The following is an 84,366-nucleotide window of genomic DNA, read 5'->3' as shown; positions in this document are numbered from 1 at the left end:
GGAGAGCCTGTCACAACAGCCTCTTGTTCAATCAGGTGTACTTCATCTTACTCCCTATCCAAGGAAATTTGATGGCCGCAGGCCCCGCTTTCCGGAAAGCAAAACTGGGAGCGGATTTTTCCAATGTTTTCCCCGGTGTGGGAATTCCCACAGCCGAGCCTGGTTCGACTGGCATATCCTTGTTTGCAACATCCGGGCCCGCCGGCTCGTGTTCAAGCCGGCGAAGGGAAAGGGAACGGTCATGAAATTCTTGGCTCCCGTCACAAAACTTGCTGCGGCGTTTCGCAAATTCGCCGCGCGGCGCTACCGGCCGGAGCTTTATTATATGCGTGGCCCGGGGCCAGCCACCGCCCGCCGTATGGGCACGCCGCGGCAAAACCAATCCATCGACCACTACGCCTAACTTGCCTCGCGGACGGCTGAAGCTCTCGCCCGGAGTGCCGTTCGCGCCGTTCCGTTCCGGTCAATTCAGATCAATGAAGGTACGATCTGATCATGGTTATAATTCATGCTGCCGCCATTGGTCCATTTCGCAGGTGGTTACGCCTCCGCGCCGAGCGAAAAGCTCTCTTGTCGGCAACGGACCAGTTGAGCCGTTTACCCGATGACGTTCTTGGCGACATCGGCATCTCACGTGACGAAATCATGTGCGCTTTGCGAAGCCGCCCCATCCGTCATGCGGAGGCAGGCGCGGCCGGCACGATGATCGAGCGCACCAGGATCGCTTCGGCCTCGATCCCGAAACGGTTGGCCGCCGGCAGCAGCTACGCCTCGGCCGAGATCCCCTTTGGCTGGTCCACGAGCGCGCGACCGAGCCTTACATCGCGGCTTCGACAAGCAGCGGCGCGCGGACGGGACCTTCGAACGGCACTATACCTGCGACCCCAAGGACTGAATGTTGACCGACGGGAACTGGGGAGGATCTCAAAATGATCATGTCAGTTGTTAAGTCCCTCGCGCTCGCTCACGCTGACATGCCAATCAAACAGCTGAAAGACGTCTATTTGGATTGCGAACGGGGAGGCCGCCGGTGCGCTGGGGACGGAAGACGTGATGTACTGTTCGATGCGCGAGTTCCGACTAGGCGCGCGATAGCAGTTTGCGCATAATCAACGATGCATGGCCTTCTGCACCGTGCAACGCGGCCACTTCGAACCATGTTTGCGGTAAAAGGCCATTGCCCGGTCGTTTCCCTCGAGCACTTCGAGTGCGATGCTCAGGATGCCGGAATGGGCGGCAAAGACAGCGTGCAATATATTAGCGGCTAGCCCGGTGCCGTACTCGCTTTGATCGATGTGGAGCCGGTCAAGCATGACGTCGCCGGCTTCATTCATCTTAGCCATCGCGTAGCCGGCAATCGAGCCGTCTGGCCGTTCTGCGACGAACGACATTTTGTTGGTGTCTGTCAGTTCCGCCGCAATCCGCTGCAGCGTGTGATCTTCATCCGAAATCAAGGCCGCGGTCTCGGCACCCATGATTGGCGAGTACGTCCTGCGCCAAGACTCTCCAATGAGCAGCGATACCGACGGCACGTCCTGCTCAGTCATGGCTCTGATTTGCGTCATCGAATAACGTCCCCTGCCGCTCTGGAGAAGCACCGCGAATGTCTGAACATGGCGCTAATTGCTCGTTCCCATCGACGAGACGAATGGCAGCATTCCACCCGTCTCGGCCATTGGCGACAGCCAGCTGGTTGAGTTTTGACTCTAATGCCGCAGAATCTTGCTCAGGAAGGCGCGGCTGCGGTCGGTCTTGGGGTGCGAGAAGAATTCATCCGGCGTGCCGCTCTCGACGATGGCGCCGGCGTCCATGAACACCACGCGCTGGGCGACCTTGCGGGCAAAGCCCATTTCGTGGGTCACCACCATCATGGTCATGCCTTCCTCGGCGACCGCGACCATGACGTCGAGCACTTCCGAAATCATCTCAGGGTCGAGCGCCGAGGTCGGCTCGTCGAATAGCATGATCTTGGGGCGCATACCGAGGCAGCGGGCGATCGCGACGCGCTGCTGCTGGCCGCCGGAGAGTTGTGCGGGATAGGCATTGACCTTGTCGGCAAGGCCGACCTTGGCAAGCAGCTCGCGCCCGGCCTTCTCGGCCTCGGCGCGCGGGATCTTGCGGACATGGATCGGCGCCAGCGTCACGTTCTCGAGCGCTGTCTTGTGCGGGTAGAGGTTGAAGGACTGGAAGACGAAGCCGATCTCGGTGCGCAGCCGCGTCATGTTGGTAGCGGGGTCGCCGAGGCGCTGGCCGTCGACCACCAGGTCGCCGTCGCGGATCGTCTCCAGCCCGTTGATGCAGCGGATCAGCGTACTCTTGCCCGAACCGCTCGGCCCGCAGACGACGACCACTTCGCGCGGCTCGACGCTGAGCGTGATGTCTTTGAGCACATTGAGCGCGCCGAACCATTTGTTGACGCCGCGAAACTCGATCATGCCGGTACCATTTTTGCTGAGGTTCAGCGTCATATCTGCACCTCGCCATGGGCCGCACCCATGCGCTGCTCAAGCCGGCGCGCCAGCAGGATCAGCGGATAACAGACGATGAAATAGCCGACGCCGACGAGGAAGAAGACGAGGAGGCCGTTGGGCACACGCTGCACCACCAGCCAGCCGACGCGGGTGAGGTCGGTGAGCCCGATAGCCGAAACGACGGAGGAATCCTTGATCAGCAGCACATATTGTCCGACCAGCGGCGGCAGCACGATCCGCATCGCCTGCGGCAGCACCACCTGGCGCATGCGCTGCCAGCGCGACAGGCCGGACGCCAGCGCCGCCTCGACCTGGCCGGTCGGCACCGAGCGGATGCCGGCGACGACGATCTCGCAGATGAAGCAGGCGGCCAGATTGGTCAGGGCGATGATGCCGGCAGTGAAGGCGTCCAGCTCGACGCCGAGTTCCGGCAGGATGAAGAAGATCAGGAAGATCTGCACCAGGAACGGCGTGCCGCGGATCAGGTCGACCCAGGCGCCGATCGCACCGCTGATCAGCCGGTTGCCGCCGGTCCGCAGGATGCCGAGGCCAAAGCCGATCAACGTGCCCAGCACCAGGCTGACCAGCGACAGCATCACGGTCATGCCGAGGCCGCGCAAGGCGAGGGGATAGCTGCCGGCGAGGCTTTGCAGCTGCTGCCAGATCATGTCCGTACCCCCGCCAGGCCGAGCCAGCGCCCGGACAGCGCCGCCAGTCCCTTCAGCCCGTAATAGAGCAGCAGGTAGAAGGCGGCGATGGTGATGAAACCTTCCGCCGGCATGAAGCGGTCGGAGGCGAGCAATTGTCCGGCGCGCGTCAATTCGGCGACCGCGATCAGCGACAGCAGAGCGGAATCCTTGACCAGCACGATCGCCTGGCCGAGCAGCGGCGGGATCGTCACCTTGAACGCCTGCGGCAGGATGACGAAGCGCATGCGCTGGACATAGGTCATCCCCGAGGCGACGCCGGCCTCGACCTGGCCGCGCGGGATCGACAGGATGCCGGCGCGGATGATCTCGGCGACATAGGCGCCGCTGTTCAGCGACAAAGCAAGGATGCCGACGACGAGCTCAGGCAGGATGATGCCGAGCCGCGGCAGCCCGAAATAGAGGAAATACAGTTGCGCCAGCAAGGGCGTGGCGCGCACCGCGTCGATATAGGCCTTGGCCGGGATGCGAAACAGCCAGCCGCGCTGCAGGTTCATGGCGGCGAGCACGATGCCGACGGCGAGCGCGCCGGCAAAGGCGAGGACAGACAGCCACACGGTCGTGACGAGGCCCTGCCCGAACAGGGGCAGATATTCGACGATGGTGCGGAAGCTGAAATTTTCGAGCATGGTGCGGCGGTGAATGGTGAATAGTGAATAGTGAATAGTGAATAGGGATTAGTGAATGGTGAATAGGGATTAGCGAATAGCGAGTAGCGAGTAGCGATTTACTACTCACTATTCACTATTCACTACTCACTACTCACTACTCAGTGATCCTTCTTCCAGTCGTCGGAATTGACCCAGTAGTCGAGGTTCTTCTGCAGGCGGCCGTCGAGGCTGACCTGGTCGAGGAACAGGTTCATCCAGGTCAGCAGGTCCTGCTCGTCATAGCGCGTGGCGAAGGCCAGCGGCTCCTTCGACAGCATCTCCGGCATGATGGTGAAGCTGCCGGCCGGGTAGGCGGTCGACTGGCCCTTGACCGCCGAGACGTCGTTGACGCCGCAATCGGCCTGGCCGTTGTTGACGGCGTCAAGCAGCAGCGGGCCGCCGCCCTTGTAGCTCTTGATGTCGCCGTCCGGGAAAGCCTTCTTGGCCTCCTTCTCGCCGGTGGCGCCGAGCAGCACGGCGATCTTGGTGCCCTTGGCCTTGCAATCCTCGGTGGACTTGAACTTGCCGTCGGCCTTGGTGAAGACGGTGCTGCCCGTGTACATATAGGGCTTGGTGAAGGCGACCTTCATCGCCCGCGCCAGCGTCGGCGTCATGTCGGCGACCAGAAGATCGGCCTTGCCCGACAGCAGCGCCGGGATCAGGCCGTCCCAATCGAAATCCAAAAAGGTGATCTTGACGCCCATTTCCTTGGCCATCAGTTCGGCAAGCTCGACCGAACTGCCGGTGCGCTCGCCGGCAGCACCGACCAGCGAGAAGGGCGGTCCCTGCGTCTGCACGGCAACGCGCAATTCGCCGCGCTTGGTGATCTCGTCGAGCGTTCCGGCACTGGCCGCGGCAGTGAGGCCGGCGAGCGCAAGGCCTGCGATGAAAAGCTTGGCAATCGTCATTGGGCATTCCTCCTTGTTGTCGTTTGTTATTTTCGCTTTGTTGTCCCACCCCTTGGGGGTGCTTTTTTGAGCGGCAGCGCCGTTGCCGGCGGCGACCACCGTTCGAAAATCCTTCAGTCCCAGTCGATCGTTTCGGATACGCGTATACCGCGTCTGGCCAGTTCATCGAGAAAGCGGCCGTCCGGCACATGCAGCAGCGGGTTGAGCAGGCCGGGCTCGGTAATTTCGCCCCGCGCCAGCATCTGCGCCACGATGCTGGCGGGATAGCCGACGCCGAGGCTCATGCCGAACAGGCCGGAGGTGAGGTCGCGTTCGATGATCAGGTCCGACATCACCGTCTTGCGGCGGCCATGCTGGGTGCCGGCAAAGACATTGCGCATCACGCACAGGTCCTTCTCGTCGGCGCCGTATTGCAGTTGCGGGCCGAGCAGCCGGCCGAGAAATTCGCGTGGGCTGGCGCCAACGCCGGGCACCTTGTCTTCGGAAAGGAAGCCAAGCTCCTTCAGCGGCGCCCAGAACGCCGACCAACCCGGCCAGCGCAGCGAATAGCGGCCGGAGCGCTGCAGCCCCTTGGCGGCGGCAAGCATGCCGGCATAATGCGGCGCATCGCCATTGGGGAAGGCTTCCAGCCTGCCGAGCCCCGCGACCTCGATCTCGTGGATAAAGCGATTTTCATGTTGCTGGCCGGCCGGCACATCGACCCGCTTGCCGTTCTCGACCAGCACGCTGTCGCGGTTCTGGCTCATCAGAACCATGTCAAAATTCCAGCTCACCTTGTAGCACAGCGGCTTGGCCATCGCCTTCGGCTCGGGGATACCGCCGCAATAGGAATCGATCGCGGTGATGGCGTCGAACTGCCTTGCGGCGCGCGCGTAGAGCACAAGGTCGATGCCGGGGTCGAGCCCGCATTCGGTCATGATCGAAACGCCGGCCGCTTCCGCCGCCGGGGCAAGGTCGGCGATCGTCTTGCCGTAATTGGTGGTGACCAGCGGCGTGCGCGTCGCGATCGCGGCCTGCACCGCCTCGCGCATCAGCGGCTGCGGCAACAGATCGATGGCGGCGTCGACACCCGCCAGCACATTCGCCAACACAGGGGCGATCGCGCCTTCGGGCACGACGAAACGCACGCGGGCAAGGTCAGTCAGGCCGCCAAGCCGGGCTGCGCCATCCCGGGCGGTATCGACGCAGACGACCTCTTCGACACCGGCGCTGGCGATGAGATCGGCGATCGCCGCCCGGCCTTGCAGGCCGAGGCCGCCGAGAACCGCGATCTTCATGGTATTTCCTTTCGCCCAGTTTCGTCGCGCCCAGTTTCGTCGCGCCCAGTTTCGTCGCGCTTGCTCTCGTCCGACCAGCAGCCTTCCGGCAGGCTGACCCATTTGTTGCAGGAGGCCATGACGACGAACGTCTCGCTGCGCACGACTTCGCCTGGCTCGCCGGCGCCGGGGATCAGCTCGCTGGTGACGCGATAGAGATCGGCGACATCGCCGGCCACCGTCACGTCGACGATGATGTCGAAGCGTCCGGTGACGACGGAGGCCGAGTTCACGAAAGGCAGTTCGGCAATGCGCTGCGCCAGTTCCCGGGCGCGGCCGCGCCCCTGCGCATTGATGCCGACGATCGCCGAGATCAATTCTGGGCGCTCGGTCAGGTTGAGCAGCCCGACGATCTTGAGCAGGTTGCGGTCAAGCAGGTTGCGCAGCCGCATGCGCACCGTGGGCACCGAGACGGCCATCTTCTCGGCGAGGCGATTGACGCCAAGCTGCGCATCCTGCGACAGCAGCTTGACCAGTCGCCGGTCGGTCTGATCGAGATGTTCCCGCAAAAACTCAGGCTTTCATAAATGGAAAGAATTTATCGAATTTTCTTTCTGATATGAAAACAGCTTAGGGTGTATCTTTTTAAATCGCAAGAGCGTTCGGCGCTGTCAACAAGGCCGCATCCTGGAAGACAGAAGGGTTTTGCCAGCCGCAGCCGACCGAGGGCATGCCGACTAACGCGGTTTCTCGATCCCTGGAATGCCGCCGATCCGCTCGGCGAGAAAATCGACCAGCAGCCGGACCCTGGCAATGCCGGCGCGCTCCGGGACGATCAGCATGCTCAGCGGAATGGGAGGCGGGGCGTAGTCCGGCAGGATCACTTCCAGCCGGCCGGCGGCGAGGAGATCGTCGACAAGCCAGTGATGGGCAGGTGCAATACCGCGCCCGGCGACGAGGGCTTCGCGCACGGCAAGCCCATGGTCGACCCGAAACCGGCCTTCAAAAGGCACCGCGTGGCGTTCGCCGCCCGGCCCCTCCAGGGCGAGCGTGTCGCTTCCCGCGATGTTCGACATCCGGATGCCTTCGTGGCCAGGCAGGTCCTGTGGGATAGCCGGTCTGCCCCGCGCCACCAGATAGGCCGGTGCCGCCACCAGCAGACGCCGGGACTGGCCGAGCGCCCGCAGTTTCATCGAGCTGTCGGTGAGCGGACCGAGGCGAAGCGCGATGTCGACGCCCTCCCGCACAAGGTCGATGCGCTCGTCGGTGAGGCTGAGATCGACACCGATGTCGGGATAGCGGTCCTGAAAGGCGAAGATCAGCCGGCTGACGTGCAAGACCCCGAGCGCCGCCGTGCAGGATATCCGGATCGTGCCGGCCAACGTGCCGCGCGTGCCCCGTGCCTCGTCGCCGGCCTGCTCGACGAGGCGCAGGATCTGGACGCTGTCGGCATAGTAACGGCTGCCTTCATCGGTCATCGTGACACGCCGGGTGGTCCTGCTGAGCAAGGGCACCCCGACGGCGTCTTCGAGCTCGCGCACATGCCGCGTGACCGTCGACTGCCCAATCCCGAGCTCGCGCGCCACCGCCGAGAGGCTGCCGCGCTCGGCGACGCGAACGAAGGTGCGCATGCGCTCGAGGGTCACATCTGATCTATCCATTATTCGGCATAATCTTATGCATTGCTAAGATGTAGCGGATCATCTCTGGCCTAGCTACCTTCAGTGCCATCATCCTTCATCGGAGTGGCCCCATGAAAGTCCTGCTTGTTTTTGCTCATCCTGAACCGCGTTCGCTCAACGGAGCACTGCGTGACGTCGCCATCAGGGAACTCGAGGCCCAGGGCCATGAAGTGCTGATATCGGACCTCTATGCCGATGGCTGGAAATCCGAGGTGGACCGTGCCGACTTTCCGTCGTGGCCGCCCGAAGAACGCTTCCTGCCGGCTGTAGCATCCAAAAAAGCTTTTGCGACCAACACGCTAACCGAAGATATTAAAGCAGAGATCGACAAGCTGCTGTGGGCCGACACGCTGATCCTCCAGTTCCCGCTGTGGTGGTACGCCATGCCGGCAATCCTCAAGGGCTGGGTCGATCGGGTGTACGCCTACGGCTTCGCCTATGGTGTCGGCGAGCATAGCGACAAGCGGTGGGGTGACCGCTTTGGCGAGGGAACGCTCGCCGGCAAGCGCGCGATGCTGATCGTGACCGCCGGCGGCTGGGAGGAGCATTACTCCGCCCGCGGCGTCAACGGCCCGATCGACGACCTGCTGTTCCCGATCAATCACGGGATCCTTTACTATCCGGGCTACGACGTGCTTCCGCCGTTCGTCGTCTACAGAGTGGATCGTTTTGGCGAGGCCGATTTCGAGCCTGTCGCGGAGCGCCTGCGCGAAAGGATGCGGACGCTTGAGACAACCCGGCCCATTCCCTACCGGCAGCAGAATGGCGGCGACTACCACATCCCGAGCATGCAGCTCCGCTCTGAGCTGGGCGACCCGGGCGCAGCAGGGTTCGCGCTTCACGAGGATCGCGCAACCGCGAAATCGGCGACGCCGCGTTCGACTTTGCGGGACGTGGCCTGACGCAGCGTCCCGAGAAGATCGGGCAAGGCGCCCGAAGCCGACGGGATGAATCAACGACCGGCGCGGAAGATCGCAACCGCAGCAGCGGTCAGTGCGGCATTGCCTGATGCCGTAGTGCCGTCCGGAAGCGCCTTGCCGTCTTCCAGCCCGACGCGCGTCGACCAGTTGCGCTCCGCCGCCCGGTGCACGAACGGCCACACCGTGGCGTCGGCACCGTGCAGCAGGATGGCGCGACGCAGTCCGGCGCGGTCGAGCACCGCCGCGATGCCGTCGCAGGCTTCCAGCGCCGCGTCCAGCGCCTGCTCGGAAATCTCGATCAGGATGCGCAGCACCTGGTTGCCATGGTCGAGGCGGACCAGGCGCTCGGCATCAGCGACGGAGGCGAGCCCGGCCTCGATGCCGATGCCGCGCTGCCGCAGGCTTTGCATGACTTCGGGCGCTGCTTTCTCGCTCAGATTGACCGAGGCGTAGTCAGGCAGCTCGCTCCAGCCGGCGATCGCCGCAAGCGTCCGCTCGTCATCATTCTCGATCCAGGCGCCGGTCGACACGCCGATCAGCGTGCCCGGGCAGGCTCGGCGCAGCGTCAGGATGGTACGGTCCATCGTCGCCGGGGCAAGGTTTTCGCGGCCGTCGAGCCCGCGTGCATGGACATGCAGCTCGGCCGCACCGGCGGCCACGCAGGACGCGCCGTCACGCGCCATGGCGTCCGCGTCAAGCGGCAGCTGCGGATGGAAATCGGCGCTGCGCGCGCCATTGATGCAGGTCTGGACAATCATGAGAGTGGTCCGGTTGAAGTGGACCAAGTGTAGCGTAGGATGGCGAAAACCGGAATCGGTTCGCGTCAGGAGAGTTGCTGCGGGAGGGACGTTTGCAGATGTTGGCGCTGCCCCTCATCCCCCTGCCGCAGCCTTACCTTAAGGCTTTCAGCGTAGCGCCATCGGCGAAGCTGCCGATCTCCCCCCTTGCGGGGGAGATGTCCGGCAGGACAGAGGGGGGTGGGAAGGATCACCAACCTCGACTTCAGCCATTCTCAACCGGAAACAGCCTAAGGGCATGGCAGGTCGGAGGGACAGCACCCCCCTCTGCCTTGCCAGGCATCTCCCCCGCAAGGGGGGAGATTGGATGCCGCTTCGGCTTTCGCCAACCACCAGCGCTGGAAGCAGGGCAGATGAGGGCAGCCCTAGCCTGTTGGCCCCTCTACCTCGAAAACTCGCTGCGCACGATGCCGTGGCGCTGCAGCTTGTCATAAAAGGTCTTGCGCGGAATCCCCAGCGCTTCGATCGTGCGCCTGACGTCGCCCTCGTTGCGGTTAAGCGTCTCGCGGATGATGTCGGCCTCGTAGCGCTCCAGCCGTTCCGGCAGTTTCATGGCGGCATCCGGCTGGGCTGGGGCAGGGGATGCCACTCCTGCGTCTTCCTCCAGTCCAAGCACGAAGCGTTCGGCGAAATGCGCGAGCTCGCGTACATTGCCAGGCCAGTCATGCTCCCTGAGATGGCGATGCACCGCGGCCGGCACCGCCGGCAGCGGACGCCGGAAGCGGGCGGCGGCGCGCTCGGCGAAGTAGAAGAACAGCAGGGCGACGTCGTCGCGGCGCTCGCGCAGCGGCGGAATGGAGATCGTCACCACGTTGAGCCGGTAATAGAGATCCTCGCGGAAAGCGCCGCGCTGGCGCGGATCGCCGAGATCGACCTTGGCGGCCGCAACGACGCGCAGGTCGACCGGCCGCATTTCGTTGGTGCCGAGCGGGGTGACCTCGCGCATTTCCAGCACGCGCAGCATCTGCACCTGTGTCGAGACCGGCATGCTTTCGATCTCGTCGAGGAACAGCGTGCCGCCGCTGGCGTGCTCGATACGGCCGATCCGCTTCTTCTGCGCCCCGGTGAAGGCGCCGGCCTCGTGGCCGAACAATTCGCTCTCGATGACCGTCTCGGGCAGCGTGCCGCAATTCAGCGCGACGAAATTGCCCTTGGCGCGGCGACTCCAGCGATGCAAAAGGCTGGCCACCACTTCCTTGCCGGAGCCGGTCTCGCCGGTCACCAGCACATCGACATCGGTGTCGGCGATCTGGCGCAGCGTGCGGCGCAGCCTTTCCATCGCCGGCGTCTGGCCTATCAGCGGCAGGCCGTCCTGCGCCTCTCCGGCCGCCTCGCGCAAGGCGCGGTTCTCCATCACCAGACGGCGCTTTTCCGCGGCGCGGCGCACGCTCTGCACCAGTCGGTCGGCGGCGAAGGGTTTGGTGATGAAGTCGTAGGCACCGTCCTTGATCGCCTTGACGGCAACCGCGATGTCGCCATGCCCGGTGACGAGGATGACCGGAATGTCCGGGTCCAGCCGCAGGATGCGGTTGAAAAGCTGCAAGCCGTCAATCTCAGGCATGCGGATATCCGACACGACCACGCCGGCAAAACCGGTGTCGAGCCTGGCCAGCGCCTCGGCCGCCACCGAAAAAGCCGAGACCGAAAAGCCGGCAAGCTCCAGCGTCTGCGCGGTGGCCTTGAGGAGATCGCTGTCGTCATCGACCAAGATGACCGGCGCTGCGTCGTCGTTCGTCATGCTGCCTTGGCCACTATGCTGCTTTCAAGAGATGGATGGCGAAGCGGGTGCCGCTGCCGTCGCTCGAAACCTCGATGCGTCCGCCGTAGTCGGCGACGATATCCTTCGAGATGACAAGGCCAAGACCGAGGCCTTTTTCCTTGGATGTATTGAACGGCGTGAACAGCGATTTGAGAATCCCTGGCGGAATGCCAGGTCCGTTATCGGACACGCCGACCATCACGCCGTCCGCGGTCTCCTCGACCGAAACCCGCACATGAGCGTCGTTGCGGCCGTCCAGCGCTTCAAGCGCGTTCTGGAAGAGGTTGATCAGCACCTGTTCGAGCCGGACCCGGTTGCCCATGACCCTGAGGCTCGGCGGTGGCAGGTCGATCGCCAGTGCGTCGAGCCGGCCGGCAAAGCGGCTTCTCAACAGCACGACGGCGCCCTCGATGACACCGCGCAATGCGACAGGCTCGGCGGCGGTGCGGCCCTTGCGGGCAAAGGCCTTCAATTCCTCGGTGATGGTGCCGATGCGCTCGGTCAATGCTGCGATGGCGCCGAGGTTTTCCTCGGCGGGCGCGGTCTGCTTCCTGTCGAGGAAGACGCGGGCGTTGTCGGCATAGGCGCGTATGGTGGCAACCGGCTGGTTGATCTCATGGGCGACGCCGGCGGCGACCTGGCCGAGGATGGCGAGGCGGTTGGCCTGGACCAGATCCTGCTGCACGACCTGCAGCTTGGCTTCCGTGCTGCGATGGTCTGATATCTCCGCCTGCAGCCGGTCGCGGGCACGGCTCAGATCCTCGGTTCGTTCGACGACGCGGCGCTCGAGTTCGGTGCGCGCCGCCTGTTCGGCGGCGATCCGCATTTGTCCCGACTGCCGGCGCCACAACAGATACGCAGCAAGGCCGAGCAACGGGACCAAGACGCCGAGCGCAAGGAGCCGCATTTCACGGGCCGCGGCGGCGATCGGCGCCTCGGCCGGGACGAGATAGTCGAGCCGCCAGGGGGTCGAAGGAACCGGGGCTGAAAGTCTCAGATATTCCGCGTCGCTGCCGCCGGGCGTCACCGCGTGGACGATCGACACGTCCGGGCTGAGCGCCTGCGGGCGCGTGATCGGCAACGGCATCAGCGGTGCATCGCCGAACTGCTGGCTGTTCTGGATGGCGGCACGATCAGACGCGGCAAGCGGCGCCGTCGTCATGAAGCGCCAGGACCGCACGCTGGTGATCAGGACGATACCACGCTCGTCGCTGACATAGGCCGGGCGGTTCACCTCGTGCCAGTCGGCCTCGAGCTGATCGAACTCCGCCTTGACGACGACGACGCCCAGCGGTGCGGCGGCGTTGCCGACGCGCCGCGAGATGTAGAGGCCTGGGCGTTTGCTGACATTGCCGAGCGCGAAATATTCGGCGGTTCCAGATTGCATCGCCGCGGAGAAATAGTCGCGGAACCGGTAGTCGTTGCCGACAAAGCTGCTCGGGTCGCGCCAGTTGCTGGAGGCGATCGCCAGCCCGTCGGTGCCGATGACATAGAGCACCGAGGCCTTGGTGCCGGAGACCAGCCCTTCAAGCTTGCGATTCAGCACATCGATTGCAGCAGCACTTTTCTGCGCCAGCGCGTCGCGCACCTGCTGGTCTTCCGACAAAAGCAGGGGCAGGGCGCGCGGGCTTTCCAGAACGGCGCGCAATAGCGCGACCTTCAGATTGGCGTCGGTGCGGCCCTGCGCCGCCAGTCCCCTGAGCTCCGTGGTACGGCCAAAGAGACCAGCGCCGTAAAGTGCGGCCGTGGCCGTCGCAAGGGCGATGGCCGCAAACAGCAGCCAGGCACGGCGCGCTCGCCTGCCGAGTTGCTCGGGCGTCGACGGCAAGGCAGCGGCGGGGCGTTGCAGCATCGCCCATTTGTGCATGATTTCGCACAAAGCACAATTCGGCCATGCGAACATCCGCACTTTGTGTGTGTGCGAAACGAACTGCCAGTTCTGGAATACTCAATAAAATCAAAGGGAGAGGCTCTTTTCCGCGCACTTGGCACGGCAGTTGCAAACACGACTTCAGCGGTCGCGAGGCTGCTGGGTCAAATGCAAACGCTCCGGGAGGTCGAGCTTTCGATCGGAGCACAATGGAGGACGTCATGCAGACAGCATTCGCTGCCGCCGCGCCACGCGGCAAACTTCCGTTCTACCGGCATCTCTATGTGCAGGTGCTGGCGGCGATCGCCGCCGGCGTGCTGCTCGGCCACTTCTATCCCGAAACCGGTGAGGCGATGAAGCCGTTCGGCGACGCCTTCATCAAGCTGGTGAAGATGGTGATCGCGCCGGTGATCTTTTTGACGGTGGCGACCGGCATCGCCGGTGTTTCCGACCTGCAGAAGGTGGGCCGCGTCGCCGGCAAGGCGATGATCTACTTCCTGGCTTTCTCGACGCTGGCGCTTGTCGTCGGCCTTGTCGTCTCGAACGTCGTCCAGCCGGGCGCCGGCATGCATATCGATCCGGCCACGCTCGATGCCACAAAAGTGGCGACCTACACCGAAAAAGCCCACGACACCAGCATCGTCGGTTTCCTGATGAACATCATCCCCGACACGATCACCGGCGCTTTCGCAAAGGGCGACATCCTGCAGGTGCTGTTCTTTTCGGTGCTGTTCGGGCTCGCACTTGCCGCGGTCGGCGATCGCGGCCGCCCGGTCGTCGATTTCCTGCAGGCATTGACCACGCCGATCTTCCGCCTCGTCGCCATCCTGATGAAGGCCGCGCCGATCGGCGCTTTCGGCGCCATGGCTTTCACCATCGGCAAATACGGCATCGGCTCGATCGCCAACCTCGCCATGCTGATCGGCACATTCTACCTGACCTCGCTGCTGTTCGTGCTGGTGGTGCTCGGCGCGGTCGCCCGCTACAACGGCTTCTCGATCCTGGCGCTGATCCGCTACGTCAAGGAAGAGCTGCTGCTGGTGCTCGGCACCTCGTCCTCGGAAGCGGCACTGCCGGGCCTGATGGCCAAGATGGAGCGCGCCGGCTGCAACCGCTCGGTGGTCGGGCTGGTCGTCCCGACCGGCTATTCCTTCAACCTCGACGGCACCAATATCTACATGACGCTGGCCGCGCTGTTCATCGCCCAGGCGACCGACACGCCGCTCACCCTCGGCGACCAGATCCTGCTGCTCGCCGTCGCCATGCTGAGTTCCAAGGGCGCCGCCGGCATCACCGGCGCCGGCTTCATCACGCTGGCCGCGACGCTCTCGGTCGTGCCCGCAGTGCCGGTCGCCGGCATGGCGCTGATCCTCGGCGTCGACCGCTTCATGTCGGAATGCCGGGCGCTGACCAACTTCATCGGCAATGCGGTGGCGACCGTGGTCGTGGCGCGCTGGGAAGGGGAACTCGACCAGACCAGGTTCGCTGCCGCGATGGCCGGCGACTTGCCTGAGGAAGCCGATCTGTCGCTGCCGGGGCTGCAGGCTGCGTGACTGATCAGGCCTGCCCCCATACGGCCCGGAGCCGGTTCGCCGGCTCCGGGAAAAGACGATTGGCCTTGTAAGCCGATGGTCGCGGCCGCGTATGATGCCTGGCACGCGGAGCGCGAAGTGGATGTCAGCGCCATTCCAACGCTGCATGCTGCCTGAGACGTAACAGGCTTGTGAGCCTTTGGTCTTGGCGTGGGGCTTGCTCCAGCCGCATTTGAAGGCCAGTATCCGCCATGCCTTCAAGGTGCCTGTCCGCTTCGGTCCCGACCTGATCGCGACCCAAGCCTTTCCGTCAGGCTCGGTTGTCGTGTCATCCGAGCCGAACCGTCGGAGCCCTTGCTGCCGTCGACCATGATCTCGGCGGCAGCTCTTGAAGGCAATGGCGGCCTCAGCATGAAGTCGCAAAGCAAGAGACGTGACCCGTCCTGACGAAAGGCGCCAGCCTTCTCCCAGGAATTCGTGGGACGCGCTTGAGGAGGAACCAGGCCCGCGCGCGGGTTTGCTGAAACCAAAGCAAGATGCGAGGTCAAATGCGATGCAGTCTGTCCCGAGGATTCCAGTATCCATCATCATTCCGAACTACAATTACGCGCGTTTCCTCAAACGCAGCATCGATAGCGCCCTCGAGCAGGACTACGCGGATGTCGAAGTCATCGTCGTCGATGATGCCTCGCAGGACAATTCCACGACAATCATGAAATCATATGGGGACAGGATCCTAGCCTGCCCGCGCGCGCAAAATGGCGGGCATGCGGCGGCGTTCAACACCGGGTTCGCGGCAAGCTCGGGCAAAATCGTCCTGTTCCTCGACGCCGACGATTTTCTTTATCCGACCGCCGTTTCCAGGATCGTCGACACTTGGGATGCGGCAACCGCCCAGGTGCAGTCCAGGCTGCATATCGTCGACGAACGACAACGCATCAAGGACGTCTTTCCGCCGCCCGAACTGCCCTTCGACAGCGGTGACGTCATGCCGAAACTCCTGCACAAGGGCCGCTATCAGACGACTGTGACCAGCGGGCTGGCCTTTGATCGCACAACCCTCGAATCGATCATGCCTATACCGGAGGCGGAGTTCCGCCAGGGCGCCGATGGCTACCTTGTAACGCTGGCGCCCATGTACGGACACGTCCAGTCCATCGACGAATGCGTCGGCGCCTACCGGATCCACGGCGCCAACCATTCGGTGTTCGGTGAAAAGCTCGCCGAGCGGGCACGCTGGCGGGTAACCCACGACTTCCGCCGCATGCAGGCGCTGTCGGACCAAGCCTCCGGGATCGGCCTGACCATCGTTCCGTCGGAGGCTGTCCGCCACGATCCGGTCCACCTGGAAGAGCGGCTGGCGTCGCTGTGCGCGGACAGGCGCCGGCACCCCGTGGCCAATGATTCCCGGCTGGCGCTTGGGGCGGCGGGCGCCGTCGCCAGCCTCGAAATGACCGCGTCGCTGCGCCGGCGCGCCGTCCTTGCCGCCTGGTTCCTGTCGGTCGGGGTGCTGCCGCGGAAACTGGCGACGGCGGTGCTGTCGTGGAAGCTCGACGCATCGTCTCGACCGGCATTCCTGAGCCGTCTGTCCAAGACCATTCGCCACGCAATGGGGTAGAAGAAGCTTTCAAAGGTTGGCAATCTTTCGCGCCCCCCTCTGTCCTGCCGGACATCTCCCCCACTTGGGGGGAGATTGGCCGTCATCTCCGCTTTCGCCAATCACTACCGCCGAAGGAGGGAGCCGTCGCCGAAAGCTGCCGATCTCCCCCCAAGTGGGGGAGATGGCCGGCAGGCCAGAGGGGGGCGCTGTCCCGCCAACTATCGAGCGGAAATGCGCACCGCTTTGGTCGCCCTACTGCCCCGCGCGCAGCCTGACCACGGCACTGCGCGCCGCCAGCACCAGCACCGTGATGATGATCAGGATCACCGAGAGGGCGGCGATCGCCGGGTCGATGTTGTCGCGCAGGCCCATCCACATCAGCCTGGGCAGCGTGATGGCGTTGACCGAGGTGATGAACAGGGTGACGCCGATCTCTTCCCAGGACAGCACGAAGGACAGCAGGGCGGCAGTGACGATGCCGAATTTGATGTTGGGCATGATGATGCGGGTGGCGCGTTCCCACACGGTGGCGCCGAGACCGCGCGCGGCAAGGTCGATGCGCCGGTCGAGCTGGCTGAGCGACACCAGGATCAGCACCGTGGCGAAGGGCACCGTCATCACAGCATGCGCCATGGCGACACCGAGCCAGGTGTCGTAGCCGAAGAACGAAGAGACGCCGGAGATCGAGGTCAGCAGGAAGTAGAGCGTGATCGCCGAGACCACCGGCGGCACCACCATCGGCAGCAGCACGAAGCCGACCAGCGCGGCGGTGAAGCGCGGCTGGAACATCCACACGCCGAGGCTGAAGCACAGCGCCAGCACGGTGGAAAAGGCGCTGCTGACGACGCCGATCCTGATCGAGAGCAGGATCGAATTGATCCAGCGCGGATCCTCGATCAGCGCCCGGTAGTGGCGCAGCGACAATTCGCCGGACGGCATCGCCAGCATGCGGGTCGGCGTCAGCGACACCGGGATCACGGCAAGCAGCGGCAACAGCAGGAACAGCGCCACCAGTGCGGCGAGGACCAGCGAGACGGGGCCGGGGCGGTAGGTCGGCATCAGATCAGCTGCTTCGGTCTGACATAGCGGAACAGCAGCGCCATCAGCGTACCGACGAACAGCACCAGCACGACGCTGATCGCCGCCCCCAGGCCCCAGTCCGGGCTCTGGAAGATGCGCAGATAGATCAGCTCGGCGACCATAACGCTGCGGCCGCCGCCGAGGATCGCAGGCGTCACGAAGAAGCCGAGCGAAAAGACGAAGACGATGAGCGCCGAGCCGATGATGCCGGAGCGGGTCATCGGCACGAACACCGACCAGAAGGTGCGCATGCGGCTGGAGCCGAGCCCGCGCGCCGCCAGCAGCACGCGGTCGTCGAGGCTGCGCATCGAAGACGCCAGCGGAAACACGGCGAAGGGAATGAGGAAATGGGTCATGCCGACGATGACGCCGAATTCGTTGCGCACCAGCGTCAGCGGTTCCGAGATGAAGCCGATCGCCTGCAGCCAGGTGTTGAACAGGCCGCGATTGGAAAGCAGCGCCACCCAGCCGAAGGCGCGCGTCAGCACCGAGATCCAGAATGGCACCAGGATGCAGAACTCGGCGATCACCCGCTGCGCCGGCGTGCCGCGCACCCACACCAGCGTGATGGCGTAGGCGGCGGCAACCGAAACAATCGTGACGATCGCAGCGATGCGCAACGTGCGGACAAACACCGACTGCACCAGCGGGTCGCTAAGCAGCGTGCCATATTGCCCGAGCCCCGGCTCGGGCAGGGTGAAGCTCCAGTTGACGACGCCGAAGAATGGCCAGGCGTAGGCGGCGCCAAGGAACAGCAGCAGCGGCGCCATCAGCAGCGCCGCGCCCATCCTGTCGGAGAGATATGCTTTCATCTCGGCTCCGGTTATCCCGGTCTATCAGGCGGAGATGATCTTCGTGTATTCGTCGAGTGCGGCCCCGTAGTTCTTGGCGTACCACTCCATGTCGAGCGGGATCTGCTTCTTCATGTTTTCGGGGTCGACCGGGTTGATGCGCTTCTTGTCGGCGGGGATCAGCGCGTCGGTGGCCGGATTGGCCGGGCCCTGGCCGAGCTTGTCGAACATGATCAGTTGCTTCTCCGGATCCTGGGCGCTGGCGATGAACTTCATCGCCGCGTCCTTGCCGCCGGGATTGCCCTTGAGCACGGCGAGCGCGCCGGGCGAGATCAGGCCCTGGTCCCAGATGAACTTGATCTTGCCGCCGGAATCCTGCTCGATCAGCGAGGCTCGCGTCGACCAGACGATGGCCATCGAAGCCTCGCCGTCGAGCAGCACGCTCTGGCTCTCGGCGCCGCCGCCCCAATAGGCAACGATATTCTCCTTGAAGGCGGCGATCTTGTCGTGCGCGCGCTTGAGGTCGAGCGGATAGAGCGAGGCCGGCGCGATGCCGTCGGCGAGCAGCGCCGCTTCCCAGCTCGACACGCCCCATTTGTAGAGCGAGCGCTTGCCCGGGAATTTCGTCACGTCGAAGAAGTCGGCCATGCCGGTCGGTGCCTGGCTGCCGAATTTTTCGGAATCATAGGCAATGACATAGGAGAAGAAATAGGTCGAGGCGGCGTGTTCCCAGCCGAAGCCAGGCCGCATCTTGTTCTTGTCGACGATCGAATAGTCGATCGGCTCGAGCATGCCCTGCGCGCCGAGCGTGATCGCCGAGAACGGGTCGACGTCGACCAGGTCCCAGGTCGGGGCGCCGCTCTTGAACTGTGCGGCGATCGCACCCTCGGTCGGACCGGAGCCGTCCATCTTGACGGTGATGCCGGTCTCCTTGGTGAACGCCTGGCCATAGGCCGCGTCATAGGCGGTGATGGCGTCGCCGCCCCAGTTGACCAGCACCAGTTCCTTGGCTTGCGCGAAGGCGCCGGTCGAGCGCAGCAGCATCGGCGTGCCGGCCAGCACGAGCGCAGCCAGCTGCGTGAACTGCCGGCGCGAGATCTCGCCGCGCACCGCCCTGGCGGACAGTGTCTCGATGGCGTGTTTCCTAGTTTCGCTCATCTCTGAATTGTTTGTCATGTCAGTTCCCCTTTTTTGTCGTTGATATTTCCCGAAAGCCAGCCTGGCGAATTTCAGCTTCGCCACGCCGATCGTCATTGTCCTCCGTCCGGAAGGAGGAAACCTTTTTCCGCAGGCCATGTCAGCCATACGGAATTGCCCTTGCTGAGTGCCGAAGCGGCGACCTCGTTCGGCACCGAGACCGTCACCTTGGCACCTTGGCGCGTGGTGAGATCGAGCCGCGTCGCAGCGCCGAGATAGGTCGAGGCGACCGCAGTCGCGGCGATGCCGTTCTCGCCGGCTGTCGCTTCGGGGGCGATCGACATGTATTCGGGCCGGATCGCCAGGATGGCGTTGCTGCCGACGGCGCTTGCATTGCCGCGCAGGGTGATGGTGCGGTCTTCGCACAGGCCGGTGGCGCCGTTGTCGGCGTTGCGCACGCCCTTCAGCGGCAGCATGTTGATCTCGCCGAGGAACTCGGCGACGAAGCGGTTGGCCGGCCGGTCGTAGACCTCGTCAGGCGCCCCGACCTGCAGTAACTTGCCGTGGTTGAAGATGGCGACGCGCGACGATAGCGCCAGCGCCTCGCTCTGATCATGGGTGACGAAGACGAAGGTGGTGCCGGTTTCCTGGTGCAGCCGCTTCATCTCGGCCTGCATCTGGCCGCGCAGGCCCTTGTCGAGCGCCGAGAACGGCTCGTCGAGCAAAAGCACACCCGGCTCGAACACCAGGGCACGCGCCAGCGCCACGCGCTGCTGCTGGCCGCCGGACAATTGCGACGGCAGTTTCTTCTCGTGGCCCTTCAGCCCAACGCGCTCGACCATCTCACTGACGCGACGCTTGATCTCGGCCGCCGATTTCTTGCGCACCTTGAGCGGGAAGGCGATGTTGGCCTCGACGCTCATATGCGGGAACAGGGCATAGCCTTGGAACACCATGCCGGCAGCGCGCTGCTCGGCCGGCCGCTCGGTGATGTCGACGCCGTCGCTGTAAAGGCGGCCGTCTGTCGGCTGCACGAAACCGGCAAGGATCATCAGGAAGGTGGTCTTGCCCGAACCCGACGGCCCGAGCAGGGTCAGGAACTCACCGCGGCCAATATCGAGCGTCAGATCGTCCAGTGCACGGAACGAGCCGAAGCTCTTGCCGATCCCGATTGCCTTGATCTCTGCGGCACGGCCGGGTTGCTGCATCCTGCCTTGTCCTCAATGTGATTGAAATCGTAGGCAGGCCCGCGGCTCACCGCAACCGAATAGTTTTCGCCTGATCGGCAAATTTGATTCATCTATGGCGCCAATCTCCCCCCTCGAGGGGGAGATGGCCGCAAAGCGGCCAGAGGGGGTCGGTCCGACTGGGCTCGGCCTGCTGCTGCAGATGGAGGCTGGGGCTTCACGCGCGGCGACCCCCTCTGTCGCCTTCGGCGACATCTCCCCCTCGAGGGGGGAGATTAGCTAATCTCCGACAGTTTCGACCTCAGCCACCTCCCGAACGCCTCCAGCACCGGATGCGCCGCCTTGGCATGTTCGGAAACGAGAAAATACGAGCGTGGCGAACTGATTGCGGTGTCGAAGGGGCGCACCAGCCGGCCTTCGCTCAGCGCCCGGCGGCTGGTCAGTTCGTCGCCCATGGCGATGCCCTGGCCGGCGATGGCGGCCGAAAAAACCAGGTTCATGTCGGAAAAGAAGATGCCGCCCTCGGTGTCGGGATTCTCGACCTTCGACAGCGCCAGCCAGCGCGCCCAGTCCTCGGTGTCGCCGAGATGCAGCAGATTGGCGCGCAGCACGTCGGCCGGCTTGGAAAAGCCGCCGATCTTGTTGAGCAGCGTCGGGCTGCACAGCGGCGTGAACGAGATCTCGCACAACGGCTCGACCGCCCGGTTCGGCCAGTTGCCGACGCCGAAGGCGATGAAGGCGTCGGCCTCGGCATTGCTGACATCGTCCAGCCGCCGCGGCGTCAGGATGCGCAGCGCGACATCGGGGTACATCTGCCGGAATTCGCCGATGTGCGTGCACAGGAACAGCGAGGCGAAGCCCGGCGTGCAGCTGACGCTGAACGAGCCGCCGACGCCGGTGCCGGCATGGCGCGTTACCGCATCGCCGAGCACCGTCAGCGCCTTGCGTACGTCGCTGGCGTAACGCTGGCCGCGCGGCGTCAGCGCCACGCCCTTGCCGATGCGCTCGAGCAGGTCGAAGCCGAGATCGCGTTCGAGCAGCCGCAATTGATGACTGACCGCGCTGCGGGTCAGATGCAGTTCGTCGGCGGCGCGCCAGACGCTGCCGTGGCGGGCGAAACTGTCGAGGGCGCGCAGCGCCTGCGTCGAGGGAATTCTCAAGAGGTGAACCGAATTTGCATGAGCCGGGAAAACATATCACTTTTTGGCGAGGCGCTTCACTGCTTTCTTTGACGGATGGAGGATCCGGTGACCACCTCGGCCCAAGCAACCGCGCTTGCCTGTCTCGACGACATCCAGCGGTCGCTGTCGGCGTGGACGCGGACGATCTTCGATTTCGGCGAGACCGCCTGGCGCGAATACCAGTCGGCCGCCTGGTATGTCGAGCGTCTGAAGCACGAGGGCTTTTCGGTCGAGGAAGGCTCCGGCGGGATGCCGACCGCCTTTTGCGCCCACTGGACCAACGGCGCCGGGCCGACGATCGGCATGTATGCCGAGTATGACGCGGTGCCGGGCAATTGCCAGGACGCGGCGACCGTCAAGCGACCGCGTCCGGGTCTCGGCGCTGAGGCCGGCGGCCACACCGATCCGCATTCCGGCCTCGGCATTGCCAGCCTGGGCGGGCTTTTGGCGACCAAGGCGGCGATGCAGCGCCACGGCATATCGGGCACGCTGCGCTTCACCGGCGAGCCGGCGGAGAAGGTGCGGGGGTCGAAGCCGATCCATGCCGCAAAAGGCTACTACGATGGCCTTGCTGGCATGATCTCTTTCCATCCCTTTTACATGCTGCCGCTCTGCAACACGGCGCGCTGGGACACGCATTGCGGCGCGGCCTATGCGATGATCTATCGCTTTGTCTGCGACGAACCCGAAAATTGGGTTCGCGCAAGCGATGGAGCGCCGATTCCGCAGGCGCATTCGGCGGTCAGGGCGCCCGGCGCCAACGACGCGCTCATGATGATGTACATGGCGTCCAAGGCGCTGCGCGATTCCATGCTGCCGCATCAGGGCGGCTGGTCGATCAGCGAGGCGATCCTGACCGCGGGGCAGGCGACCGCCGACAATCTGCCGGCCGGACTGGCCGAGATCCAGTACATGATCCGCGTGCCGACGATTGCCATGGCCGAGCGGGTCACCGCCGTGCTCGACCGCAACGCGGAGGCCGCCGCCAAGTTGAGCGGCTGCCGCCATGAGCGGCACTGGGTGTCGAAGTCGCGGCCGGGGCTTGCCAATCATGCCATGGCGGGTATTGCCTACGACGCGCTGTCGACTGTCGGGCCGCCGCGCTGGGACGAGACGGCCAAGGCGATTGCCCGCGAAATCCAGGTCAATGCCGGCGGCGCGGCGAGCGACGAGCCGTTCATCGCCGAGTTGGAGCAGCTGATTGCGCCTGACGAGGCGGAGGCGTTGCTGCGCCGCGACTTGCCGCTGTCGCAGCTCAATTCCACCTCCGACGATTACACCGACATGTCGTGGCAGACGCCGACGGCGCGGTTCTACGTCGCCCGGCCGGCGCTGCGTTCGCAAAACGGCCACGCCTACCCGTCCTGGGCGATGAATGCGCTGGGCGGCATTTCCGCCACCATCGATCCGATGGTTGCCTGCGCGTCGAACACGATTGCGTTGGCAGCTCTTCGCCTGCTGGAAGACAAGGCGGCCCGCGATGCGGCGATGGACGAATTCGTCGCCCGCACCGGCGGCGGCATTGGCGGCAGCAACTGGCTGGCGCCGCTTTGCGACTACGAACCGCCAATCCATTTCCGCTGGCCGGAATATGTCACCACCCCGCGCGGACGGGACTGATGGATACCAGGCAACCCGCAAGCCGCGTGATCACTCGAAGCCAGGAGAATGCCATGACCGTCCATGACCGCATTGTAGCAGAACCGTTTTCATTGCAGCGCCGCAATCCGGCCGGCGGCACCAAGCCATTGACCGCCTGGGGCTTTGCCAACGAGACCGACGTCCTGACCGACGTGCTGCTCGGCTCGCCGAATTTCCTGCGCCACCTCTCGACCAGCTCGCTGTCGCGCAAGCATCTGCGTGAGGCGCCGTGCAACGTCCAGATCGCGCAGGCGCAGCACAAGGACCTGGTTGCCGCTTATGAGCATTTCGGCGTCAACATCCACTGGCACGAGCCGACGTCGGAGCTGCCGATGCAGGTCTATTCGCGCGATTCCAGCGTCATGACGCCGTATGGCGCCATCATCACCGCGATGTCCCAATGGTGGCGGCGCGGCGAGAACTATGCGGCGATCCGCACCTATGAGAAGCTTGGCATCCCGATCTACGACATGGTCACTGCGGGCACTTTCGAAGGCGGCGACTTCAACGTCATCGAGGACGGCGTGGTGCTGATCGGCTGTGGCGGCGCCCGCACCCAGGAGGAGGGCGCGCGCCAGGTCCAGGCCTGGTTCGACAAGGAGGGCTGGGAAACCCGCATCGCCTTCATCGACGAATATTATGTCCATATCGATCTGATGGTGGTGCCGATCGCCGAGAAACTGACCGCCGTCTGCCTCGCCTGCACCGAGCCGGGCATCGTCGACTGGCTGAAGGGCAAGGGCCACGAGATCATCGACGTGCCGTTCCAGGACACGATGGCGCTCGGCTGCAACTTCATGTCGCTGGGCAAGGACCGGGTGATCGCGCCGACATCCAGCCAGACGCTGATCGGTCAGCTCAAGGCGCGCGGCTTCGAAGTGGCGGCGGTCGACATGAGCGAGATCTCGAAGACCGGCGGCGGCATCCACTGCATGGCGCAGGCGCTGAAGCGTGTGCCGGGCTGAGGGACCGCCCTTTAGCCCGGCCGCTTCCGCGAAAGCGCCATTGTCAGCAACGTCGATCCCGCCTGGCTCGCGGCACGCCTACAGCACGATGAGCTTTCCCTTGTGCAGACGCTTGGCGCAACGATAGGCGAGATCGGCGGCGACCATGTCTTCCATGGCAATGCCCATCGCCTTGTAGGTGGTGATCTGTTGATCCGAAACGCGGCCCGGCGCGCGGTCGAGCAGCATGGCGCCAAGCTCGGTGCCGAAATCCGGGTCGAAACCGGCAAGCTCGCTGGAACCGACCGGGGTCGGTTTGAACGCATCCCTGGTCTCGACATAAAGGCTGGATTTGCCGATGAGCTCGATCGATATTTCACCGCCGGGTGGTGCCACCCCGACCGACGAGACGTGCGTGCCCGGCCGAACCCAGCCTGCCTTGATCACCGGCTCGTAGGAATGCGTCGCCAGGCACACCACGTCGGAACTGCGCACTGCCGCCTCGAGGTCGGCGACCGCCACCACCGACGGATGCAGCCGGGCAAGCGCTGCCGCATCGTCGAAGCTCTTCGAAGCGACCCGGATTTCGGCAAAGTCGCGCACCAGCGGCAACAGATGCAGGTGCTGGTTGGCCTGCACGCCGGCGCCGACCACTGTCGCTATCCTGGCGTCCCGGCGCGCGAGCGCGCGCACCGACAGCACGGCGGAGCCGGAGGTTCGCACCGCGGTTATGAAGGTGCCGTCCATGATGCAGACCGGCAGGCCGGACAGCGGATCGAACAGGCTGATGGTTGCGAGGTGGCTGGGCATGTTCTTGGCCAAATTGCCTTCGAAGACGTTGACGACCTTGACGGTCAGGTTCATGCCCTCCATCCAGGCCGGCATGGCGAGGCTGTAGCCGGCCCCCGGGATGTTGAGCTGTGGTCGGGGTGGATTGACGACCTTGCCTTGTGACAGCGCCTTGAAGCCGTCTTCCAGAACATCGAGAAGCTGGCTGAGATCGATGCACGCCATCACGTCGACTTCGCTCAGCACCAGGATCTCGGTCGCTCCCTTGCTGATTTCCGCCGCACTCCTGCCGGCTGGGCTGAACGCTTCCTTGGTCATCTTGCACTCCTCTTGTTTGTCGAAATCGCCTCACCACGTTTGCTTTGAGTGGGTGAGGGAAGCGCAGGCTATTGCGAGGTTTTATGTGATGAAATACGTTGATTTTGACATCTCTGCGTGAAATCAGCACACAAATCCCTGAGATAGAGTGGATTGTGAAAATGGACGACCTCGACCAGATAGACCGCAGCCTGCTCCGGCTGCTGCAGGAAGACGGGCGCCGGACGACGCTTGATCTTGCCGGGCGTATCGGGCTGTCGCCGACCGGAACGAGCCAGCGGGTGAAGCGCCTGTTCCGCGACGGGTTGATCACCGCGGTCAGGGCGGTGCTCGATCCGCGCAAGGTCGGCCGGGGAACGCTGGTGTTCATCGAGGTCCGGCTTGACCACACGGCGCCGCATGTCTTTGACCGTTTCGCCGAAGCCGTGGCGAAGGCCCCGGAGGTTCTGGAGTGCCATATGGTGGTTGGCGGTTTCGATTATCTGGTTAAGGCGCGGATCGCTGATATGGCGGTGTTCCAGGATTTCCTGCAGCGGGTCATCCTGCCTCTGCCCGGCGTGCGCGAAACGCACACTTTCGCCTCCATCGCCGACGTCAAGCCGAACGCCCTCTTGCCGGTGTGATCAGTGGAGGAGGGGAACGCTGTTCAGGGCGACCTGCACGCATCTTCGCCATCCTGTCGCTCCCTGGCGCGCCTTCCGGTGCAGAGATGCCGGAGACCGGCTCTAGCCTTGCGCGGTCAGCAGGTTCGCATCGCGGGCCAGCCGCCACGCACCATCAGCCTCCTTGCGCAGGAGCGTCAGCGTATATCCCGATTGACGCACCGGCTTCCCGTTCGGCGGCGTTGCGGTCATATCGATACGACCGCGCATGAAGGCCCAGTCGCCAAGAAGCTGTAGTTCAACGATCTCGTTCGTGCCGTCGACATGAACGCCGGCCATCTCCTGCGCGGCTGCCGCGAAGATCTCCTTGTCGAAGGGCTCCCGGCCGGGAACCATGAAGATCGCGTCGTCCGTCATCAAGCTGAGGACGGTCGCGGTGTCTCCACGCTTGCTCGCATCCATCCACGTCTCGACCAGCTTTCGGATTGCTCTTTCGTCGTCCGTCATCCGTTGCCTCCCTGGCTTCTCGCCGTCATCGATACCGCACGACGCTCCTCCATCGCCGCAACATAGGGCTCAGATCGCTCTCGTCATCGATTGCAGGGTTTTATCGACGTCACGCTGCGTGGGATGGTCCGTGAAACGGCAGGTCCGCGCGCTCTATGCCTATCTCCAACCGCCCGAGGCGGTGATGCGCTCGCCGGTCAGCCAGGATGCGTCGTCGGAGGCGAGGAACACCGCGATGCGGGCGATGTCGTCGGGCTGGCCGAAGCGGCCGAGCGGGGTCATGGCGATGACCTGCTTCTCGAACTCGCTGCCGACGATGCCGATCCGCTGCAGGCCTTCGGTGTCGACGCCGCCGGGCGCGATGGCGTTGACGCGGATGTTGCGGGCGCCCAGTTCTCTCGACATGGAGAGCGTGATCGAATCCACTGCCCCCTTGGTGGCGGCGTAGACCAGTGAGTTCGGCTGCGGGTTGAGGCTGGCGACCGAGCTTATGTTGATGACGCTGCCGCCTCCGGCGCCGAAATGGTTCACCGCTTCCCGGATGGTCAGGATGGTGCCCAGCACATTGGTGTCGAACTCCCGGTGGAATTCGGCCTCAGTCACCGCTTCCAGCGGCTCGAATGCGAAGACGCCGGCGTTGTTAACCAGGATGTCCACCGCGCCGAACGACGATTTGGCGGCCTCGAACAGGCGGCGCACGTCGGCCGCTTGCGACACGTCGCCGTGGACGGCAACGGCCCGGCCGCCTGCGTCCTTGATCTCGGCAACGACGCGGTCCGCACCTTCCCGGGACGATGCATAGTTGACGACCACCGCGGCACCGGCCGCCGCAAGACCCTTGGCGATGCCGGCGCCGATACCCTTGGAGGCGCCGGTGACGATGGCGACCTTACCGTTCAGCTTGCTCATCAAATCTCTCCTTTGTCGATGATGAGCGGTATTTAATGGTGATCGGATAGCGTATTAGGATTACCTCGATCGGTTCTTTCGTGCCTGGAATTCTTGAATGACCACCATCCTCGAAAAGACCGCCGGTCTCGTCGCCTTCGTGCGCACGGTCGATGCCGGCTCGTTCCATGCCGCCAGCCGGCTGGTCGGCTCCAGCCCGTCGGCGGTGTCGAAGAGCGTGGCGCGGCTCGAGCGGCGCCTGGGCGTGCGGCTGATCCAGCGCTCGACGCGCCGGCTGGCACTGACCAGCGAAGGCCTCGCCTATTACGAGCGAGTCGCGCCTTTGCTGAGAGCGCTCGATGATGCCGAGGACACCGTTCAGATGGCCGATACGGCACGCGGCCTGCTGCGCGTCACGGCATCCGTCGAACTTGGGCGCGGCCTGATCGCCGCATGGGCGCAAGCGTTCCTGGCTCAACACGACGAGGTGAAGCTCGAGCTCAGCGTCACCGACCGCCACGCCGACCTGATCCGCGAAGGCTATGACGTTGCGGTGCGCATGGGGGCGCTCTCGGACACCGCGCTCATCGCACGCAAGATCGCCAATCTGCCGATCGTGCTGGTGGCATCGCCGACCTACGTCGAACGGCGCGGCCGGCCGGCCTCGATCGAGGATTTGCAAAGCCACGACTTCGTCCGTTACCAGATGGCCGGCCGACCTTATCCCGTCACATTGGCCGACGGCACGGTAATCGTGCCGAATGGGCGGCTCGATACCGACGACGGCGGCGCCATCCGGCAAGCGGCGCTTGCCGGAGCCGGCATCGCGCATCTGATGCAGTTTGCCGTGCAGGACGATCTCGACGCCAGCCGTCTGGTCCGCATTCTGCCCGCGGTGGCGATGCCGACCATGCCGGTGCACATTGTCCATGCGTATGGGCGACAGCTACCGGTCCGCGCCCGGCTGTTCGCCGACTTCCTGGCGAACCAGATGGCGGCGCTGACGCGATAGGGCGGGCGCTCTGTGGCAAAGACAGCGGCGCTTCGTCGATGGCCATGCGGTAGCCTTTGAGCGTCGCTGCGTTGAAGTTGAATATCAAGTGCTGGCGCGGCGCGACGTAACGAGAATACCTGTCAGCGAGCTAGAACGTAATCTTCACCGAAGCGGCGCTGCGGTTGGCCGGCCCGTGAAAGACGGCCTCTATGTTGTTGCCGTCGGGATCGAGCAGGAAGGCGGCATAGTAGCCGGGATGGTAGTGCTGCCGCTCACCCGGCGCGCCGTTGTCCGCGCCGCCGGCGTCGAGGCCGGCTCTGTAGAAGGCGTCGACCATCGCGCGGTCACTGGCCTGGAAGGCAAGGTGGTGGCGCCCCGTCAGTTGCCCGCTGGCCGCCCGGCTGTCGATGCTGGAGACGAACAGCTCGTCGGCCCAGAAATAATCCTCGGCGCTGCCGCCGATCGGAATATCGAGCACCTTGAAAACCGCCTCGTAGAAGCGGCGGCTGGCCTTGAGATCCCTGACCACCAGCTGGACGTGGTCGATGAGACGGCCGCGATGAAGTTCCATGCCTGACAGCTCCTGATCGCCAGGTTGGAAATCTAGCTCAGGACGGTGCACGGTCAATGCAATGGAGCAATTGAATGGCGCGATTTCCTGACTGGATAAAAAATGCAACCGGATTGTAGGATTCGAAATGTCGTCATCGTCCTTCGGACGCAAGCGGTGTGACGAAGCTTGAAAGAAGTCGCGCCGTGTCCAAACGATCTCGGGAGAAAAGTATGAGCCTTTCCTATCGTTGGGTCATCGTCGCGGCAGGTGCTGTGATGACCTGTGTCGCCCTCGGGGCGATGTTCTCGCTGGCGATCTTCCTCGAACCGATGGCGCTCGACACAGATTGGTCGCGCGCCGGCATATCGAGCGCTATGACGCTGAACTTCCTGGTAATGGGCCTCGGCGGCTTCGCCTGGGGCGCCATTTACGATCGCTACGGCGCCCGCATCGTGGTGATGACAGGAGCGTTGCTGCTCGGGCTGGCGCTGGTGCTGGCCAGCCGCACCGGCTCGCTGCTTGTCTTCCAGATCACCTATGGCGTGCTCGTCGGCCTCGCGGCAAGCGCCTTCTTCGCGCCGATGATCGCGCTGACCGCCGCTTGGTTCGACACCAATCGCAGCTTGGCCGTTTCCCTGGTCTCGGCGGGCATGGGCGTGGCGCCGATGACGATCTCGCCCTTCGCGCAATGGCTGATCACGGCCTATGACTGGCGCACCGCCATGTTCGTCATCGGCGTCGCGGCATGGGCGCTGCTGGTGCCGGCCGCATTGCTGGTGCGCCAGCCGCCCAAGCCTGCCGCTGAAGACGCCGCCGCCGATATTGCCGCCAACGATACCGGCATGTCGGTTCCACAGGCGCTGCGCTCGCCGCAATTCATCGTTTTGGCACTGACCTTCTTTGCCTGCTGCGCGGCGCATTCCGGACCGATCTTTCACATGGTCAGCTATGCCATGCTGTGCGGCATAGCCCCGATGGCGGCGGTCAGCATCTACAGCATCGAGGGCCTGGCGGGCTTAGGCGGCAGGCTTCTATACGGCGTGCTTGCCGACCGGCTGGGGGTCAAGCCGGTGCTGATTACCGGTCTGGCGATACAGTCCGTGGTCATCGCAGCCTATCTTGCGGTCAGCGAGCTTGGTCAATTCTACACGCTCGCCGTCATCTTCGGCGCCACCTATGGCGGCGTGATGCCGCTCTATGCGGTGCTGGCGCGCGAATATTTCGGCCAGCGCATCCTCGGCACGGTGTTTGGTGCCGTCACCATGCTGTCCAGCATCGGCATGGCCTTCGGCCCGCTCGCCGGCGGCATGGTGTTCGATGCCTATGCCAGCTATTCCTGGCTGTTCATCGGCTCGGCCCTTGTCGGGCTCGGCGCGGTGGCGGTGGCGATCGCCTTCCCGCGGCTGCCGCGCAGGGAGTTGCAACCGGCCCAGAATGGCGGAGAGAGGTTGCAGGGGGGTCGAAAGTGGACATCGCCTATGTCAGCTTTTGACCCCCAGTCGCGAGGTGTTCATCGGCAGCGATAGGAGCCGGGTCAAGACTGTGCAGGACCCATCTCCTTTATTATGATCATGATGCAACGCAGCGAATTCACGTCCAAATGTCGATTGCCGGTAGGCTGAGGTTCGGACGAAAACCGTCAAAGAGGCTTTTTCATGGATCGTGCGCCGCGCACTCACGTGACTATTTCAGGTCCGTTAACATTTTGTGTTTTCGGCGCAGCATTTTTTTCCTATCCTCGCCCTAGGGCTTTCCGCATTCGATTGCGTGAAGAACTGGCGTGAGGATCCCAAACATGCAGCAGGCAAAGCGAGTCTTGGTGACAGGGGGCGCAGGTTTTCTGGGATCGTTCCTGTGCGAGCGGTTGCTTGCTGAAGGCCACGAGGTTGTATGCGTCGACAATTTCTTCACAGGAAGTCGGAGAAACGTCTCGCATTTGCTCGACAACAGATCCTTTGAGATCATTCGGCACGACGTGACATTTCCGCTCTACGTAGAAGTTGATGAAATATACAACCTTGCCTGCCCGGCAAGCCCGGTTCACTATCAGTTCGATCCGGTCCAGACGACAAAGACCAACGTCCATGGGGCGATCAATATGCTGGGGCTCGCCAAGCGGGTTCGCGCAAAGATCCTTCAGGCGTCCACGTCTGAAGTCTACGGCGATCCCGAGATTCACCCGCAGACCGAGGACTATTGGGGCAGGGTAAACCCGATAGGTCCCCGTTCCTGTTACGACGAAGGCAAGCGGTGTGCCGAAACCCTGTTTTTCGACTATTGGCGGCAGAACAGGTTGCGGATCAAGGTAGCGCGCATCTTCAACACTTACGGTCCGAGGATGCGTCCGGACGACGGCCGCGTCATTTCCAACTTCATCGTGCAGGCACTGCAAAACAAGCCGATAACTGTGTACGGCACCGGCGAGCAGACACGCTCATTTTGCTACGTCGACGATCTCATCGACGGTCTGGTTCGCCTGATGAACACGGCCGACGATGTTACCGGCCCGATCAATCTCGGCAACCCGGTCGAATTCACGATGCTCGAACTCGCCAATCTCGTGATCGAACTTACCGGAAGCCGATCCGAGATCAGGTTTTTACCTTTGCCCGTCGATGACCCAAGGCAGCGACAGCCTGATATCGGATGTGCCTTGCGCGAGCTCAATTGGAAGCCAAGAATCGCATTGCGCGACGGTCTCGTCACGACCATTGCCTATTTCGATGACTTGGTCTCATCGGGATCCGCTCGGTCCGCTGCAGCCGAATGAAAACAGTCCTGGTCACTGGCGGGGCAGGGTATATCGGCTCACACTGTTGCAAGGCATTCGCCGAATCCGGCTGGTCGGTCATTGCGTATGACAACCTCTCGCGCGGCTGGCGCGACGCGGTCAAATGGGGACCGCTTGTCGAGAGCGATGTTTGCGACGGCGCAGCGGTGGCAGCAGCGCTGCACCAGTATCGGCCGGATGTGGTGGCGCATTTCGCCGCCTACGCCTATGTCGGCGAGTCCGTCGAGCGCCCGGAACTCTACTACCGAAACAACAGTTTTGGGACGCTGGTCTTGCTCGAGGAAATGCTGAAGGCCGGCGTCGATAAGCTGATCTTTTCGAGCACCTGCGCGTCTTACGGCATTCCCGTTCGTTCTCCAATCGACGAAACGCATCCGCAGTCGCCCATCAATCCCTATGGGTGGTCGAAATTCATCATAGAACGAATGGTGGACAATTTTTCCGACGCTCATGGCCTCAACGCGGTTGTGCTGCGGTATTTCAACGCGGCCGGATGTGATCCCGACGGCGATGTCGGTGAGCGGCATGAACCGGAAACCCATGTCATTCCGCTCGCTATCGAGGCGGCGATCAGGTCGGGCCGGGTTTTTACCATTAATGGCACCGACTTCGACACAAGGGACGGAACCGCGGTGCGGGACTATGTCCACGTCACCGATCTCGCCCGTGCTCACGTTCTGGCAGGGGAGAAGCTTCTGCGCGATCCGGGAGTCCATGTCTACAATCTCGGCACCGGAACCGGAACGACGGTGAACGAGTTGGTCGATGCGGTGAGCCGGGCTTCGGGGACACGCCTCCCCGTAGCCTACGGTCCGCGCAGGGCAGGTGACCCGCCTGCGCTTGTCGCCGCGGCCGGCAAGGCGGCCCGGGAACTCGGCTGGGTGCCTGAGCAATCCGGAATCGACCGGATCGTCCAAACGGCGCTGGCCTGGTATCGCCGCCGGTTGTGAGGATCTTTTTTGCGGAAGAGCCCAACCGCCTGGTCAACAAGCAATCGAGTGCGGCGGCGACTGCGGCAAGCGAGAGATTTTCCTCTATCCGTTTTCGCGATGCCCGACCCAGGCTTTCCCGCAAATGCAGATCGTCCTTGAGGCGCCTCAGGGCATGCGCGGCTTCGTCCGGGCGATCCTTTCGAACCATCAGGCCGCCCCAATCTTAGCCATTTGCCAAAATGTCGGGAAGCCCCTGTACGTCGGTGGCGACGATGGAAAACTGCAAGCCATCGGTGGGACCGGCATGCCTTCGATGCGGGATGTCGTGACGTAGGCATCCGCCGCCGAAAGCCAGTGTCGGATCAGCGACCGGTCCGTACTATAATCGGAAAGCCATCTCACATTCGGCAGTCCGGCCTCGCTCAAGAGCCTGGCAAATATACAGGCGAGATCGTCAACCTCACTTGGCCGTCTGGCCAGTAGTCGATCACCCAATCACCAATATAGCGGGCTGTCAGCGCGTCCTCGGCTGATCTCGCGGTTGTTCCTTGCACATCGCCATCCTTCCCGAACGCCGAGAGAGAATGGACGCGATGCCGCGCTAGATAGCGCAACCGGCCCAAGGAGCGTAAAATGTAACGAGTTGATATCACCCAAATGTGGTTGCCGTTCACGAATTGTTAATTGGAGCGCCAGCGGGTTGCAAACATTCGTCCCCTCAGATTACACTGCGGCATCAGTTGGGTTTAGTAAAAGGCTGCTTCGCAAAGCAAGTTTAGACGAGTTGCTGCAACTCCTTGATGTTCTACGAGGATCTGCACTATCAATCCAGGTTTGCGGCCGGATGGAGAACCTCCGCCTCTACTCTCGGTGGCGGGGGCTTGATTGCCACCGAACGGCTACGCATTTTCTTAAGTCGGGCGGAAGACAATACGGTCGTAGACAATACGGTCGTAGGAGGACTGGACCCTCAGATGGAAGGTGCGATCGAGACCCTCCTAGCGGACCGGCCGAGCTTCCACGCGTGGCCTGACGGGCGACCGGCCAACTGGTCGGTTGCGCCTGCCGTGCTGCGCTTCCTGGTCGAGCAGCTCGAGCCGGGGATGTCGACGTTGGAGACCGGAGCGGGCCAGACCACGGCCGCGTTCGTCATCGCCGGCACACACCATGTTGCTGTGACGCCCGATGCAGCACAGGCGGAAAGAATAGAAAAATATCTTGACGGACTTGGGATCGAACGCGACCTCAAATTCGTATTGGAGAGCTCGGATACCGCGTTGCCGGCGGGGAGGGGCATTCCCGATCGTTTGGATTTCGTCTTCATAGACGGAGCACACCGGTTTCCCTTTCCGATACTGGATTGGTATTATACCCAGGAGAGGGTTCCGGTCGGGGGTATGCTGGCGATTGACGACTTCATCATGCCGTCGGTGCGCATACTCTACGACTTCTTGCTGAGCGAAGACGATTGGGAGCTTGTCCAGGCGTTTCAGGTGACGGCGTTCTTTCGGCGGGTCGGGGCTAGGGAGAATCTCTGGGACTGGGCCGATCAAAAGATCAACAAACCACACCTCGATATGGTCAAAAAAAAAGCTGAGCGGGAGCGAAGATTGCAGAAGCAATCATTCCCGTTTATCACTTGGTTGCGATCTCGCGAGAAAGACTAGCAGGGTCATTTCTGAGACCCGCCTTCCTCGAAGATTGGTGGAGGCATCATGCTGGATAACCTTTTTCGCAAGGCGGCTAGCCTGATCGCCCCTGCCGATTTGGTGCCGCAGCAGGGTCGCATGCTGGATAACCTTTTTCGCAAGGCGGCTAGCCTGATCGCCCCCGCCGGTTTGGTGCCGCAGCGGGGTCGCCCGACAAATTCCGAGAGGCTGTTCTGCTCGCAGCCGTTCAAGCGCTTCGAGGTGCTCGGCGGGGGAGGCGAACGCGGCGACGTGTTCTTCTGCTGCCAGAGCTGGATCACACGCTCCATCGGCAACATGGCGGAAAAGCCGGTCGAGGAAGTCTGGAACAGCAAGGATGCCCAGGCGATACGGCGCTCGATCCTCGACAACTCGTTCCGATACTGCAAGACGCAGGCCTGCCCCTACCTGCAGCGCATCGATGGCCCCGTCCAGCGCATCGAGAACGTGACTGATCCGGAGCTGCTCGAGGTGATCTTGGAAGAGAAGGTAGTCCTTCCCTACGGGCCTAGCGACATCATTTGCTGCTTCGACCAGTCCTGCAATCTCTCGTGCCCCACCTGCCGCAATCAGATCATCATGGAGAATGATCACGCGGTTGCTATCGTGAACATCCAGGAGCGGCTCGAGACGCAAGCGCTCGCCGACGCGCGGCTCCTCTACATCACCGGATCCGGGGACCCCTTTGGCAGCCCCTTCTTCCGGCAGTGGCTGCAGACGATGGATCGCGCCCGGATGCCGAAGCTCGAGCGGATCCATCTTCACACGAACGGTCTGCTCTGGACGAAGCGCATCTGGGAGTCGATCCCGGCATCGACGCGGGAGCTGGTGCGGGGCGCTACGATTTCCATCGATGCGGCCAGGCCGGAGACCTACAAGGTCAACAGGCGAGGCGGCGATTTCAAGATTTTGCTGAACCGTTTGGAAATGATCGGGGGACTACGTGTGAACGGTCCGCTGGATCACCTCGAGTTCCACATGACCGTCCAAAGCAACAATTATCGCGAGATGCCGGATTTCCTCGCGCTCGGAAGGCGCTTCCATGCCGACCGGGTGAGCTTTCATCGCCTCCTGGATTGGGGGACCTTCACGACCGAGGAGTTCGCCGCCCGCGCGGTCCATTTCCCGGCCCATCCCGAGCACGAAGACTTCCTCGACATACTGACCGATCCGAGACTGGACGCGCCGGAGGTCTATTTGTCGAACCTGTCGGATCTCGCGCGTGAGGCGGCGCCGCGTGGCCGCAGCCATGTCGCATGACGTGTCGCAAGGACGGTCCGTTCGTGTGACATCGCTGTCGCCCGAGATACTCGGCACCCAGCGCGAGATCCGCAGTGTCCGGCATCTAGCGAACATGGCCGAGGGGCATTTCTGGTTCCTGCCGATCATGGCCGTGCTGGCCGTGCTTTCGTCGCTTTTCGAGGGCATCAGCCTTGCCCTTATCATTCCCCTGATCGACGCCCTGCAGGGGGGTGGCGGGGTCCAGTCGAAGGGTCCCGCCATCGACCTCGTCCTATGGGTCCTGAGTTTCGTGCCGGTATCTTCGCCGCTCATCGCGGCGCTGGTCGCTATTATCGGGGCACTGATCCTGAAGAACGCTATCAGCTACCTCAACGTGGCGGTCCTCTGCGTCTTCTACGGTCGGCTCAGTCATGCGCTCCGCATCGGCGTATTCCGGTCGATCCTGAATCGCCCCCTTGCCGAACTCGAGCGCGAGCGGGTTGGACGGTTCCTGAACGTCCTCACGACCGAGACGTGGCGTGCCACGGACGCGATCAACAGCCTGTTCACAATCGTCACCAGCACTTCCACGATAGTTGTCTTCCTGACCCTGCTCTTCCTCCTGTCCTGGCAACTCTCAGCCGTCGCTCTCGCCTGTACGGCCCTGATCCCGCCCCTGGTCCATCTTATCAACATGCGCGTGAAGCGGATGAGCCGCGTGGCCCTGGCCGCGAACGAGGCGCTGGCTCAACAGACCTGGTCGTCATTGAACGCGCTACGCACGATCCACATCTGCGGTCGTTCCGTGGCCGAAGTCCTCCGGTTCCAAAAGAGCTCGGATCTGGTGCGCCGCCGCTTTCTCAGGATGGCGCTGATCTCGGCCGGCACGGCCCCGGTCACCGAAGTTCTCGTATCGGCGGCGATCGCCGTGATCGCTGTTCTCGTCAGCAATACCGGCGTCGGGCTGGGCACGCTGGTCGGGTTCCTGGCGATCCTCCTGCGCCTGCAACCCAGGATCCTCGCGCTCGTTTCCGCGCAGGCCAATCTCCTTAGCCACCATGGGTCGGTGGTCGCCGTGGGTGAAGCGCTCGCGGCGAGCCGAGCGCCCTCCACACCTGACGGCGGGGCGCCATTCACCGCGTTGCGGGACGGCATTCAGGTGAGGGACCTCACGCTGCAGTATCCTGGAACAAGCCGTCCAGTCCTCTCCGACGTGTCCCTCACAGTCAAGCGGGGCACGATGGTGGCGATCGTCGGGCCCTCCGGATCGGGGAAATCTACGCTCCTCGACGTGCTTCTTGGATTCCAGCGTCCGACCCGGGGCGCCGTCCTGGTCGACGCGACACCGCTGTCGAAAATTGACCTGAAGAGCTGGCGGTCGCGAATCTCTGTCGTGGACCAGGATCCCTACGTCTTCGACGACACGATCGGTGCGAACATCCGGTTCGGCGCAGACGGGGTTTCGAACGCCGCCGTCATTGAGGCGGCGCGCCTCGCCCGCGCCGACGAGTTCATCAGGCATCTCCCTTCGGGCTACGACACGGTCGTCGGCGAACGGGGGACGCAGATCTCCGGCGGCCAGCGCCAGCGGATTGCGCTCGCCCGCGCGCTGGTCCGCGACCCCGAGATCCTGCTGCTGGACGAGGCCACCAATGCCCTCGACAGACGCACGGAAGACGAACTGCAGGTTTTCCTGAAGTCCTTTGCCCGCTCCCGGACTGTGATCTTCGTCTCCCACAGGATCGAATCCGTCCTCCATGCGGACCTGGTGGTCATGCTGGAGGACGGGCGCGTGGTGGAGAGTGGAACGCCAGGCTCGCTTATCGACAGCGCCGGTCCGTTCGCCAGCCTCTTCGCCGCGCAGCGCAGCGAGACGGTCCCGGAGGATATCCGGGGCGACCGGGAGGGGGCGGCATGAAGTGGCTTCGGCCTGCCGGGCTGCCGCAGCCGGCCCAGGACTGGCTGGACAGGGCCCTCCTCGATCTGCGGTCGATCGGTGGTCATCGCGACTATACGAAATTCGTCATCGTCGGCATCGCCCGGACGGGCTCCACGATGCTTCTGGAACTCCTCAACAGCAACAGTCAGGTCCTCGCGTTCGGCGAATTGTTCCGGACCCCCGAGGCGATCGGATGGGACATCCGCCCCTTCGGCGGATCCTACGATAGACGCTTTCTGTCCCGATACCGAACCGACCCGCAGGCCTTCATCGACGACGTCGTCTTCGGCCCCCGGCCGCGCGTCGTCCGTGCGGTCGGCTTCAAGCTGTTCTACTACCACGCGCAGGAAGCCCCGTTCTCTGACGCATGGAAGCTGATTGTCGGCGACGGGAAGATCAGGATCATTCACCTGATGCGCAGGAACATTCTCGCGCAGTTCGTTTCGCTGAAATTGGCGCACAAGACTCAGGTATGGTCGGCGACCAGGAAAACAGCCGGGACGGTCGACCCTATCCGGCTGGATTCGGAGGAATGCCGGAAACACTTCGAGCAGGTCCGGCGCCACGAGCGGGAATGCGACGCGCTGTTCAGGGATCATCAAAAGCTCAACATCTACTATGAAGACTTGGTGCGGGCGCAGGAGGCGGAGATGGGGCGGACCTTGGATTTCCTCGAGGTCCGCGCCGAACCCGGATCGAGCACCAGGCTGGTGAGGCAGAGAACCGTCCCGCTTTCGGAGGCGATCACCAACTTCTCGGAGCTCCGCGCGGCGTTTCGGAATTCCGAATGGGGCGCGTTCTGCGAAGTCGACCCCGACGGGAACAAGATCATTTAGTGAGAGGACGCTCTGGGAAATGGCGGCGGAATACCAGGAGCCGGACTGGCGAGTCATCGACTACCAGACCTTTTGCCTCGATGAACGCCTCGTCGACCCGTCGACCCACCGCCCGCTCTGCATCCGGGGGCCGCGACCGGACGAACTGCGCAGAGGGGAATACGCGGTGTTCCTGGGAGCGGCGCAGACGTTCGGCCGGTTCTGTCAGAAGCCCTATCCCACACTGCTGGGCGAGCGGCTCGGGCTGCCCATCCTGAACATCAGCCACGGGGGAGCAGGGGCCCTGTATTTCTGCCTGATGAAGGACGCGCTGGCGAAATACCTCAACGAGGCCTGCTTCGTCGTCGTTCAGGCGATGTCCGCACGATCGGAGGGCAATTCGCTGTTCGAGAGCCAAGGGGTCGGACACTACCGCCGCCGCAGCGACGGGGTATTGATCGGCTGCGACGAAGCCTACGCAGACCTCCTGAAGACGCACTGGAAGTGGTACCTCAGGCGCATCGTTCAGGAGACACGGTCCAGCTGGTGTCACAGCTATGAAACCCTGTTCTCGCTTATAAAAGTTCCGAAGATACTGTTCTGGTTTTCAGAAAGAGAACCGGCTTACCGAGACGATTACCGCAACGTGCAACGGTTGTTCTCGAGTTACCCGCAACTGGTCAACGCCGATATGATCGCGACCATCAGACGCATGTGCGACGACTACGTCGCATGCGTCGGACCGCGGGGCCTGCCGCAGACTCTGTTCGACCGGTTCAGCGGCGAGAGGATAATGATCTCGGACCCTTGGACGTCTGCTCCCTGGCCGGAGAACTGGTATTACCCGAGCCCCGAGATGCACGAAGACGCAGCCGCCGCTCTCGAGCCAGTGTGCCGGCGGATTATCCGGTCGGGGCGCGCTGCATGAAGCACCTGATCGTGAGCCGGGAATTTCCCCCCGCCGCCTACGCGCCTGGCGGAATCGGCACCTATGTCGCGAATATTTCGAGACTGCTGGCCGAGCGCGGAGAGGTCGTCCATGTGATCGGCGAACGCTGGTCCGGGGCGCCTGCCCAGACGGAGGTCCGGTGCGACGGACGGCTGGTCATCCACCGGATCGGCGAAGACGACCTCCCAGCGGGCGTACGGGACCCGGACCGGCGCGGGCGGGAACTCAAGGGTCTGAAGAACAGCGATTTTCCATACCAGTGGTTCGCCTGGCATGCAGCCCTGCTTGCGGAGCAACTGATCGACGACGAAGGAATCGACGTAGTCGAGGGACAGGAATGGGAGGCACCCGTCTACTATCTCATGCTGCGCCGCGCGCTCGGAATGGGGTCGAAGAAGGCGCCTCCCTGCATCGTCCATCTGCACTCCGCGACGCAATTCATCCAGTACTACAACGGCGTGCCGTCCACGCCCTGCAACACTCTGATGAAGCGCATGGAGGAGTACTGCGTCCGTGCCGCGGACGGCCTCCTCTGTCCGAGCCGGACCTATGCCGACCAGTGCGCCCGAGCCTTCGATGTCCCGCGGAACGCGATCGAGGTCATTCCGCTTCCGGTCGGATCAGTCGAGCCTCTTCCGCGGGAGCCCGCGGTCTGGACGTCAGGCTCGATCTGCTTCATCGGGCGGCTTGAGCCTCGCAAGGGAATCGTCGAATGGGTCCAGGCGGCCGCAAGGGTGGCCCGCGAGGATCGTGACGTGCGCTTCGACTTTGTCGGCGCAGACACGTTCAATCTCCAGGCGACGCTCACGAGGCGTCTCGATCGCGCCGATCGGACTCGATTCCGGTTCCACGGATCGAAGCCCCGGGAGGAGCTCAAGCGCCATCTGGCCGCGGCGCGATCGGCGGTCGTCCCATCCCGGTGGGAAAACTTCCCGAACGTGTGCGTGGAGGCCATGGGGTCGGGGCTGCCCGTGATCGCCACGCGGTTCGGCGGGATGGTCGAAATGATCGAGGACGGCCGCAGCGGCTGGCTTGCCCGCGACACCGGGGTGACGGGCATGGTCGACTCGCTGGCGGAGGCTCTTCGCCGGTGCCTCGCGACACCGCCGGAAACCAAGGCCTCGATGGGACTGGCTGCTGCCGCGTCGGTCCGCGACCTTTGCGACAATGCGGCGACGGTCGAGCGTCATGTCCGATTCCGGTCTGATGTGGCGGCTCGGGGCGCACGAAAGTCGTGTGCCCTCGCACGTTCGCCGCTGCTTCCCGTGGCGGCTCGATCGCTGGCCGCGGAAGCGCGACCTGGGGGCCGGGCAGGAATCGTGGTCCGGACGTCCCATCTCATGGCGGCGCGAGACGTCGTTGCGTCGCTCGCCGCCCAGACGGCGATGGCGAGCGTGATCGTCCTCGTTTGCAGGGACGGATCCGGCCCGGCGAACAGCTGCCCGGATCACACCGAGGTCCTCGTCCTCGACAGGCCCGACCTCGACGGCGCATCGGCCTGGAATGCCGGATTCGAGGCAATCTGCGGGATCGGCGACCTAGGCTTCTGTCTGTTCCTCGACAGCCACGATCGATTGGAGCCGCGCTGTCTCGAAAGGATCCGCTTGGCCTTCGAGGCCCGGCCGGACGCGGCCATCCTCTCCGTCTGGACGTTGCAAGTGGGCAAGCGTGAGCAACTCCGCGCACCCCCGTGTCCCGAACCCGCCTATCAGCTCATCGGACCCGACCTGACCCCCGCCACAGCCTTTCGTGCCGGGGCTCTCGGTTCGGACCCGCCGTTCCGAACCGGAATGCCGAGGGGATACGATCTCTGGGATCTGGCCAACCGGCTGCTGCTGGACGGCTGGTCGGCGGCGACCCTGCCGGAAGCTCTCCATGAACGCACGATCCAGGACACCGACCTCGCCTGGCCGGGCGCGTCGGCGCTCCGGGCGATCCGTTCCGAACTCCTGTCGCGTTTTGCTGGACCAAACACCGCGATCGCCCTGGATATCATAGACAACCACGTGCCCTTGCCCTTGGCCGCGCCGTTCGGTTACGATCCGACGGCACTGCCGCGGTGGCAGAGGCGGCTTATTACCACCGTGCGGGACCCGGGGAAGGCGGTCCGCCGGATCTTATTCCGGGCACACCGGCTCAAGAGGTAGCCTGTCGAGGTTCGAACTTGGATACTGCGGTTCGCGCACCCGAAATCGGCTGGATTTCCGTGGTGATCTGCACCCGGAACCGGGCCGATCTCCTCCGGAAGGCGATCGCCAGCGTCGTCCGGCAGGATTTCCCGCGGTCCCTCTACGAAATCGTGGTGGTGGACAACGGGTCCACCGACCATACCCGCGAGGTGGTGTCGGAGTTCGAAGTCGACGACCGCGTCGTCTACATCCGCGAAGAACGGACCGGGCTCTGTGTCGCCCGCAACACCGGCTGGCGATCCTGCCGCGGGTCCTACGTCGCCTACTTTGACGACGACGCCATAGCCCAGCCAGGATGGCTTCTGGCCATCGGCGATGCGGTCGAGAGATGCGGACCGAACATGGGCGCGGTCGGCGGTCGGGTCGATCCGATGTGGGAGGGCGCTCGCCCGGAATGGCTGTCAGACGGGATCGCTGGCTCGCTCACCATCGTCGACTGGGGGCCGAGCGAGATGGTGATTGCCGACCTCGCGAGAGCGTGGCTTGTCGGCGCGAACATGGTCGTCCCGAAGGCGCTGCTCGAAAGCGTGGGAGGGTTCGACCCCCGTCTCGACCGCTATGGAAACAACCTCCTTTCGAGCGGCGACGTCTTTCTTCAGAAAAAGATCGCGGAGCGAGGCTACAGCGTCGTCTACGTGCCGAAGATCGCGATTTCGCACCTCGTGCCACTCTATCGTCTAGACCAGACATGGTTTCGGAGCCGCTTCTACTGGCAGGGGATCTCGGACGCGATGATGTACACGATCGAGCGTGCACCGAGCCGGCGCCAGCGGTACCGCGCCGCCCTCGGCCGGGCCCTGCGACTCATGCGTTCGCCGCGGCGCCTGCGGTCCCTCGTGCTTCCGACGACGGATCCCGACACGTTTGCCCTGAAGTGCTTCGCGCTTATTGACGTCGGCTTTATCCGGGGACTTCTCGGTGTCCGGCGCTGAACTCCCCATCCGGATCCGCTTCGAGCACACGCTCTATCCGCACTGGGGCCGATGGGCAGGATACGTCCAAGTTGCACAGCATTTCGACCGGGCGGCCTTCGCCGTGGGGCTGCATGGAACCCCGGACGACGACTCGGACGTTCCCGCCTGGCTTTCCCCGCTGAGGCCCGTCCTGAAGAGATGGTGCCGCCGGTCGGGGATGCGCTGGTACAAGGTGAGCGACCTGACCGCCGAAGCGAGGATCTTCGGCGAGTGCATCCGAGGCTCCTGGGACATAGTGCACTTGCTGGACGGGGAGCATTCCGGGCGGTACCTGCCCGGTCTCCTGAAGCTCGGGGGACGGTCGTCTCTGCCGGTCATCGCGACCTTCCACCAGCCGCCCGAGGTCGCCGAGGCGATTCTCGACGGCGAGTTGCTCCGACGGCTGGACCACTTGATCATAGTCTCACCGACCCAGGCGGAGTTCTTCGGCCAGTTCGTTCCCGCCGAACGCCTGCACTTGGTGCTGCACGGCGTCGACACCTCCTTCTTCGCTCCGGGCGACAGGACACGGGCGAATGCTCGGCTGAAATGCTTGACCGTTGGGAACTGGCTCCGGGACTGGGATACCGTGAGGGCCGTCGCGACCGCTCTGCCCGAGATCGACTTCGAGGTCGTCACGGGCGCGAACCTCGGCCTCATGTCAGCGAACGTGACGATCCGCTCGGGTCTGGACGACGACCGATTGGCCTCCCTCTATCGATCCGCGGACGTCCTCTTCCTGCCTCTCCTGGGTGCAACGGCGAACAACGCGCTTCTGGAGGGCGTCGCAAGCGGCCTGCCCGTCGTTTCCTCGGACATCGCAGCGGTCCGAGCATACCTGCCCGGCACCGAGGCCATCCTAGTCTCACATGCCGACGACTTCGTCGCGGCCCTGCGCCTGCTGCAGGCGGACGAGGGCCTCCGGTCGGCAATGGCGGCGCAGGCACGGGTCCGCGCGGAGGAGTTGTCGTGGCCTAGGATCGCAAAGCTGCATCAGGCCATCTACGAGCGGGCGCTGGGGCGCCTGGCTCCTATCCATGAGGCGTGAGAATTGCGTCGTGATCTCCGATGCCACGCGATACGAGGTCGGGGAAGAGCTGCTCGGACGCATCCGAAACCTCGACCGCTACGACGCCGAGATCGAACCGGCGCTGGCGTCCCTTCCGACCTACACGCAGCTCGGCATGGCGTCACTGCTGCCGAACAAGGAAATCCGGATCGCCAGCTCTTGCGAGCCTGCGTGTAAGCAGGCGGATGTGGTAATGAACAGCGGCTTCCCGTCTTGCGGCTCCTTGAAGCGGCCCTGGATGAAGCGATCGGAAACCTGCACGTCGGCGATCTTGCCGTCGCGTAGGGTCTCAAACTGGCTGTAGGGAATCTGCGCGACGTGCTGCGTGGCAGTGTAGACATATTGGAAGATCATCAGCCCGACGAAGGCGACGATCCAGTCCAGATATTGAACTGCGTCTTCCTATTGCCCATGTCCATGGCGTCTCCTCCAGCGTCACGTCGATGCAGGTCGTCGAACCGCCATGGCACGCTGGGTGCCGCGGCCAGCCGGGAAGCCGACATCCCTCGCTCCAACAATTGGATTTGCCATTGGAGCCGCGACGATCGGCTTCGGAGCGCGCCTTGGGAGAACGTCGGGAAGTGCAAAGTGTTGCAAGGAGCGCTGCGAGGGAGCCTTGGGATTCGCAGTCGGCCGCGATATGCGGTGCTGGCGCGCGAATATTTCGGCCAGCGCATCCTCGGCACGGTGTTCGGTGCTATAACCATGCTGTCCAGCATCGGCATGGCCTTCGGCCCGCTCGCCGGCGGCATGGTGTTCTATGCCAGCTATTCCTGGCTGTTCATCGGCTCGGCCCTTGTCGGGCTCGGCGCGGTGGCGGTGGCGATCGCCTTCCCGCGGCTGCCGCGCAGAGAATTGCAACCGGCGTAGGGTTGGCGAAGGAGCACGCAGGGGTCGAAAGTGGACATCGGCTATGCCGGCTTTTGACCCCCCAGTTACGAGGCTTCCATCGCCCACGATGGGAGTTGTGCTCTGCGAGTTCAGGTCTGTGCAGGACCCCAACTTGTGTTCGATCATGCTGCAATGCGGCACGGTCGTGCCAATCATGAAGTGTGAATAGGTCCGAGCTTCGGTCAAGAACTGTCAAAATTAGCCAGATTCAGGCGATTTTCGCGCATTTTTCAGGCCATGCCTCACGCGACTATTTCAAACGCATTAACATTTTGTGTTGCGACGCAGCATTTTTTTCCTATCGTCGCGCTGGGGCATTCGATGGCGTGAGAGACTCCGTGGTGTTGAGGCAATCTGCAATCTGGTGGGCACATTGGCGGGGGATGGCGCAGAGCCATTTGGTCGCTCCGCCCGAACCTCCGCAGCCCGCGCGAGACGCAGCGCTTTGAGCGAAAACGATCAGCCGCATTGCGGAGGCGCCGCCGTCCGCAGGGTGAGCTGCGGCGACCCGCGGCAACGATGTCATCGGAGACATCTAACTGGCGGAAGCCGCTGATGAGACGCGACACGCAATTGGACGCGCTGAGGGCCATCGCCGTGACGATGGTGATGTATTCGCATTTCTTTGCGGCGGGAGGGTCCTCCTTCTGGGGCCACATCGGCGTGCGATTGTTCTTCGTGTTGAGCGGCTTTCTGATCACGCGGCTTCTTCTGGACGCGCGCGCGTCCGCTGAATTCGAAACCGCGCCCGCACTCAAATCCTTCTACATCAGGCGGGCGCTGCGTATATTCCCTCCCTACTTTGCCGTGTTGGCTCTCGTTTGGCTGGTCGACCTGGAGCAGTCGAGGGGATCGCTGGTCTGGCATGCGCTTTATCTGTCGAATTTCTGGTTCGCACTGCGCAACGAATGGATGCCTTGGGTGCTCGCCCATCTTTGGAGCCTGAGCATCGAGGAGCAGTTCTATATCGTCTGGCCATTGATCGTCTTGCTGGCGCCGCTCCGGCGCCTCCAGTCGATCTGTATCGGCGTCATCCTGCTGTCGTTGTCGTATCGCTTTTATTGGCCGATCACCGGAAGTCCCGACCTCGCGCGCGACCTGCTTCCGCCGGCATCGATGGACGCGCTGGCGTCAGGTGCGTTGCTTGCAATCTACCGAACCAGAACCGCCGTCTTGCCTCAGTGGTTGCGATTTGGCTGGCCGGCGCTCGTGGCCGCCTTTTTCGTCCTGCAGTGGTTTGCTCCGACGCCGGCAAATTCCGTGCAGGAATGGGGCCGCTGGCTGCTCCTGGAAGTCCTGCCTCTCGCGCCGCTGGTCGTGGTCGTTGCGAGCTGTTCCTCCGGCATTGACGGTTATCGGGGGAAGTTTGTCAACCTGCCACCGCTGCTGGCGCTCGGCCGCATCAGCTACGGGGTTTATCTCTACCATCCCATCGTCCTGTCGCTCGCGGTCATGTCCCAGCCCTGGATCCCGCTCAACGTCTCTGAGCAAGGGCCGGGGCGATTCCTGGTTGCGGGAGCGGCGACCATCATCGTGGCTTCGGTCTCATGGCTGCTTTTCGAAAAGCCGCTCAACAGCCTCAAGCGCTACTTCCCCTATGTTGCTCCAGGAGTTGGCGCCGTCATTCTGGCAGGTGTCAAAACGGATGACGCCGGGTGGCTTGGAAGGACAACAGGAGCTTATTTCAGCGGCCCGCTCGATGGCCGCAAAGCATCCCTGGCACGCGACCTCCCGCGAACGGATCGGAGCTGACCATGGCTGCTCCCTTGGTGTCCGTTCTGCTGCCGATCTATAATGCCGGACCTTATCTGGCTGCCGCGCTCGCCAGCATCCTGAGGCAGGATTACGATCGCCTGGAGATCATCGCGACCGATGACGGATCGACGGATAATTCCCTGAAGATCCTGGAGAATTTCCGCAAATCTGACAACCGCATCTCCATCGTCTCACGCGAAAACCGAGGCCTCATCGCAACCCTGAATGAAGGGCTGGCGGTGGCTCGGGGTGATCTGGTCGCCAGGATGGACGCCGACGATATCGCCTATCCCTGGCGCCTATCGCGTCAGGTCGCACTCTTCAACCGGCGGCCCGACCTCGCCCTGTGCGGCGCAGGTGTCGATTTCCTGCTTGGCAACCGCATCGTCAAAGGCCTGCCTGATCCAGCTCTTCAGGAAAATATCCTGGGCATATTGTCAATGTTCTTCACGATATTCATGCATCCTACAGTAGTTTTTAATAGGAACGCCATAAAGGACGGCGATCTATATTACGACGAGAGCTATACCCATGCCGAAGATTTCGATCTCTTCAGACGGCTTACCGACCGTTACCCGGCGGCTATGATCCCCGAAAACCTGATCGCCTATCGTATCCATGGCGACAGCGTGACGAACCGGCACAAGCGGGAGATGCGAAGGACGCATTTGAAGATCGTGGCCGAAACCCTTGAGCGGGAAGGCCTCGCGCCAAACGCGCGGGACCTCCGCGACATCGGTGATGCTGCCTCAATGGACACGGTCCGCCGTGCCGCCGATTGGATGCTTGCGCTGAAGGAGAGGATTTCCGGACTGCCGGCGGAAACGAGGCCGAGCTATGAGGCCGGCACGCTGAACCTGTTCTATTTCCTCTACCAACTCATAGGCGATGAGATGCAACCGCTGTTGACGCATGAGTTCCTGACGCGGACTGCCAATTGGGACCGCATTCGGCGTCGCGAGCGGTACGCATTGCGTGCCGGCGCCTACGCGCCGCGGTTCAGTCTCGTCTCGATGTCGGCGACCAGGCAGGTAGACGCCTTGTCGCGGTACTTGCAATCCGTGCCGGCCGCGGCGGTTCTGCCTTCCCTTGGGTCGAGCTAGAATGACAGTCAAATCCCACCAGCCTATGCAGCACAGTCGCTCGAGTATGCTTGCGTCCATTTCGGCCGATCCCCGGCCGCAGCACGGCCCGGCACCGGAGGTCAGCTTCATCGTCTGCACGCGCAACCGCGTTGCGGTGCTCGAGCCTTGCATCAAGTCGATCCAGGCCGCGTGCCGTGCCCATCCTGCCTTCGCGGCCGAACTCGTGGTTGTCGACAACGGCTCGACCGACCGCACGGCAGAACGCCTGGCCAGCATCGCCGAACTGTCGGACATCCCATTGACGGCTGTTTGCGAGCCACGACGCGGATTGGCGGCGGCCCGCAACGCCGGTCTGGCGCGAGCACGGGGCCGTGTGCTGGTCTTCGTCGATGATGATTGCCAGGTCCATGGCGACTACCTCAGTGATTTGCAGCGACATTACGGGACTGGGGAACGGGTCGTCCGGGGCGGCCGCGTCGAGATCGGCGATGCCAGGGATCTGCCGTTCACGATCAAGCGATCGCTGGTCCGCGAGCGGCTTACATCGGATGTTCATCCCGGCGGTTTTGTGCTCGGCTGCAACATGACGATGCACCGCGATGCTGCTGCCCGCATCGGCCTTTTCGACGAGCGGTTCGGCGCAGGCGGCCCGCTGCGCTCCGCGGAAGATACGGACTATCTTGTGCGAGCGGTGCTGCTCGGAATCCCAGTCGAATATGTGCCCGATATGACGATCTTCCACCATCACGGCCGGCGAGATCACAAGGCCATCGAAAAGCTCCACCGCGACTACTGCCTGGGCAATGGCGGGCTGTGCCTGAAACATGTTCGCCATGCGCCTTGGCTGCTTCGCCATTTCTACTGGGCCGTGCGATCGGCTTTCCGGGAATTGGTGAAGGGGCCTCGGTTCGATTGCGAACTCAAGCTGTCGCACTGGCCGATCGTCATCATGAATCTGCTCGGCGCGGCCAAGTTCGCGGTTCTTTCGTTGGCGAGACGGCCAGAGGCGCCGCAAGTGCGGCAGGATCAACAAGCACAGGATCAACAGGCAAATGCCGAGGCGAGGGTGAATACGCCATAATGCGACTGGTACCGCCGAGCCTGCCGATGCTGCGCCGCGCGCTTGGAGGGAAGCAACTGCGGCTGCTTCCTGCCGTGGTGATGCTGGGTCTTGCCAGCGCGGCCCTTGAAGGCTTCGGCATAGGGCTGATCATCCCCTTGCTGGGCATCATCATGGGGCAGGGGGATCAAACCGGAATGGCCGGCTTTTCTGCCGTGTTCCAGCATTTCGGATCTGACCTCAGCGAGCGCGACCGGCTGATCGTCATTTCGGTCGCCATTCTCGGCTCGATCGTCCTGAAGAACGTCTTCGCCTTCGCAAACACGCTGCTGACGACCTTCATCTATGGCAAGGCCAGCCATTCGATCCGCAGCGCACTGTCGGAGCAGTTGCTGCGGGTCGGTTATCCATTCTTCCTGCAGCAAAGTCCCGGACGGCTGCTCAACATCATCTCCAACGAATCCTGGCGGGCATCGGATGCGATCCAGATCATGCTGACGGCCATCGTCAGCGCATCGGCCGCAATCATTCTGCTGGCTTTTCTGCTCCTGCTTTCATGGCAGATGACACTGTTGGTCACGCTCGGGTTGGTCGTCGTTCAGATCGCGCACGCCGTGCTGTCAGCCAATTTGAAGGCGCCGAGCCGCAGCGTCGCTTCGCGCAACAGCGATCTTGCATCGCAGATGCTCCACCTCGTGCATGCCGGGCGTCTGATCCGTATTTTCGGACAGGAGAGCCGCGAGAAGGCGACATTCGATCAGGCGTCGGACGCGGTTCGCCGGGCTGCTTTCGTCCTGCTTACGCGTCAGGGCGCGCTGCCGCCGCTGACCGAGGTTCTCCACGCGATGCTGTTTCTGGCGGTGGTGATCGGCGCCTGGTTCGTGGGCGTGAGTTTCCCGCTGATCGTCGCGTTCGTCATCCTGCTCTACAGGCTGCAGCCGTATATGCGGGCCCTGCAAATGGCCTGGAGCCAGTTGCAAGGCTTGAGCGGATCGCTTGAAGAGGTGGTCTGGATGCTGGACCCGACCGACAAGCCCGAACCTCCGCGAGGACACCGACCGTTCCAGGGCTTGGCGCAAGGGATCAAGTTCGATGACGTGACCTTTACCTATTCCGGCAAGGACCAACGTGCCGTGGTGCTGCATTCGGCGGCATTCGAGATCCGCAGCGGCCGCTCGACGGCGCTCATCGGCCGCTCAGGCGCAGGCAAGACGACGATCGTCAATCTCCTGTGCCGCTTCGTCGAGCCTGATGCCGGTAGAATTCTCGTCGATGGATCACCCCTCGACCAGATCGATCCCAGCCACTGGCGAAGGCATATCGCACTCGCCAGCCAGGATTTGGAACTGGTGGATGGCACCATTTTTGAGAACATAATCTACGGGCAGGACGCAGCCTCGGCCGGCGACGCCCAGCGTGCTGCAAAGCTGGCCGAAGCTCATGAATTCATTGAACATCTGCCGCAAGGCTACCAGACGGTCGTCGGCTACAGGGGCGTCAATCTTTCAGCGGGACAGCGGCAGCGGATCGCACTGGCGAGAGCATTGGTGCGCGATCCCGATATCCTCATCCTGGACGAAGCCACCAATGCGGTGGACGGACTGTCGGAAGCGGCCATCGTCGAGACCTTGAAGTCGAGGGCAGGCCGCCGCACGACCATAGTGATCAGTCATCATCACAGCACCATCTCATTCTGCGACGACGTGGTGATCCTCAGCGGCGGTCGCGTGAAAAAGCAGGCGCCTTTCGCCTCTCTGGCGACGCTCAGCATGGATGAGCTTTACCAGCATGACTCAATGGATTGACGAGGGATTGCGATTCTGCTTGCCGCGGTCGCCTTCCCGCCGCAGGCAGTATCTCTGATGTGGGGCTGCGGTTTTCGGCAGTCGACCCCGGACCACGTTGGGACAGGAAGGCCGTCACTCGGCCCGGCGCGAAAAATTTGTCGCCGCAGCCTTGCCTCGTCGTATCGGTCGCTTCCCCGATTGCGGTTCGGATGCCGCCGTGCGATCCGGTGTCGCGACGTTTCCGACGAGCGATGCGAGCTCGGCCTCGCTGAGCGTCTCGATCTCGAGCAGCTTGCGCGCCGTCTTTTCCAGCAGATCCCGTCGGTCGGTGAGGAGCCCGACGGTTCGCGAAAAAGCTGTGTCGACGATGCTGCGAACCTCCTCGTCGATGGCCTCGGCGGTGGCCTCGCCGTAATCGTGCTCGCGCGGACCGCCGGCAAGTGGGTTGGGGCTCAGGAAGGAGCGCTGGTCCTTTTCCAGCGCCACATGGCCGAGCTTTTCCGACATGCCGTAACGCGTCACCATGGCGCGGGCGATATCGGTCACTTTGGCCAGGTCGTCGGCGGCCCCCGTCGACAGATGCCCGAACACGATCCACTCGGCCGCCCTGCCGCCGAGCAGCACCGCCATCTTGTTCTCCAGTTCCTCGCGGGTCATGAGGAAGCGGTCCTCGGTCGGCCGCTGGATCGTGTAGCCCAAGGCGCCGACGCCGCGCGGGATGATCGATACCTTGTGCACGGGGTCGACGCCGGGCAGCGCCATGGCTACCAGTGCATGGCCCATTTCGTGATAGGCGACGACCTCGCGTTCCCTCGGGTTCAACAGCCGGTTGCGCTTCTCGAGCCCGGCCACGATGCGCTCGACCGCATTGTTGAAATCGTCCATCGTGACGACATCCGCCCTCCGGCGCGTGGCGAGCAGGGTTGCCTCATTGACCAGGTTGGCGAGATCGGCGCCGGTAAAACCCGGCGTCAGCGCGGCGCCTTTTTCTGCATCGACATCCGCCGCCAGCTTCGCCTTCTTCATGTGGACTTTAAGGATCTGGACGCGACCTTGCTTGTCCGGGCGATCGACCAGCACCTGCCGATCGAAACGGCCGGCGCGAAGAAGTGCCGGGTCAAGGATTTCCGGGCGGTTCGTCGCGGCGAGCAGCACGACGCCGATTTTCGGGTCGAAACCATCGAGCTCGACCAGGAGTTGATTGAGCGTCTGCTCCTTTTCGTCGTGCCCGCCCATCGTCGGGCCGGCACCGCGGGCGCGGCCCAGCGCGTCGAGCTCGTCGATGAAGATGATCGCCGGGGCCTTGGCGCGTGCCTGCTCGAACAGGTCGCGCACACGGGCGGCGCCGACGCCGACGAACATCTCGACGAATTCTGAACCCGAGATCGAGAAGAACGGAACTTTTGCCTCGCCGGCAACGGCTTTCGCGAGCAGTGTCTTGCCGGTGCCGGGCGGTCCGACCAGCAGCACGCCCTTGGGCATGCGCCCTCCAAGACGGCCGTATTCCTGCGGGCTTTTCAGGAAATCCACGATTTCCTGCAACTCGGCCTTGGCCTCATCGACGCCCGCCACGTCGTCGAAGCCGATGCCGGTATTGGCCTCGACATAGACCCTGGCCTTGCTCCTGCCGATTTGCATCAAACCTCCCATGCCACCCGCCATTCGTCTCATCAGCAGCATCCACAAGCCAAAGAAGACGAGGATCGGGACGACCCAGGAGAGCAGGTCGCTCAGGAAGGTGCTTTCGATCTGGCCAGTGACGGTGACGCCGTGTTCCTGCAGCTGCCGCGCGAGGTTAGGCTCGACGCGCGTGGTAATGAACAGCGGCTTGCCGTCCTGCGGCTCCTTGAAGCGGCCCTGGATGAAGCGATCGGAAACCTGCACGTCGGCGATCTTGCCGTCGCGCAGCAGGGTTTCAAACTGGCTGTAGGGAATCTGCGCGACGTGCTGCGTGGCGGTATAGACATATTGGAAGATCATCAGCCCGACGAAGGCGACGATCCAGTACCAGATATTGAACTGCGTCTTCCTGTTGCCCATGTCCATGGCGTGTCCTCCAGCGTCACATCGATGCAGGTCGCCGAACCGCCGCGGCTTCGAAGCGTGCCTTGGGAGAACGTCGAGGAGCGCAAAGTGTTGCAAAGGAGGGCTGCGAGGGAAACCTTGGGATCGCGCTCCCTGCGGCAGCTATCCACCCGATCGCGACCATTTTCCACCGATCGAGATGGCCTGACTCAGGCAGGCCTATAGAAGCTCTGGCCGACCGCCGCACGGTCTTCTAGTCGATGCGCGGTCGCTGCTTGCCACGGCGGGCCAGAACATTGGCGACGACGAGCAGCACGATCGACAACGCCATCATCAGCGTCGCGGCGGCGGTGATTGCCGGGCTCAGCTTCTCGCGCAGGCCGATGAACATTTCGAGCGGCATGGTGCGCTGATTGGCGCTGGCCAGGAACTGCGCCACGACGACCTCGTCGAACGAGGTGACGAACGCAAAGGCCGCCCCTGACAGCACGCCGGGCAGGATCAGCGGCAGCATCACCCTGAAGAACGATGTGATGGGTCTTGCGCCGGAGATGGCGGCGGCGCGCATCAGATTGCGGTCGAAGCCGGAGAGGCTCGCCCCCACCGTGACGACGACGAAGGGGCTGGCGAGTGCGGTATGCGCCAGGATGATCCCGGCATAGGTGCTGGCGAGGCCGACGCGCGCATAGAACAGATACGAGCCGACGGCGGTGATCACCACCGGCACGATCAACGGCGACAGCAGCAGCGGCATGACGATGCGGCGGCCGGGAAATTTTTCGTCGGAAAGTGCGATCGCCGTCAACGTGCCGAGTATCGTTGCGATCAGCGTCGTCCCGAACGCAACGATCAGGCTGTTGCCGATGGCTGCCTGCCAGCGCTGGGTTCCGAGCACGACCTCGTACCAGCGCGTCGAAATTCCCTCCAGCGGAAAGATGAAGAAGGCGCCGCTGTTGAACGACAAGGGAACGGGAATGAGGATCGGCACGAGGAGGAACAGGATCACCATGCCGCACCACAGCCAGAGCAGGGTGATGCGGATTCTTTCGCCTGTCGTTGGATAGGGAGACAGCAACATGGCTACACCAGCTTGAGACGGTCGAGGCCGAGGATGCGGGCGAAGATGCCGAACAGCGCCAGGGTGAAGACGAGCAGGATGAAGCTGAGCGCCGCCGCCATCTCCCAATTCAGTTCGACATTGACATAGCTGGCGATGAAATTGCTGATCAACTGGTCGCTGGCGCCGCCGATCAGCGCCGGCGTTATGTAGTAGCCGAGACAAAGGATGAAGGTGAGCAGGCAGCCGGCCATGACGCCCGGAAAGACCTGTGGCAGGTAGACGCGGCGGAAAGCGGTGAACGGTTTTGCGCCGAGCGAATAGGCAGCCTTCATCTGCGAGGGTTGGATAGTGCGCATGACGCTGTAGATCGGCAGCAGGGTGAACGGCAGCTGGATGTGGGTCATGGCGATGATCAGGCCGATGCGGCTGTACATCAAATCGAGCCGGTCGTCGGCAACGCCGAGCCACAGCAGCAGGTCGTTGACCAGGCCGAATTTCTGCAGGAGCACCGTCCAGGCCGCGGTTCGCACCAGGATCGACGTCCAGAACGGCAGCAGCACCGCAACGATGAGGATGGCGGCGAGCCCCTTGGGCACGGAGGCGATGAGATAGGCGAGGGGGAAGCCCAGGACCAGCGTGGCCAGGGTCACCGCTGCGGCGACCAAAAAAGTGCGCATGAACACCTGCACGAAGATCGCCTGTTCGGGTGGCACTCTTTCGATGCCGCCATCGGCATTCCAGCGCAGATCAAGCGCGCTCAGCAGATAGAACGACGTCACGCTATGGGTGCCGCTCTCGATGACCGGCCATGTGCCCGGTGCCGACCAGAACGGCACCGCTTTCATCACCTCCAGCGGCGGCCTGTCGGCAGCCTCCAGTTGGCGCACCGTCTTGAGCACCTGGCTGCGTGCACCGGGCAGGCGGGCGTTGAGGCTCTTGGCGAGTTCGTAGGCGGTCCCCTTGGCCTGATTGCTGCGGAGATCGGCGGCAAGGGCCAGGAACGCAGCATCGTCGGGCAGTCCGGTGCCGTTCCAGCCGCGCAATGCCTGGCTGGTCTGCGGCAAGGCGTCGGCAATCGTTGGATCGTAGACGGCGCGCGACAGAAGCAGGACAAGCGGGATGCCGAAGCTCAATGCCAGCAGCACCAGCAAAGGTGCCGCCAGCGTCAGCGATCGCAGGCGGTCGCCGAGATCGGCGCGGCGAAGTGCTGCCGCAACCGACTTTGCTGCGCCGGAATCGGCGGCCGACCAGTTGCGGCTTGCCCGCGGCCGGTCCAGTTTCGTGGGCTCGAGCGCCGACATTTTCCCTACTGCGCGAGCCAGGCGTTGAAGCGCTTGACCAGATCCTCGCCATAGTCGCCCCAGAATTCGGTGTCGGCGACCAGGTAAGCGGTCATGTGGTCGGGTGCGTTCGGCAATTTCGGCAGGGCGTCCGGCGCGACGAAGGAGGCCGCATCGATGCGCACCGGCCCGTAGGTGATGTAGCTGGCGAGCTTGGCGTTGATTTCCGGCTGGCTGATATAGGCAAGGTATTTGTAGGCCAGATCCGGGTTCTTGGCGCCCTTCGGAATGGCGATCATGTCATATTCGAGGATCTGGTTGTTCCAGACGATCTTGAACGGCGCCCCGTCCTTGTCGATGGCGTTCTGGATACGGCCGTTCCAGGCGGTGGTCATCACCACTTCCTTGGATGCGAGGAGCTGCGGCGGCTGTGCGCCGGCATCCCACCAGACGATGTCCTGCTTGATGGTGTCGAGCTTCTTGAAAGCGCGGTTGACGCCTTCGGGGGTTGCCAGCACCTCATAGACATCGGCCGCCGCGACCCCGTCGGCCATCAGTGCCCATTCGAGGTTCTGTGCCGGAAACTTGCGCATCGCGCGCTTGCCCGGAAACTTCGTCGTGTCGAAGATGTCGAGGACCGAGGTTGGCGCCTCCTTCAGCACGTTGGGGTCATAGGCAAGGACATCGCCATAGGCGTCGAGACCGACGCCGCAGTCGAGCGCCGAACCTTCGATGAACTTTTCACGCGGGGCGATCCTGGAATAGTCGAGCCGCTCGAGAATGCCGGCGTCGCAACCCTGCAGCACGGTCGCGGTCTCGACCGTCACCAGATCGATCGGCACGTTGCCGGTATCGACCATCGCTTTGACCTTGCCAAGATCGCCAAGATATTCCTGCTCGACGATCTTGATCCCGGTTTCCTTGCTGAACGGCTCGAACCATGCCTTGCGCTGGGCATCCTGCCAGGCGCCGCCGCTGGCCATGATCGAAAGCTCTTCCGCGAAAGCGGCATTTCCCATGGTGATGAATGCTGTGGCTGCCGCGAAGGCGAACAGCCGGGCTTTTGTGATTTTCATTGTTCTTATTCCCCTGTTTTCGAGATGGAACCGCCCGTTCCGGCATCGGCCGGAAAGGCGCGGCAATCGGTGGGCGCGCAGGAAACCGTGACCGGTTCCCCGTTGCCCATGGTCGCTTCGGGGCCGACCTTGACGGTCAGCACCTGGCCGCTTTCCAGCCTGGCCAGAAGACGCTGGTGGTCGCCGAGATAGATGCGGCCTTCGACCGTGGCGGCTAACGCATTTGCACCGTTCGAAGCGGGCGCGAGCTTCAACCGTTCCGGGCGGATGGCGACATGGCAGGCCGCGCCTTCGGCGACGCCGATGGCCAGCGCGGCGACCGAACCGCCGCCGTGCAGCGCGACGCGGCACTCCTTGCCGGAGACGCGCTCGACCTTGCCTTCCAGCGTGTTGTTTTCGCCGATGAAGCTGGCGACGAACGAGCTCTCCGGCGTGTTGTAGAGATCGTCAGGCGAACCGAGCTGGGCAATCCCCCCATTGTTGAACACGGCAACGCGGTCCGACATGGTCAGCGCCTCGCTCTGGTCGTGCGTCACATAGACGATGGTGACGCCGAGCATGGTGTGCAACTGCTTGATCTCGATCTGCATGTGCTCGCGCAGCTTCTTGTCGAGCGCGCCGAGCGGCTCGTCCATCAGCACCAGGCTTGGCTCGAACACCAGCGCGCGGGCGAGCGCGACGCGCTGCTGCTGGCCGCCGGAAAGCTGCGCCGGCCGCCGGTCGCCGAACTGCCGCAACCGCACCATGTCGAGCGCGCGGCCGACGCGGGATGCCACGTCCGCCCTGGTGGTCTTGCGGACCGAGAGCGGGAAGGCGACGTTCTCCTCGACACTCATGTGCGGAAACAGCGCGTAGTTCTGGAATACCATGCCGATGTTGCGTTCGTAGGGCGGCAGCCTGTCGACCGACCGGCCTTCAAGCGTGATGACGCCGCAAGTCGGCCGTTCGAAGCCGGCAAGCATGTTGAGCGTCGTCGTCTTGCCCGAACCTGAGGGGCCGAGAAGGGTGAGGAACTCGCCGCGCGCCACGCTGAGGTTCAGCCGTGTCACCGCGAACGTGCGGCCGTCATAGGATTTCTCGACATCGACGAACTCGACAAATCCCCGGCCACAGGTATTGGGGCTGCCGACGTTGACCTCCGGTGCCGGACCCGCGCTGTCGCGCGACAGGCCTGTCGCTTCGGCGATCACGGACGGAATTCCGTTGAGCGCCCGCAATGGCCGCTTGTCGAAACGAAATGGTGCTTGCCGTCCATGTGCCGGTCTCGCTTGACGCTGGCCGCGCAAGGCGGCAAACCAAACTTGTATGCTCACACAATCAATCGCCAAAGAACCATAGATGCAGACAAGTTTGCCCGTCAAGCGGCTTTCTTCGGTGTTGTGTGAGATTTTCAGCCCGGATTTTGGAATTAGGCACCGGACAAGCGCTATTGTCCGGAACATTGTCTTATGCTAGATGCGCCGGTAGCCAGAGTGTCAACACACCGAAACCGCCAATCCGCATGCTTCATGACCTGCAACTCGCCTCGGAGGAAGGCCCGGTCTACCGGCGCCTTGCTGACGCTATTGCCGAACGGATTACAGCCGGCACGCTTGCCGTTGGAGACAGGCTGCCGCCGCAGCGCGAGATTGCCCGCGCACTGGGCATCAACGTCACCACGGTGACGCGGGCGCTGTCGACGCTGCAGCAGCGCGGCCTGCTCGAAGCGCGGCCTGGACGCGGCACGACGGTGGCTGCCCGCAACGGCGGCGAAGGAACCGGTTTCGTGTCGGCACCAAGCGACGACAGCGGCGTCATCGACCTTTCCGTCAACCGGCCGGCAACCTCGGCCTATCTCGAAGCCCTGGCCCTGCTGCTGCCGCGCCTGGCCAAGGACCGGCACTACGCCACGCTTCAGGACTATCACCCGCCCGAGGGGCCGCTGTGGGCGAGGGCGGCGATTGCCGAGTGGATGCAGCCGGTCGCCGGCGACGGCGATCCCGGCCGGGTGGTGCTGGCGGCGGGTGCCCAGCATGGGCTGGATTGCGTGCTTGGCGCGGTGACCAGGCAGGGCGAGGTCGTGCTCGCCGACGAAGTGACCTATCAGGGCATCAATGCGCTATGCCGGGTGCATGGGCTCGATCTCAGAGGCATCGCCATGGACCGTGGCGGCATGCGGGCCGACGCCTTCGAGGCGGCCTGCGCGCAGCTGCGCCCACGCGCGGTCTTCCTGGTGCCGACCCTGCACAACCCGACCACCATCACGCTGGGCGAGGAGCGCCGGCACGAGTTGGTGACTGTCGCCCGTCGCCATAACGTCCTCATCATCGAGGATGACGTCTATCGGCCGCTGGCGGACAATCCGCCGCCGTCGCTTGCCAGCCTCGAGCCCGAGTTGACGGTTCACATCGGCGCCTTGTCGAAATGCCTTGCCCCGGGACTGCGCCTCGGTTTTGTGATCGCGCCACGCGCCATAGCCGGCCAGGTCGCCGCGGCTTTGCGCATAAACTGCTGGAGCATCAGCCCTCTGACCGCGCTGATCGGCGCACGGCTGATAGAAGAGGGCTCGGCGGCGCGTATCATCGAAGCCCAGAAGCAGGAGCTTCGCCAGCGCCAGGCCATCCTCACCGAAATCCTCGGCCGCTACGATGTCCATAGCCACGCCACCTCGACCCATGCCTGGCTGCGCCTGCCGGAGCCGTGGCGCGGCGCGGGTTTCGCTCGCACCTGCCTGGAACGTGGCGTTGCCGTTCTTCCCGGCGATGCCTTCGCGGTCGGGCGCGAGCCGGTACAGCACGGGGTGCGCATCAATGTCGGCGCCGCGCGCTCGCTCGACGATCTGCGAACCGCGCTGAACACCATGGCCGAACTGCTCGCGGCCGGGCATCTGCAACTGCCTGGCTTCGTCTAGGGGTTTAGTCGTGGCAGCAGCGGAAACCGTTGAAATCGCCATTGTCGGCGCTGGCGTAATCGGGCTGGCGACGGCGCTCCGCCTTGCCGCCGAGGGCCGCGAAGTCTTGCTTGTCGACCCCAATGAGCCGGGCTCCGGCGCTTCGTTCGGCAATGCCGGCACGATCGCCGAGTATGCCTGTATGCCGGTCGGCAATCCGGCCGTTCTGCGCGCGCTGCCAAAACTGCTGCTCGATCCAGACAGCCCTTTTTCGCTGCGTTGGCCGGCTCTGTTCCAGTTGACGCCGTGGCTGGTCAGTTTTGTCAGAGAGTCGCTTCCGGCGGCCACCCGTGCCAATGCGCTGGCGCTCGCCGGGCTTCTGGCTGAGGCCCTGCCGGCCTGGGAGGAGATGGCGCAAGAGGCCGATATGGCCGACCTGCTGCGCCGCAACGGCTGCCTCTACCTGTATCGTCGCGAGAGCGGTTTCGCCAGGGCGGCCGGTGGCAGGGCGCTGCGCGCCGGGTTTGGCGTGCATCAGGAGGTTCTGACGCCGGGAGAGGTGGCCGCGCTCGAGCCGAGCCTGCCCACGACCGGGGCCAGCGGACTGTACTTCCCGGATTCGATGAATGTCACCGATCCAAAGACGCTGATGCGGCGGCTGCTCGATGCCGGAACCGCCCGCGGCGTGTCGGTGGCACAGGCTGCTATAACCGGGCTGCAGGTCGAGGCGGACGGTGTCAGGCTCAGCGGTTCCGGGCTTCGCATCAAGGCGAATACGGTGGTGATCGCCGCGGGTGCGCAATCGCGGGCGTTGGCTATGCAGGTCGGCGACAGCATCCCGCTCGAGACCGAACGCGGTTATCATCTCGAATTCCCGACCGAAGCGCCTTTGCTCAATCGTCCGGTCTGTCCTGTCGATCTCGGCTTCTACATGACGCCGATGACCGGCCGGCTGCGTGTCGCCGGAACCGTCGAGCTCGGCGGGCTTGCAGCACCGGCAAATCCGCGCCGGCTGGCGCTGCTGGATCGCGGTGCCAGGCAGTTCTTCCCCTCACTGGGCCGATCCTCATCCGAATGGCTCGGGTTCCGGCCGTCGCTGCCAGATTCCCGGCCCGTCATCGGTCGGTCATGTGGCAGCCCCAGGGTGTTCCATGCCTTCGGTCATGGTCATCTCGGCCTCACCCTGGCGCCGATCACGGCCCGCCTGGTCGCCGACCTCATTGCCGGACGCGGCGATCCTGACTGCCTTGCGCCCTTTGCGGTGGGCCGCTTCGCTGCTTGACGCCAGGTCGGCTCCGCCGCGGCAGCGTAGCGCGTGAGCATTGGACAGGCAGTTCGGCGACATTCAAGCAGAAACCCGCCCCGGTCTCCGGAGCGGGTCTGTTGCCTGAGGCGGAACTCAACACATGTCCGCAGCCGCAAGGTCACCTCGCGATGCTGAAGATCTGGTTAACCCGCCATATTTGATTCAAATCCAGCTGTGGATGTTCGCCTTTGGGTAAATCGAAATGGGCCATCGTTGTCCAGCGGCGGGCAAAAGGAGAATCCATGACCAGTGACTTTGCCGCAGCCCACCTCCATCTTGAACGAGCCTGTCACTATTTGCGCGGCGATGACGAGACGAGCAGCGCGGCGCGCGCCGCCCTGGACATCCTGATCGATGCAATTGTCGCAGCCCAGTACAAGCGTCCGCCCGCTGACGTGGTGGAATTTCCCAGAACGGCAAAGCAGCGTTAGTCGGCGAAGCGCGGCGCATCCGCAAGATTAATGCGCCGCTTCAAGTTCTTGTTTTCATACATGTCGTTGTGCTGACATGTCGTTGTCCTGATACTGCTGCGCGCCCTCGGTCAGGCCCGAGGGCATGCCTTGGGCGACATGCAGTCGCGGGCGAAACAAATGGAGCGGGATGGCCAGTTCAAATTAAACGCATCCCGCTTTGGGGCCGCCGTACCCTCTCCCAATGGCTGATGCTCGGCAGCAGGAGCTACCGACGACGGCGGATTGACTCTTACTCTGCGCTCATGCTGATGTTGCAGTGCAACATAGAACGGTTCCGAAGGCGCGCCAAGTCGTCCCCAGTTGGGCGCCAAAAGAACCTGCAGGGGAACTTGAGGGGGCTTAACTGGTGTTTATTGGGCAGCAGCAGTATTCAAGCGCGACACCGATATGGAACGTTAGTCGCAGCAAGATCACGAAAGTCAGAGGACGGGACGATACATTTGACGGGTTGACCGCATTTGCCCCGTTCTGGGCAATGGCGGCGATCTTCAGTATCGCCGGTGATATCTACTCCATGCTTGGCTACAAGGGGCCGCTGTTTGCCGCTCTGAGCTGGTCGGTCGTCCTGTTCAGCCTGCTACTCCTGCTGTACCCGCGGCGAACCGAGTTCTTGATCGGGCTCGTGATGGTATCGCTTGTGCTGTACGCGCTGCGCATGCCGGTCGCTTCGAACAACAAGACGATCACGGCGGTGATGAACGGGGCTATCCTGCTCAGTGCGGCAGTGCTCTATCTGCGGGCCGCCGGCCGCGGCGCCGCGCTGGCCCGGATGGAGCTTTATCAACAGATCCGGATCGTCGCCCGGGCGCTGCTCGCCATCATGTATTTCTACGGCATCTTCCACAAGATCAACACCGATTTCCTCGATCCTTCCGTGAGTTGCGCGGTGGGCCTCTACGCTCCGCTGGCTCGTCCGTTCGGCCTCGAGGACAATCTGTTTGGCCGGTATCTTGCGATCTTCGCCACCTTCGTCATTGAGGCGATTGCCATCGTGTCCCTCTACTGGAAGCGCTATTTCGCCGTGGGGTTCATCCTCGCACTCGTCTTCCATTACGTGATCCCGATCTCGGCTTATTCCTGGTACATGGACTTTTCCAGCCTGGTGTTCGCGCTGTATGTGCTGAGCATCCCCACGCCCGCCAGCGAGGCGCTCTATCGCACCTCGCTGGAGTTTACCAATCCGCTGCGCGAGACGTTCGGCCGGATCGGGATCTTGCTGCCGGGCGCGGCCGTGATGCTGGTCGCGGTCACTCTCGTCATTGTGCTCACTTATGCTTTTCCCGGGCGCTCCTTCGACATGATGGTCCACTCCGTCTGGATCCTCATTTGGGCGGTAGTGGGCGGCGCGGCGATGGTCGTGCTGTCCTACGTGGCCCTGCAGAACCTGCCTTGCCGGACCGTCTCCTCGCCGCGCCAGCCGCTCTGGGTCTATTTGGTGCCCGGCTTGTTCTTCCTCTCCTGCCTGTCACCCTATGTCGGGCTCAAGACGGAGAGTTCCATCAACATGTTCAGCAATCTGCACACCGAAGCCGGCCAGACCAACCATCTGCTCTTTCCCAAGCCACCATACATGTTCAACTATCAGAACGAGGTGGTGAAGATCGTTGATTCCTCGGAGCCCCATCTCGTCCGGCAGTCGCAGGCGGGCAATTACCACGTCCTCCTCGATGTGAAGAAACAACTGCGCCGGAAGCCCGAGGCTTGGGTGACTTACGTGAAGGATGGCGAGACGATTACCCGCGCCAACGCGTCGACCTTCGCAGGCGAAATGCCCAGCCTCCTCGAACGCAAGTTGCTTGTGTTCAAGTTGGTGGATTTCTCGCGGCCGAAGTCCTGCACCCACTGAGCGCCGCTCTCACGGAAACTGGTAGATGTCGCCGGGCAGTCTAGCCATCCATTTCGCCGGGAACTGTCCAAAGCGTGTCGCGATTGCAAGGGACACGCGGCGCTTTAAGTTCATGTCGTTGTCGCAAAACCGCTGCGCACCCTCGGGTCAGGGCCCGAGGGTGCGCTTTTGTGACATGCTTTAGCGCCGTTCGAGGTCGGCAGGGATCAGCGAGCGGCCGCGAAGCCTCAGGGTGGCCCGGCGTCCGAGCTTGAGCGCCGGATAGATCAGCCGCGCGGCCGTCCTGTTTGAGAGAATCCTGCGGTTGAGCCAGCCGAAAAGCGTCGAAGAGGAACTGAGGATCGCCAGGAGATTGATGGCTTCCTCGCCGTGGTAGACGCGGTCCTCGAAAACGAAGAGCATGCCCTCGTTCAGGTCGAAGCCCTGGCGCTGAAACCCGACAACGCGCGGGTCGCCGGAGCGCGCGTCGAGCAGCTCGACAGGACCGACCGCGTCGCGCAGCCGGGCAAAGCGGACATAGCTCTGGCAGAAGATGCAGTCGCCGTCATAGACGATAAGCGCCGTCTTGCCGGGGGCCTTCATTGCAGCGTCGGATCCTGACTGTGCCCGATCGGTGCTTCTACGGAGCTATCGATCGCGCAATTGCCGTAGAATGCGCAGCCGGAGACGACGGGCAGATTGCTGAAGGCGTCGAGAATGGCGACGAGCACCAGCCCGACAATGCCGAGCATCAACATTTTCTTGTAGGCGGACAAATCGCGAAGCATCTTGGTCCTTTGCTACTTGAATCGGACCTGGTCGATCCGACGTCAAAGCGCGATCGATTTCAACAGCCGTCTGGCTGCAAGAACGACAGCCCGTGCCGGTCAAGGTTTCCTATAGTAAGCTCTTGAACTGCCATAGTCGGCACCAGCCTGTTATTGTGCAACGCAACAATGGGTGAAGATCGGCGGAAAATCAAGCGGAATGCTGAATTTTGCCGCCTTTATGCGACATTGCGTCGGCGGCAATTTCGATCGGCAATCCGTGACGCCGGGCCAATTCGCACTTGCCACACAGTATGATGCGGTGCACAATCGCCATCGAAACCGAAGGACCGGGCCGGCCGATAAGCCGTATCCAGGAAACGCTGAAGTTGAACCTGCCCATACGTGAGACCTGGCTGGACACCGCCAAGGGCTTGGGAATCACCCTCGTCGTCATGGCCCACGTCCTCGACCACAGCACCTGGCGCTGGGCGCACCCGATTTACTTTGCGGCATCGCTGTTCTTCATGCCGTTCTTCTTCATCATATCAGGCTACCTTTTTGCCGTGACGGAGAGGAAGGCGCTTTTCCGCAAGCGCGTCCAGGGCCTGCTCATCCCCTATGTGATGTTTCTCGGCGCGATCATGGCGAGCGTGCTCGTTGTGGACTTTTTGCGCGGCGACACCCCGGCGCCCTGGCAGATCAGGGAACTCATCACCGACGCGCTGCTGGGCGGACGGCACCTGACGCGCGAACTCGGCGTGTTCTGGTTCGTCACCTGCCTCGTCGCCACGCAACTCGTCTACAACGAGGTCGCGATCAGGACCAGCGGACCGACCGATCCCGGAATGCTGATCTTCGTCGGCGCATCCGTCGGCCTCGCCTATTCAATCCAGGCCTACTGGCAGGAGGTGCGCGCGCCGCTGGCCCTGACGAACGTGCCGCTCGCCATCGGCGCATTCTGGTTCGGACATTTCCTGCGCGAACGCGGCATGAGCGCGCTGTGGTCGGCGGTGTTTGTCGTGGCGGTTGCCGGGGTCGCGCTCGCGGCGGCGCGGACGGGTTCCGACTTTACCTTCAGCATGAAGAACGCCATCTTCGGCCCACCGCTTCTCGGCCTGCTCGTTGCATTGGCGATCTCGACCTTTATCCTCGGCCTCGTCCGCTTCATGGCGATGCCGAGCTTGCGCATCGCTCCGTTGGCGGAAATCGGCGCAGCCTCCCTGGTGATCATGTTCGTCCATCAGTTCGTTCATTTTACGCTGCGGGACTTCGGAATGTCTTCCGAGTTGGCGCTGATCGCCCTGTCGCTCGGATTTCCCTATCTGCTCTATCGCGGACTGAGATCGTCCCGGATACTGTCGCCCTGGTTCATCGGAAGCGGAGACCTGGCGCTCAGCATCCAACTGATGAGGCGGAGCCTCGCGTTCCGGGCAGGCTGAGCACGAACGCGTCCAGGTGACGGCAGCAGCGGTTTGCTTTCGGATCTGAGATGTCCAGCGCCCGGATCGTCTGCCTTGCCGGCCCGGGGCCGAGCGTGCGCGTGTCGGCATCCGAGTACGATCCCCCGGACAGACCTTCCTGGCCCCCTGTTCCCGCGAGGGCGGCGGGCGTATTCTCACGGTCCGACGGGTCGAAATCATCAGGGGAGGAGATTGCGATGGCTGAGGCAACGCGCCACGACACCTGGCAGGCCGGGGATAGCTACGACCTCTATATGGGGCGATGGAGCCGTCAGATCGCTCCACCGTTCCTGGATTGGCTCGATCCGGCGCAGGGTCTGGACTGGCTGGAGGTAGGCTGCGGAACCGGGGCGCTCTCGGCAGCCATCCTGGCCCGTTGCAATCCCGGGAGCCTGGTGTCCATAGACCCGTCGGAGGGGTTTCTCGCCAAGGCGCGGGCAAACGTGCCGGACAAGCGTGTCGCGTTTCTCGCAGGCGATGCGCAGGCCCTGGCAGTCGAATCGGGCAGCAAGGACATGGTCGTGTCGGCGCTTGTCCTCAACTTCGTCCCCGACAGGCAAAAGGCGCTCGCCGAGATGCGGCGAGTGGCCCGCTCTGGAGCGACGATTGGATTCTATGTGTGGGATTATCCTGGCGGCGGGGTGGAATTCATGCGGGCCTTCTGGACCGCTGCGACGGCGCTTGACCCCGGTGCCATCGACCTTACCGAAGACAGGCGTTTTCCATTTTGCACACAAGATGGATTGACCGATCTCGCGGAGAAGGCAGGCCTGGGCTCCATCGACTCCACCCGGATTGAAATGCCGGCCGTGTTCAAGGACTTTGAGGACTACTGGCGCCCCTTCACCCTGGGTGCGGGACCGGCGCCCGGCTACTGCATGAGTCTCGACCCCGCAGCTCGCCAGAGATTGATGGAGAGGCTCCGCGACAGTCTGCCGCGCGGCGAGGGCGGGTCCATTCCCCTGAAAACGAGAGCCTGGGCAGTCAAGGCGAAGGTGCGCTGATGACCGGCAGCCCATGTCGCGCCAAACCGGCAGGCGGCCAATCATAGACTGCCGGCGCAAAGTTCGGGTTGACCGGCCTTGTGCGCGAAGCGACTATTCGTCTGGACAGCCGAGATGCAGATTGCGCGAGGAGATTACGATGGACGAGCCCGATCGCTGGCGTCACATGTCGAGCGCGCCAAGGGATGGCAGCCGAATCCTGGTCACAGTTCGGCCGTCTGAGCAGGGGCCAGCGGAAGTCGACCTGGCTTACTGGTCTCGAGCCGACCAGTTCGGCAGCGAAGGCTGGCGCGCTTCCGACTCGTCGCCCGGACGCGTGGTTGAATACGCCGAGCCCGAGCTGAAATGCTGGATGCCACTGCCGACAGCCAATCTGAGCAAGGGTTCATTGCCGAGCCCCTGGGACGAAGAAGATGTCCCGCTGCTGGATGGATCGGGGATATGAGGCTGAGCGCGATCGTCACAGCTGCCAATCTCCCCCCAAGTGGGGGAGATTGGCAGTTCGCCCGTCGGCTCCTTCTCTTCAAGCTTGCTTAGAACAGGAACGCAGCCGTGGCCGGGTTCGCGCCCGTACGGCCGTCTGATGAATCCATGCCTCGAATGAGCTCGAGGTCCTTTGAATCCAGCTCGAATTCGAAGACGTCGAAATTGGCGGCAATCCGATCCTGGTGGATCGACTTTGGAATGACGATCAGCCCTTCCTGAAGATGCCAGCGGATGATCACCTGCGCCACGGACTTGCGGTGTTTTCCGGCGATCTTTTCGAGGGTCGGGTCGCTCAACAGCCGGCCGCTGCCCAGCGGGCTCCAGCTTTCGATGCGGATGTTGTGCGTGCTGTGAAATTCTCTGGTCTGGCGCTGTTGAAACCGGGGATGGAGTTCGATCTGGTTGACTGAGGGTGTGACACCAGTCTCGCCGATGATCCGCTCCAGATGGTCCTGGTTGAAATTCGAAACACCAATCGACTTGATCCGGCCGGATTGCCTGAGTTCGATCAGCGTCTTCCACGCCTCGACATATTTGCCCTGGCTGGGCACCGGCCAGTGGATCAGGAACAGGTCGATCTGTTCGATGCCGAGCTTGTTCATCGTCTCGTCGAAAGCCCGCCGGGCGGCGTCACGCTGATGCGCGCCGTTGCGCAGTTTCGAGGTGATGAACAGTTCGCTCCTCGGCACGCCAGCCGTGCGGATCGCCTGCCCGACGCCTTCCTCGTTCTGGTAGCCTTCGGCGGTGTCGATCAGTCTGTAGCCGGCCTCGATTCCCCAACTCACGACTTGGGCCGTAATGGCTGGATCGACCTGCCAAACGCCAAGGCCGATCTGGGGAATGGCTGAGCCATCGTTCAATGTGATCTGCTCAGCTTTAGTCAGGGTAATTTGTTCAGGCATGCTCAGGTCCTTCTGCATCGCTCCGCCCAGCGCAGTGCTTATCTAGGCGCGGCGTCCGCCAATGCGAGTCGACAGGTGGAGAAAGTAGAAGTGCGCCGTGAAGCCGGGATGAGATCCGGTTCGAACCGCCCAGCGTTTCCAAACATGGTTCCAGAGATCAATAAATTGGACCGGGGGATGGCACGCCAATCCGGATCGATCTCGAAAAATCTGGCGAAAGGCCCGACTCCCGCGCACGGCCGTCAATGTGGGCCGCCTCCCTCAAAACCGACATCGGCAAGCTGACATCGAGCGCACCCCGTGCATACGCATATTCGGGAAGATAGCCGTTAACGATGAGGCGCCAGTCAAGAGGCACCACGTCACCGACGGCTCGCATCATCTTGACGATCGTGGTCGTGCAGTTCGTCGTGATGGAATTATAGAATTCTGGAGTCGTGGAAAGTGCATTTGCGTCCAAGACGTATTCCAGCAAGAGCGCCCGGGCCGCTTCCGGTGACACTTTTAGCCGATAGATTTGGACATCCTCTCCGCGAACGTTTGACCTGACGCCGACGACGTCTCGCTCATCAGCCGCAATAATGACCAGGGGATTGCTCTTGAACAGGTCTGCCATGGGTGAAAATTTGCCGCCTCCATGGCGCCGCACCTCAATCGACCAGGCAAGATAGTCGCCTCCTGCAAAGCCGAAGCTTATGATGACATGGGCGATTTTGGTCCCGGACCAATAAGACATGAAGAGATCCACCGTCTGAACGCTGGAGAGGTCGTAGGTCCGCGTTGTCCAGCGTTCGGTGAAATCAGTAGCGCTACGCCACTCGAAGTCGCGCACATCAGTCAGCGTCAACAGGTTTCCGTCGCGTGTGCCGGTTACCTGACGGGCGACGTCGGGCGCCCAGTCCGCGTGATCGAAAGGCCTGATGGTGCTCCACCAAACCAGAACCACAGCTAACGCAGCTGCAAACAGGACAAGCGCCTTGATGCGAAACCGGCTGAAGAGGGCGATGATAGTGGCGAGGCCGAACAAGATGAACAGGACGCCGGCCAGAGCCCGTCCAAGCTCAGCCACAGGCAGACGATACCACATGGCAAGTCCGGCCCAGGCAGTCAGGATTGCGACGGCCAGCGAAAGGATGATGGCAAGCGAGATCCGAGCGATGCGACGCATCTATTCCCCCCTGGCGGGCCGCTCTCTGGTGGCCTCGCATTGCCTGGATGCCATTTTTTCACCGGACGTCCGAAGGCAGCTCTACATGGCGATATTGGAGCACATTCGGGCTGTTGCGCCAACTCGGCGCCCGCCCGGCCAGCCGATAAGAGGACTGGTTGAAAAGCCCCGGCCAGCTTGCCGTTCATCGTTGGTACCCGGCGGGCCGACATGTTATGCTGTGGCGGCAACCACTGCAGTCCCAGGTGACTGTCAGGGGGATTGAGTTAGGCAACGCTTTCGGTCGCTAGGTCCCGGCCGGAAGATCGTGCTCGGCGCTGGAAATTTCGCACAAAAGCAACCGCCCGCAACGTTGTGTCTGACTGCCACAGATGCCGCGAAGCTGGCCACGTGGGAGGATATCGTGATCAAGAAACTGGCTTTCGTTTTGTCATGCACTGCCGCCCTTTGCGTCACGTCCGCCTTTGCGCAGGACGAAAATCTCGAGAAACTTGGCGGCTTCAAGACGACCGGCACACCGATGATGGAGCCGATCCCGCAAACCGGAGAAAACGCCGAAGCCCTCAAAGCCATTGCAGCGAAGGTCAAAGTCCCGGATGGTTTTAAGATCTCTCTCTATGCCATCGTTCCCGACGCGCGTCATATCGCCGTAGGACCGCAGGGCGTGGTGACCTTCGTCGGCACCCGCAAAGAGCTGGTCTACTCCATGACCGACCGCAACAAGGACCGCGTCGCCGACGACGTGAAGGCCTTTGCGCCTTCGATCAAAATGACGGTTCCGAACGGCGTCTGTTTCTCGAGGGATGGCCACCTCTACGTCGTCGAACAGAACCGCGTATTGTGGTTCCCGGCGGCCGAGTTTTTCTATGAAGGTCCCGATGTCGCGGCTTTCCCGATCGTGAAGCAGGGCGAGCTGATACCCGCATCCAACGAGAGCTACAATCACACGGCCCGAACCTGTCGCGTCGGGCCTGACAACCGCATCTATATTACCATCGGCCAGCCGTTCAATGTGCCAGCCCCCGAAGTGCTCCCGGAATTCGAGAAACTCGGCATCGGCGGCATCATAAGCATGAAGCAGGACGGTACCGACCGCAAAATTTATGCGCGCGGAATGCGCAATCCCCTCGGCCTGGATTTCAACCCAAAGGATAAGACACTTTGGGTGAACGACAATCAGGTCGACGGCATGGGCGACACCATTCCCCCAGGTGAAATGAACCGTGTTACCGGACCGGACCAGAATTTTGGCTTCCCCTGGTATGGCGGCGGCAAAGTTCGTACGGTTGAGTACAAGGACGCAACAGTCCCCGAAGACGTGATCTTCCCGGAGGTCGAGCAAGAGGCTCACGCGGCCGATCTTGGGCTGTCGTTCTATACCGGCAAGCAGTTCCCCGAAAAATACCGCGGCGGCATCTTCTCGACCCAGCACGGCTCGTGGAACCGCGTGGACCCGGTGGGGGCTCGGGTGATGTTCACCTCGCTCAAGGCGGACGGCACGGCGGACAAAGCTGAAGTGTTCGCTGACGGCTGGCTGAACGAGAATGGCGAGTATCTCGGCCGTCCTGTCGATGTTCAGATGCTCAAAGACGGTTCGCTGCTGGTGTCCGACGATTTGGCCGGGGCCGTCTGGCGGATTTCCTACGGCGATTAAGCGACTGGTCAGGCGGCGGCCTTCTGCTGCTGCCTGGCTTGCTTCTCTTGGATAAAGGAGTTCGGGGTGAGGCGTTTGATCGTCAGTCTGGCTGCGCTCTTTGCCTGTTCGTCGCTTGCGCAGGCTGGAGGTGATGCCGCTTCGGGCAAAAAAATCATGCTGAAGTGCCAAGTCTGCCATGGCAAGGACGGCATCGCCAAGCTGCCCGACGCGCCGAACATAGCAGGGCAAAAGGAGGCTTATCTTGTCAAGGCGCTGAACGCCTTCAAGACAGGCGAGCGCAAGAACGAGCAGATGACTGTCGTGACCAAGGGCTTGAGCGATGAGGATATAGCTGATGTCGCCGCCTATTATTCATCGATCAAGATCACCGTTCAGGTTCCGCCATGAGGCCAGCTCGCAGACGTCCGCCGCCTGGCTACGCCACCGAGCGATCACGGGTTCCATCCGCCGCTGCCGTACTGACGGGTAATGATCTCGAGCAGATGACCGTTGGGGTCCTCGAAATAAACGCCGCGGCCGCCGTCGTGGCGATTGATCGCGCCCAGCTGCGTCCGGCCAGGATCAGCCCAGTACGGCAGGTCCCGTTCACGAATCCTGCCGAAGATCTCGTCGAACTCGGCTTCGCTGACCAGGAAGGCGTAATGCTGCGGCCTGATTTCGCCTGAGGTATCCATATAGTCGAGGTTGGCACCGTTTTCGGTGGTGACCATCTGGAAAGGCCCCCAGCGCCTTGGGGCGGGAAGGCCAAGCATTTCCGCCAGGAATTTTGCCGACGCCTCGCTGTCGCGGGCCGGCAGTATTGTATGGTTGAAATCGATAGCCATGCCGTCACTCCCTTCGATCTCTCCTCGCACGTCGTTGTTCCGCGACTGAAGCGATGCTGCACGAGATGGGGTCGAAGGCCATGATGCTCAAGCCGGCGTGGCAACCTGCCCGATGACCTGCACGGGGTCAGCTTCATGAATACGGACGATGATCATTTCGCCGCTATCCGGCACCTCGCCCGTCAAACCGGTGATGTTGACCTGATGCGTGACAAGCACGGCAGGTCCGCCGAAACGCTGCCCGCGGAGCCACGCCAAAAGGGCAGCGGTGCGCACTTCTGCGGCCGAACTGTCGCCAAAGAAGGAATTGAGCAGCTCAAGAGGCACGACGTCGCCGATCCCGAGCAGGCGAGCGGTATCCAGGCAGCGACACCACTGGCTCGAATGGACGGCTGCCGACGAGATGCCGTTCGCACGGAACAGGTCGCCGATCGCGCGGGCCTGCGCACGACCTTCTTCCGACAGATTCCGCTGGGTGCTGCAGTCACCGAGCCTGAAGCCAGGCGGATCGCCGGAGCCTGGGGCCGCGGCATGGCGCAGCAGCGCAATGGCTTCTCCGGATCGCAGGGCTGCCCAGAGTGGCCCGGAGGCTTGGGCCGTGCCGAAGGCAGCCGCTCCGAGCGACAGGACAAGAAGTTGCCGACGTCCAATTCGCATCTTGCTTCTCACCTTCCGATTAGCGTCTGACGCGGACCAGCACTTCATTCCGTAACTAGCGACATAAATGTTGGTGTCGACGATTTCAGGGCCGATCAGGAGCTGGAAAGATTCCAGCCGCGAGACAGGCCCCGCGTCAGCCTCCGCGACACCCGCCACATCAGCAAGGCGGCGGCCAGGCTGTAGACGCCCATCAAGGCCAGTTGCAGCGAGTAGTCGACGCCGGCGTCGATCAGGTATCCGGTGATGCCGGGACCCATCGCCGAGGCCAGAACCATCACGGCCACCACAACCGAGCGGATCGCGCCGAGATGCGCGGTGCCGTAGATCTCCGGCCACATCGCGCCCTCCAGGGTCGAGGAGAAGCCGTAGCTGATGCCAAGCAGCGCCATGAAGACGAAGATGGCGAAAGGCGCCGCCAGATAGGCAGCCGCGAAGCATGCCAGCGCCAGCGGCAGAAGGAATAGAGGCAGCAGCTGGACCGCCGAGAAGCGGTCGATCAGCCACCCGGCCAGAAGCGCAAAACCCATCGTCGTGGCGGACAGGACGGCGAAGCCGCTGGCGAAGAGTTGCAGCGGCCAGCCCCGGAGCTCGGTTAGATAGACCTGGTGAAAGAAGATGGTCGTGCCGACGAAGGCGGGAGCCAGAACCCCCAGGCAGATGGCGTAGAACGTCGGATCGCGCAGGACTTCAGTCCGCGTCCAGTGCTTCACTGCGCGTTGCGCCCTCGGCTGGGCCTCGCTCTGCGGATTGCGTTCCTTCCGGACCAGCGCACAAACCAGAGGCAAGGCCACGACCAGGATGAAGGCTGCGCAGACGAACCAGCTTCCCCGCCAGCCGACGAGGCCGGCCACGAGGACGAACAGGAAAGGCAGCAGAGCGCCGCCGACATGAAAGCCAAGCGTGACGACCGAGACGGCGCGGCCCCGGTTCGCGGCGAACCAGCGGCCTGTTGCCGTCAGAGCGGTCTGGGTCATCATGCCCTGGCCAAAAAGGCGCAGCAAATAGAGCGCAAGGAGCAGCGTTGGCAGCGACCCGGCGAACCCCATCGCAATGCTGGCGCAGGCAAGCATGAGCATCGTCGCGATCGCCATGGTCACTGTCGAATACCGGTCCAGCGGCCGCCCCAGGAACGGCAGGGTCGCCGCGCTAAGCAGCGTTGCCAGCATGTAGAGCCCGCCGAACTCGCCGTGACTCAACCCGAACGTCTCGCGGATATCGCCGTTCGACAAGGCGATGAAGAAGGTCTGCCCGAAGGACGAGACGAGGGTCAGCAAAAAGGCGCCCGCGAGCCAGCGGACATTGTTGACGACGAATGCACTGAAGGACTGCATGATCCCTTTGTTTCTCGATAGAGTGCGCGCTTCCTGTTCGTCTTTATCGGCCTCCGCTGCCGGAGGATATCGGCCAGTTCCGCTTTGATCAGAGGCCTGGCTTCACGTTCGAGCCGGTCGAACTTCCATGCCGATTACCAACCAGCCAGTCCGACTTCGACGTCCTCGCCACTCTGCTTGCGAGTGAAGTCAGTCGGACGCCGTTGCGCTCTTAGGTCAGGCACTCAAAGGCATCATGCCTCTCGCTCAAGCTCAGGTTCGCTATCTTCTCCTTCTTCCCCTCTCGGATTGTATTTGCGGACACCGTCGAATGAGAAAGGCTTTTCGATGGAAGCCGGTCATTCGGTGGATGTCGGCCGAACCGGAACAATGGTATCCTGCAGGGAGCATTCGGGGAGGCGACTGCATTGACCGAGAGCTTGGAAGTCGAAGTGGCGAGAGGTTGGTCGAATCTGCTGATCGCGGCAGAAAGCGGCGATGCGGGGGCCGTTCGAGCGGAATTGGCGGCCGGCGCCAATATCAACGAGGCGGACGGCGGCGGCTGGTCAGCCCTTCATCTCGCAGCCCTCAATGCCCGCACCGCGGCGGTCGAGGCGTTGATCGAACACCCAGCAATCGATGTGAATTCCAGAAACAAATGGAAGAGCACGCCTTTGAGCCTTGCTTCGGCCAAGGGCCACTACGCCTCTATTTTAGCCCTCGTGAAACATCCCGAAATAGAGATTAATGCAAGAGCCGACTACTACGGCAGAACGGCCCTTATTGAAGCGGCAAAGAACGGGCATCTGGATGTCGTTAAGTTGCTTGTCGAGAATGGCGCCGACGTGAATCTTACTGACAAGACCGGAAGAAACAACGCGCTTATCGAGGCTATCAAGGGACGGCACTACGAGGTCGCGGGATACCTGCTTGATTCCCGGAAAATGAACTTTCTCAACAAGGATATGAGACTGAACGCCCTGATCTGGGCTGGAAGCTGCCAAAACCCTCAACTCATCGAAAAGATGGAAGTCTCGATTCATACTTTCTTCGAAGGCAAGTGAAGGTCCCGCTTCCGCCGCGGTGACCATGTCCGCGGCCCTTGCACTTGCCGAATGTCTTCGATCGCCGCAGACCGCCTGTGGAACTCCCTTCCAAGATCATTCAACCAATCGGTTGACAATTCGAAAGCGTGCCTCTATATTCAACTACATGGTTGAATTAGAGACACCCCAGATCGACGCGGTTTTTCACGCGCTTGGCGACGCCACCCGCCGGCACATGCTTCGCGACCTCGCCGGCGGCGAGCGAACGGTGAGCCAGTTGGCGGAACCCTTCGCCATGTCGTTGGCGGCCGCCTCCAAGCACATCAAGACGCTGGAGAATGCAGGGCTTATTCGTCGCGAGGTGAGGGGCCGCACACATCTGTGCCGCCTCGAACCCGGACCGCTGGCCAGCGCCCACCAATGGCTCGGCTTCTACGAGCGCTTCTGGACCAACCGTCTCGACGTCCTCGAGCGTCTGCTTCGCGAGGAGGACGCACGCAAAGCCCCGGGTGATTCCTGGGCCCGGGATGATTCCAGGAAATCGCCCGCCTCAAGAGAAGGAGACGACCAATGAACCAGATGAAAGCCATCGAAGCCTATGGCGAGCTGACCGAGCCCGCGACGTTCACCATCCAGCGGCTTTTGCCCGGCCCGATCGAGCGGGTCTGGGCCTATCTCACCGAGAGCGACCTGCGCCGGCAGTGGATGGCTGCTGGCCAGATGGAAATGAAGGCCGGCACCTCGTTCGAGTTGATCTGGCGTAACGACGAACTGACCGATCCGCCCGGCCAGCGCCCCGCGGGCTTTCCCGAAGAGCATCGGATGGAGGGCCGGATCACCGAGCTCGATCAACCTTACAAGCTCGCCATTACCTGGGGAAACACCGGCGGGGTTTCCTTCTTGCTGGAGCCGAAGGGCAATGATGTGCTGCTCACCGTCATCCATCGCCGGCTGCCGGAACGCGCAATCCAGCTCAACGTCACCGCCGGCTGGCACATGCACCTCGACATGCTGGCCGCCCGCCTCGCCGGAAAGACGCCGACCTCGTTCTGGGATGGCTGGAGCCGCCTGCGGGCAGAATACGACCGCCGCCTGCCGGCCTGACACGACCGCGTCGGCTGAAATCACCGCCCAGCCTCCACCGGCATTCGCCCGTGGAGGCTCGCACACCAGCAACGAACCGACGATAAAACGTGCTTGCATTTCGCAAGCCCGATGGAGGAAGTCATGCGCAAATTGATCACCGGAATGAAGGTTTCCGTCGACGGCAAGATGGAGGGACCCGAGGGTTACGCGGAATGGGTCGACGCGTGGTCGGAGGAGTATGGGCTGATGCCGCAAATCGATGCCTGCCTGCTCGGGAGCATCATGTACGCCGGCTACGAGCGCTACTGGAGCGCGATCCAGAATGAGCCGGACAAGCCGTTGCCGATGACCGGCAAATTGCCGACGCCGGAGGAGCTCGAATGGGCCCGCTTTGCCGAACATACCCCGCATTATGTGCTGTCGAACACGATGACTTCGGCGGCCTGGCCAAAGACGCGCTTCGTGCGGAGCCTCGAAGACATCGCTGGCCTCAAGCAGCAGCCGGGCAAGGATATCTATCTCATGGGCGGTGCGCGAATGACCGCGAGCCTCATCGATGCCGGGCTGGTGGATGAACTGCGGCTTATCCTCTATCCACTGCTCGTCGGCGAAGGGAAGGCGCTGTTTGGAGCAACGCAAAATCGTCGCGGGCTTGAACTGCGGAAGGTTCAGCAGCTCACAGATGGGCGCGTGAGCCTGGTCTTTGGAATTGGCTAACTCAGCCGGTCTTCGCAGATTTCGCAGCGCTGCCTGGCTGAAATTTATTCCTGAAAGGCACGTCGCCGGTCAGAGGGAAACCGACAGCCCACCGTCGACGGCCAGCACATGGCCGTTGACGTAGGCGGCAGCGTCTGAGGCGAGAAACACCACGGCTCCGCCGAGTTCCTCAGGCTGGGCCCAGCGGCCCGCCGGGGTTCGTGCCTCGACCCATTTGGTGAAGGCCTCGTCGCTCATAAGTGCGGTGTTGAGCTCGGTAGCGAAATAGCCGGGGGCGATCGCGTTGACGGTGATGCCGTGACGGCCCAGTTCAGCGGCGGTCGAGCGTGTCAGCCCGTGCAGGCCCGCCTTTGCCGCCACATAGGCGTGAATGGTGGGACGGCCAAGGATCGCTGCAACCGATCCAGTGTTTATTATGCGCCCGAACTTGTTTGGCAGCATCAGGCGCACCGCGTCGCGCATCATGCGGAAGCAAGCCGAAAGATTGACGGCAATCACATGGTCGAAATCCTCGTCCTGCCATTCGACCAACTGACTTCGATGCTGGATGCCGGCGTTGTTGACCAGAATATCGAGGCGGCCGTGGCGTTCGACGATCCCTTCGAGCGACGCCCTCGAGATCGCCGCGTCGGTGACATCGAACGGCTGGGCTTCGGCACCGATCCTTTCGGCCGCCGCGGACAGCGCCGCCGGATCGCGGGCATTGACGATCACTGTCGCGCCGTTTTCCGCAAGTGCCTTGGCCATGGCGAAGCCGAGGCCACGCGAAGCACCGGTGACCAACGCGACACGGCCGTTGAGCGAGAACAATTCCGACATTGATATCCCCTAGGAAAAGGGCGGGCTATGAAAAGGGCGGGAGTTTGCTCCCGCCCAATTAACGCTATTTGGAGCACTATTTGGCGATGCAGGTATCCGCTGTCTCCGGCGTGCAAATGTCAAGGCCGGTATAGGTCGGGTCGGCCGGCGAAGCCTTGCCGTCCTTCATGTCCCCGATTTACGCAAGGCAGCTAATCAGCGAACTGTATTCGACACAATCCTTATTAGAAGGGGACCGGCATCCCTTGTTAGAGGGGCAGGCGAACCTCGGAGCAGATCGTCACCGCGCGCCGGCTTCGATTGGAGCGAGCTTCGGTTCCTGTCCAAGGTCAAAGCCGAGATGTTCCGCTGGTCTTGACCGACTCGCCTTTGAGGCGACGAAGATCTGGAACAGGTTCAGGCCGATAAAGAACAGTTCCAGGCGACCACGTTAAAGCATTGGCTCCGGCCGGCTATAAAGTAGCATTTTTCGAGGGGGAACAGTTCAGGCGCGGGCGTGGATTGCGAGTGGCCGCGGAGTTCGGCGCGCCGAAGTGATGACGGCAACCGAGAGAATAGGGACTTGCGAAGTTGTAGGATGACCGTATGATCTGACCCGATGATCACGGATCGCCCATCTCAACGCGAAGCTTCCAGCGCAATTGCTGAGCTGCCTGCGCAGTTGGCGGGTGATGCGCTGATTGACGGCCAGTCGCCTCAGGCAGAACGCTACCTCATCGATTGGGGCGGCGACAGGCGCGGCAGTGCCCGCTTCATCGTGCGTCCAGGATGCGTGGAAGACGTCCAGGCGTTTGTGAAATGGTGCTCGCAGAGCGGTGTCGCCGTCGTCGTGCAAGGCGGCAATACCGGACTTGCCGGTGGCGCCATTCCAGACAATTCGGACTACGCGGTGCTGTCGCTTGAGCGTCTCAATCGCATACGCCGCGTCGATCCGCTCGACTTCACGCTGCAAGCGGATGCCGGGGCTGTGCTGCAGGACGTCAAGAACGCCGCTGAAGCATCCGAGATGACCTTCCCGCTCGCGCTTGGCGCACAGGGATCGTGCACGATCGGCGGCAATGTCGCGACCAATGCCGGCGGCATCAATGTGCTGCGCTACGGCATGACGCGTGATCTGGTGCTCGGGCTTGAGACGGTGCTGCCGGACGGCACCCTTTGGAACGGCATGAACGGGCTGCGCAAGGACAATCGCGGCTACAGCCTGAAGCAATTGATGATCGGCTCGGAAGGGACGCTGGGAGTCGTCACCGGCGTCGAGGTAAGGCTCTCGCCCCGGCCGACGCAGGTCGAGACCGCCTATGTCGGACTGGGCAGCTTCCGCCAGGCGTGCGAGCTGTTCCGGACGGCAAGGCATCTCTGCTCCGACCTTCTCAGCGCGTTTGAGGTCATCGGCGAGGAGTGCCTGCCGCTGGTCCACCTCATCGATCCGAACCTGCGCTCGCCGCTGACGCAAGAATGTCCGGTTCATGCGATCGTCGAACTCGCCTGTGGGCCAGGGATAGATGCCGGCGGCCTTCTTGAAATTATGCTGGCGCGCGCCCTCGAGGCCGACCTGATCAGGGACGCCGTCGTCGCGCAAAGCCGTTCGCAGGCTGCCACATTCTGGGCCATCCGTGAGGGCCTGGTCGAGGGGCAGGCGCGGCGCGGCTATCATGTCCGCACCGACCTCTCGGTTCGTCTCAGCCAGGTGCCGACGCTGATCGAGCAAGCACGCGCGTGCATTGTGCGCGACTGGCCTGGCTGGGCATCCCTGACCTATGGCCATGCGGGCGACGGCAACATCCATTTCAATGTGCTGCCTCCCATCGATTGCGACCCCGGCAAAGCGAGGACCGTGGGGCAGGCGGTTTTGACCCGGCTCTACGAGCTGGTCGGAGCGCTCGGCGGCTCGTTCAGCGCCGAGCATGGCGTCGGTCGCAGCCGCAGTCACGTGTTCTGGGCCGGCCTTTCGCAGCGCGAGCGGCAGCTTCATTTCGCGATCAAGGCAGCCTTCGATCCGGCAGGCCTGTTCAATCCGACATGTCTCGTGCCTGATCCGGGCGATTTGTAGGGAAAAGCCGCATGAAGCAGCGTTCGTCCATCATCGGCAGCGTCGAGGCGCTTCCGCACCGCGTCGCGTCGCATCTGAGCCGCGAGATCGAGGGCGGCGACATCATCCCGGGAGCCCGGCTTCCCACCGAAAGCCAGCTCGCCGACAAGTTCGGCGTCAGCCGCAATGTTGTCAGGGAAGCGATTGCCCAGCTTCGCGCCGATGGCATGGTCGAGGCGCGTCAGGGCGTGGGCGCATTCGTCATGGCGCCGGAACAGCGGACAGCCATCCGGATCGACCGTGAGGCACTGAAAGACCAGCGCAACATGGAGCAGCTCTTCGAGCTGCGCAGCATCCTGGAGACCGAATCCGCCACGCTCGCCGCGGCGCGCTGTACGTCCGATGAGCTTGACGCCATCAAGGCTGCGCTGGACCGCATGGGCGGCGAGGAGCGCTGGGAGGATGGCAGCATCGAGGCCGATCTGCTTTTCCATCGGGCGATCGCCCGGGCGACCGGCAATAGTTACATCTACACCTTCATTTCCTTCGTCTGCGAGCAAATCCGCCAGTCGATCCACTATGCCCGCCTCACCAATCCGCTCCACGACCTGGTCGAGGTCAATGTCGCCGAGCACGTGCGGATTTACGACGCGCTCGCCGCGCGTGATCCACAAGCTGCCGGCGAGGCGATGCGCCGGCACATCGAAGGCGCCGCATCGCGCGTAGGCGTCGAGCTCACCGCGATCAATCGGGGCAAATGACCATGTCGCTCGGGCAGACCAAGGCAATCACCGATGTCTGCCTGCTTGTAGAGGACATCGACCGCACCATCGACTTCTACACGCAGAAGCTTGGCTACCGGATCAGACGCCGCGCCGAGGGCTTTGTCGATTTTCATTCCGAGCGCGTGACGCTCGCCGCATGGCAACTGGACCACATCAATCGCCACTGCGGCGTCTCGAATGTCCGCTCACCGAAGCAGGCGCACAAGGCGTGCGTCGCCATGGAACTCGAAAGCGCGGGGGAGGTCGACCGGCTCTACGCCGAACTGTCGGACAAGGGCGTGCCGTTCGTCGGGCCGCCCGGCGACTATGTCTGGAACGCGCGCTGTGCCTACTTCCACGATCCGGACGGGACGCTATGGGAACTCTATGCCTGGACCGGCGCCGGACCGGGCGACTATCACGACACGCAAGTGTGATTGGATCGCGACGGCCTCGCAAGAAAGGGCCGCGCCGCATGCAAGCAGTCCAACAAAGGAGCAAGAAGATGAGTGGGAACGCATCGCAGTGGAATCGCAGATCGATCCTGAAGGCCGGCGCCGCCGGCCTGGCGGCTTTCGGGCCGGGACTTCAGCTGTTCGGCGCCAGCGCCTCGGCAGCCGCCAAGCTCGTCGTCCAGTATGACTGGCTGATGTCGAACGGCCAGATCGGCGACGTCGCAGCCGTCGCCAATGGCTACTTCAGCGAATCTGGGCTTGAAGTGGAGTTCAGCCCCGGCGGGCCGAACGCCGCCACCGTGCCGCCAGTGGTGTCCGGTGCCGCCCAGCTCGGCCAATTCTCGGAATCGCCTCAACTCTATGCCGCGCGTGCGAGCGGCGTTCCGGTGAGGATAATCGCCTGCGGCTATCGCACCGGGCCCTATGCGCTGACGTCGAAACCGGAGAAGCCGATCCGGTCGGTGGCGGATCTGAAGGGGATGCGGATCGGCACGCAGCCGACCGCGCGCTTCGCCATCGACGCGATGCTCGCGAAGAACAAGATCGATCCTTCCGAGGTCACCATCGTCAATGTCGGGTTCGACAAGGCGCCGCTGGTTCGTGGCGACGTCGATGCGATCGGCGGCTGGATCACCAACACGCAGGCGCTCAGCGTCGTCGGTGACGATCGCATCGATCTGCTGTTGTCGGAGCTCGGCCTGGCGTCCTATGCCAATGTCTATTTCGCGACCGACAGCGCCATCGAATCCGATTCCGCGACCCTGGCGAAATTCATCGGCGCGGTCGCCAAAGGATGGGGCTGGGTCCACGCCAATCCCGAGCAGGCGGTCGACAAGCTTGTCGCGGCCTATCCCGAGATCGACGCGGGCTGGGAAAAGAAGACGATCCCCCTGGTGCTGAAACTGTCGTTCGACGACAACACGAAAAAGGATGGATGGGGCACCTTCGATCCTGCCTCGATCGAGAGCCAGATCGCGCTGCTTGACCAGATTGGCCAATACCCGAACGGCAGGCCGAAGGCCGAGGACGTCTATACGACGAAGCTTCTCGAACTCACTGCGGCTGATCGGCCGAAGCTCGGCGCGCCCGCCTCTTGATGGCCGCGCCGGCCATCGAAACTTCCGGGCTCGACGTCGGCTATCCCGGCCGGCGCTCGCCCGTGACGGTGATCTCCGGTCTCGAACTGACAGTCGAGGCCGGGACATTCCTGTCGATCCTCGGGCCTTCGGGGTGCGGAAAGTCGACGTTTCTGCGCGTTGTCGCCGATCTTCTGGCGCCGCTCGCGGGCACGATACGCGTGATGGGCGAAACGCCGTCGGCGGCGCGCTCCGGCCGCGGCGTGGGTTTTGTCTTCCAGGACTCGACCCTTTTGCCGTGGCGCACGGCGCGCGAGAATGTTCGGCTGCCGATCCAGGTCGGCCGCCGCAGCCTGTCGCGCATGATAGACGACCGGGCCGACGAGCTGCTCGAACTCGTCGGCCTGTCGGCCCTCAGTGAGCGCCTGCCGCATCAGCTTTCCGGCGGACAGCGCCAAAGGCTGGCGATCGCCCGGGCGCTGCTTGGCGAGCCACGTCTGCTTCTGATGGATGAACCCTTTGGCGCACTTGACGAGATCACCCGCGATCGCCTCAACGACGAACTGCTGAACCTTTGGCGGCGGACCGGAACGACCGTGCTGTTCGTCACGCATTCCATTGCCGAAGCGGTCTATCTCGGACAGCGTGTGATCGTGCTTGCCGCCCATCCCGGCCGGATCGTCGCCGACCACGACCTTCGTCCGCTGAAGGGGCCGGACAACAGATGCTCGCGCGAGGATCCGGCGATCGTCGCGGCAATGGCCACGATGCGCTCCGCCCTCGGAGCGGCGTCGTGAACCAGGGCGCGCTTTCGCCATTCGCACAGACCGTGCTGCCGATCCTCGGCGCCGGCTCCCTCATTCTCGCATGGCAATTCCTGCTGCCGCTCGCCGGCGTGCCCGCTTACATCGTTCCGACGCCGACCGCGATAGCGGGCGTGTTTGCCAGGAACGGATCGCTTCTCCTGTCGAACCTCTGGCCGACGGCCATCGAGGCGCTCTCCGGCTTCGTGCTCGGCAACCTCGCCGCAGTGCTGCTGGCGGTCGTCTTCGTTCACAGCCGTACGCTGCAGGCGGCCTATTTTCCGGTCGTGCTGTTCTTCAATACGATCCCGGTGCTGGCGCTGGCCCCGGTCGTCATCCTCATCTTCGGCCTCGGCATGCTGCCCAAGATCGTGATCGCGGCGGTGATCTGTTTCTTCCCAACGCTCATCAACATGATCCGGGGTCTGGAATCGGCGAGCCCCAGCGAGCACGAGCTGTTCCGCGTGCTGTCGGCGACGCGCTGGGAAGTATTCTGGCGCCTGCGCCTGCCGCGCGCGCTGCCAATGCTTTTCGCTTCGCTGCGGATCGCCTCGGCGACCGCGGTGATCGGCGCGATCGTCGGCGAGTGGATCGGCTCCGACAAAGGTCTCGGCGCGCTGATCATCCAGGCGACCTTCAACTACCAGTCCGACCGGCTCTACGCCGCCATCGTGCTCTCATCGCTGTTGTCGATCGGGTTCTTCATGACCGTCGTTGCCGCTGAGCGGTGGTCGGTTCGATACCGTTAGAGGCGGCTGAACGCGTCCGGCGACGGACGTAGCATCATTTGTTCCCGCGAAGGCAGGGCGCCTCCTTGAGAGCCGCCCTGTTGCTTGTGTTTCTGGCGATGATTAGAGCTTTTCCGCTGCGAGCAGTTCGCGGGTCCGCTTCAGCGTCGACAGCAGGGCGGCCTTGTAGCCGTTTTCGCTGGCGAACTGAGCCTGCTCGGCCTGCTCCTCGCGACCGTTTGGCTCTTTGCCGCGCAGGCCAATGTAGCAGTAGAAGCGAAGCTGCAGTGCGCCTTCTCCATCTTCGAACAGTTCGTTGACAATCGCTCCCTCGCGCGGACCGGATGCCTGGAAGAAGGTGACCTTGCTTTCCGGCTCGAGCGTGACGATTTCGCGCAGGTCGTGGCCACCGATCGTGGCCTCACGCACGAAGTGGGTAGCGCTTTCCTCCACAACGTCGCAACGGGTGCAGAGACCCGTGACAAGGAACAAGCGGGCGTCGCGTGCTTTCAGCTCGAGACCCTTCCACACTTGAGCGCGCGTCAATGGGACGTCGCCTTCCGGGTTCACCGGAACTGTGGCAGTTGAATAAATCATGATGACAGTCCTTGTGATCAGACAGGGGCTGCGCTTCCGTCAGGCGGAGGCAGCGGTTTCCGAGGCGAAGGCTCGATATGGGCGCAGTGGACGTCCGAGCAGGGCAGTCAGGCGCTCGACGTCGCCGGCCCCAGGCAGCATCCCGTCGGTGAAGAAGCGCTCGCCCATCAGACGCATGTCGTAGGCCATCCAGGCGGGCACGAACTGCTTGAGATTTTGCTCAAAATCCTCGGTATTGTCGCCGCCGTAGTTGATCGGGCGGGCGAGCACGTCTGACCAGATGGCGGCGATATCCGCCCCAGTCAGTGTTTCTGGACCGACGAGGTTGATCCAGTCGATCGCAAGCGGCTCTGCGGCCTGTTCACGGCGCAACAGCTCAAGGGCGGCGATCTCGGCGATATCACGGACGTCGATCATGGCGAGACCCTTGTCGCCGATCGGCATTGTGTAGGTGCCATAGCCGGTGATGACGTCTTTGATCATCAGATCGTTCTGGATGAAGTAAGCTGGGCGCAAGATCGTAGCCTTGAAGTCCATCTGCTCGATCATTCGCTCGACGCCGAACTTGCCAGCGAAATGGGGCACGTTCACGTAGCCGTCAGCGTGGATCACCGACAGATATACGATCCGCTCGATACCGGCCGATCGGGCGACGTTCAGCGCGACCAAAGCTTGGGTGAATTCGTCCGGAACTACGGCGTTCAAAAGGAACAGAGTGGAAACTCCAGACATGGCTTTGCGCAGCGAATCGACATCGAGAAAGTCGCCTTGCACGACGGATACGCCTGCCGGGAAGTTGGCTTTCGACGGATCGCGGACGAGAGCACGTACATCAGCGCCGCGCTTGACGAGGTGTTCGACGACTTGGCGGCCAATATTGCCTGTGGCCCCGGTAACGAGAATGGTCATGAAATTTCTCCTGTTGGGTTGCTTGACACGGCCAATATGTGTGGCTCACTGAGGGTCCAATAGGCTGAAATTTTAGACGCATCGTCTCGCTGGTGGAACGCACATGGATCTTCTTGCCCTCGCCGATTTTAATCTCGTTGCCCGCCACGGTGGTTTCGGCAAAGCGGCAAGGGCCACCGGACGGCCTAAGGCGACCCTGTCGCGGCGCGTTGGAGAATTGGAAAGCAGTCTTGATCTGCGCCTGTTTGAACGGGGTGCGCGTAGCCTGAAGCTCACGGAAGAAGGACGGGCGCTCTTCGAGCGGACAGGGGCGCTGCTTGCCGAACTGGACGAGACGGCTTCGGCGATTGCCTCGGGCGGTCAGAGACCCAGGGGCAGATTACGGATTAGCGCACCTTTGCTTTTTTCTCAGACCGCAATGGGGAGGATTGCTGCGGGGTTTGCCCTTAAATATCCGGAGGTGAGGCTGGAGGTTACGACTGAGGATCGGCCTGTTGACATGATCGAGGAAGGCTACGATCTGGTAATCCGAGTCAATCCAGATCCCGACGAAAGCCTGGTTGGACGGGCGTTTCTCCGCGACCGCCTGGTCGTAGTGGCGAGCCCTGACCTTCCTCGCGCGAGTGGTGGACTCGCCGCTCCTGGCGTCGCGCGCTGGGCGGGCGATCGGCAAACATGGCACGTGAAGACACAAGGTGGCCGGTCAACAATTGCAATCGAGCCTGTCCTCGCTTTGTCGATGCTCATCATGGTCCGGGATGCGGTGCGAGCCGGCGTCGGTGCAGCACGTCTTCCCATTTCGTTGGTGGCCCACGACTTGGCTGACGGCACGCTGGTACTATGGGGGGATATCGACGGCCCCGAGATCGCTCTATGGGCGCTCTACCCATCTCGGCGGCTACTCAGCGCGCGAGTGTCGGCGTTCTTGAATTTTCTAAAACAGGCCTTCCCAAATGGGACGCCGGACGAACTAGCCGCCTATATTGGCAGGTGATGACCGAACCCGAGTTCGGGCGTAGAAAGTCCTATGCAACAAAAAAAACGAAAACTGAGAAGCGCTTTGCCAGCGTCATGGATGAACTCACGTCCCATGCCAGCCTGCTTAGCAAAATGTGCTGGAACTATGGCCTGTCTTCCAATGCACTTTGTCAACAGAACCTAGTGGTGAAAGTCTGACGCTTGGTGCCGGTGGACGGCAAGAACCGACCCGTTGACGACCTTGGGCGTTGCAGACTTGAACCTCCAAATCGAGGTCGGGAACCTGACCTTCAGCGCAAGAGCATTCGGGAGTGCG

Annotated in this window: 80 protein-coding genes and 2 pseudogenes; 46 read left to right on the top strand and 36 right to left on the bottom strand. The window is 62.9% G+C overall.

The window, feature by feature from the left end; genetic code table 11:
- On the top strand, window positions 1-403 hold a 403-nt coding region (locus tag BLT09_RS34695; protein WP_208602556.1), incomplete at its 5' end, for a hypothetical protein.
- Between the two features lie 706 nt (window positions 404-1,109).
- On the opposite strand, the gene BLT09_RS28125 is transcribed toward BLT09_RS34695, so the two are convergent.
- The 8 genes from BLT09_RS28125 to BLT09_RS28090 all read right to left on the bottom strand — a co-directional run bounded on the left by BLT09_RS28125 (window position 1,110) and on the right by BLT09_RS28090 (window position 7,653).
- Window positions 1,110-1,565 (bottom strand): GNAT family N-acetyltransferase, encoded by a 456-nt coding sequence (locus tag BLT09_RS28125; RefSeq protein WP_236473060.1) that lies wholly within the window; start codon window positions 1,563-1,565, stop codon window positions 1,110-1,112.
- A gap of 141 nt (window positions 1,566-1,706) precedes the next feature.
- Complete coding sequence (locus BLT09_RS28120) at window positions 1,707-2,435, bottom strand: amino acid ABC transporter ATP-binding protein (protein ID WP_091599429.1); 729 nt, start codon at window positions 2,433-2,435, stop codon at window positions 1,707-1,709.
- Window positions 2,436-2,464: 29 nt separating this feature from the next.
- On the bottom strand, window positions 2,465-3,139 hold the full coding sequence (locus tag BLT09_RS28115; RefSeq protein WP_091599392.1) for an amino acid ABC transporter permease: 675 nt from the start codon (window positions 3,137-3,139) through the stop codon (window positions 2,465-2,467).
- A complete protein-coding gene (locus BLT09_RS28110; protein WP_091599390.1) occupies window positions 3,136-3,807 on the bottom strand; it encodes an amino acid ABC transporter permease in 672 nt (223 codons plus the stop codon). Before BLT09_RS28110 ends, BLT09_RS28115 begins: the two co-directional genes overlap by 4 nt.
- Before the next feature lie 140 nt (window positions 3,808-3,947).
- Window positions 3,948-4,736, bottom strand: a complete 789-nt coding sequence (locus BLT09_RS28105; RefSeq protein WP_091599426.1) for an ABC transporter substrate-binding protein — start codon at window positions 4,734-4,736, stop codon at window positions 3,948-3,950.
- A 113-nt stretch (window positions 4,737-4,849) separates the two neighbouring features.
- On the bottom strand, window positions 4,850-6,013 hold the full coding sequence (locus BLT09_RS28100) for a saccharopine dehydrogenase family protein (RefSeq protein WP_091599388.1): 1,164 nt from the start codon (window positions 6,011-6,013) through the stop codon (window positions 4,850-4,852).
- Entirely contained in the window at window positions 6,010-6,561 is a 552-nt protein-coding gene (locus BLT09_RS28095; protein WP_236473059.1) for an Lrp/AsnC family transcriptional regulator, read from the bottom strand. Before BLT09_RS28095 ends, BLT09_RS28100 begins: the two co-directional genes overlap by 4 nt.
- 168 nt (window positions 6,562-6,729) lie before the next feature.
- Window positions 6,730-7,653 carry a LysR family transcriptional regulator gene (locus BLT09_RS28090; protein WP_091599384.1) on the bottom strand — a complete coding sequence of 308 codons (924 nt, stop codon included), beginning with the start codon at window positions 7,651-7,653 and terminating at the stop codon, window positions 6,730-6,732.
- Between the two features lie 92 nt (window positions 7,654-7,745).
- Between BLT09_RS28090 and BLT09_RS28085 the strand changes: the two genes are divergently transcribed.
- Window positions 7,746-8,576 (top strand): NAD(P)H-dependent oxidoreductase, encoded by an 831-nt coding sequence (locus BLT09_RS28085; RefSeq protein ID WP_091599381.1) that lies wholly within the window; start codon window positions 7,746-7,748, stop codon window positions 8,574-8,576.
- Window positions 8,577-8,626: 50 nt separating this feature from the next.
- On the opposite strand, the gene BLT09_RS28080 is transcribed toward BLT09_RS28085, so the two are convergent.
- The 3 genes from BLT09_RS28080 to BLT09_RS28070 all read right to left on the bottom strand — a co-directional run bounded on the left by BLT09_RS28080 (window position 8,627) and on the right by BLT09_RS28070 (window position 13,002).
- Window positions 8,627-9,352, bottom strand: coding sequence for a 3-keto-5-aminohexanoate cleavage protein (locus BLT09_RS28080; protein ID WP_091599378.1), 726 nt, complete (start codon window positions 9,350-9,352; stop codon window positions 8,627-8,629).
- A gap of 421 nt (window positions 9,353-9,773) precedes the next feature.
- The gene (locus BLT09_RS28075) at window positions 9,774-11,129 is read right to left on the bottom strand and encodes a sigma-54-dependent transcriptional regulator (RefSeq protein ID WP_091599375.1); all 1,356 of its coding nucleotides are present in this window, start codon (window positions 11,127-11,129) and stop codon (window positions 9,774-9,776) included.
- Window positions 11,130-11,142: 13 nt separating this feature from the next.
- Window positions 11,143-13,002 carry a sensor histidine kinase gene (locus BLT09_RS28070; protein ID WP_208602553.1) on the bottom strand — a complete coding sequence of 620 codons (1,860 nt, stop codon included), beginning with the start codon at window positions 13,000-13,002 and terminating at the stop codon, window positions 11,143-11,145.
- Between the two features lie 239 nt (window positions 13,003-13,241).
- On the opposite strand from BLT09_RS28070, the gene BLT09_RS28065 reads away from it, so the two are divergent.
- Both BLT09_RS28065 and BLT09_RS28055 read left to right on the top strand, forming a co-directional pair.
- Window positions 13,242-14,573 carry a dicarboxylate/amino acid:cation symporter gene (locus BLT09_RS28065; RefSeq protein WP_027155097.1) on the top strand — a complete coding sequence of 444 codons (1,332 nt, stop codon included), beginning with the start codon at window positions 13,242-13,244 and terminating at the stop codon, window positions 14,571-14,573.
- Window positions 14,574-15,105: 532 nt separating this feature from the next.
- A complete protein-coding gene (locus tag BLT09_RS28055; protein WP_091599366.1) occupies window positions 15,106-16,170 on the top strand; it encodes a glycosyltransferase family 2 protein in 1,065 nt (354 codons plus the stop codon).
- A 234-nt stretch (window positions 16,171-16,404) separates the two neighbouring features.
- On the opposite strand, the gene BLT09_RS28050 is transcribed toward BLT09_RS28055, so the two are convergent.
- From BLT09_RS28050 to BLT09_RS28030, 5 genes are all read right to left on the bottom strand, one after another.
- On the bottom strand, window positions 16,405-17,211 hold the full coding sequence (locus BLT09_RS28050; RefSeq protein WP_091599363.1) for an ABC transporter permease: 807 nt from the start codon (window positions 17,209-17,211) through the stop codon (window positions 16,405-16,407).
- On the bottom strand, window positions 17,211-18,044 hold the full coding sequence (locus BLT09_RS28045; RefSeq protein ID WP_091599360.1) for an ABC transporter permease: 834 nt from the start codon (window positions 18,042-18,044) through the stop codon (window positions 17,211-17,213). Before BLT09_RS28045 ends, BLT09_RS28050 begins: the two co-directional genes overlap by 1 nt.
- 24 nt (window positions 18,045-18,068) lie before the next feature.
- Entirely contained in the window at window positions 18,069-19,181 is a 1,113-nt protein-coding gene (locus BLT09_RS28040; protein WP_091599424.1) for an ABC transporter substrate-binding protein, read from the bottom strand.
- Between the two features lie 92 nt (window positions 19,182-19,273).
- Window positions 19,274-20,368, bottom strand: a complete 1,095-nt coding sequence (locus BLT09_RS28035; protein WP_027155091.1) for an ABC transporter ATP-binding protein — start codon at window positions 20,366-20,368, stop codon at window positions 19,274-19,276.
- A gap of 254 nt (window positions 20,369-20,622) precedes the next feature.
- Window positions 20,623-21,507 (bottom strand): LysR substrate-binding domain-containing protein, encoded by an 885-nt coding sequence (locus BLT09_RS28030; RefSeq protein ID WP_091599357.1) that lies wholly within the window; start codon window positions 21,505-21,507, stop codon window positions 20,623-20,625.
- 75 nt (window positions 21,508-21,582) lie between these two features.
- Here BLT09_RS28030 and BLT09_RS28025 point away from each other — a divergent pair, with 75 nt between their 5' ends.
- Window positions 21,583-23,148, top strand: coding sequence for a zinc-binding metallopeptidase family protein (locus BLT09_RS28025; RefSeq protein ID WP_208602552.1), 1,566 nt, complete (start codon window positions 21,583-21,585; stop codon window positions 23,146-23,148).
- 53 nt (window positions 23,149-23,201) lie between these two features.
- The gene (locus BLT09_RS28020; RefSeq protein ID WP_091599418.1) at window positions 23,202-24,134 is read left to right on the top strand and encodes a dimethylarginine dimethylaminohydrolase family protein; all 933 of its coding nucleotides are present in this window, start codon (window positions 23,202-23,204) and stop codon (window positions 24,132-24,134) included.
- 78 nt (window positions 24,135-24,212) lie between these two features.
- On the opposite strand, the gene BLT09_RS28015 is transcribed toward BLT09_RS28020, so the two are convergent.
- Window positions 24,213-25,220, bottom strand: coding sequence for an ornithine cyclodeaminase family protein (locus BLT09_RS28015; protein WP_091599354.1), 1,008 nt, complete (start codon window positions 25,218-25,220; stop codon window positions 24,213-24,215).
- A 161-nt stretch (window positions 25,221-25,381) separates the two neighbouring features.
- Between BLT09_RS28015 and BLT09_RS28010 the strand changes: the two genes are divergently transcribed.
- Window positions 25,382-25,843, top strand: coding sequence for an Lrp/AsnC family transcriptional regulator (locus BLT09_RS28010; RefSeq protein WP_091599351.1), 462 nt, complete (start codon window positions 25,382-25,384; stop codon window positions 25,841-25,843).
- A 102-nt stretch (window positions 25,844-25,945) separates the two neighbouring features.
- Here the strand turns inward: BLT09_RS28010 and BLT09_RS28005 are convergent, their stop codons facing one another.
- Both BLT09_RS28005 and BLT09_RS28000 read right to left on the bottom strand, forming a co-directional pair.
- A complete protein-coding gene (locus BLT09_RS28005) occupies window positions 25,946-26,329 on the bottom strand; it encodes a YybH family protein (RefSeq protein ID WP_091599348.1) in 384 nt (127 codons plus the stop codon).
- A 159-nt stretch (window positions 26,330-26,488) separates the two neighbouring features.
- Window positions 26,489-27,238, bottom strand: a complete 750-nt coding sequence (locus tag BLT09_RS28000) for an SDR family NAD(P)-dependent oxidoreductase (RefSeq protein ID WP_091599344.1) — start codon at window positions 27,236-27,238, stop codon at window positions 26,489-26,491.
- 97 nt (window positions 27,239-27,335) lie between these two features.
- Here BLT09_RS28000 and BLT09_RS27995 point away from each other — a divergent pair, with 97 nt between their 5' ends.
- On the top strand, window positions 27,336-28,229 hold the full coding sequence (locus tag BLT09_RS27995) for a LysR family transcriptional regulator (RefSeq protein ID WP_091599342.1): 894 nt from the start codon (window positions 27,336-27,338) through the stop codon (window positions 28,227-28,229).
- A gap of 130 nt (window positions 28,230-28,359) precedes the next feature.
- On the opposite strand, the gene BLT09_RS27990 is transcribed toward BLT09_RS27995, so the two are convergent.
- Entirely contained in the window at window positions 28,360-28,791 is a 432-nt protein-coding gene (locus BLT09_RS27990; protein WP_091599415.1) for a VOC family protein, read from the bottom strand.
- A 203-nt stretch (window positions 28,792-28,994) separates the two neighbouring features.
- Between BLT09_RS27990 and BLT09_RS27985 the strand changes: the two genes are divergently transcribed.
- The 13 genes and pseudogenes from BLT09_RS27985 to BLT09_RS35255 form a co-directional block, all read left to right on the top strand.
- Window positions 28,995-30,290, top strand: coding sequence for an MFS transporter (locus BLT09_RS27985; protein ID WP_091599339.1), 1,296 nt, complete (start codon window positions 28,995-28,997; stop codon window positions 30,288-30,290).
- 269 nt (window positions 30,291-30,559) lie between these two features.
- A complete protein-coding gene (locus BLT09_RS27980; RefSeq protein WP_091599336.1) occupies window positions 30,560-31,534 on the top strand; it encodes a UDP-glucuronic acid decarboxylase family protein in 975 nt (324 codons plus the stop codon).
- On the top strand, window positions 31,531-32,505 hold the full coding sequence (gene galE / locus BLT09_RS27975; protein ID WP_091599333.1) for a UDP-glucose 4-epimerase GalE: 975 nt from the start codon (window positions 31,531-31,533) through the stop codon (window positions 32,503-32,505). Before BLT09_RS27980 ends, galE begins: the two co-directional genes overlap by 4 nt.
- Before the next feature lie 124 nt (window positions 32,506-32,629).
- Complete coding sequence (locus tag BLT09_RS34505) at window positions 32,630-32,821, top strand: hypothetical protein (RefSeq protein ID WP_167366559.1); 192 nt, start codon at window positions 32,630-32,632, stop codon at window positions 32,819-32,821.
- Window positions 32,822-33,287: 466 nt separating this feature from the next.
- Window positions 33,288-34,154 (top strand): class I SAM-dependent methyltransferase, encoded by an 867-nt coding sequence (locus BLT09_RS27965; RefSeq protein WP_091599330.1) that lies wholly within the window; start codon window positions 33,288-33,290, stop codon window positions 34,152-34,154.
- Between the two features lie 48 nt (window positions 34,155-34,202).
- Window positions 34,203-35,435, top strand: a complete 1,233-nt coding sequence (locus BLT09_RS27960) for a radical SAM/SPASM domain-containing protein (protein ID WP_091599327.1) — start codon at window positions 34,203-34,205, stop codon at window positions 35,433-35,435.
- A complete protein-coding gene (locus BLT09_RS27955) occupies window positions 35,413-37,314 on the top strand; it encodes an ABC transporter ATP-binding protein (protein ID WP_139172698.1) in 1,902 nt (633 codons plus the stop codon). Before BLT09_RS27960 ends, BLT09_RS27955 begins: the two co-directional genes overlap by 23 nt.
- Window positions 37,311-38,171 carry a Stf0 family sulfotransferase gene (locus tag BLT09_RS27950; protein ID WP_091599321.1) on the top strand — a complete coding sequence of 287 codons (861 nt, stop codon included), beginning with the start codon at window positions 37,311-37,313 and terminating at the stop codon, window positions 38,169-38,171. The genes BLT09_RS27955 and BLT09_RS27950 overlap by 4 nt, the downstream gene beginning before the upstream one ends.
- 19 nt (window positions 38,172-38,190) lie before the next feature.
- Window positions 38,191-39,078, top strand: a complete 888-nt coding sequence (locus tag BLT09_RS27945) for a DUF6473 family protein (protein WP_091599318.1) — start codon at window positions 38,191-38,193, stop codon at window positions 39,076-39,078.
- Window positions 39,075-41,246: a glycosyltransferase gene (locus BLT09_RS27940; protein ID WP_091599314.1), complete on the top strand. Its 2,172-nt coding sequence runs from the start codon at window positions 39,075-39,077 to the stop codon at window positions 41,244-41,246. The genes BLT09_RS27945 and BLT09_RS27940 overlap by 4 nt, the downstream gene beginning before the upstream one ends.
- Window positions 41,247-41,263: 17 nt before the next feature.
- Window positions 41,264-42,220: a glycosyltransferase family 2 protein gene (locus BLT09_RS27935; RefSeq protein ID WP_091599311.1), complete on the top strand. Its 957-nt coding sequence runs from the start codon at window positions 41,264-41,266 to the stop codon at window positions 42,218-42,220.
- Window positions 42,207-43,289 (top strand): glycosyltransferase family 4 protein, encoded by a 1,083-nt coding sequence (locus BLT09_RS27930; RefSeq protein WP_167366558.1) that lies wholly within the window; start codon window positions 42,207-42,209, stop codon window positions 43,287-43,289. The genes BLT09_RS27935 and BLT09_RS27930 overlap by 14 nt, the downstream gene beginning before the upstream one ends.
- A pseudogene (locus BLT09_RS35255) lies at window positions 43,279-43,410 on the top strand (PglZ domain-containing protein); the annotation flags it as partial. The gene BLT09_RS27930 and the pseudogene BLT09_RS35255, both read left to right, overlap by 11 nt.
- Here the strand turns inward: BLT09_RS35255 and BLT09_RS33965 are convergent.
- Window positions 43,410-43,664, bottom strand: coding sequence for a hypothetical protein (locus BLT09_RS33965; protein ID WP_208602555.1), 255 nt, complete (start codon window positions 43,662-43,664; stop codon window positions 43,410-43,412). The pseudogene BLT09_RS35255 and the gene BLT09_RS33965 sit on opposite strands and share 1 nt — an antisense overlap.
- Window positions 43,665-43,943: 279 nt before the next feature.
- Here BLT09_RS33965 and BLT09_RS27920 point away from each other — a divergent pair.
- The 5 genes and pseudogenes from BLT09_RS27920 to BLT09_RS27900 form a co-directional block, all read left to right on the top strand.
- Window positions 43,944-44,180: pseudogene (locus BLT09_RS27920) on the top strand (MFS transporter); the annotation flags it as partial.
- A 576-nt stretch (window positions 44,181-44,756) separates the two neighbouring features.
- Window positions 44,757-45,953 (top strand): acyltransferase family protein, encoded by a 1,197-nt coding sequence (locus BLT09_RS27915; RefSeq protein WP_091599302.1) that lies wholly within the window; start codon window positions 44,757-44,759, stop codon window positions 45,951-45,953.
- Window positions 45,954-45,955: 2 nt separating this feature from the next.
- Window positions 45,956-47,059, top strand: coding sequence for a glycosyltransferase family 2 protein (locus BLT09_RS27910; RefSeq protein WP_091599299.1), 1,104 nt, complete (start codon window positions 45,956-45,958; stop codon window positions 47,057-47,059).
- 46 nt (window positions 47,060-47,105) lie between these two features.
- Window positions 47,106-48,122 (top strand): glycosyltransferase family 2 protein, encoded by a 1,017-nt coding sequence (locus BLT09_RS27905; protein WP_236473058.1) that lies wholly within the window; start codon window positions 47,106-47,108, stop codon window positions 48,120-48,122.
- Entirely contained in the window at window positions 48,122-49,906 is a 1,785-nt protein-coding gene (locus BLT09_RS27900) for an ABC transporter ATP-binding protein (protein WP_091599293.1), read from the top strand. Before BLT09_RS27905 ends, BLT09_RS27900 begins: the two co-directional genes overlap by 1 nt.
- Before the next feature lie 114 nt (window positions 49,907-50,020).
- On the opposite strand, the gene ftsH is transcribed toward BLT09_RS27900, so the two are convergent.
- The 5 genes from ftsH to BLT09_RS27875 all read right to left on the bottom strand — a co-directional run bounded on the left by ftsH (window position 50,021) and on the right by BLT09_RS27875 (window position 56,519).
- The gene (gene ftsH, locus BLT09_RS27895) at window positions 50,021-51,934 is read right to left on the bottom strand and encodes an ATP-dependent zinc metalloprotease FtsH (RefSeq protein WP_091599290.1); all 1,914 of its coding nucleotides are present in this window, start codon (window positions 51,932-51,934) and stop codon (window positions 50,021-50,023) included.
- Window positions 51,935-52,166: 232 nt separating this feature from the next.
- Window positions 52,167-52,991 (bottom strand): ABC transporter permease, encoded by an 825-nt coding sequence (locus tag BLT09_RS27890; RefSeq protein WP_091599287.1) that lies wholly within the window; start codon window positions 52,989-52,991, stop codon window positions 52,167-52,169.
- Between the two features lie 2 nt (window positions 52,992-52,993).
- Window positions 52,994-54,274 (bottom strand): ABC transporter permease, encoded by a 1,281-nt coding sequence (locus BLT09_RS27885; protein WP_091599284.1) that lies wholly within the window; start codon window positions 54,272-54,274, stop codon window positions 52,994-52,996.
- Window positions 54,275-54,279: 5 nt separating this feature from the next.
- Window positions 54,280-55,329, bottom strand: a complete 1,050-nt coding sequence (locus BLT09_RS27880; protein WP_051505746.1) for an ABC transporter substrate-binding protein — start codon at window positions 55,327-55,329, stop codon at window positions 54,280-54,282.
- Between the two features lie 5 nt (window positions 55,330-55,334).
- Window positions 55,335-56,519 (bottom strand): ABC transporter ATP-binding protein, encoded by a 1,185-nt coding sequence (locus BLT09_RS27875; protein WP_236473057.1) that lies wholly within the window; start codon window positions 56,517-56,519, stop codon window positions 55,335-55,337.
- A 311-nt stretch (window positions 56,520-56,830) separates the two neighbouring features.
- Here BLT09_RS27875 and BLT09_RS27870 point away from each other — a divergent pair, with 311 nt between their 5' ends.
- The 4 genes from BLT09_RS27870 to BLT09_RS27855 all read left to right on the top strand — a co-directional run bounded on the left by BLT09_RS27870 (window position 56,831) and on the right by BLT09_RS27855 (window position 61,823).
- Window positions 56,831-58,219, top strand: coding sequence for an aminotransferase-like domain-containing protein (locus BLT09_RS27870; protein WP_091599281.1), 1,389 nt, complete (start codon window positions 56,831-56,833; stop codon window positions 58,217-58,219).
- 10 nt (window positions 58,220-58,229) lie between these two features.
- The gene (locus tag BLT09_RS27865) at window positions 58,230-59,480 is read left to right on the top strand and encodes an NAD(P)/FAD-dependent oxidoreductase (protein WP_091599279.1); all 1,251 of its coding nucleotides are present in this window, start codon (window positions 58,230-58,232) and stop codon (window positions 59,478-59,480) included.
- Between the two features lie 266 nt (window positions 59,481-59,746).
- Window positions 59,747-59,935 carry a hypothetical protein gene (locus BLT09_RS27860; protein WP_023799140.1) on the top strand — a complete coding sequence of 63 codons (189 nt, stop codon included), beginning with the start codon at window positions 59,747-59,749 and terminating at the stop codon, window positions 59,933-59,935.
- Between the two features lie 490 nt (window positions 59,936-60,425).
- Window positions 60,426-61,823, top strand: a complete 1,398-nt coding sequence (locus BLT09_RS27855; protein WP_208602551.1) for a thiol-disulfide oxidoreductase — start codon at window positions 60,426-60,428, stop codon at window positions 61,821-61,823.
- Between the two features lie 180 nt (window positions 61,824-62,003).
- Here the strand turns inward: BLT09_RS27855 and BLT09_RS27850 are convergent, their stop codons facing one another.
- Entirely contained in the window at window positions 62,004-62,405 is a 402-nt protein-coding gene (locus tag BLT09_RS27850) for a DCC1-like thiol-disulfide oxidoreductase family protein (protein ID WP_091599273.1), read from the bottom strand.
- Complete coding sequence (locus tag BLT09_RS27845; RefSeq protein WP_091599270.1) at window positions 62,402-62,590, bottom strand: hypothetical protein; 189 nt, start codon at window positions 62,588-62,590, stop codon at window positions 62,402-62,404. Before BLT09_RS27845 ends, BLT09_RS27850 begins: the two co-directional genes overlap by 4 nt.
- A 368-nt stretch (window positions 62,591-62,958) precedes the next feature.
- Here BLT09_RS27845 and BLT09_RS27840 point away from each other — a divergent pair, with 368 nt between their 5' ends.
- The 3 genes from BLT09_RS27840 to BLT09_RS27830 all read left to right on the top strand — a co-directional run bounded on the left by BLT09_RS27840 (window position 62,959) and on the right by BLT09_RS27830 (window position 65,481).
- Window positions 62,959-64,011, top strand: a complete 1,053-nt coding sequence (locus tag BLT09_RS27840; RefSeq protein ID WP_167366557.1) for an acyltransferase family protein — start codon at window positions 62,959-62,961, stop codon at window positions 64,009-64,011.
- A gap of 218 nt (window positions 64,012-64,229) precedes the next feature.
- A complete protein-coding gene (locus tag BLT09_RS27835; protein WP_091599264.1) occupies window positions 64,230-65,036 on the top strand; it encodes a class I SAM-dependent methyltransferase in 807 nt (268 codons plus the stop codon).
- A gap of 139 nt (window positions 65,037-65,175) precedes the next feature.
- On the top strand, window positions 65,176-65,481 hold the full coding sequence (locus BLT09_RS27830; protein ID WP_023799134.1) for a hypothetical protein: 306 nt from the start codon (window positions 65,176-65,178) through the stop codon (window positions 65,479-65,481).
- A gap of 88 nt (window positions 65,482-65,569) precedes the next feature.
- Here the strand turns inward: BLT09_RS27830 and BLT09_RS27825 are convergent, their stop codons facing one another.
- Together BLT09_RS27825 and BLT09_RS27820 are read right to left on the bottom strand one after the other, a co-directional pair.
- On the bottom strand, window positions 65,570-66,424 hold the full coding sequence (locus tag BLT09_RS27825; protein WP_091599410.1) for an aldo/keto reductase: 855 nt from the start codon (window positions 66,422-66,424) through the stop codon (window positions 65,570-65,572).
- Window positions 66,425-66,581: 157 nt separating this feature from the next.
- Window positions 66,582-67,592, bottom strand: coding sequence for an Lnb N-terminal periplasmic domain-containing protein (locus BLT09_RS27820; RefSeq protein ID WP_091599261.1), 1,011 nt, complete (start codon window positions 67,590-67,592; stop codon window positions 66,582-66,584).
- A 403-nt stretch (window positions 67,593-67,995) separates the two neighbouring features.
- Between BLT09_RS27820 and BLT09_RS27815 the strand changes: the two genes are divergently transcribed.
- The gene (locus tag BLT09_RS27815) at window positions 67,996-69,246 is read left to right on the top strand and encodes a PQQ-dependent sugar dehydrogenase (RefSeq protein WP_413468392.1); all 1,251 of its coding nucleotides are present in this window, start codon (window positions 67,996-67,998) and stop codon (window positions 69,244-69,246) included.
- 66 nt (window positions 69,247-69,312) lie between these two features.
- Window positions 69,313-69,636, top strand: a complete 324-nt coding sequence (locus tag BLT09_RS27810; protein ID WP_413468391.1) for a c-type cytochrome — start codon at window positions 69,313-69,315, stop codon at window positions 69,634-69,636.
- A 44-nt stretch (window positions 69,637-69,680) separates the two neighbouring features.
- On the opposite strand, the gene BLT09_RS27805 is transcribed toward BLT09_RS27810, so the two are convergent.
- The 3 genes from BLT09_RS27805 to BLT09_RS27795 form a co-directional block, all read right to left on the bottom strand.
- Window positions 69,681-70,073 carry a VOC family protein gene (locus tag BLT09_RS27805; RefSeq protein WP_091599258.1) on the bottom strand — a complete coding sequence of 131 codons (393 nt, stop codon included), beginning with the start codon at window positions 70,071-70,073 and terminating at the stop codon, window positions 69,681-69,683.
- 87 nt (window positions 70,074-70,160) lie between these two features.
- Window positions 70,161-70,730, bottom strand: coding sequence for a histidine phosphatase family protein (locus BLT09_RS27800; RefSeq protein WP_091599255.1), 570 nt, complete (start codon window positions 70,728-70,730; stop codon window positions 70,161-70,163).
- Between the two features lie 95 nt (window positions 70,731-70,825).
- The gene (locus BLT09_RS27795) at window positions 70,826-72,064 is read right to left on the bottom strand and encodes an MFS transporter (protein ID WP_091599251.1); all 1,239 of its coding nucleotides are present in this window, start codon (window positions 72,062-72,064) and stop codon (window positions 70,826-70,828) included.
- 407 nt (window positions 72,065-72,471) lie between these two features.
- On the opposite strand from BLT09_RS27795, the gene BLT09_RS27790 reads away from it, so the two are divergent.
- The 4 genes from BLT09_RS27790 (at window position 72,472) to BLT09_RS27775 (ending at window position 74,892) form a co-directional block, all read left to right on the top strand.
- The gene (locus BLT09_RS27790; RefSeq protein ID WP_091599248.1) at window positions 72,472-73,107 is read left to right on the top strand and encodes an ankyrin repeat domain-containing protein; all 636 of its coding nucleotides are present in this window, start codon (window positions 72,472-72,474) and stop codon (window positions 73,105-73,107) included.
- A 148-nt stretch (window positions 73,108-73,255) separates the two neighbouring features.
- The gene (locus tag BLT09_RS27785; protein ID WP_091599246.1) at window positions 73,256-73,663 is read left to right on the top strand and encodes an ArsR/SmtB family transcription factor; all 408 of its coding nucleotides are present in this window, start codon (window positions 73,256-73,258) and stop codon (window positions 73,661-73,663) included.
- Entirely contained in the window at window positions 73,660-74,193 is a 534-nt protein-coding gene (locus BLT09_RS27780; RefSeq protein ID WP_091599243.1) for an SRPBCC family protein, read from the top strand. Before BLT09_RS27785 ends, BLT09_RS27780 begins: the two co-directional genes overlap by 4 nt.
- A 111-nt stretch (window positions 74,194-74,304) precedes the next feature.
- On the top strand, window positions 74,305-74,892 hold the full coding sequence (locus BLT09_RS27775) for a dihydrofolate reductase family protein (protein WP_329608758.1): 588 nt from the start codon (window positions 74,305-74,307) through the stop codon (window positions 74,890-74,892).
- Window positions 74,893-74,961: 69 nt separating this feature from the next.
- Here the strand turns inward: BLT09_RS27775 and BLT09_RS27770 are convergent, their stop codons facing one another.
- Window positions 74,962-75,711: a glucose 1-dehydrogenase gene (locus tag BLT09_RS27770; RefSeq protein WP_091599240.1), complete on the bottom strand. Its 750-nt coding sequence runs from the start codon at window positions 75,709-75,711 to the stop codon at window positions 74,962-74,964.
- A 598-nt stretch (window positions 75,712-76,309) separates the two neighbouring features.
- Here BLT09_RS27770 and BLT09_RS27765 point away from each other — a divergent pair.
- From BLT09_RS27765 to BLT09_RS27740, 6 genes are all read left to right on the top strand, one after another.
- Entirely contained in the window at window positions 76,310-77,761 is a 1,452-nt protein-coding gene (locus tag BLT09_RS27765) for an FAD-binding oxidoreductase (protein ID WP_091599237.1), read from the top strand.
- Between the two features lie 11 nt (window positions 77,762-77,772).
- A complete protein-coding gene (locus BLT09_RS27760; protein WP_091599234.1) occupies window positions 77,773-78,501 on the top strand; it encodes a FadR/GntR family transcriptional regulator in 729 nt (242 codons plus the stop codon).
- A gap of 2 nt (window positions 78,502-78,503) precedes the next feature.
- Window positions 78,504-78,941, top strand: a complete 438-nt coding sequence (locus BLT09_RS27755; RefSeq protein WP_413468390.1) for a VOC family protein — start codon at window positions 78,504-78,506, stop codon at window positions 78,939-78,941.
- Between the two features lie 68 nt (window positions 78,942-79,009).
- Window positions 79,010-80,056, top strand: a complete 1,047-nt coding sequence (locus tag BLT09_RS27750) for an ABC transporter substrate-binding protein (RefSeq protein WP_091599401.1) — start codon at window positions 79,010-79,012, stop codon at window positions 80,054-80,056.
- Window positions 80,056-80,832, top strand: a complete 777-nt coding sequence (locus tag BLT09_RS27745) for an ABC transporter ATP-binding protein (RefSeq protein WP_091599228.1) — start codon at window positions 80,056-80,058, stop codon at window positions 80,830-80,832. Before BLT09_RS27750 ends, BLT09_RS27745 begins: the two co-directional genes overlap by 1 nt.
- Entirely contained in the window at window positions 80,829-81,587 is a 759-nt protein-coding gene (locus BLT09_RS27740) for an ABC transporter permease (protein ID WP_236473056.1), read from the top strand. The genes BLT09_RS27745 and BLT09_RS27740 overlap by 4 nt, the downstream gene beginning before the upstream one ends.
- A 102-nt stretch (window positions 81,588-81,689) precedes the next feature.
- Here BLT09_RS27740 and BLT09_RS27735 read toward each other — a convergent pair whose 3' ends face one another.
- A complete protein-coding gene (locus BLT09_RS27735; protein WP_091599223.1) occupies window positions 81,690-82,163 on the bottom strand; it encodes an SRPBCC family protein in 474 nt (157 codons plus the stop codon).
- Between the two features lie 39 nt (window positions 82,164-82,202).
- The gene (locus BLT09_RS27730; protein WP_091599220.1) at window positions 82,203-83,072 is read right to left on the bottom strand and encodes an SDR family oxidoreductase; all 870 of its coding nucleotides are present in this window, start codon (window positions 83,070-83,072) and stop codon (window positions 82,203-82,205) included.
- 103 nt (window positions 83,073-83,175) lie between these two features.
- Here BLT09_RS27730 and BLT09_RS27725 point away from each other — a divergent pair, with 103 nt between their 5' ends.
- On the top strand, window positions 83,176-84,066 hold the full coding sequence (locus BLT09_RS27725; RefSeq protein WP_091599218.1) for a LysR family transcriptional regulator: 891 nt from the start codon (window positions 83,176-83,178) through the stop codon (window positions 84,064-84,066).
- Window positions 84,067-84,366 lie beyond the last annotated feature (300 nt).

Source organism: Mesorhizobium muleiense, assembly GCF_900099905.1.
GTDB lineage: Bacteria > Pseudomonadota > Alphaproteobacteria > Rhizobiales > Rhizobiaceae > Mesorhizobium > Mesorhizobium muleiense.
The sequence above is the reverse complement of the archived record's forward strand: the minus strand, read 5'-3'. Positions and strand labels throughout refer to the sequence as shown.

Coding starts and splice junctions, on each gene's coding strand:
- BLT09_RS28115 (WP_091599392.1), bottom strand. CDS start 3,139: ATGATCTGGCAGCAGCTGCAAAGCCTCGCCGGCAGCTATCCCCTCGCC.
- BLT09_RS27750 (WP_091599401.1), top strand. CDS start 79,010: ATGAGTGGGAACGCATCGCAGTGGAATCGCAGATCGATCCTGAAGGCC.
- BLT09_RS27780 (WP_091599243.1), top strand. CDS start 73,660: ATGAACCAGATGAAAGCCATCGAAGCCTATGGCGAGCTGACCGAGCCC.
- BLT09_RS27910 (WP_091599299.1), top strand. CDS start 45,956: ATGGCTGCTCCCTTGGTGTCCGTTCTGCTGCCGATCTATAATGCCGGA.
- BLT09_RS28120 (WP_091599429.1), bottom strand. CDS start 2,435: ATGATCGAGTTTCGCGGCGTCAACAAATGGTTCGGCGCGCTCAATGTG.
- BLT09_RS28055 (WP_091599366.1), top strand. CDS start 15,106: ATGCAGTCTGTCCCGAGGATTCCAGTATCCATCATCATTCCGAACTAC.
- BLT09_RS27900 (WP_091599293.1), top strand. CDS start 48,122: ATGCGACTGGTACCGCCGAGCCTGCCGATGCTGCGCCGCGCGCTTGGA.
- BLT09_RS27905 (WP_236473058.1), top strand. CDS start 47,106: ATGCTTGCGTCCATTTCGGCCGATCCCCGGCCGCAGCACGGCCCGGCA.
- BLT09_RS27995 (WP_091599342.1), top strand. CDS start 27,336: ATGACCACCATCCTCGAAAAGACCGCCGGTCTCGTCGCCTTCGTGCGC.
- BLT09_RS27945 (WP_091599318.1), top strand. CDS start 38,191: ATGGCGGCGGAATACCAGGAGCCGGACTGGCGAGTCATCGACTACCAG.
- BLT09_RS28110 (WP_091599390.1), bottom strand. CDS start 3,807: ATGCTCGAAAATTTCAGCTTCCGCACCATCGTCGAATATCTGCCCCTG.
- BLT09_RS27850 (WP_091599273.1), bottom strand. CDS start 62,405: ATGAAGGCCCCCGGCAAGACGGCGCTTATCGTCTATGACGGCGACTGC.
- BLT09_RS28000 (WP_091599344.1), bottom strand. CDS start 27,238: ATGAGCAAGCTGAACGGTAAGGTCGCCATCGTCACCGGCGCCTCCAAG.
- BLT09_RS28025 (WP_208602552.1), top strand. CDS start 21,583: ATGGAGGATCCGGTGACCACCTCGGCCCAAGCAACCGCGCTTGCCTGT.
- BLT09_RS27770 (WP_091599240.1), bottom strand. CDS start 75,711: ATGTCGGAATTGTTCTCGCTCAACGGCCGTGTCGCGTTGGTCACCGGT.
- BLT09_RS33965 (WP_208602555.1), bottom strand. CDS start 43,664: ATGATCTTCCAATATGTCTACACTGCCACGCAGCACGTCGCGCAGATT.
- BLT09_RS27795 (WP_091599251.1), bottom strand. CDS start 72,064: ATGCAGTCCTTCAGTGCATTCGTCGTCAACAATGTCCGCTGGCTCGCG.
- BLT09_RS27965 (WP_091599330.1), top strand. CDS start 33,288: ATGTTCTACGAGGATCTGCACTATCAATCCAGGTTTGCGGCCGGATGG.
- BLT09_RS27940 (WP_091599314.1), top strand. CDS start 39,075: ATGAAGCACCTGATCGTGAGCCGGGAATTTCCCCCCGCCGCCTACGCG.
- BLT09_RS28075 (WP_091599375.1), bottom strand. CDS start 11,129: ATGACGAACGACGACGCAGCGCCGGTCATCTTGGTCGATGACGACAGC.
- BLT09_RS28015 (WP_091599354.1), bottom strand. CDS start 25,220: ATGACCAAGGAAGCGTTCAGCCCAGCCGGCAGGAGTGCGGCGGAAATC.
- BLT09_RS27745 (WP_091599228.1), top strand. CDS start 80,056: ATGGCCGCGCCGGCCATCGAAACTTCCGGGCTCGACGTCGGCTATCCC.
- BLT09_RS27775 (WP_329608758.1), top strand. CDS start 74,305: ATGGAGGAAGTCATGCGCAAATTGATCACCGGAATGAAGGTTTCCGTC.
- BLT09_RS27760 (WP_091599234.1), top strand. CDS start 77,773: ATGAAGCAGCGTTCGTCCATCATCGGCAGCGTCGAGGCGCTTCCGCAC.
- BLT09_RS28045 (WP_091599360.1), bottom strand. CDS start 18,044: ATGAAAGCATATCTCTCCGACAGGATGGGCGCGGCGCTGCTGATGGCG.
- BLT09_RS28010 (WP_091599351.1), top strand. CDS start 25,382: ATGGACGACCTCGACCAGATAGACCGCAGCCTGCTCCGGCTGCTGCAG.
- BLT09_RS28040 (WP_091599424.1), bottom strand. CDS start 19,181: ATGAGCGAAACTAGGAAACACGCCATCGAGACACTGTCCGCCAGGGCG.
- BLT09_RS28105 (WP_091599426.1), bottom strand. CDS start 4,736: ATGACGATTGCCAAGCTTTTCATCGCAGGCCTTGCGCTCGCCGGCCTC.
- BLT09_RS28020 (WP_091599418.1), top strand. CDS start 23,202: ATGACCGTCCATGACCGCATTGTAGCAGAACCGTTTTCATTGCAGCGC.
- BLT09_RS27825 (WP_091599410.1), bottom strand. CDS start 66,424: ATGCCTGAACAAATTACCCTGACTAAAGCTGAGCAGATCACATTGAAC.
- BLT09_RS28090 (WP_091599384.1), bottom strand. CDS start 7,653: ATGGATAGATCAGATGTGACCCTCGAGCGCATGCGCACCTTCGTTCGC.
- BLT09_RS28035 (WP_027155091.1), bottom strand. CDS start 20,368: ATGCAGCAACCCGGCCGTGCCGCAGAGATCAAGGCAATCGGGATCGGC.
- BLT09_RS27960 (WP_091599327.1), top strand. CDS start 34,203: ATGCTGGATAACCTTTTTCGCAAGGCGGCTAGCCTGATCGCCCCTGCC.
- BLT09_RS27885 (WP_091599284.1), bottom strand. CDS start 54,274: ATGTCGGCGCTCGAGCCCACGAAACTGGACCGGCCGCGGGCAAGCCGC.
- BLT09_RS28005 (WP_091599348.1), bottom strand. CDS start 26,329: ATGACGGACGACGAAAGAGCAATCCGAAAGCTGGTCGAGACGTGGATG.
- BLT09_RS27820 (WP_091599261.1), bottom strand. CDS start 67,592: ATGCGTCGCATCGCTCGGATCTCGCTTGCCATCATCCTTTCGCTGGCC.
- BLT09_RS27985 (WP_091599339.1), top strand. CDS start 28,995: ATGAGCCTTTCCTATCGTTGGGTCATCGTCGCGGCAGGTGCTGTGATG.
- BLT09_RS27845 (WP_091599270.1), bottom strand. CDS start 62,590: ATGCTTCGCGATTTGTCCGCCTACAAGAAAATGTTGATGCTCGGCATT.
- BLT09_RS28050 (WP_091599363.1), bottom strand. CDS start 17,211: ATGCCGACCTACCGCCCCGGCCCCGTCTCGCTGGTCCTCGCCGCACTG.
- BLT09_RS27860 (WP_023799140.1), top strand. CDS start 59,747: ATGACCAGTGACTTTGCCGCAGCCCACCTCCATCTTGAACGAGCCTGT.
- BLT09_RS27950 (WP_091599321.1), top strand. CDS start 37,311: ATGAAGTGGCTTCGGCCTGCCGGGCTGCCGCAGCCGGCCCAGGACTGG.
- BLT09_RS28125 (WP_236473060.1), bottom strand. CDS start 1,565: ATGACGCAAATCAGAGCCATGACTGAGCAGGACGTGCCGTCGGTATCG.
- BLT09_RS27785 (WP_091599246.1), top strand. CDS start 73,256: ATGGTTGAATTAGAGACACCCCAGATCGACGCGGTTTTTCACGCGCTT.
- BLT09_RS27730 (WP_091599220.1), bottom strand. CDS start 83,072: ATGACCATTCTCGTTACCGGGGCCACAGGCAATATTGGCCGCCAAGTC.
- BLT09_RS27765 (WP_091599237.1), top strand. CDS start 76,310: ATGATCACGGATCGCCCATCTCAACGCGAAGCTTCCAGCGCAATTGCT.
- BLT09_RS27800 (WP_091599255.1), bottom strand. CDS start 70,730: ATGCGAATTGGACGTCGGCAACTTCTTGTCCTGTCGCTCGGAGCGGCT.
- BLT09_RS27915 (WP_091599302.1), top strand. CDS start 44,757: ATGAGACGCGACACGCAATTGGACGCGCTGAGGGCCATCGCCGTGACG.
- BLT09_RS27890 (WP_091599287.1), bottom strand. CDS start 52,991: ATGTTGCTGTCTCCCTATCCAACGACAGGCGAAAGAATCCGCATCACC.
- BLT09_RS27735 (WP_091599223.1), bottom strand. CDS start 82,163: ATGATTTATTCAACTGCCACAGTTCCGGTGAACCCGGAAGGCGACGTC.
- BLT09_RS27755 (WP_413468390.1), top strand. CDS start 78,504: ATGTCGCTCGGGCAGACCAAGGCAATCACCGATGTCTGCCTGCTTGTA.
- BLT09_RS27980 (WP_091599336.1), top strand. CDS start 30,560: ATGCAGCAGGCAAAGCGAGTCTTGGTGACAGGGGGCGCAGGTTTTCTG.
- BLT09_RS27870 (WP_091599281.1), top strand. CDS start 56,831: ATGCTTCATGACCTGCAACTCGCCTCGGAGGAAGGCCCGGTCTACCGG.
- BLT09_RS27880 (WP_051505746.1), bottom strand. CDS start 55,329: ATGAAAATCACAAAAGCCCGGCTGTTCGCCTTCGCGGCAGCCACAGCA.
- BLT09_RS28070 (WP_208602553.1), bottom strand. CDS start 13,002: ATGCTGCAACGCCCCGCCGCTGCCTTGCCGTCGACGCCCGAGCAACTC.
- BLT09_RS28085 (WP_091599381.1), top strand. CDS start 7,746: ATGAAAGTCCTGCTTGTTTTTGCTCATCCTGAACCGCGTTCGCTCAAC.
- BLT09_RS34505 (WP_167366559.1), top strand. CDS start 32,630: ATGCAGATCGTCCTTGAGGCGCCTCAGGGCATGCGCGGCTTCGTCCGG.
- ftsH (WP_091599290.1), bottom strand. CDS start 51,934: ATGGACATGGGCAACAGGAAGACGCAGTTCAATATCTGGTACTGGATC.
- BLT09_RS27805 (WP_091599258.1), bottom strand. CDS start 70,073: ATGGCTATCGATTTCAACCATACAATACTGCCGGCCCGCGACAGCGAG.
- BLT09_RS28100 (WP_091599388.1), bottom strand. CDS start 6,013: ATGAAGATCGCGGTTCTCGGCGGCCTCGGCCTGCAAGGCCGGGCGGCG.
- BLT09_RS27725 (WP_091599218.1), top strand. CDS start 83,176: ATGGATCTTCTTGCCCTCGCCGATTTTAATCTCGTTGCCCGCCACGGT.
- galE (WP_091599333.1), top strand. CDS start 31,531: ATGAAAACAGTCCTGGTCACTGGCGGGGCAGGGTATATCGGCTCACAC.
- BLT09_RS27830 (WP_023799134.1), top strand. CDS start 65,176: ATGGACGAGCCCGATCGCTGGCGTCACATGTCGAGCGCGCCAAGGGAT.
- BLT09_RS28065 (WP_027155097.1), top strand. CDS start 13,242: ATGCAGACAGCATTCGCTGCCGCCGCGCCACGCGGCAAACTTCCGTTC.
- BLT09_RS28080 (WP_091599378.1), bottom strand. CDS start 9,352: ATGATTGTCCAGACCTGCATCAATGGCGCGCGCAGCGCCGATTTCCAT.
- BLT09_RS27835 (WP_091599264.1), top strand. CDS start 64,230: ATGGCTGAGGCAACGCGCCACGACACCTGGCAGGCCGGGGATAGCTAC.